This window comes from Cycloclasticus sp., assembly GCA_040743155.1.
In the GTDB taxonomy this organism is placed as follows: domain Bacteria; phylum Pseudomonadota; class Gammaproteobacteria; order Methylococcales; family Cycloclasticaceae; genus Cycloclasticus.
This window is the reverse complement of record JBFLJU010000001.1, coordinates 460,119-575,461: the sequence shown is the minus strand read 5'-3', so window position 1 is coordinate 575,461 and position 115,343 is coordinate 460,119. Positions and strand designations below refer to the sequence as shown.

Sequence of the window (115,343 nt, the reverse complement as noted above, 5' to 3'; positions counted from 1 at the left end):
CATTTCAGCTACCCGTAATGAAAACGATTATTCAACTATTAGTGATTACGCTAATACCCGTGCTAGTTGGCATGTTTATCTTGTTTAAATGGCAAAAGGCGGCTAATAGAATAGAGCCTGTCATCAAGGTCTTCTCCGTCGCTTTCTTATTTCTCATTATCTTGGCCATTGTTTTAAAAAATAAATCACAAATGCTCGACTTCTTCATCCAAACAGGGCCGGCAACGTTAGCTTTAAATGTTTTGGTGTTGAGCCTAGGTTATGCGCTAGCCAAATTTTTCAAACTTTCACCGTCGCAATCTATATCCATTTCTTATGAAGTTGGCATTCAAAATGGAACACTGGCTTTAATGGTGGCGGGCACGCTAATCGGCAATAGCACCATGATGATTCCGGCAGTAACTTATAGCCTTTTGATGTTTATTACCGGTTTTGCCTTTGGTTATCTTTTAAGAAAAAAGAGACGTGACTCACGTTTAGGTTACATTTAGGTATAAAACAATTAGAAATATCAAGGGGTCAGCCAGCTTGATTTTCACCTTTGTTTTTACCGGGCATTTTAGTAGAAATGGCATTGTCGTCGCCCCAGCAAGCCCTCAAGTGATGGTTGATATTCTGCTAGATAGACCAAGTAATATAGACCTCTCACCTTATAAGCTTGCACGCTAAAGCCGTGTCATTAGGCTTCAAGTAGAGGCCTATTTCTTCTTGCTTTTTTTACTACTTTTCTTTTTTATAGCCGCTTTATTACTGGATTTTTTAGTCTTCTTTGCTTTATCTTTAGCTGCTTTTTTATCTTTGTTTTTGGCCTCTTTCTTACCTTTCTTTTTAATAAATTTTTTATCTTTGCCGCTACTTTTCTTTACTGTTTTTTTATTCTTTATCGGTTTTTTAGGAGCCACCTCTTCCTTACTGGCAACCGAGTCACTCACTTCTTTAGAAGCTGACACACCCACTATTTGAAGCAGCGCCTTTGCCTTCTTTATCGTCTGAAGCGACCGAGCATTAGCAAAACCTGGCACCACTGATAAACTTTCAACGTTGGCGTTTGCTACATCAGCCACTGTTTTAAAACCATGCTTAGTCAATACAACCGATGTTGCCTGACCAATTCCCGCTATTTCAATAACTAATTGTTCCATTCATTACCCCTTAAGCTACATAAATAAATTCAATACAAATCAATCATTTTAAATAAGTACATTTTTAATCTCGTACCATTCACTAAATAATGTAAAAAAACAATTAACTTGAAAACAAATAATAAGATCCGTAGTATAGCAACTAATGACGTCATTACGTAACAACGTATTAACATCATTATTACATAAATCATAAGGAACTAAACATGGCTAAGAAAAAAGAGATCAAACTAAAAATCAAAAAATTAACTAAAAAAATTAAGAAACTAAAAAAGAAGATCTAGTTTTTTTTATTAAAGCCTCATCGCCAGCTAAACTGGCGGCGAGGCTTTACTTCTTCGCTCAATATTTCTAATATTATGAAATACTTTTATATTTGCTAGTCATGTGCCAATGAAAAATCAAAAAGAAGACTCTAAAAAAGAAAACAACAGCCCTAGCAAGGCAAAGAAAAGCACATCCCTTCGTTTAGAAAAAAAGACACTAAAATCCCTAAAAATAATGGCTATTGAAAAAGACACTAGCTTACAAAATCTGATTGAGGGATTAATTGAAGATGCCCTGCTAAAATATAACAGCACACCTAAATAATATGTCTAGAGTTAAGCGGGCCTGTTAAACCAATTGGTAAGATAGTTTATTACCCAGTTTAGCCATCAATTTCGCTTCCTTATCTAAATCGGCAACATTTAAATCTTGCTCAAGAAAAAATGCCTTATCAATCGTCAATTGCATATCACCGCCATCTGTCTTCAAGCTGAGCAAATCAACCACTAATGGCTGACGGCTATTATTTAGCAATACCGCTAAACGGAATAGACGAATTAAACGTGTTAACACTTTATGACTAACATTACGCAGTAATGGCAAGCTTCTTCGTTTGAATTTTTTTCTCCCATTACTCACCAACAGCCCTAATAGTTGCTGCTCATTTTGGTTATAGCCAGGCAATTCACTATTTGCCAAAATATAGCCCGAGTGATTTTGAAAATCACTGACACTAATTTGCAAACCCACTTCATATAAATAAGCCGCTTCTTTTAACAACTCTTTTAAACCTGTCGTTTCTAAGCTCCACTCTTCAGCCACTTGATTCCATAGCAGCTCACACGTTTCCGCTACTTGTTGTGCCTGTCGTCGATCCACATGGTAGCGCGTTTGCATATCTTGACGGGTTAATAGTCGTGTACTTTGCTCTTTATCTTGCTGCTCCATTTCATAAAGAACACCTTCACGCAAAGCAGCGCTGCAGGACTTTAGCTCTGTAATACCTAAGCTTTTCATTACCGCGATCATAATCGCCACACCCGCGGGTAATACGCCGGCTCGCGCTTCATCAATACCGACCCACGAAAGCTTTTCAAAACAAGACTTCTGGCATAACAAGTTCTTTAACTCCAAAAGGTCGCTCAACAATAAGCTATCGGTATTGTCGCCCACTAAACCAACCGCTTTAAAAAGTGCTTTAGCGGTGCCTGACGTTGCAAATACATTGTTCCATTTAAATTTTTTAAAGCGATGTGAACAAAACTCTAGTTTCTGTAAGGTCGCTATCTCCGCTTTTTTAAAAGCTTTTTTGTTCAACTCTTTCGAGAAATAACGTTCAGTAAAACTGATACAGCCCATACTTTTGCTTTCTCTATAGAGGGTCTCACAGCCCTCACCCACCACTATCTCTGTACTACCGCCACCAATATCAATCACTAAACTATTGTCGAGTAACGCCTCACTACGTACCACACCTTGATATATAAGGCGCGCTTCTTCACAGCCAGAAATAATCTCTATTGGGAAGCCTAACGCTTGCTCAGCTAATGTTAAAAATGCATTACGATTATTTGCCTCACGAATGGTATGTGTTGCTACCACCCTCACTTTTCCGGCTCCACTTTCTTTTAATATATCGCCTATTTCTTTCAAGCTAGAAACAGCACGTAGAATTGATTCGTAATTTAAGTCATTTTCTTTATTTAGCCCCGCTCTTAACTTAACGCGGTGCTTAACCCGTTTAATAGGTTCAATAATGCCATTTTGCATACGGGCAATAATCAAATGAAAGCTATTAGAACCAAGGTCTAATGCCGCTAGCAACTCTGAGCTATCACTTTTCTTAATCATTTTATCTATCATGTTTTTTTACTTTCAATCGCTTTCAGGTAATCATATATCGCTACTTGTGAACGTATTTTTCGTTTATTGCCACGTGGCCTATACTCATTAACCTGCTTCTTATCAATAATTCTAGCTTTTGTTTTATCGCTCCATTGCACGTTAAATATATAAATCAGTCGTTGCTGAATACCCTCATCGTAAATAGGGCAACCGACTTCTATTCGGCGATCAATATTCCGTGTCATCCAATCGGCTGAACTAATCACAACCTTCGGTTTACCACCATTATGGAAAACACTCACCCGAGTATGCTCCAAGAAACGATCAACAATTGATATAACCTCAATATTTTCACTCAGGCCATCTACACCTGGCACTAATACGCACATCCCTCTGATAATCATACGAATTTTCACACCCGCACAGCTCGCCTCATAGAGCTTACGAATAATACTTTTATCATCAAGATTATTCACTTTTAATAAAATTTCGGCCTTATGACCTTTTTTTGCCATTTTAATTTCATTATCAATCGACTGATTAATCCAGTCTCTGGTATTAACAGGCGAAACAATTAAGTGCTTAAATTCTTTTTGCTTATAACTGTTAACAATAAAGTCAAAAACATCGATCACTTCTTTTGTAATATCTTCATTACGAGTGAACAAACTATAGTCAGTATATATTTTTGCTGTTTTTTCGTGGAAATTACCCGTGCCTATATGGGCGTAGTACACCGCTTTGTCCTTTTCGTGCCGCCCAATTAAACATAGTTTGCTATGGCATTTTAAAGAAGGCACTCCGAACTCAACCTTTACCCCCCCTTCGGTTAACACCTTTGCCCACTCTATATTTGCCTGCTCATCAAATCGTGCATGTAGCTCTATAACTGCCAGTACTTTTTTACCGTTTCTTACCGCATTAATGAGTGATTTAATAATACGGCTATTGCTTGCCACTCGGTACACGCTTATTTTTATTTCAAAAACAGCCGGATCAAAAGCCGCCTCACGCAGCATTTCAGTAAAGTGGCTAAACTTATGGTAAGGGTAGCTCAGCAGAATATCTTTCTTTTTAATCGCTTGAAAAACACTGGGGTACTTAGCAAAATCTTGCGATACTAAAGCCGGCATTTTAGGGTTTTCTAAATGCTTTCGCCCTATATTTGGAAACCCTATAAAGTCCCTAAAGTTATGGTAACGACCACCCGCTATAACACTGTCATTCCTAGAAATACCCAGTTTATTTTTCAACATATCAATCCCAGCCGATGACATACCACGCTCATAAACAAAGCGAACAGGCTGAGAATTAAGGCGCTGTTTAAGCCCTGTCGACATTCTTTCTAGCAACGACTGGTCAATATCATCGGTTAAGCCAAAATCCGCATCACAGGTCATTTTCATTGAATAAACATTGTGCTGTTTATAGTCAAAATACGGTGCAAATATATCGTCAAAACAATAGCGAATCACATTATCTGACATGATAATATTTTTCCGTCTCTTACCTTTCTCGCGTGGCAATTCAATAAAACGTGGCGAATCATTCGTTGGGATGGCAACAGCTGCATATTGAATATCATCCCCATTAATCATTTCACAAATCAAATAGGTTGAATCATCTTTTAATAATGATGCTAAATCGGTATCTTTATTGATGATAATAGGCTCAATATAGCGCTTTAATTTATTATAAAAATATTCACGGAGCCAGAGCCCTTGCTCTTCGCTCAGCTGATCTTCATTAATTAAAAAGATATGTTGGTGTGCCAGCCCTTTTAAAACATCAAAATAAATAACTTCAAAATCTTCCTGAAGCTTTAATACTTTTTTCTGAATGGCGCGCAAAAGGTTTTTTGTCGGCGTTTCATCTTCCAAGCTTTTTTCAATAAGGACTTTACGCTTAACATTCGCTACTCGAACACGAAAAAACTCATCAAGGTTATTGGAGAATATTCCTAAAAATCGTACCCGCTCTACAATAGGAACAGACTTATCTGTCGCCTCTTGTAAAACCCGCTCGTTAAACGATAACCAGCTAAGTTCCTTTTCAACATACTTGTGCCCATCATTTTTTGTCACACACACCACTCTATACTTTCATTTTCAACAACACAGCATAACCATGAGATATGACATTTAAATGACAACACCGGGCCAAAACGACCCTTTCGGTGAGTCGCTTAACAATTTCAATCCAGTGAGGCGTTGCATTTTGCGGTGATAATAAGCCTAATGCGGCTCTTTGCTTAACTGTCTTAAGCCGAGAGCTAATTTTTCATCAGAACATTGCCCCTCTGCTCTACTTATTTAAGTCTCGTTTTCAAAAGCGATATCAGCCCACTCAGAAATTCTGCTTCTTACAACATTAGCGAAATCAAGGGGTCAGCCAGTTTGATTTTAATAATGAAGCAGTTAAACGCTTATTCACCCAATATAAATTCTTGATGTTTGTCTAACCATAATGGATATTTGAACATAGCTTTTGAGAAGTGTCGGCTTTGCAAATGTCGATTTAACCATTTTTGTAAATGAGCATAGGGACCCTGTAAATACAGCTGTCGATTAACCCGGGAAAACTGTCGAATAAAGGGCAATAATGCATAATCCAGCATACTTGGCGTAGAGCCCATCAAGAATTCATGTTGCGTTAAACGAAACTCTAGCTGCTGAACAAAAGGTTCACATAGCTGTCGGCAATGCTCTTCATCATCGTTATGGTAACGCCTGGCGCGTTTATATTGTTCCAGCATTGGTTTGAATTGCGTGTCATTTTCTTCAATGATTACCAGCATTTCTTTTAAACAGTCTGCCTGTTGAGAATAGAGTAAATCTTCAGGATCATTACGATTTAAAGCCCACAACATAATATCTAGACTTTCATCTATGACGTGCTTTTTACCTTCGATTTTATTATTAACATCAACACTGTTTTCTAGTATTAAAACAGGCACTGTGCCTTTAGCTGACATCGTTAACATGTGAGCTGGTTTATTAGCCATAGTAATGGCACGAAGCATGACCGTTTGCCCTGCTGACAAAATAGCGAGCCTTGCACGCATGGCATATGGGCAGTTTTGCAAGGAATAGAGTATGGGTAATGTCATGAATTAAAAGGGCCTCTTAAGTCGACTGCTGTTCTTGAGAGCCAGGTCTATATTGCTTACAATGGCACACTTGTTATTTAATGCTGATATTAATATGAATGATACTAAATCGCTACCCTCTTTACCTGATCGCTTGTCTGGTAACCCCCGTAGTCCACATCATGTGGCAGAGATCTTCGAGCAGCACAATATTGGCATTAAGCTGAACGACAAAGAACGTACCGATGTTGAGGAGTATTGCATCAGTGAAGGTTGGGTAAAAATCGCTTCTCCTAAAGCCGTGGATCGTCGAGGGCAGCCGCTTCTGATAAAACTAAAAGGAACGGTTGAAGCCTTTTATCGTTAACTAGCTCGCCCTTCTTGTTTCACCCCTATATCAAGAACCCAGCCCGCTTGTTTTATTACTAATATCTAACAACATCAAGCCGACTGCTAAAGATCAACGGCGTACTTGCCTCATTCCAGCAATAAGTTATTGTCACAGCTAAAGCTTCTTGGCTGCTGAGTTATTGGGTCCACAAACTGAAGTTCCTTTGCCAGTAATTGCAATGGCGCTGAATAGTTATCTGCTGATAGTGGCTGTAGTTTTGGGTAGTATTTGTCATTCAATATAGGCCAGCCCAGCTCCTGCATGTGAACGCGTAATTGATGGGTTTTACCCGTAACGGGGTTTAATTCAAATAACGCATGTTGAATTGATTGTTGCAAGCATCGAATCACAGAATGACTATTGGCTTCCCCCTTGGTCACCTGCATGCGAAAACGTGGTTCGCCCTGCACGATACGATTTTTAATGTCCCACTCCTGAGCAAGCAACTTTTCACCGTGACTAATTTTGGCAATGGCCTGGTATGTTTTGTGTATTTGTCGTGTTTCAAATAAATGATGGTAACGATGGCGGCTGCTCGGGTTAACAGAGAACATAACCAAGCCAGCTGTCACTCTATCCAAGCGGTGCAACGGTTGTAAGGCCTTAATGCCTGTGCTCCGTTGCAAGCGGTTTTGCAAACATTCATTCACATAAATACCGCCAGGGGTTACCGCTAAAAAGTGAGGCTTATAGGCCACTAAAATGTGCTGGTCTTGGAATAAAATGGTTTCCTCAAAGGGGATACTCGGTTCGCTGTCAACTTCCCGGTAATAATAAACCCTTTGTTGCGGTTTAAATGGCGATCGCGTCGTTATCAACGAGCCGTCGTGCCAGTGTACTTTGCCATCGGCCATTCGCTGTTGCCAAATCTTGGCATCAACATAGGGGAATTTAATGATCAGGTATTCCAGCACGGTGGCAACACCGGGGTTAGTCTGCGGCAAACTCAGTTTTGAGGGGTGCTCGGAAATGGCCATTTAGTGCTCCAAATTTTGGACTATAGCAGGATTTAATGCTGCTATTAAGTAGGCTCAGCTATTAGAATTTAATGGGGTCATTTTAATGGACTTTAATAAAACAAGTTAGCTCGATGACAAAATTTAAAGCAAGTGATAGCGGTTATTAACATCCCCTTTTCCTGCAACGTTATAATCACAACTTAACGATCAACGTCAGCCGTATTGGCGGAGCTTTTCTTATTACATTGGAACCGATGGCGGGTTAAATAAAGGTCAGGTGAACAAGGTGAAAAACGAACAGAGTCACTGGGCTATTTGTCTGGAATGTAAGGGCCACGGCAAAAAAAGCAAAAGGCTCCGCAAAAAAGTAAAACTCCGCTACCAGCGGGAACTGGAGCATTTTGAAAAAGCAAATAGCCAAGGGTCGCCTCCCGCTCGCCCTAAAGGTCACCTCGCCTCATGCTTAAAATGTAATGGCTCTGGATTGGTTCATTCTGATACGCCCCCTTTAACGGATAAAGAGAACTACCCTCACCTTGCTATCATTGGTGCTGGAATTGGTGGCGTGGCTCTCGCCGTGGCTTGTTTTCACCGCGGCATTCCTTTTACTCTTTATGAACGCGATAGCGGCTTCGATGCACGTTCTCAAGGATATGGGCTCACTTTGCAACAAGCCAGTAGAGCAATCGAAGGCTTGGGCATTTTCTCGTTAGAAGACGGTGTCATTTCAACTCGGCACCTAGTTCATTCTACCGATGGAAAAGTAATCGCTGAATGGGGCACTAGAAAGTGGGGGCCGTCAGATGCGAAAACGACACCGAAGCGTACGAATGTGCATATCGCTAGACAGTCCTTACGCTTAGCTTTACTTGAGCAACTAGGTGGAGATGATGCCGTGCAGTGGGGGCATCAATTGGTGGCGTTTAAAGAACATCAGGGTAAAGCTGTAGAGTTGAGCTTTGAAGTAGAGGGTGGCAACAAGAGCGCCAATGCGGACCTTGTGGTGGGGGCAGATGGAATTCGTAGCTCAGTCAGGAGGTTGTTGATTGGTGAAGAGGCTTCTCCATTATGTTACTTAGGATGTATTGTGATTTTAGGGATTTGTCCTTTAGAAGAGATTAAATGTATTGACAGTTCTTTGCTGGACTCAGCCACGGTATTCCAAACCGCCAATGGCCATGAGCGGATCTACATGATGCCTTATTCGTCAACCTCGGTGATGTGGCAACTTAGCTTCCCTATGGCAGAAAAAGAGGCTAAGGCATTAAGCGCTCAAGGAGCCGGAGCATTGAAGGAAGAAGCGCGTCGCCGATGTCAGTGGCACGATCCCATTCCTCAGATTTTAGCCGCTACGCTGGAAGCTCAGGTATCTGGTTACCCTGTGTATGACCGAGTACCACTTGAGCCAGAGCTATTGCAAAAAGCAGCTCAAGTGACCCTGATTGGAGATGCGGCTCACCCGATGAGCCCGTTCAAAGGACAGGGAGCCAATCAAGCTCTGCTAGATTCGCTGGCGCTGGCTCGGGGGATCAAAAAAGGATGTAGACCTTTATCCCAATGGAGGGAAGTAGGCGTGAGAGAAAGTGTGTTAACTGAATTTGAATCAGACATGTTAGAACGCAGTGCTAAAAAAGTGAAAGACTCAGCAGAGGCTGCACAGTTTTTGCATTCCGACATCGTGCTTTATGAGGGCAACGAACCGAGAGGACGGTGCCTAAAGAGAAAAGCTGAACATGAGCTGAATTAATAATAACCACATCAAACTCATGCCTAAAACAGAATAAAAGAGAACATTAGCCTTTTATCCAAGAGCAGCTAAAAAGACTGCTTTATTTTCTAATTAATCCCTTTTTTATAGCTATAGTCCTTGGCTATATTGAGCCATAGTGGACAGCGGTATCATTTGATTAAGTTGCACCTTCGCGCCGTTTTTCCCGCCTATCATTTGTTCAAAGTATTCTATGAGCTGTGCTTTATTCTGCTCTGCTTTTGACCCTGCCCCTATGTTAGTTAGGTCTATAAAGAATTCATCAAACATTTCAGATAAGTCGTTGACGACATCCAAATTCAAGAATTGCTCATCATTATAAATGCTTGGGTAACCGCCTTTTTGCTTATCAATAGCAAATGAAACGCCTTTTACATTGGTAATGGTTGTTGCCTTTTGGCACTTGAGCATACAGCCATCTTCTATACTCGGTTTTTTACAACCCACGGTTTGTTGGAAAAAGCATTGCCGACTGGTCATCATTAAAATCGGGTGATAAATGCTGTATAGCAATTTAAAGTTTTTGGGTCGCGCTATATTTTTTATTTGCATACGGTTAATTTCGTTAGAAATAAACGCACCAGAACAATTAAGCTCTTCTTGTAGCGTTAACAAGGCGTAAGAATTGGTGGTGTTTAAAAAGGGTCCCGCTATCCAATCTATTTGCATTTCAAAGGCTTTATGGGCAATGCCAGTATTGTTGCTAACAATACGTTTGGGCTTTACTTGCTCAAGCACTTTAACCGCTTCTAAATAGTCCTTACCGATAAGAACAGCTGGAAACCAAGGGATTAAACGCGGGTTTTGCAGCAGCAGATCAATATACTTAGTACAGCCTTTTTTGAAGCTTTCCGGTAACTTGAAGTAAATATCGGCATCGGTCATGTCACACAAGTGCAGGTCTTTTTCATCGGCTATTAGCACCGACATAGACGGTTTATTATCCGTCTGCATTTTTGGATGGTTAACCAGCGCTGGAACATCCACATTGGCCACAACCTCGATTGAATCATTGAGTATGAAGCTTGCTTTGTTTTTTATTTCTGCCAGTTCTTTAAATGGGAGACTTAAGTTTTCTGCCAAGCCGTCAAAATCAACTGACTCCACTGTGTATCGTGCATTATTAAACCCTTTAAAACGTTTTTTTATTGCCGTTGGGTCAAGCCTCGATTGCGTTGCTTCTTTTAATGGCGCGTTGGACTCAATCACATAGGTCGCAGCTAACTCGTTGTCTCCTATTACTTGCAGTGTCAGCACTAAGGGTTCATTAAGCTGCCCTGAGAAACTCAGCGTTAGCGATTGCTTGGCAATGCTTAAGTCTTTAATTTTATCGGCTAATTCATCACCCAGTGTATTCCTTTCGTCATAAAGGCTTTGCTTAGCCTTGTGAATTTGCGGGATAGAAACGGCTTGGCTTTTTGTTACCGCGTGTTCAACACTGTGGTCTCGAGGGTTATCAATAAACATGTCTTTTGTTAGATTACCCTTTAAAAATGAATTGGTGAAATCACGGTTAAAGACTTTATGTAAATTTGAATCGTCTGCCAATAATTGCCCTGTTTCTACGAATTTATTGATCTGCTTACGCCAACTGTCCACGACGGTATAGACGTAATGCGCCCCTTTAATGCGCCCTTCTATCTTTAGCGAATCGACACCGGCATCCAGCAACTCCGGCAGGTCAAAATAGGCCGAATTATCTTTTAAATTAAGCGGAAAATTGTTCCCCGTTGCGGTGGTTTCGTATTCATCACGGCACGCTTGACTGCAACGGCCACGATTTCCCGAATTACCTACGCTAACAGAGCTTGAATAACACTGGCCAGAAAACGCGATGCACAATGCGCCGTGCACAAACACTTCGGTAAACACATTATGATCATGCGCGAAGCTTGTTAGCGTTTTCACTTCTTGCAAATTCAACTCACGCGATAAATTAACGCGGGTTGCACCAATTCGTCCAAGGAATTGTATTTGCCCCTCATTATGCGTTGTTAGTTGAGTGGAGGCGTGTATGTCGAGTGTTGGGAAATGCTTTTTAACTAGATTAAATACACCTAAGTCTTGAACGATAATGCCATCCAGATTGATGTTAACCAGTTTGTTTAGCAGTTTTATTAACGCCGGCATTTCTTGCTCAAGAATCACCACGTTGAGCGTTAAAAACACCTGACAATGGTGTTTATGTGCCAACCGTAAAACGCCGCACAAGTCATCAAAGGAAAGGTTCGTGGCACGGTTACGTGCATTAAACATATCTAAACCGCAATACACGGCATTAGCACCAGCAACGATGGCGGCCTTAATCGCCTCCGCATTACCACCTGGGGCCAACAATTCAACTCTATTATTCTTCATTTGTTTAATACGATCATAAGCAACATTAAACGCACATTTTACGGTATTTTGAGTCCGTTGCTGCTCTATATCGCATGTGTGGAGAAAGGTATAATATATGCCCTTCCCCCGCTTTACTGAATATTAATATGAATAATGAAATTGATTACAAGAATAGTCCGCTACATGGCCTTAGTTTAAAAAATTTATTGACTCAAATAGTAGACCACTACGGTTTTGAGATTCTCTTTGCTTATTTAAATATCAACTGCTTTAAGACCAATCCGAGTATAGCGTCTAGCATTAAGTTTCTTAAAAAGACGACGTGGGCATGTGAAAAGGTTGAGGCGTTCTATTTGTATGAGTTTAAAAACTTGCCTAAGGTCTCTTCCGAACAGTTTTCATTACCTCCTAGGGATCGAATTATTCCTTTAGATCAAACTCCAGGAGAGCCTGCCGAGTTAAGTTTGGAAGATGCTGATCAATTACGCCTGAAACGTGTAACGAAAGCGGCTGCATATAATCAAGATAAGCACACGGACAACCGAAACAGTCATCATTACAGAAAGCATAATCGCGAACCGTTGGATTCTGCACAGTCACCTGCTGAGGAGTATGAAGACCCGTGGGCAAAATGGAGATAAAACCGAGAGTAAATTAAGGAGTCGGCTAGCTTGATTTTTATTCTCAAGGAACTTAGTGAAGAAAATACGGCAACATGATGATAAAAAAATGAATATTGGTTTAGCACTTGGAAGTGGCTCTTCTCGTGGATGGTCGCATATAGGCGTTATCAACGCCCTAGCTAACCAGGGAATTGTACCCAACATTGTTTGCGGTACTTCCATTGGCTCATTAGTTGGCGCTTCTTATGTATCAAATAACCTTGAGAAACTAGAAAGATGGGTGTGTTCTCTAAGCAAACTTGAGACGGCTCGGTTTTTTGAAATCAACACGTCCTTTAATGGTTTTGTTAATACTGAAAGGCTGCACCATTTTTTAAATAAATACGTCGCTACTGATGGTTCGCTAATAGAAGACCTTGACAAGCAATACGCCACAGTAGCAACAGGTTTAGATACTGGAAGAGAGGTATGGCTAACAAAGGGGTCTATATTAGAGGCCGTTTGGTCATCTATTTCCTTGCCGGGGCTCTTCCCTGCTATTAAAAACAATAACAAATGGCTTGTAGATGGCGGGCTTGTAAACCCTGTTCCAGTTTCTGTCTGCCGTGCACTCGGTGCAGACATTGTTATAGCCGTAAATTTAAACGGAGATATTGTAGGAAAACACCTTCAAAACCCCAAAATTTCAAAAAATCAAGAGACCGGCGTTGTTGGAAAAATAACGGGCTTAGTCTCTGACTATACATCGTCGGTATTTTCAACAACAAAAACGAAAGACCAGCCACCAAGTTTGTTCGAAGCGATTGCTAGCTCAGTTAATATTACGCAAGACAGAATCACACGAAGTCGCATGGCCGGTGACCCTCCTGATATTTTACTTTCTCCAAAGCTTGCTCACATTGGTCTATTAGAGTTTTATCGAGCAAAAGAAGCAATTGATGAGGGTTATGACTGTGTTCAGAGAATGCTGCCAGAAATACAGCATGTAATAAATATGGCCTGACCGAGCACTCCATTTGACCTGCAAGTGAGTAAGGCCTTAGGCAAAAGCGGCAATAAAAAAATAGATGAAATTTGTGAAGCGACAAATAAATTATGGGCACTGAATAGTTAAAAAGGAAATCAATCAAATTTAACCCCATTGGTTAATAACATTTAATGTATTGAGGCGAGGTTATGGAAATATTACACAGAAGTGATATAGAGCAAGGAGGGTTTGCTGGACTTCGAGAGCACCGCCTTGTTACGGACACGCGATTGTTTGGTGATAAAAAGTCGAGTAAAGCATGGGATGGTATAGGGAATTTTGTTTATTTGGCCGATGCAAAGTTTTTACCTAAAGGTGAGACCCGACTCCATAGCCATAAAGAAATTGATGTAATTTCAGTGATGGTAGAAGGCCGTATTATGCATGAGGGTTCGCTTGAGCATGGGCAGCAGATGGAAAACCATCATGTTCAGGCACAACGTGCAGGTGGCGAAGGGTTCTCCCATAACGAAATTAACCCAGACGACGCCGAAAATCGAATGGTACAGCTCTGGGTTTTACCCGAACAACAAGGACAAGCTGCTGGGTATAAATTATATTCACCTAAAGATGGAGAGTTAACGCGTGTGTACGGTGGAGAAGCCGGACAAGAGACCACATTGAATAGCCATACATTGATCGATGTAGGCATTGTTTCAGAAGGTAAAAGCATATCTCTAAGCACACCTTTCATGGCATATATAACGCGAGGCTCGGGCATACTTAATGGACAGATCGTCAAAGATGGTGACTTAATACGGGATGACAGGCTAGAGTTCAAAGCTAAAGATGATACGCAACTTATTATAATTCACACAAGGCGCTAACAATGTTCCATGTACGACGCGCAAAAGGCTCGCGCGTCTTAACCTAAACGCCAAATCCACAAGGAGGCGTATGAAAAAATTAATATTTATCTACATACTGGCGTTTACCAGTCTCGCTTTTGCAAATGAAGAAGTGTTAATTGAAAATCCAAATATAGTGGCACAGTTAAATACTATTCAATCAAATCTAGATAAAGTTTCCTCTTCAGTTATGGCTTGTCTTGAATCTGGCCATGAACATTCAGCATGTTTGTGTCAAAACAAAGAAATCATTAACCACTTTAATAACAACGTTGAAGCACTCTTCAGGGAAAATAAAGCATTAGAAACGCATGATTTAGTAAGGTTTAAAACAACCGATGGCACATGGGTTACACAAAGCCTTAAAGGTCTTTCAAAACAAGCAAGTGAAGGCAAACCATCGTGTACTTAACAAGTGACTATAGTGTCAATCCTACTATTTAAATCATTTTAGGGTTCCACATCACCCCTTCTCTCATTAAAAGGGCCGCCTTTAGCGTAGCGTTAACCTTTTTGAAAATTTGTGTCTATTGTTATAGGATCATATGCATGAATTACGGAGATATACATAAGAGCGACTCTGTGTTTACCTTAAAATCCACCCAGTCAGGTGTTAAAGGTTAAACTTTATAAACAAAAAACCGCTCATTCACTCCACTAGATAGCAAAAGCGCCACTCCTATTGTCGTCATGCTTTTGCTACAAGTGAGTTTTACCGTTAGGTAAGGAACCATTAATTCAACAATGAGGGTGTAGCATGATTGATAAAAATTACAGTGATGGATTGGGCAAGCTAACCGTACGCATTACTGTCGGTAGCCTCATGTTTTTTCATGGCATAGCTAAGATAATGCACCCAGAATCATTGGAGTTTATCGGCAATAACCTTGCTAGCATTGAATTACCGGCAGCTCTTGCCTACGGAGTCTATATAGGTGAAATCATTGCGCCGTTGATGCTTATAATCGGGTACTACGCTCGAATAGGCGGTTTAATTGTAGCTGTCAATATGCTTTTTGCTGTTGCTCTAGCGCATTCAGGGGAGCTTCTTAGTTTAACTCAACATGGCGGTTGGGCCATTGAGTTGCAGGCATTTTATTTGCTTGGCGGATTTTCTGTTGCGCTGCTCGGTAGTGGCCAGTTTGCAATAAAACCAGATTAAGTAACAACGTTTGGTATTACTTGCCATACAAGCGAATCAACACCGAGCTAAAACACACCGCTTCTGTTCGCCTTTATGGCCGCTGCGCCAACCGCTAAGGTTCTAAATAATTTGGAGCTGACTCAGCGCCTTTAAACACACGGAGCCTTGCCTGCATTTAACAAATGCATTTAATACTCGACTATCTTTAGCAAGCAACCGCCATTTCAAAGCCTTTGCTGATAACGCCTTCTTGGAAGTGCTTTTCTCGATCAATATTAAATGTTTCTGGCGCAATGATACTTTGAATACGCAGCGGGTTTCCTGTTGAATCCGTCAGTACTTTATCCAGGTTAACTACCACTTCTTTAACCGGGTTCATATAGCGATCCATAATGGTCATCACCTTCGGGCGTAGTTTTGACTCTTCATTTGCCTCGAGCACCAAAGCAATTCGATTGTCGCTTAATTGAACATAACAGCCCGGCGGAAAAACACCTAAACTCTCAATAAATTTACTCACCAATGGCCGATCAAATTGCTCACCGGCTTGCTGATAAAGAACCTGCGTAGCTTCGAGGTGGGTTAAGCCTTTTTTATAAACCCGATCACTGGTCAGCGCATCATAAGTATCTACAATTGAAACGATATTTGAGTAAAACGAAACCCCCGAATCTTTGAGTCCTTGGGGGTAGCCCTGCCCTTTGACCCGCTCATGGTGTGTTAATGCTGTTTCTATTGCGCCGTGAAACATGTTGCTACTAGATTTTAATAATTCAGCGCCCAAGGTCGTGTGTGTTTTCATGATCTCCGATTCTTCAAATGAGAGCTCGGACGGTTTATTCAAAATGGCTGAAGGTATCAGCATTTTACCCATGTCGTGCATCATCCCACATAGTCCAAGGTTCTTGAGGTCTTGCTCAGCAAGCCCTATGTGCCTACCTAATACAATGGATAACATGCTAACGTTTAAGCTGTGTTGCGCCGTGTATTCGTCTTTGTTTTTTAATTGGGTGAGCCATAAGTGAGCATCTGGAGATTGCAAAATGCTATTAACTGATGAGGCGACGGCTTCTTTCGCTATTGCTGTATCAATACTGCCGCCTTCCTTCACTTTTTGCATGAAGTCAGAAACCAACTGCCCCGTCGCACGGTAGCTACTGGTTGCATTATTGATTTCTTTTTCAAATGACCCTGTTTTTTTTGGCGTTTTGCCAAAGACTAACGAGTTATTAACGGCTCTGCTCTTTGCCGACAGGCTTAGTTTGCTTTCCCGAGCACGATCGATATAAACGTAGTAGCAAAAATTTCGAAGCGCTTTAAGTTCACGCTCTGTCGTTATATTAAAGCCTTGCAATTTAAACGGTGACCCAAGCCAAGGTCGATCTAGTTCAGCAACGTACATACCCGGCTGTAGATTTTCCGATCGAACATAGGTTAGCTCTGACTCAGCTAAGAATTTCACTTCCCCTTTCGAGGGTGCTTTTTTACCGAAAAGTTTTAGAAGCCAAGCGATCATCATGATACTCCTTTCATTATTCTTAAACGCTTTTTAAATCATGCAAATACGTTCAAATTAGTATCGAAAGTATAAATTAATACTCGGGGAATTCAGCAGCACCGTTGATTTATGCTTCAATTCTTAGCGGTAGGTCACAACTACTTGATCTAAATAGAAAATTTAAGAGCCATCGAACCGCACAACCCATCCCTCACTACCATTGGCATAGCTAAGAAAGCCTTCTTCCAACCGCTATTTTTTATGGTTGGTGATAAATTGATAGACGCCTATAATGTTTATATGAAGACAGAGATCATATTAGAATCTGTTCTTACTTGCCCCCACTGTGGGCATAAAGAAACGGAAGTCATGTCAACAGAAGCCTGCCTGTGGTTTTATGATTGCAAAGGCTGTGGCGCATTACTCAAACCATCTGAAGGCGACTGCTGCGTTTTTTGCTCTTATGGGTCTGTGCCTTGCCCACCGATCCAACAAGGTACTTGTTCAGCTGACTAAAGCACCAATAAACCACTCACTAAATACATGACATCATTTTTAAGAAACACCCCTTTATTCGCCATTGCCCAAGGCTTAATGGTCAGCTCAGTCTCTTTGATCGTTACCTGTGCGGCACTGGTTGGTTATTCGTTAGCTGATGATAAGTCGCTTGCAACATTACCACTAGCCGTTATGTTTATTGCGATCATGGCGTGCAGCATCCCCTCTTCATTGATACTTGAGAAATTGGGACGGAAAAAGGGTTTCATGCTTGCAACGCTAATTGGTATGACTGCTTGCGCAGTCGCAAGTTACGCTATTATTATTCAAAGTTTTTGGCTGTTTGTTTTAGGCACTGGACTCGTTGGCGTTTTTAATAGCGTGGGGAACTACTTTCGTTTTGCCGCCGCCGACAGTGTTGCCGTTGAATATAAAAGTCGCGCCATTTCTTTTGTGATGCTTGGCGGCATCATTGCGGCCTTCGTCGGCCCAAACCTCGCCAGCTTGTCCAAAGACTGGATTACAGACGCTCAGTTTGCAGGGAGTTTTGCTGCTGCCATTGGCATTTATCTCTTAATGTTGCTCACCTTGAGCGGACTTTCTTTAAAGCCGACTCAAAACGAAGATATTAAGGAAGCGCCAAGCCGCGCACCTCGCCCCTTATCCGTTATCGCAAAACAACCGAAATTTATCGTTGCCGTTATTTGCGCCATGTTCGGTTATGGCGTTATGTCCCTAGTGATGACGGCAACACCATTGGCTATGATGGGGCACGAGCACAGCTTCAAGAACACCGCTTTTGTTATTCAGTGGCATTTACTTGGCATGTTTGTACCCTCCTTTTTTACAGGTTACCTAATCCGCTACTTTGGTGTCTACCGTGTGCTTGCAATGGGTGTCCTCACTGGCTTTATATTTATCGCAGTCAATGTGTCGGGGCATGATTTGACTCATTATTGGTTTGGGCTAGTATTATTGGGCATTTACTGGAACTTTTTGTTCGTTGGTGGCACCACCTTACTGACAGAAACCTACCGCCCAGAAGAGAGAGCAAAGGTTCAAGGGTTGAATGATTTTATCGTCTTTTCTAGCGCCGCATTTTCCTCACTTTCTGCTGGACTCATCCAATTTCAATTTGGTTGGGAGTTGGTAAACCTTGGTATTATTCCGGCGCTGATCTTTATCTCTTTTAGTTTGGTTTGGGTAAAGACAAAAACAATGACAAGTACGGTGAAGGAAAGCATTTAGCTATTCAACATGCAGCAAGAAATTTTAGACTTTTGGTTTAACCAAATTGAACAGAAATTATGGTGGCAAAAGGATGATGCATTTGATCGGCTAATCACTAAAAAGTACTCGGCGATTCACCAGCAAGCAAGCCGTTGTGAACTTTACCCGTGGCGAGAATCGGCACAGGGCCGATTGGCTGAAATCATCATTCTAGATCAGTTCTCTCGGAATATGTTTAGGGATTCAGCGCTTGCTTTCGCCAATGATTCATTGGCACTAACATTGGCTCAAGAGGCTGTTTCTAGTGGAGCCGATAAAGAACTAAGCCAGCTCCAGCGTGGTGTTCTTTACCTTCCTTATATGCACAGTGAATCGAGAAAAATTCACGACGTTGCTCTCGCGCTATACAAAAAAAATGGCATTCAAACGAATTATGATTTTGAGCTTAAACATAAGAAAATTATCGATCAATTTGGCCGTTACCCCCACAGAAATAAAATACTAGACCGACAATCGACCGAGGAAGAGTTAGCCTTTCTAACGCTGCCTGGTTCTGGCTTTTAACTTAGATAAAACAAGCTATGCTCGCCAATCACGGTGCGCAATATACGCTGGCGTGCCTTTTGTTTTTTCTCGTTCTGCCAGCTCACCAAACCATTGAAACCACTCGGCAAAAGTGGGTTGTTCAAGTTCAACCCGCATATCAAGTAACCAGTGGGCTAACTTCCGATTCATTGTCATTACAATACCGCCCGCTAAATCCAACACAAATTCCTGCGGTGCAATTCGCTTATAAACGAGTAAGCCCATCGTCTCAAGAGATGTACAGACGGTAACAGCTGCATGTGAATATTCCGCACCTAATTTACTAATCTCAGCCAATGAAGCGCCATCAGGCACTTCTCGTAATAAGGCAATGGCATCTGAAAAGTCTTGATCATAAAAGGCCTGCGAAAGGTTGATCGCAATCGTGTCGCGTTGCTGTTCTTGCATGTTTTTTATTTGGTACAGGCCAAAAACCAAACCACCTACAATACTCGTAGCACTAATTATTTCGGCAAGATCTGCCCAATCTGATAGTGTTAATCCATACATTTTTAACCTCCTTTATTTAGCCCTTTAGTGACAAGCTAAACGTCAATGCTAAACTTAATTTCTTCCGAGAGATAAAAGTTTCCTCGTAAAAACCTCATCCTTGCGTGTGAAAAATCCACCGGCGCATAGTCATTAGAAGGCTTCTCTTCTGTTAACAAACCAAGCCGTTGATACGCCTCGGCCACCAATTCACTACAAAACAATGATGTAAGGTCTTCAGCTTTATTACGAAACGCACCATCGCTAGAGGCTTTTAATAGCTCAAACTTATTGCGTTCATATGCCCTGCCTCTTAATTCCTCTCTCAGGTTCACCAAACAGCGTAATCGTTCTTCATTTAAAATGTCACCCTGTAGCCTTCGGATTGATATCTCACCTTCAAAGGCCCTTACCCTGTCATGAAATGAAACGAGTCGCACACCCTCTGAGTGAAGTCCCGTTTCTATATCTAAGGTATCTTGCCGAATACTGGACTCCCAGATAGTTAGAAAATCATACTCTGGCGGGTCGACAATAAGCCCAACGTGAGACCATTTACTTCGCGTACCCACTTTAACCAATTTGCTGTACGCATCAATTCCTGAGAATAAAATAATGTCCCCTGTACCGAGTTCATTTGTGTCAATTGAAACCCGCACCTTGCCGTAACCCCTTAACGTGGGTGCAACCAAGCCGGTAGGAAACTCGTTGGCTCGGTTGTTATAGCCTGATTATAAGGAATACCTAAGCGCTGCAAACGCTCCTGTAATTTACCGTTTTTACACTCAGTAAAGATATCCATACAGCCGCCGACAAAATCACCACCAATAAAAATTTGCGGCAACGTGTTCCATGTGGTCTCTTTGTTAAGTGCTAAACGAATGTTTCTACCACGGTCATTGTCGACATATTCAGCGGCGTCTAAGTTGATGATACGGTAAGGTATTTCGTATTCGACAAAGAGCTTAGCCACCGCCCAACAAAATTCGCACCACTCGAGCGAAAACATCACAATGGGTGTTTTTGCATCGTTAATACAGGCCGCTAGTTCTTCAGCAGCGGCGGGCTTTTTCCCCTCGCTTTTAGCCTCCATTAGAGCTCACCGTATCGCTAAAATTGAAACCCAGCTGTCGACTGTGAAATGCTGAGTTCTTCTTCGCTCATATCGGTTGATATGCCATCAAATAACGGCGTTGACAGGTAGCGTTCGCCCGTATCAGGTAGCATGCAGAGGATATTCGCACCTTGTGGAGCCGTTTCAGCCACTTTCAACGCGCCCGCGAGTGTTCCACCAGCTGAAATACCAACAAAGATTCCTTCTTTAACGGCTAAATCCTTAGCGCACTTGATCGCCACGTTTCCATCAATAGGCAACAACTCATCAATACGCCCACCGGCATCAACCACTTCTTTAGTCAATTTTGGAATAAAGTCTGGCGTCCAGCCTTGCATCGGATGGGGTGTGAAATTAGGATGACTTTCATTTTCTACTTGCGGAATACCACTGCCCAATAATTGAGCATTGATCGGTTCACACACAATGATTTTGGTATTTGGACTTTTTTCTTTTAATACCTTGGAAACACCATTTAATGTCCCGCCTGTGCCGTACCCCGTCACCCAATAATCTAGAGTGGTATCAGCGAAATCATCCAAAATTTCCACCGCCGTCGTCTGCATATGAATTTCCGCATTTGCCGGATTTTCAAATTGTTTAGACTGCCACCAACCGTGTTCTTTAGCTAACTCTACGGCCTTTTTGACCATGCCAGTACCTTTCTCAGCCGCGGGTGTGAGCACTACTTTTGCACCTAAAAACCGCATTAGTCTGCGTCGTTCCACACTGAAACTTTCTGCCATTGTAATGACTAGTGGGTAGCCTTTTTGCGCGCAAACCATTGCTAAACCAATACCAGTATTGCCGCTAGTTGCCTCTACAATCGTTTGCCCTGGCTTTAATTCACCACGGCGTTCGGCATCTTCTATAACCCCTAACGCGAGCCTGTCTTTTACCGACCCCATCGGGTTGAAAGCTTCGATTTTGGCAAAAATATTAACGCCCTTAGGGCCTAATGTATTGATTCGTACAACCGGTGTATTACCGATCGTTTCTAAAATATTCTCATAGCGTTTAGCCATCATCCGTCTCCCTTTATTATTTATACAGACTTACTCAGTTTATTTAGCTGACCTCTAATATTAATTTATCACCCATCTCAACCACTTCGTTGACCAAATCATCAGCGTGATGCCAATCTGTTCTAGCGCCCAAGAAACAAGGACGAATAACAAGCTTATCACCGACCATCGTGGTACTGGGGATATTCACGCCATTTTTCATTAGCTGCCGATGAATCATTTTATTCAGCGCATTTAGGTCTGTCGCTTGCTCATTCACATATCTAAAACAACAAATCGACAACGTAGGTTCCAACGCCAACTCTAAATTAGGGTGTTTTTTTGCTTGCTCTGCTACACGTCGTGCCATCTCGTTATGTCGGCATATACGGTTCTTAAGACCGTCAACGCCTATCTCGCGGATAAGCGCCCAGACAATGGCTCCACGCGTTGGCGCGGACAGTTCAACACCTAAGTCATGATAAGGAATACCAATGGCGTCCATCGAGTTTTCTACGTGCTGAGCTTCGACCGTTGTCGTTGCGATATAGTGCGCTTCGCCCTGCGTAAAGGTATGCTGAAGCGCATCGTAATCACGTACAAACGTTGCACCGATGCCGACCGGCGCACCTAACCATTTATGGGCATCTACCGTCACTGAATCCGCTAATGCTAGGCCTTTATATAAATTATGTACTTGTGGGTCCAAGGTACCCGGTAAACCATAGGCACCATCCACGTGAAACCAAATATTGTGCTCACGCGCTATTTCGCCAATTTCTTGTAGCGGATCAACCGAGCCCGTATTGGTACTGCCTGCATTCGCAACAATAGCAACCGGCACTGCATTTAGTTTTTTGTCTTCGAGTAATTGTTTTCTTAATGCATCGGGGCAAAGCCGCGTCATATTATCCATCCCAATATGCACCATCGCATTGCGCCCCATGCCCAACACACTCACCGCACGGTGTATCGTATGGTGACTTTGCTCAGTTGCATAGACTCTACAAGCGCGCTGCAATCCATCACTGGCCGGATCCATGCCTATACGTTCAAAGGCCGATTGCCTTGCTGCGCCTAGGCCAATTAAATTCGCCGTTGAACCGCCACTACTGAAGACACCTTGCATACCATCACTTAGCCCAAACATCTGTGCTAGCCATTGAAGTGCCAAGCCTTCTAAGTGATTAAAGGCCGTCATCCCTATACGTTGTGGTGACGCTACTATGCCAGCCAAAGTTGCAATAGAACCCATATCCGTAGCCGCTGTTGTAATGTAAGACGTACAACCTGGCTTAGCAATTTGGGAGCCATTCGGTATAACGTGCAAACCCAATTCAGCAATTACCTGTTCTGCTCCAATGCCTTGGCTTGGAACAGGCCCACTCAATGCCGATTTCCAACGTTCCACATTCGCCATTGCATCAGGGTGTTCAAAACGTTGGTATTGCTCTAGTGACTCACTCAACTGAGCCAACAAACTCGACAGGTTGTTACATTCTGCGTGCTCTTCGTACATCAAAACCCTTTACCTTATTAGCCTCAAAACAGTACTTTACCACCGGCCAATATTTGTTCCACGGTTTTTGGCAACTGATTCGCAACAGCTAAAAAACTCATTTCTCATCACAAAACAAGCCATTTCCTCATATAGGTATAGACATCACGAGTTGCGGCAGCGCAGCATTTAAACTAAAATATACCAACAAGCGTTAGCTACACACCACACAATTAAAAAAATGCCTCTTCCTTTAAAGCTCCAATCTTTTCTAAGATTCACCCTGCTGATTATTCCGTTTGTTTGTGTCAGTCATTATGCAAAAGCAGAAAACCTAGAATTTCTCACAATTTCTGCTTCAAAAACACTCACTAGCGGCCATACATTGCTTGCTGCTGCTGGAGACATTCACGAAGAATTTGCCGGTGAAATTGCTTACTTGGGTGTGGCTAAAAAAATGGACTCGGGGGTTGTCTGGCAGGCCGGGTATTTTGGTTATTTTCCAAAACAAGATGATGGCAACTACACTGAGGATCATCGTTTAAGGGGATCACTCAGTTATACCTTCAAGTTTAACGACTGGCGTTTAATGCACCGTTCTCGTGTTGAATATAGAATGGGTCAATTATCGAGTGGCTTTCGTTACCGCCCTACTCTCAATCTATCTCGCCCAACCACTATTGCTGGCACTCACCTCATTCCCTACGCTGAAGTTGAGCCATTTTATGATTTCAAGCAACGCCAATTAACACTCACTATTCTTACCGCAGGCATAAAGTGGCCCGTTACACCCAATATTATCCTTAACGTTAGCCATATGAATATTTTTGTAAATGAAGCTAATTCACACGCAGAAGGGCCTTTTGTGAGTTTACATATTAAGTTCTAAGATTTAATAATACGGCTGTTAAAAGCGCATGCCTGAGTGCATCGCCGTTCCAAAAACAGCAAAAAGAAAACTGCCGACAATCGACATAATAATGAAGGCCGGAATCGCCGCAATTGATAATTTCACTAAAAAAATAACCATTGATAAAAACGGCATTTTTATATCAATAATGCTCACTTTAATGTTGTCTTGCGTATCCATTTTAAACTCCATTTATTAATTATCCCGTATCGTTAATTTTGCGAGGTAATCGTAGTGTGGGCCTTTTTGAAGTATTTCACAGTCAAAGCCATTATCTGCTGCCGCATCAATCAATAATTCTTCTGATACATACAGCCAACTAAAGGGATCGCCTTGTATCTCTTTATATGACAAATCAAATTCCACTTCACCGTGGTATTTATCATTAAGATCAATCAGATACGAACCATCATCTTCTTCAAACATGTAAATCAAATCAGAACTGTCCAACAAGATTTGTCCCTTTGGGGCTAGCAGTGTTCGCGCGTGATCAAAAAATTCGTCAAAACCATCTAAGGTCTGGACCAAGCCGATGCCATTCATTAGAAACAATAATGTATCAAACGGCCCTGCTGACAAGTCATAGAAATCAACCAGCTCTACTTGTTGTAAGCCACGCTTTTTCATCACCTCTACCGACTTAGGTGATACATCAATGGCCGTGACATTAAGCCCTTTTTCTTGCAAAAACAAACCGTGCGAACCCGCACCAGCGCCCACATCCAATACCGCCCCCGTGGCACGTTGCAAGGCCATTTGCTCTAACGCTGGGCATTCATCATACGTTCTGAAAAAATAACTCGGTGCAAGTACGTCCGCTTCGGCGATATCCATATTGACCTGAATAGCCGTGTCGTCGGATGTTTGATAAAAATCGAGTAACGCTGAACCGATAGGGTCTTTATTAGGATCTATTAGCATCTGCCAATAACCCTATTTTTGTTTAGCAGCAATAACTCGACCTAAAGACCGAATATAAGTAACCAATACATCTAACTCTTTGCCTTTAATATTGGCAAAGGCAGGCATCATCAAACCACCTTGCTGGATCGTTTCTTTCATCTGAGCGTCAAGCAATGTTGACGTGCTTAAATCAAAAAACAAACCAAACTTGCCGGTACCATCATCACCATGACAGGCGGCACAAGCTTCACTAAACATTTGTGCGCCACTCGCGCCAGCCGTTGGCTGATAGTCATTGGCAAAACAGGTTGTTGATAACAAAATCAGTGCTATCGATAATATTTTCATTTAATGCTCCTCCGCTCGAGCTTCTTGCTTCTTTCTCTTCTTTTCTTTTCTTGACGATGTTGATCAATCAAGTCACTCATTTCGCCACCAATATGTTCTTCGCCACGTTGTTTAGCCAACTCGATTTGGTGTTGACGTTCAATATATCGCGCTTTTTGCTCTTCGTCTGTTTTATCAAAACAATGATGACAGCTAATCCCTTGTTGATAATGCGCGTGTAGTTTATCTTCTTCTGTAATCGGCATGCGGCAACCATAGCATTGATCATATTGCCCTTTTTCCAAGTTATGATCGACCGACACACGGTTATCAAATACAAAACACTCCCCTTCCCATTGCGTGTCTGTTTGCGGCACTTCTTCTAGGTATTTCAAAATACCACCTTCTAGATGGTACACCTCGTCAAAGCCTTGTTGTTTTAAATACGCCGTGGATTTCTCGCAGCGAATGCCGCCAGTGCAAAACATCGCCACTTTTTTGTGCTTTGTGCTGTCGAGGTTCTTTTCAACATAGGCGGGGAACTCACGAAAGGTTTCTGTTTCAGGGTTCAACGCATCTTTAAATGTACCAATCGCCACTTCGTAATCATTACGCGTATCCACCAATAACACATCGGGGTCGGTAATCAGTGCATTCCAATCTTTGGGTTTTACATACGTGCCAACAATATCATTCGGGTCGATATCTTCTACACCCATGGTCACAATTTCTTTCTTCAACTTAACCTTGGTACGGTTAAATGGCTGTGCATCGACATACGATTCTTTATGCACCAAACCCTTAAATTCGTCTTTATTTCTTAACCACTGCAATAGATGATCAATGGCGTTGCGTTTAGCCGCTACCGTGCCGTTAATTCCTTCTGCTGCTAATAATAATGTGCCACGAATACCGTGATGGTTCATTAGCTTGAGTAAGGGCTGCTTTAAAGAGGTGTGATCGTCCAAACGGACAAAGTGGTAGAGCGCACAAACAACGTAGTCTTGATCTTTCATAGGTTTCCTTTGGTTAGCTGGCTGGAACGTAAATCCAGTGCCTAGAAGCGCTATTTTAGCAAATTGAGTTTACGTTTAAAACACACGAGTCACTATCGGTACACGTCTAAACGAATATCTTGATTTAAATCATCATCGCTCAAGTACATTTCGCCGTCTTGAATACTGCATTGCAAAGCCATTGTTCGCTTAACCATCGCCTCTACCCCATCCACTACAATATGCACTACTGTAAGGTTATCGAAACGCGCCAGCTTCTCACGTTGCTGCTGCCACCAAACCGAGGCTTTGCCTTCGTGGTAGGTATAAATAATGACTTGTTTTGCTCGCCCACACGCTTTGCGTATACGTTTCTCATCCGGCTGGCCTAAGTCAATCCACAGCTCAATTTCACCGGTTAGTGACTTCTGCCACAATTCTGGCTCATCGTCCGTTGATAGACCCTTGGTAAAACTAAGCCGCTCGTGCGCATTGGCCATAAATGCAATCAGCCGGATCATAAATCGGAAATCATTTTCTGACGGATGCTGCGCTATGGTTAAGTCATGGCTCGCATAATAATGAGAGTCCATATTAGAGATATTGAGCGATACTTTATTAATGGTTGAGCTAATGGCCATAAAAGGGGATTTAATGTTACAAACAATGGAAGGCGGCGTTAAAAACGACGCTTAGTTTAGCAAAAAGATGCATGCTGATTGTATCCCTATCGTCGCATTCGCCCTGAAGGCTGAGACACTTTTGTCGTATTACCAGAAACTTTGCTCCCGCCCAACGCATACTTTCCTTTTAGGGTGTATATTAGATTCAACACCAAACGTAAATAACCGGAGGCCGTAATGGAAACACCTATTCATTCTCTCACTTCGTTATTTGACCAATTAGGCTTAGACAGTTCAAGCGAAAAAATTAACGACTTCATCCGCAGCAACAAGCCGTTGCCAGATGGTACAGAACTATCCAACGCCGAATGTTGGAACGCCGCCCAAGCCTCTTTTTTAAAGCAAGTAAAAGATGACGATGCCGATTGGGCTGAAATAGCCGACCAACTGGATGCAATGTTACGCTGACAGCCCAAAAGCAGCTACCAACATCACGGATAAACCTATGCAACTATTAATAACAGGTGGCACGGGCTTTATCGGTTCAGTTCTTTGTTCTCGCCTACTGGAAGATCAGCACGACATAACCGTATTGAGCCGACAGCCAGACGCGGTAAAAGCACCGCTAAAAGGCATTAGTGAACTTGAGCAATTAGCAAGCGACGCTACTTTTGATATTGTTATTAACTTGGCCGGTGAACCCATAGCCGATAAGCGTTGGAGTGACAAACAAAAACAACGCATCATTAACAGTCGGCTAGATATCACCCAAAACCTTATTCACTATTTTAAAACCACCCTGCACAAACCTAAGGTGTTTATCAGCGGTTCTGCCATTGGTTATTACGGCATCGGCGAAACGGATGATTATGTTGATGAGTCGGCGCAAGGAGACGAGAGCTTTTCTAGCCAATTATGCCAACAATGGGAATCCACCGCGCTACAAGCACAAGCCCTTGGAATACGTACCTGTTTGCTACGCACCGGCATTGTGCTGGGCAAAGGTGGCGGCGCATTAAGTAAAATGTTGCCACCCTTTAAACTCGGTTTGGGCGGAAGAATGGGTCAAGGCAAACATTGGATGCCTTGGATTCATATCGATGATCTAGTGGGTATTATTTTGCACTGCATACAGCACGATAATTTAAACGGCGGGATTAACGGCACATCGCCTAACCCCGTTACTAATCAATTCTTTACAACGACCTTAGGAAAAGTACTAAAGCGACCCAGTATTTTCCCCATGCCAGCGTTTGTAATAAAACTATTAATGGGCCAAATGGGCGAAGAATTATTATTGGCTGGTAAGAAAATACTGCCTACAAAAGCCTTAAATTCGGGTTATCAGTTTAAGTATAAAGAATTAGAAGAGGCTTTAATTAACGTTGTATAAGCCCCCCTTTATCGGATAAAACATCGAGCATTTCAAACTAGTGAGCGCATTGCCTCAGCTTGCTATTTAAACAAGTAGAATTCACTCGGAACACTTCAGGTTTTTGCAAAAAAACTGTCTTTAGACAAAAAAAGCCTAGCTATTCAGTCAATCAAAACCACCCTTAACCAAAAGCAGTAAAAACCAATAAATGGTTAGCGCCAACTATGTTATTTTAAGACTATATTGCGCCGCTAAATTCCCGCTTTATGCTTTATTCGCGTATTAACAGGAATTATGTGCCCACTATATAAGGACATTAAAGGGAATTATGATTCCTGTTAATAACAAGTTAGGCATACACAAAGGAAAAAAATGACGAATAACGTTATTTATGGTGGCTTCCGCTCTAAAAGAAAAAAGAAGGAAGACCGTGAGAATAAAGTACTCAGATGTGAAATTTCTGAGCGATGGATTCAATTTCCAATAGCAACCGACTTAACAGGCGGCGGTACCGATTATATGCGTTTGGATGTAATGACCAACGGTAGTAACGACAAGCCCAAAAAACTATGCGAGATAATTGTTAATCGCTCTGAATTAGTCGAGTTGCTCAAAGGCATTCCTACAGTTGACCATCGTGGCACTGAAAATGAATAAAACCAAGTCCATGCCTAACAAAAACATCAAGTTCGTTCGCTGCGCTCACTGGGACGCGCAAAAAGCCGCGCGCCCCTTATGTAAACGTTATACACAAAATTGGACATTATGGAATTATCAAAAGTAGTCCCTTGGGGAAGGTCATTAAACGAATATAAGGAAATGTTTTCGTTATCAGAGGATGATCTCAAAAAAAACATACTTGGTTGTGGCGATGGCCCAGCCTGCTTCAACGCTGAGTTATCCAAAGTTGGCAGTAATATAGTATCCATTGATCCAATCTACCAATTTAACACCGGAGAAATACGCTCAAGAATTGATGAGGTATACCCTCAAGTAATGGAGCAAGTGGCTAAAAATAAGGGGGACTATGTTTGGAAAAACATAGCTGATGTTGAAGCTATGGGGCAAATTAGAATGGATGCAATGCAAGCTTTCCTAAATGACTATGAGCAAGGTAAAAAATCAGGGCGGTATATAAATGCCTCGCTACCAACATTGCCATTTCAAAATTCAGAGTTTGAGTTAGCACTATGCTCGCATTATTTATTTTTATACAGTGAGCATGTCAATCAAGATCAACATATCCTATCAATGAGAGAGCTATGTCGCGTAGCTAGTGAAGTTCGAGTTTACCCATTACTATCAATTGGCAATAACCAAGTCTCACCTCACCTAGAGCCAGTAATGTCTGTTCTAAAGAAATCAGGTTTTAATGTTTCACTTGTTCCAGTTGAGTATGAATTTCAAAAAGGGGCAACTGAGATGCTGGTAGTTAAATGTGTATAACAAAAATATCAAAACGACGCGCAAAGAAACGCGCGCGTCTTATATAAAACGTTCGGTAATGAAAATAAGGAAATTACTTTGAAACAAGAAGATCTCTCAGGCTTAAACGGAAGTGACTTGCTAAAACTTCCAACCAACGAGCTATTTGATGGCTTTGGTGCGGGCAAAGCATCACCTGGTTCAGGTAGTGCCGCAGCACTATTAAGTTTATTGTCAGCAAAAATGGTAGTAACTGTCTGTGATATTAGCTTAAGAAAAAGTGAATGCTCAAAAGATCACAAAGCATTTGAGTTTATTTCAAAGAAAATAAAAACGGAAATAGAACCACGGTTAAAGGAGCTCTTTGAAAAAGATGCGAAAGACTTCGAGAAAGTAGTAAAGCTTAGAGTTCTTCGAGATAAGTCATCAGATTCAAAAGAAAAAGGAAAATATGCTAGAGAATCACTGGATATGCTACAAGTTGCTACTAACTATACATTTGAGGTCGCTGAAATATCACTCGCACTAATGCAGCATGGTATTACAATATTTGAGCAAGGATGGCACGCCGTAAGAGGTGATTCTGGAGTATCTATAAGTGCGGCTATGTCAGGTGTGATGTCATCAATATTTATAATCAATCTAAATTTAAAAACATTGAAGCGCAGAAAATATTCTTCGACTAATATAAAAAAATGTCAGCAACTTCAAGAGAAACTAAATGTTTTACAAACAAGAGCTTTTTCATGTGTAACATCAATAAGTTCAGAGTCGTTAGAGTCCATACAACTTGAACTTGAAAATACCTAACAAAAAATATTAATTGATGAATGAATTATCCATACAAGTAGCTGCACCCGACCCATACTGCGTGGGCGGGTGAGCTAGGCGTTAAGTATCAAGGAAGGATATGAGCAAAAATGTGACTGATAGAATTATTCTTAAAGAAATTTATAAAATCTACTACTCTGACTTTTGTGCTTTTGACGAGAAAAAACCACCCCGACAAACAAAGATTTATGTACCAATTGATTGTGTGCTAATTTCTAAAAAACTAGGTTTAGACCCAGACATTATTTTTGGTCGCCTTTATTATCACTTAGATAAGAAGCACGGTTATAAGCAGGAAGATGGGACACTTGTGAATTTATTTGTAAAACAAATAGGCTCGGAGCGCCATGCAGTTCATTTTCCATTACTTTCAGCAGTGCTTGCAGAACATGAACAGTCTTATTTACGTTTTACTATTCCTTTATATTTATCAATAGTAGCCTTAAGTTTCTCAATTGCTGCATACTTTAATACTTAACAAAAAAGTCAAGTACGACGCGCTAAAAGATGCGCGCGTCTTACTTAAAACGTTATATTTCAAGACTAGGTCTGCATCGATAAAAATATGGATGATAATTTATGAAATTAGGATTTTTCTTTGGTGCAGGTGCCGAAGTCGGTTATGGATTGCCTACCGGTGGTAAGTTCGCAATTGATCTTTTTCGCCAAGATGTGACCGTGCATAAACAATCACTTCGACAGCAATTAGGGCAAATAAACTCCCTAACAAATTACGCGACTGGCTGGTTACCAGAAAAATATGCGACACAACGTATCCATGCATTTGGTAAAAATGAATTCACCAATTTAATTGAATCATCAATTGAGTACAGAAAATCAGAAATTATTCGTAGGCTAAATAACTTTGACGAAGAAGCAGAATATGCCCTTGCGCAGCTAGGACTTAACAAGCAAAACTTGGTGGAAAAGTTTGGGGCTGAAATGGATACTCAATACGGAGAGCTATTATACTCAACAGCTGTACGTATGAACCCTATATTGGCTAATGAAGTAAGGTTATTTGGTAGTGAGTTTTACTCCGCAATTTTGAGTGTCATTAGCTCTAAAGAAAACACAGCGGATCTTCAAAGATATGCAGGGGCATTCTTACAATTATTGGTAGGAGCGCATGGTCAAGACCTAGTCCAGCGACTGAATCAGGAATTATTCGAAGCTGCGCCAGATAACATTCCTATATTCGACGATGTGAGTGGGATGTTTAAACTTGAATTTAGTCGTGCTGGCTTAACTGCTTTAGAATTACTGTTAGAGCAAAAGCGAGAGTATGACATTGAGAATGGCACAATAAATGACCTTCTATCTGCCATATCACAGCAACTTCTCGAGAATATTTTTACTACCGTTCTCGATTATCAGTCGCTAATTGATAGTCACTTTAGGTATTTATTTTCACCAAAGACTGAATGGGCTAAGTTCTCAAAGATGGTGGTTTTCTTAAGAGCCACAAGGGAATATATTATCAAACAATTAGAAGAAGCTGGCGACCTTCCCAATAGCGGCTATTATCATGACCTTCAACGTTGTGACGAACTTAGCATTGAGATAGGAGCTATAGGCACTGCAAATTATAATAGCTTGGTTGAAAATATATCTAGAGATCTAGATTTTGATATTCCTGCAGTGCATCATTTAAATGGTGGAGTTTGTGATTACTATAATCCATATAAAAACTCCGTAATTTCTTGTCAAACCGAAGATGAAGTTCCTACTGATCAAATTCATGTGCCGTTTATCTTGACTCAAAGTGGGCTGAAGCCGTTAACTTCTGTAGATATGTCTAGAAGGTATGTGGGGTTATTCGATCAGTACCTTACTTGTGATGCAATAATTGTTATAGGGTATGGTTTTAATATTGATGATAGCCATATAAATGGATTGTTTAGGCAGTTGATCGAAGACAATAATAAAAGTTTATTTTGGATTTGTCTCAGCACGGATGGAACTGCCGAAATTCAAAAAAGTAGGCTAGTGCAAAAGCTTCGCATAAGCGCAGAAAATAGAGATAAGGTTAATGTGATTCCTGTAAAGCCTTCTGAAAGGTGCATTGAAGGGTCTAATTGGCTAGATATTTTGCAATCGCAAGTTTCTGTATAAGTGAAATATAACAAGCGCTTGCAGCTGACCGTAAAACGTTAGGCTAAAAACGTTTAGTAGTTTTTGTGGATTACACCCGAAGTAAAATTAAGTTTATATACAAATATATATTAATAAAGGGAGTTTTATCATGCAAGAAGATATGCATTATTACGGCACATATGCCATGGCAAGGGCTGCTGGATTAAGAGTAAAAGATGCTAAAGTTGTAGCATATGCGGCTCAGTATGTTGATGACTCAATAGCCAATGATAGTGAGGTTCATGAAGATGGAGGTATGTTTGAAACGACAGCCTCAGCTCACACAAATAAAGATGTTATAAAAAATGCAGTGGCGGATCATACAGAACAGCGGCATGTATGGGTTCCTTTTCATTTTTTTCCTGGAAATGAAGGCGATACGCTTTCTGAAAAGCTTGCCTGTGTTAAAGATAGTGAACTGGCACAAGAAATGGTTAAAAATCATATTAGACATGCTGTTTCTGTTAAACAAGAATATGGACTAACGCTGATGGGCGTAATGGCTCATGTGTATGCAGACACGTTTGCACATTATGAATTTTCAGGTGTTAGCTCAAGAAATAATGAAGTGGATGGTGAATCTTTTGATCTAGTAGTAAAAAATCCAGAAGTTAAAGCCTACATTATGGGTAAGATGTCATCATTCTTAACGAAATATACGCCTAGTTTTATTATTAGGAATTACCGTAATATTGCTAGTATTGGTGCAAATGCCGTTACAGGAGCATTAGGTCATGGCGGGGTTGGCACATATCCAGATCGCCCATTTTTAAAATGGCGGTTCAACTTTGAGAAAAATAAAAGGGATTCTGGATGGAGGGATAACCCGGCTACTTTTATGGTGGCATGTGAAAAACTACATGCTGCATTCAGCGAATATGCTGAAAAAGCAGGTATTTCTCATAACCCAAGGCCATTTGAATCTATTCGAAGTAAAGTAGATAGCATTCTACGTCTTGAAGCTGATAAAGAAGGGAGGTCGAATGCATGGATAAAGTCGATTAACAATAACGAATTATTTGATAAAGAAAATAACGAAGCTTTGCATTTTTCAAAAGACGACTGGGAGCAGCAAAAAGAAAATTTTAAAGACTTAGATAGCTCTCATGAAATGAAAGAAAAAGAAGTATATCAATTTCATCAAGCAGCTATATATCATCGTGATTATACGCTTAAGAATTTATTGCCAAAACATGGGATTATCGTTCTATAAAAAACACGAAAATAGCGTCTAGGTAAATTTAATCGGCTTACCATCAGCCGTAACACTGACATCGCCTTGATCGGAAAATATTAACGCCATACTTTTATAGCTTTGATTGTCATGTAATAAGTGACTATATTTTGCAATTATTCTATCTGTTTCTACTTTTGAAGAAGCTTTCCCCATTTCTTCGATAAATGGCATACGCTCTTGTATCGCAGCAGCGTGACTACTTAGAGCGTTTAAAGTACGTAACTCTCGGTCAATCCCCGTGTTTTCTTCTAAAGCATCGTTTAATTCGTTAGCGTAAGGGTAATCAATAGGAATTTGCATTTTACCTTCATTGTCAAAGGTGATTTTTTCAGGAGCCGATGGAATATTGTAGTCTTTCAATAATTGTTTAAAGCGTTCAGAAACATGCTCTGTTAGCGCGTTAATATTTTGTTCCGAAGGCATAAGTAAAGGAGGCAGATCGTTTATATTAAAGAAACCTGCCGTGGGTGGGCTATTTGAAAAGTAACTATCAAGATCAATGTTTATATTTCCCTTAGCTGTCACCATTTCTGCGATTGCTGACGGAGCTGCCTTTTCGGGTGCTTTTGATTCAGCGGCAGCTTTGCCCTTTTCCGTTAAGGTAAGAGTAGTCCCAAAACTATTTTCCTTGCTTGCGCCATTACCTTCCGCCGGGGCGCTAGTGGAATTTACCAGCTGTTGTGTCGTTGTTGGCTGCGTATAGTTTTGTGCTTGTGTTAAATTGCTAATCATAACTAACCTCCATGTTTACAATATTCCATTGCTAAAGCAAAACTTATGCCGGAATAATAACACCTTGAAAAATAATGATATTTTGACGTAACAGGAAGGAAATCAATTATAAAAATCACTTGTGCGGAAAAGTATTGCCGCCTTACTAAGCGGCCTAACCTTGAATATTTCCAAAGAAAAACATAACAAAAAACTCACGTTCACTAGCAAAAAAACGCTGGCTGAGACGCGGAAATAAAAACGCACCCCTTATTTAAAACGTTATAACTCAAGAAGGAAGTATGCACATACCCAAAGTATTTAATGTCACGAGCCAAGAGGCAGCCATTACACTCATAGAGAACGCCTAAAAAGACCCGCGCGCTTTACCTAATCGTTACGAACTACAAGACAACATAGAACACCCCACCTTCACCTTGGCCCACTCCGGCCTTTTTTGGTTTAGGTGTTCTTTATCGGGCTGTTCATCATAAGGGTGCCTTAACACCTCTAACAATTCATTGACCATGCTGTGGTCGCCTTGCTCGGATTTTTCTATCGCCTGTTGCGCTAAGTAATTACGCAGTACGTATTTTGGGTTAACTTTGTTCATTAACTCTTCACGTTGCTGCGCGGTAACGGGGTCTTTTTGGCGTCGTTGCCAATAGCTTGCAAGCCAAGCTGTTAGTGTTTTTGTTGCGTCATTTGGCATTTCGTCTGGATAAAATGCGGGAGCTAATTGTTTTATGGCTAGGTCACTATCAAGCGCTTTATCATTGCCGCCTATGTTGGCTAAACGCCTAAAGAAAAGGGTCATATCCGTTTCGTGTAGCTCAAAAAACGCTAATAACTGTTTAATAAGCTCGCTGTCTTGTTCCTTTTTAACTTGCGAGAAACCTAGCTTTTTAGTCATCATTAATAACCATTGCTGGCCATAACGATCAGCGTAGCCATTGAGTGCTTTTTCTAATGGCTCCACTTCATCAATTAACGGGTGAATCGCATTCGCTAATTGGTATAAATTCCAATGCGCTATTTGTGCTTGTTGACCAAACGCATAGCGATGATGCGTGGCATCGGTGGTGTTTGGTGTCCAATTGGAGTCGTAGGGCTCCAACCAACCATAGGGGCCATAGTCGATGGTTAAACCGAGTATCGACATATTATCGGTATTCATCACGCCGTGTACAAAGCCCACGCGCATCCACTCCACGACCATGTCGCAGGTTGATGTGCAAATGTCTTCAAACCATTTTATGTAGGTTTCTTTGTTTGGTTCGGGCAAGTGTGGAAAGTCGGTTTTAATGGTGTAGTCGACAAATTGTTTTAACAACTCTACGTTTTGTTGCGCGTAGTATTGAAAATGCCCAAAGCGGGTAAACGATGGCGCAAGCCTGCACACCACCGCCCCTAATTCTGCCGCGGGGTGGCCGTCATACATTACATCACGCACCACTTGCTCACCGCTGGTAACAAGGCTTAGCGCACGCGTTGTTGGCACGCCTAAGTGATACATCGCCTCACTGCACAAAAACTCCCGTATCGATGAGCGCAGCACCGCCAAGCCATCGGCTGTTCTTGAATACGGCGTTGGCCCTGCGCCTTTAAGCTGTAACGCCCAACGTTCGCCTTGTTTATTGGTTATTTCACCGAGGTTTATGGCGCGGCCATCACCTAACTGCCCTGCCCAGTTGCCAAACTGGTGGCCGCCATAACAGGTGGCATAAGGCTGCATCCCTTCCAATTGCTCATTACCCGAAAACACCTTGGTGAACTCGTCTGCTTGGCAGTCTTGTTCTGTTAGGTCGAGTAATGCTGCCGCTTCGGTTGAATAGGCAACCATTGCCGGTTGCGGCATATGTTTTGGCGTCACCCACGAATAGCACGCGCCTAATACTTGGCGCGGATAGTTTTCTGTAATACTGTCCGCGGGTAATTGCTGAACAAATTGATTATCGAATGTTAGTTTTTTCACGAGCTTGACTCTTCTGGAAGCAAATCGGCAAATACAAACCCATCTCGCTCAACCACCTCTCCTGCAACAATTTTTATGGCTTGTTTAAACATCGGCCCCGCATAGGCAAAGCTGTGAAACTCGCCGTTCTCACCACAGGGGTCTACCCCCTCTGGCAGGTCATCTAAGAACTGTTGATTGAATTCTCTACCGCAAAAGCTTGCCGGTAATTGTTTTGGGTCAACGCAGGTGATTCGTGTTCTTAATCCGCCTGCCAACATATCGTGCGCCAGTTGCTTGGTTGGTTTTAACCATAACGGAAACAATGGTTCTAAGCCGGTGGGCTTAAGGTTGTCCACCCGATACTGGCGAATATCTTCCAAATACAAATCACCGAACGCCATATGCGTAATGCCTTTGCCTTCGATGGATTTGAAAAAAGCATTCATCGCTTGGTTGTATAACTCATTACTGCAAGGGTGCGGAATGTCGATGATATACAAGGGTAAATTGGCCGCTTTCGCCTGCTGTTTTAATAGCGCCACACGCACCGCATGCATGGCCACGCGTTGGTGCGTTTCGTTAACCGTGGTTACTAGACCGACCAGTTCAATGTCATCGTCTTGCTGCAGTTGGTACAAGGTCCACGCACTGTCTTTACCGCTACTCCACGAGAGTAATGTTTTTTTCTTAACCACTATGCCGTTAAACCTTCTACTGACGTTTCAAAAGCCGCGATCTGCGCTTTTATTTGCTCTGGGATTGGTGCACTTTGTTGTTGCAACATATCAAACCAAACCATCACGCCTTTGCTGGTTAACACAGGCTCGCGCTCACCTTCAGCGTAAATATCCGCCACGATAGTTGCACTTTTATTCCCTACCTTGCTAATACGTGTCCGGATTTCGAGTAACGCTGGGTAATGAACTTGCTGTAGATAAGCACAATGCATATCCGCCAACACCCAGCCTGATTCCATTCCTGCTTTCAAATGCAAGTCCATAACATCTACGCAGTAGGCAACGCGGCCTGATTCAACGTATCGCATAAATTCGACGTTGTTAATATGCCCGTATACGTCGGCATCGCCCCAGCGAACCGATAATGGAAAAACGTGGGTAAAATCTTGTTTGCTCATAAACAACCTCTTTAAACATTATTCAAACAATTAGGGAGAGCCCCCAACATCATTATTTCGTTATTTCAAATAAGTACCTATTTATACAAAAGAAGTACTCAGCTTTATCTTCAAGTGCTTCAAGCCCAGCTAACCAATTATCGGCTAGCTGTTGCTCCACCCCATTATTGCCCACTGCAAACGACCCAATAATTTTAGATAACCAATAGCTGAAATTATTTTCGTCATACGCCGTATTCATAATAGGAAGCGCTTGCACACCTTGCAACTGAAGACCGGCTGACTTAATTGCCGCCGATAAGCGCATGGGAACAGACTCTTGCGCACAATGGCTTTTCCATGCATCAATCATTACGTCACGCTGAGCCGTGTCTACTGCATTCCAATACGGAAAAGCCCAATCTGTATCGACAATAACGCCACGGCCACCTGGGCGTAACACTCGGTGAAATTCTGCTAACGCCGCATCTAAATTCGGCACATATTCATACACCTGTGTTGATACCACCGCATCAAAACTGTTATCGGCAAAAGGTAGGGACATCGCATCGCCTTGCTTAAACGATACTACTGGGAAATCCGCACAAAGAATTGTTGCGGACTCAATCATATTGTCGGCCATATCAACACCGACCACGCCGCCAGATTGATCAACCGTTTGCGCTATATCTCGTACTAACAAACCTGGGCCAGAACCAATATCCAACACCTGCTGACCTTTTTCTAATTTAAGCGCGTTAACAACGTGCGCTCTAGCTGCAATAATATCCGGCGTTTGATACGCCATCTTTAATGCATGGTTAACCTCATCGTTAAACTCTAAACCCTCAGCCATAATGCACCCTCTTCCCTATATTTAATAAAATTCAAACAGTAACAGCGATCTAACGCAGCCTGTCGCTTCACTAAAAACACAACGAACTAACACCGGCACAGAGCCTTGAGAAAGTCATCTCTCCTCAGTCTTTCCTAAGCCGGTGACCACGCTGCCATATAACTGAACACATTGTTAAGCGTTCCTGTTTTCAAACCTTTTTAACAAGGCAATCCCGCTTAATTAAAATCGCTTGACGACTAAAAACACCCCAGCAGCCATAAGCAATAATCCAGCGAGTCGTTGCAGCGTAATAGAGTATTGAAGAGAACCTAACAAGCCAAAGTGGTCGATAACCGACATTGAAATAAGCTGACCGAGTAAAACAAAGCAAACCGCATTACCAATGCCAAACTTCGGTCCAATATAGGTAATACTCAGTGTGTAAAAAATAATAAAAACACCACCCAAATAATACTGAAAGGGTATCGACGCTTGAGGCAGAGAGTCTGGCAGCCCTTCAACAACAGACAAATATATAATGGCAAGGACAAACCCAACCACAAATAACACGACCGCTGCTAATGCAGGGCTTTGCATGCGTGCTCCTAAGCCACCACTTAATGCCCCCATAATTGGAATGCCGACACCCGCAATAAGCATGACAGACCCATACATAAAATTTTGACCTAAGATATTCATATTTCCCTTTAATTTTTAAAGTCGTTTAGTTTCTGCTGGACAAGTTTACCTTAACACCCGATAAGGTATGTCTCCGAAAAGTGTTGCTTATGGCAGCGTTATAAATAAGGAGCCATCTGGCCCCAACGGAACACCCAGCATTAACCACGCGCTCAACAACAAGCCCCAACCGAATAAAAAAGCGATTGAGTATGGCAGCATTAAAGTCATGATTGTACCAACCCCTACGCTGTTGTCATAACGTTTCATAAAAGCGAAAACCAACGCAAAATACGGCATTAAGGGCGTGATAATGTTGGTAGAACTATCACCCACTCGGTAGGCAGCCTGCACAACTTCTGGTGCCAATCCCAGCAACATAAACATCGGTATAAAGATCGGCGCCATAATGGCCCATTTAGCCGAAGCACTACCAATAAACAAATTTGCAAACGTACAAAAGAAAATAAAGCCTAGCATCAAGGGAACCGTTCCTAAGCCGCTACTTTTCAATACATCAGCACCGCTGATGGCAAGAATTAGCCCCAAGTTTGTCCAGCTAAAATAATTAACAAACTGAGCGGCGAAAAACATCAGCACGATATAGGTCGCCATCACCGCCATCGTTTTTTCCATACTATTAACCACATCGACGTGGCCTTTAAAACTGCCCGACACTCTGCCATAAATGGTACCCATCACGGCTGCACTTATCGCAATTAGCGCAATCAAACCCGACATAAAGGGTGACTTAATAATGCCGCCCGTTTCGGGATGTCTTAAAAAACCCTGCTCGGGTATTAATCCCCATAAAACAAACGCCACAATTAGCAACCCTGCAGCGGATGCTGCGCGTAGCCCTTGTCGTTCCTCATCGGACAGCGTGTCACTTAGTTCACTCTTTGCTTCCCCGCGATACTCACCCAACATCGGGCCAATATAACGCTCAGTAACCCAAGTGCCTAAGCTGGCAATCAGCAAGGTTGATACGGCAATAAAATAATAGTTGGCTGTCGCCGACACATCATAATTCGGGTCAATTAAATGCGCGGCCTCGGTGCTAATTCCTCCAAGAATCGCGTCGAATGGGCCGACTAACAAATTCGCACTAAAGCCACCTGACACACCGGCAAAACAAGCGGCTATTCCTGCCAAGGGGTGTCGACCCGCCGCAAGAAAAATCAACCCCGCCATCGGTATCATCACCACATAGCCTGAATCAACAGCTATGCTGGACAAGACCCCCGCCAGTACAACAATAAACGTTAAAAATTTAGCCGGTGCGCGCATCACCAACAAGCGTAACGCCGTCTGAATTAACCCAGATCGCTCCGCAATACCTAGCCCAAGCATGGCCACCAGAACCGGCCCTACAGGTGCAAAGCTCATGAAATTTGAAACCATTTTGCCGAGTATTAGATGTAGCCCTGCAATATTCAAAAGACTCACTACCTGAATCCGTTCGCCATTCACTGGGTGTAGCGCAGATAGCCCCAAACTGTGGCCTAACCACGATAAGGCCATAACCAGCACGCATAAGTAAATGAAGAGCATCGTAGGGTGCGGCAAAGCATTACCCCATGCCTCAATTCTCAGTAAGCAGCGTTGTGTCAACGGGCGTTTAGATTGTTCCATATTGAATCCTCAGTGCTCCTCAAGTTCAGCCTAATGTTTTTTATAAAAATCAGGCTTTCCTTCAGGGCGTGTTTTAAAGCGCTTATGCATCCAGAAGTAATCTGCTGGATGCATAAGCGTATTTTTTCTTCTAGCCAATCGCTCCAACGTTGCGTATCGGCCACATCATCTTCCGTAGGGTAGTTCTCAAGTACTGGCTCAAATTCAATCACTGAACCGTTATTTCCTTCACGGTAAGCACTAAACAGCATCACTTGAGCATTGGTTTGCCGCGCATATTGCGGAATACTCGTAATCGTCGCCGTAGGAATACCAAAAAAAGAAACGAAGGCACCTCTGCTAACACCAAAATCTTGGTCCGGTGAAATAAAAACCGTCCCGTTATCAGCCAGTTTTTCCAACATACGGCGAATATCCTTACGATGAAAAAGGCTGATGGGGTATTTCTCCACTCCTCTTTGATACAAGTTTGCTTCCATAACGGGGTTATTCAAACGCCGGTAAACCGCACTATAAGGTATTATCGATGCCAGTTTACTGCTGACTTGAAAAAGCGGCGTAAAGTGCCCGGTCACCAATAGAAGGGGCTTGTCCGCTGCCACAGCACGTTCAAGATGTTCTGCGCCTATCACTCTTGCCGTTGAGGTCATATCATCCGACTGCCGCCAAACCATATTCAACAAATCAAACAACATAAGCCCCGATGACCTTCGGTTATCTTGAACTAGCCGCTGTCGATACTCGTCTGATTCCTCAGCAAAACACAAATCAATATTGCGTCGAATAGTGCTGATGCGTCGGTTATCTGTACTGCCAAGCTTATTCGCAACCCAGTGTGCTACGCCGCGTTGCCACGAACGAGGCATCATTGCTAACAGCCAGGTAACACCAACAGCTAGCCAAGTTAACCAATATTTAGGGTGTAAATAATTTAACTTAAATTTTTCAGGTGACATAAAAAACATCTCTTATGTTCCGGTAGCCTTTTACACATACTATTAGCATGCCATAAAAGCATTTCAATGGATGTACCGTAACAATAAGCTCCGCAAAATTTAAGTTTATTTCATATCAACAAGCTGAAGCAAAGACTCAAGAGGGCTTTGATCAATACCCCATTGCTCAAACAGGGCAAACAGTTGCTTAATAGAATTAAATTCAATGCTCTCGTTATCTAACTCTAACAATAAGTGCGTTCCCATATCCTCAACGCCTTTGTATGCCAGCACATCACTCAATTGAGCCATGAAGGCGTTGTTTTTTTCTTCAGACAAAGACGACGGTTTTGTAAATAATATTTTCATTAGCTTCGATAAATCGTTTCAATTAAATGGTATCCAAACTTAGTTTTAACCGGGCCATGCACCGTTAATAATGCCTTTTTAAACACCACGTTATCAAATGCTTTTAGCATTTTTCCAGGACCAAACTCACCAAGGTCTCCACCTTTTTTTGCCGAATTGCATTGAGAATGTTTTTTCGCCAAACTCGCAAAGTCCGCACCATTCAATAATTGTTTTTTAAGTTTTTCGGCCTCTTCTTTGGTTTTAACCAAAATATGCCGCGCACAGGCTTTTGCCATTTATCTCTCCTTTATTTTTTTCTTCCACATTACATTGAGCGACACACCGACAATAATCAAGCCCGCACCCACTAAGGTCTCAACACTCGGGTATTCTTGATAGAAAATAATACCTAGCATTATGGCAAAAACAACCTGTAAATAACCAAAACTGGTTGCCCGAGCGGCGGCTTCAGTTTGCATGCTTTTAGTCAGCCCAACTTGACCTATTTGCGTTGCAACGCCTATCGCTAATAAATAGAACCACGTAATCCCCTCCGGCATCACAAAATTTCCCCACAATAAAACTATGCTCGCAGGCAAAGACAAAAGTGGAAAATATAAAATGATGACCAAGGGGTGTTCTGTTTTACTCAGCGCACGCACTATTGTATATGCCACCGCGCTACCCAACGCACCAGCAATAGCAACCATAACAGTGAAGCCACTAAAACTGACCACCGGCGAGGCAAACAAAAAACTTGGCTGTACAATTATCAGCACACCAACGAAACTTAATAAAATACAAATCAGCGTGCCTAGGCTTAGCCGTTCTTTTAAAAAGAAAAAGGCCAGCACAGCGGTGAACATAGGGTGTAAATATTGCAAAACCATCGCTTCTGCCAACGGCATGTGGGTAATCGCATAGAACACACAAATTAAAGCGGCAAAGCCAAATAACCCGCGCGCTATTAACAAGCCTTTACGCTTACCTAGCAGATCAACACCAGCGCTTCTAAGGCCTACATAGCTGATAAACAGAGAAACCACCGAGCGCGCCGCTACAATTTCTAAAACGGGTATTCCGCGATCCCCCGCCAGCTTTACGAATAACGCCATAATGCTGAATGCCAAGGCACTCAAAATCATATAGCGAATACCCACAGGAATAGATAAAAAAGCGTTAATCGTTATCTCCAAAATTAAAAAACGGGGGGGGGGGTACTACAAACAAGATTAGAGATTAGCTTATCGCTCCTAAAACCCTTAATACCGACATATTCGTCCACCCACGAGAAGCAAGTTTTCCAAGGTCGACACTAAAATTCAAAATTCTCTATATTTTACTCGTCACACGTTCATGATGGGGATTGTCAATCGTGTACTTCACAAGGGTCATCTTTGCACTCATGAACCTCAATAGTGACGTGAGATAGTCGATCAAAGTCCGCCAATAGTGCCTTGTAATATTCCGTTGGTTTCGGACTGTCCGTCACCAATGAAATGATTGCGGCATAATGGCTCGCGCTAATTCTCCAGATGTGAATATCGGCAATGCGATTATCCGAGTCTCGCTCAATACTTTCTTTAATCGCTAATTTGTATTGCTCGTCAATACTACCATCTAGCAAAATTGGACTTGTTTGTTTTACCAAGCCATAAGACCAACGCGTGATAATGATCGCGCCGACGACGCCCATCACAGGGTCAAGCCAAGACCAACCAAAATACTTTCCTGACAGCAGCGCCACAATAGCCAGCAACGACGTTAATGCATCCGCTAATACGTGCATATAGGCTGCTTTTAAATTGTGATCATGGCCGTGATCGTGTTCGTGTGTATGTTCGTCCTTCAATAGAAGCGCACTGATAACATTGATGAGCAAACCAAGAACCGCCACGCCAATGGCCGCATCAAACTGAATCATTTGTGGCTCAATAAGTCGGTGCAAAGATTCAACTAGCATCAGTAAGGCTACAACCGCCAAAGCGACAGCACTGGCAAAGCCACCTAAAACACCTACCTTGCCCGTGCCAAAAGAATACGCCCTACTATGCTTGTGCTTACGCGCATAACGATAAGCGTATATGGTGATTAAAAATGCAGCGACGTGCGTCCCCATATGCCAACCATCTGCTAGCAATGCCATTGAGCCAAAAACACTGCCCGCTATTATCTCTACCACCATCGTAATGGCTGTAAGGATTAAAACGTATTGTGTACGCCGTTCACCCTGACTATTTTTAATAGAAAAATCGTGATTGTGCTGTAAATTTTCTAACGTATGTAAATGCATCTCTATTTGCTTTTTAGTTAACCTAGCGATTCATTCTGGTTAAAAGAAACAATGCAGCACATAAACTCTAGCAATACGCTACTGCCCAAAAGAACCGATACTTGTCAATAATATCAGCATTCGCACTGTTGTTCATATCAGGCTAGCTTGAATTAAGCCGTGTCGGCTGCGCCTAAAGATTGCTGAAACTAGCAACTCAGTGGTCGTTTTCTATACCGGCCCACGCCATTGCTAATGGCAAACCTTAGCCCGTTTTTGCCCTAAGCCGTACAACATATTTTTCAAACTCAACGAGAAACAAGACGGAGGAGGCAACAATGACGATCCGCAACCAGGTGTTGAGGTCAATTGCCGCCGTGCCAAACAATGATTGCATCGGCGAAAGGTAGGTGAATCCCACTTGAAAAATAACCAGAATAACTATCGCTATCAACACATAACGGTTACCGGTAAACCCTGCCCAACTAAGTACAGGTGCTGTGATATAACGAGAATTAAACAGGTAAAAAATCTCGAACATAACCAAGGTGTTAACGGCGACTGTGCGCGCATATTCAATACTAACGCCCCTTTCCATCTCCCAAATAAAAAGTCCGAAAGTTCCTAACATTAAAATAATCGAGACAAACGCAACACGCCAAATTAAGTGCGATGTCAGCATCGGCTCGTGAGCATTGCGTGGTGGACGCCGCATAACATTGTCTTCGGGCGGTTCAAATGCCAGCGACAACGCCAACGTAACAGCGGTCGCCATGTTCACCCAAAGTATCTGCACCGGCGTTAACGGCAGTTGATGAAAGCCAAATAAGATAGCGGCTAAAATAATCAGTGCCTCACCCCCGTTGGTCGGCAAAATAAACAAAATAGCCTTCTTCAAGTTATCGTAGACAGTACGGCCTTCCTCTACTGCATGCATGATGGATGTAAAGTCATCATCAGCCAGCACCATTTCTGCGGCTTCCTTGGCCGCCTCAGTGCCGTTATGGCCCATCGCAGTGCCTACGTCAGCACGTTTCAAAGCAGGCGCATCGTTAACCCCGTCGCCCGTCATCGCAACGATTGAGCCTTGCTCCTGCATCAGTTTGACTAAGCGCAACTTATGCTCCGGATTAACACGCGCATACACATCGATATTTTGCACCTGCTGCCGCAGTTCACCTTCATTCATTGATTCAAGCGCCTGCCCCGTCAGCGCCTCAGCCGTATTAACGAGATTGAGTTTGCGAGCGATAGCAAGGGCGGTAGCACCGTGGTCACCTGTGATCATTTTCACTCGAATACCGGCTCTATCACAGGCTTTTACTGCCTCAACAACGCCATCGCGAGGCGGATCTATCAAGCCAAACATGCCCAGCATGATCAACCCGTCATCTACATCGCTAAACGTTAACGTCATTTGTTCGTTGTCTACTGGCTTAAAGGCTATCGCTAAAATGCGCTGACCGTGCTGCGCCATCTCTTCGATACGGTTTAGCCAGTACGCCCTATCTATTGGTTCTTCCCCAACAAGCGTTCTTTGTTGCACACACATCTCCAGCACGCGTTCGGGCGCGCCTTTCAAAAATATAAATGCCTCACCACTGTGACTATGATTAAGCGTCGCCATAAAACGATGCTCTGACTCAAAAGGAATCAGATCGGTGCGTGGGTATTGTTTAGCCTCTTCCTCAATATCCAACCCCGCTTTCAAACCCGCTACGAGTAACGCCCCCTCCATCGGGTCGCCGTGGACAAGCCACTCATCCTTTCCTTGTTCTAGAGACGTCTCATTGCAGAGCACCGCAGCCCTAATCGTTTCCCGCAGGAGTGGTCTTTCCTCTGGTAGTACATCTCGATTCGACAGTGAAATTGCGCCATGGGGATCGTAGCCAGTGCCAGCCAACTCAAAAACGCTATTCGTGGTCGCTATCACACGAACCGTCATTTCATTCTTAGTCAGCGTGCCTGTTTTATCTGAGCAAATAACCGTCACTGCCCCCAATGTCTCAACCGCAGGAAGCCGTCGAATAATGGCATTACGCCGTGCCATGCGCTGCACACCAATCGCCAACGTAATCGTCATAATCGCCGGTAACCCCTCAGGAATTGCCGCCACCGCCAAGCTGACCGCAGCAAGAAACATTTCTGCTACCGCATAATCACGCACCAACGTGCCAAAAACAAAAGTAACAATGGCAATAGCAAGAATGGCTAATGTAAGCCAACGACTAAACTGTGCCATTTGACGAAACAGCGGCGTTGTCACTGACTCCACTTCTGACACCAACGTGCTGATCAAGCCAATCTCAGTGCGTGCGCCCGTCTCAACCACCACCCCTCTGCCTTGGCCATGCGTTACTAGCGTGCCAGAAAAAGCCATGCAACGACGGTCGCCAATCACCGCACCATGCGCAACCGGATCGGTCACCTTTTCTACCGCCATCGACTCACCCGTCAACACCGATTCTTGAATTTGCAGCCCCTTAACATGCAGCAACCGAAGATCTGCCGGCACCTTATCACCGGGTTGTAGCAAAACGATATCACCGGGCACTAACTCTTCAGCACGAATCATCTTTTGCCGGTCATCTCGTAACACCATGGCATTTGGGGAAAGCATTTGTTTTATCGCCCGTAGAGCATCCTCGGCCTTCCCTTCCTGTACGAAGCCAATAAGCGCATTGAGAATAACCACCGCTAGGATGACACCGGCATCCACCCAATGCCCCAGCATAGCCGTAACAATGCCTGCAACAATCAATACATAAATCAGTACATTATGAAATTGGTAGAGAAACCGCCATACAGGACCGCGTGTTTTAGCCTCAGGCAGGCTATTTTGGCCATACCGAGCTAGCCTGTCATTCACTTCTTGTAAAGACAGACCTTCTGTTGTCGTGTCGAGTGACTCTACGACCTGTGCGATGCTTTCAGCATGCCAGTTTGCTGGGCTCTCAGCCTGCGTTGGTTGATCCTGAAACTTTCTAAAGTATTTAAATGCCATATAAAACCACCATTTATCTTCGTGTTTTGTGTTGGCTAAAACTCAAGTCTTAAGTGTATAACGTTTTATATAAGACACGCTCATTTTTGCATCTGTACTTAAATTTTTATTGACGAGATATATTGTAAATTGACCTATAGACCAACTAAACTGGTAGCAGATGGAGAAGGAAAGTTACCATTTAAACAGGATTTGAAAAAGGCCGAGACATGGACTCAAATCAAGCCATTACGCTCATTAATACCATTGGTGTTGCTGCCTGTTTTGGAGGGTCGCAAGAAGCCTGCGACAACGCGCCTTACGTTATTCGCTGCTCACCATTTCAAGATTATTTAAGCCATAAAAACCTTGAGTTATGCTGGAGAAAAATCATAACCGCCGTTGATTGCCCTGCAAACTCGCTTAGTTGTCTTCATGAAATAAATCATCAAGTGGCTTCTTTAACGTATCAGCATACGTTGCAAAACGTCAGTAATAACACCGCAGATCGACCATTCCTCGTTGTCGCTGGTGATCACTCAAGTGCTATCGGTACGTGGTCTGGCGTAATACAGGCAATGCCAACAAAAACTCTGGGGCTTATCTGGATAGATGCGCATCTTGATTCGCATACGCTGGATACATCGCCATCGGGGAATTTGCACGGTATGCCGCTATCGGTTCTGCTGAACAAGGCTGATAAAAACTTACAGGCAACGTATCCGCAACTACCGCTAAATCAACACACCGAACACCCTTATTTACTGGGTGAGAACCTATCACTTTTAGGCGCACGTAGTTATGAACCAGAGGAACTCGTATTACTAAACAAGGCAAATGCGAGCATCTATAGCATGCAACAGCTGTTGCACAACATAGCGCCATCCCAACAACTCAACAACCTTGCTGAAGACTTGTTAACACGATGTGATGTGCTTGGCATCAGCCTAGACCTAGATGCTATTACCCCTGAAGATGCACCCGCTGTTGAAACACCCGAGAAAGATGGAATTGCGGGAGCTATGCTTATTTCTATGTTTAATAATTTTACTTATAAAAACAAATTAGTTGGCCTTGAAATCAGTGAGTTTAATCCGAGCAATGATATCGAGCAGAAAACCGAAAAACTGATTCTTCGGTTGATCACGGCCCTGTTTGATAACTAGCCTTTAGCGCTCTGTTTTCAACAAACTAAATAAATCTTTTGCGTCATCCAATTGAGGAATCAAATCAATGTCTTTGCCCACGTTCATCTCTCTGGCTAATTGGTAAACCAACTTTAAGATAGAAAAATCTTCGAGCGCAAACCCGACCGCGTCAAAAAAGGTCATCTCGTGATCGTTTAACCTGCCTGATTTTTTCCCCGTGATAACTTCCCAAAGTTCAGCATGAATCAACGACTCGTTGCCCTGTTGTATTTCCCCTTCGACTTTACTTTGCGGAACATACTCAACCACCACTTTGCATTGTTGCAGAACGTCCAATGAAAACTCTGTTTTCCCCAAACAATCACCGCCCATGGCATGAATATGCACGCCCTGCTTCAGCTGCTCAATGCCAAACAATTCCACCTGTTGTTTAGCTGCCGTCGCGGTGACAATAATATCGGCAGAAGATACCGCCTCAGCCACGCTTTCACACCGTACAAGCTCCACAGCAGACGCTGCCATATTTTTCTCAAACTTATCCATCGCGCGCGGGTCAATATCGAAATAACTAATCTGTTGAATAGGGCGCTGCGCCAGCATCGCATATGCCTGAAACTCAGCCTGCGCACCGGTACCAATAAGCGCCAAATGCCGACTATTTTTTCGCGCCAAATACTTTGCCCCCAACGCAGCAGTCGCCGCCGTTCTCAGTGCGGTTAATAAGGTCATTTCACACAACATTAACGGATAACCATGTTGAACCTCGGCCAACAGACCCATTGCAACCACGCAAAGCTTGCCCTCGCGAGTATTAGCGGGGTGCCCGTTCACATATTTGAAACTATAAAACTCATCATTCGCGCAAGGCATTAACTCAATCACCCCATGCGGGTAACTGGTCACGTGCCGAGGCGATTTTTGGAATGCTTCCCAATGAGAAAAGTCTTGCTCCAACAGCTGAAGCAATTGCAAATTAAAACGCTCCAACCCCGTTCGGGAAATAATTTGCGTTAGCGTATCAACATCAATAAGTTTCATATTTATACGTCCGAAAAACTAATAAATATTAAAGGTGATGCCTCAGCATACCACCTCATTGGTTCAGTTATTTGATCAAAAAATTCGTGCAAAATTCATTACCAACAAAAACAGAACTTTTTATTAGATGCACAAGGGGCTAGTTATAAAAAATGAGCCGCCTAAACCCTTTATGCTACTTAACTTTACTCTCGCTAAAATAACGATGGAAAGGGTGGCAGCAGTGATTCCATTTGTTTTTTTGCCATCAGCTTATGTTGAATAGCCCACTTTACTGGCGGGATATTGTTGCTTAATCGTAAAACAGCCTTTCTTAAAATGGTTGCCGGAAAACTATCATTAGTGAACAAGTCCACCACCATATTTGTACCGTGATACAAGGGGCGCGTAATGAGCATGTGCTTACGCTGATAGGCTTTTAAAACATCATCAGAATAAAAATCACGGCCTTTTTTCTTCGCTTGAATAAGCTCCGTAGCCAATATTTCTTGACCACTTAAACCCAAATTAAAACCATGCGCGGTAACGGGGTGCATACCCACGGCTGCATCCCCAATTAATGCAAAACGTTGGCTAACAAATTTATTAGCATGTACGCCGACCAAGGGATAAGAATATCTTTTATCTAACTGAGTCATTTTACCTAGCTGCGAGTTTAAGCGCTTTTCCATATCAGCATTAAAGGTTTCATTGCTCATGCCCAAGACAGTTTTCGCTTTCGTTGATGGCAAGGTGATAACAATAGATGAGGTATTCTTTGGCATCGGTAAGGCAGCCAAAGTTTGCCCATAATGGAAGCACTCAAATGCAGTATTGTTATGGCTCAATGCATGCTCCATTTGGCAGACAATGGCAGTGCGGCCAAAGTCATGTGAATCGGTTGAAATCCCCATTTGCTGCCTGCTTAATGAAAACCGCGTGTCCGCAGCCACAATAAGAGATACCTGAAAAGATGTGCCACCCTTTAATTGAACCGTTCCAGCTTGATCATTCGTGCTGACACAACTTACTTCGGTTTCATCCATCAAGGTGACATTATCAAGCGTATTAAACTCTTCAAAAATGGCTTGGCGAATAATGTGGTTAGAAATTAGAAAGCCCAATGAGGTATCTTTTTTGGGGGCTTCGAACCGTAAAACATAGGGCGAGTCGCCATCAATTACTTCAGCGTGCTTTAGTGGTGAAATGTTGGCGTCTTTAATACGCTGCCAACTGCCTTGTTTCATCATCACGTCACGTGAGAAATGGGTTAAGGCAATATCTCGCCCATCATTGTTGGGTGTGGCTAAATCCGCTTTACTTTGCTTTTCAAGCACCAGCAATTTCAAACCGCTATCCTTTAACGAACAAGCGAAACTTAAACCAGCAGGGCCAGCACCAATAATCGCAATATCAAAATCCATCAGCATCATCCAAGTCGTAAAAAAATTATTCTAAGCCTCAAACTTGATCTGTTTATTGAGCTATATCATGAAACAGTGAGGGAAGTTAAAACGATGTTATGTACTGCCTTAACCCCTAGATTGTTTGCTTTTATAATGCGCGCTTTCTCACTCTCGATACAGCACCATGAAAAAACCCGAATTACTCTCGCCAGCCGGATTAATTAAGAATATGGATTTTGCCTTCGCTTATGGCGCTGACGCTGTTTATGCGGGACTACCTCGATACAGTTTGCGCGTACGTAATAATGACTTTCGACTACCGAACCTAGAAGCCGGCATTAATCGAGCCCATGAACTGGGAAAAAAGTTTTTTGTTGCCACCAATATTCTGCCGCATACCGCAAAAATCAAAACCTTTATGAAGGACATGGAGCCTATTATTGATATGAAACCAGATGCGCTGATTATGGCGGATCCTGGGCTGATTATGATGATCAAAGAGCGCTGGCCCGACGTGCCTATTCATTTATCGGTACAAGCCAATACGCTCAACTCGCCGTCGGTTAAGTTTTGGCAATCTGTAGGTATTGAGCGCATCATTCTTTCTCGTGAATTATCACTCGATGAGATTGCGACCATTCGTGACGATTGCCCTGATATCGAACTTGAAGTCTTTATTCACGGTGCTTTATGCATTGCCTATTCAGGCCGTTGCCTGCTCTCTGGCTATTTTAACCACCGCGACCCCAACCAAGGAACTTGTACCAATTCTTGTCGTTGGAATTACAAAGTCAGCAATAATGATACGGACAGTAGTATTGAAAATACCGGCGTATGGAAGCCAGGTGATATTGAGTTGGCTTCGCAACAATATTTACTGGAAGAACAAGGTCGACCTGGCGAGTTTATGCCCATTGAAGAAGATGAACACGGCACCTACATTATGAATTCACGAGATTTACGTGCGGTTGAGCATGTTCATCGTTTGGTAGACATGGGAATTGATTGTTTAAAAATTGAAGGACGTACCAAGTCTTTTTACTACACGGCTCGTACTGCACAAATTTATCGCCGTGCTATTGATGATGCCGTCAGCGGCAAAAAGTTTGACCCCAGCTTGATGTATGAACTAGAAAACTTAGCGCACCGAGGCTATACCGATGGTTTCTTTGAAATACACGCACCACAAGAAATGCAACGCTACCGCGACAGTAGTTCACGTAGTCAACGGCAGTTATTTGTTGGCGAAGTGATAGAAACGGACACTGAAAAGAATTCTGTGTTGATAAATGTAAAAAACAAGTTTTCAATCGGTGATAATTTAGAATTAGTGACTCCCAATGGCAATATTTCTTTTCAACTAAACAGCATGACGGATAAGAAAGGCCAGCCGATAGAATGTGCGGCAGGGAGTGGCTATCAAGTATGGTTACCGCTAGATATACCCGTTAAAAATGCAGGTTCTTACCTTTTGTGCCGGCATTTAGATGAACAAAGCGCTCGTATTGACCGCTAACGTAACGATGTCGTTTAAATGAAAAATAGGCCGTTTTTAGCCCTTATTTTTGTTCTATTAACTGCCTTATTTCTTCAGCAAGCAAAGGCCGAACCAAGCGAGCTACTTCCTCACCGTTATGTATTTTAATGAGTGTTGGCCAAAGCTTTACTTGAAATGCGCGCCCCAACCTTTTGCCTTTTCCATCATATACTTTTAAGTGCGGTAGGCTGTTATGCCCTATCAGGGCTTCTTCCACGGCGGCCTGTGCAGCCTGACAATGCCCACACCACGGCGCGCCAAACTCTAGAAGAGCACCCCCGACTATGTCACGAACCTGTTCATGAGTTAGAGCATCTTCAGCATAATGTGGATTAAATTCCGTAGGGTTGGCTTGCATCATATTTCCTGTGAATAGTCTTTACAGATAATAAACAATTAACCTGTGCTGGAGGGAGATTACTGGCGTTAAATAATCTGTGCGTGCATCACCTAAATCAAGCGAACTTATCTCCAAGTTCGCATTGAATTTAACAACCATGTAGGTGCTCGTGTTTCTAATCCGGATCGTTATTTAGGGAATATTATTATATTTATTTTAGTGATACTATCTTTGGCGTTACTAATTAAAGTGTATTGAGTTGACTGCACCGGATGCGAGTTCATCGCGCTTTAATAAGTGAGCGTTCTACCCCACCATTTTAGCAGTACAACTTATGACTATCGGAGAGCCATATGCGTAGATTTCTACTATCACTGATGATAACCACAATACTGACCCCCGTAACTGTCGTCGCGGCAGAGGAAGCCGCACTGGCTGTGTTAGTACCGGGTAGCGGCACCTATAGCCGCACTATTTCTACCGACTCAAAACAAGCTCAGACGTTTTTTGACCAGGGTTTACGTTTGGCTTGGAGTTTCTTTTTTCCAGAAGCCATCGCCTCTTATCAGGAAGCCGCTCGCCTTGACCCCAAGAGCCCCATGCCACATTTTGGCCTTGCACACGCCATCGGACCCAACCCGAATAGTCGTTACAGACAAATGCCAGATGACCCCAAGGGGACAGGCCTTGCCGCTATTCTCAAGGCGCGGGAACTAGCCGATAACGGAACACCGAAAGAACGAGAGCTGATTAACGCGTTATTTGTTCTTTATGACAAACATTCAAATCCCGACCGAGTTAAGCGTGACTTCGCCTTTCTAGATGCCATGCGCCAGCTACACAAGAAATACCCCGCTGACGCCGATATCGCCACCATATTTGGCGAGTCTTACATGAACACCACGCGCTGGGACTACTGGAAACCGGACGGCACAGCAAAATCCGGCACCGCAGAAGCCCAAGCCGCCTTTGAAGCAGCGATGACTGCCGAACCTGGTCACCCCGGCGCTAACCACTTGTATATTCACTTGATGGAAGCGTCGACACAGCCCGAACTCGCACTGCCCTCCGCGCAAAAACTCGAATCCATAGCACCTATTGCCGGGCACATGGTACACATGCCAGGGCATATCTATCTGCGCGTAGGTGAGTATGAAAAGGCGGCACGAAGCAATGAACGCTCCCAAATTGTTGACAAACAGTTTGCAAAAATCTGGGGAGACACCAATTTTCCACTAATCGGCACGTATCCACTGTCACATAAAATTCACGCCCCCCACGCGCTCGACTTTGTCCGCTTTGCCAATACCTTACAGGGCAATTATGCAGCGGCTTCCCGTGCAGCCAAAAAAGGTGCTAGCAATTCAAGCGCAGACCCCGCAATGATTAACCGTGGTCAAAAACGCATTGCTCAAAACTGGATAGTTGAAAAAATATTTGGTAAGTGGGACGTTATTTTGAACACCAAAGAACCGCACAACGAAACGCCCTACCTAAAGGGCATGTGGAGCTATGTCAAGGGTAGTGCTTTGGTCGCCAATGGGCAACTTGTTCAAGCAGAAGCGGAGCTGGAAAACATTCGTCAACAAATTAACGCTGATGGCGTGAATGACACCGGTGTCGACCCAACACCCGCATCACACCTGCTCAACTTAGCGGCTAATGGTTTACTCGGAGAAATTCGCGAAGCACAAGGCGACCTCAAGGGCGCGATAACAGCCTTTACAGCAGCCGTGCAGTTAGAAGGCAACAATAGCTATATCGAGCCGCCCGATTGGCCACAATCCATGCGCCTGTATTTGGGTGCAGCGTTACTGGCAGCAAACCGCGCCGAGGAAGCAGAAGCCGTGTACAGAAAAGACCTTGAATGGAACCAGCAAAGTGGTTGGTCAACCCTTGGGCTTTACCAAGCGATACAAGCTCAAGGTCGTACAGAAGAGGCTAACATACTGAAGCGTCAGCTTAAGTCCTATTGGCGTAATGCAGATACCAAGCTGAAACGTTCGCACTTATAGTATTTCATAAAAACCACCTATAGGATTCTGCTCGGTTAATAGCGTCCTTAATATGTCACCGCGCTGGCTTATAACCAGCGCATAAACAGCACCTCTGGAGCCCAATAATATGAACACTAAAATCAAGTCCTGTTTAGTATCTTCCGCATTGGCGGCAAGCCTTCTCATATCGAGCCAAGTCGTTATTGCAGACGTGGACCTTGGGCAGAATAATTGGGTTTGGGGCAAAGACGACGTGCTCGGTGCCGGCAATTTGATGACCGCCAACAGCATTAAAGCTGCCCTAACAGCCGTTGAAAGCGGCAAAATTATCGAGCTCTCCCACGACGTAGCCATGGGTGCGCCCTATATTGACCCGATTCAAACGCCCTACGTAATGACGCTGGCGCGCACCTCAAAAAATGTGGAAAAGTTTTTACGCGAGAAAATGGGGGCAACCAACAAGGTAGGGTTTTATTTGGAACGCATTGAAATGACCACTCACGTCAGCACTCATATTGACGCGCTAGGTCATGTCACTATTGCAGCAGAACAATACAACGGTTTCGACCGAGAGCAAGCCGCCTCCGATATTGGCCTAAATCATAATGGCATCGATAAATCACCGCCTTTTATCGCCACCGGCATCCTCATTGACGTGGCCGCGTACAAGGGTGTAGAGAATCTTGAAGCCGGTTATGCCATCAGCCCTGCAGACTTACAAGGCGCACTAAAAAAACAAGGTACTAGCATACCCAAGGGAGCCATCGTCTTTATTCACACCGGCTGGGGTAAAAATTTCATCGCCAAGCCACAGCATTACGCTCATACAGGCCCCGGCATTGGACTGGCCGCGTCAAAGTGGCTAGCCGCAAAAAGTGTCGTCGCTATCGGAGCAGACAACATGGCACTGGAAGTGATGCCAGGAGAAGACCCGCAAGTAATATTTCCCGTACACCAACACTTATTAGTTAAGCAAGGAATATATATCGTCGAGAACGTAAAAACGGATGAACTAGCTGCACAAAAACGCTACACAACCACGACCATAATGTTACCGACTAAATTTAAAGGGGCGACAGGAACACCGCTAAGAATCATTGCTCTGTACTAGGGAAGTCAGGGCTAGCCGGTTTGCCTTATTATTGCTCTCGTTAAATATCAAGCTGGCTGCCCTAGTTATTTCATCAGGTTTCGCCCTGAAGGGCGAGCAACTCTTTTGTCTTTAGCAAAAAAGAGTAACCAGAAAAGTGCCACCCAAAATACTCACCTACGGCTCCCTCAGAACAGTTAATTTTTATAAGCGCTGTGAAACTTGCCCTAAAAAGCAAGGGTTCAATCAACCACAACGGAAGGCCTTATAAAAACCAACTTTTCTTCGGTGAGGCTTATAGGAAAAAAAGGTCAACATCGGCAAAGCAATTCGCTTTTTCAACCCCTTTATCGCGTTTAAAATTCTGAAACGTTTCGGATCAGTAGTCACCTCTGTTTCAGCTTAGCGCAGGCCCGAAACCATTTAGAATATTGCGATTAGGGTGCCTATAATTATGGATATTATTTAGTCGGTTTTTTTAACAGCCAAAAGTCAAAATAGCCTGATACGACGAATATAATTGGAAAGGTCACACCTAATATGGCCGTTGCAACCCATAGCTCTAATGCCCACCCTGCTGCCGGCCCAGATATTAACTCATGACCAACAAACCATGTAGAGGCAAATTTATACAGTTGATACATGATGAGCGCCGCAATAATAGCGCAAGCCATTAAGGCAAAGCCTCTAATCGGCTGTTTTAAGTTAGGGAATAAACCGAACTGCATCATGTTATTGACTAAAAAGCTGCCGAAAATCATGCAAACAGGCACTTGAATCATATAGCTAACCTCTTCCATTTCAATAATGCTGGTAAAAAACCAACGAATTAAAAATGCTAATACAAGTACATATACCGTTCCCACTAAACCGAAAATTGGTTGTGGTTTACCTGCTGACAGTTTTTTTATAGGCAAAAAGTCGAACAATGAATGAACCACAATGACTCCCGCTGTTGTCACTGCGAACGTCATCGCTACCCATGAATTGAATAGCCCTTTAGGATCTATTTCTGGATGATACATTGGGTGAACTATTTCACCATTGGGGGTGGGTATATGCGCTAAAGCCGTGTAATCAAAAAATATTAACCAGACAATATAAGCAACCGCATAAGTAGCTAATAAAGTAAGTAAGCCGAAAACTAGCGGGTTTTGACTTAATAATCTAAAAGGCCAACATTGCCATAGTGGGACGAGCCACAAAGTAACCACAACCGTTAATATTATGTATTGAATAAACATCGGTGTATCACCAAACCCTTGCCCAACAAGGCTAGACAAGATGACCGTAAAAAATACACCAGCAGCTATCGTAATAGCTGTAAAGGCCAAACCTTTGTAAGGTTGCGATAGGCTCCCCACTGCTGTTGGTAGTTTGTTATGCCACAGTAGACCTAAAATCATTTGTGTTGGTGTAGCACACATAAAGGCGATACCAACCCAGCCTATAAAAAAGTGTTCCTCAAATGGCAAAATACATAATGCAGCAATGGCTAAGACGATGATTATCCCGATAAATCCTGTGATAAGTACCGACGAAATAGGCTGCGTTGTTGCTTGATCAGACACGAATACTCTCCTTCTATTATCTTATTTATCTTTGTGAAGCGGTGACGATAAACCATTTAGGTGAGAATTTGAACATTTGTTAGATTTAAAAGTAGAAAAGGCTCTAAGGAAACACCCTTAGAGCCTGTCAGTTTGTAAGCTTTTAGAAAATCAACCGAGTCTGGCCTCTTTGATTCTATTACTCTCGTTAAATATCAAGCTGGGTGCCCTTGATTATTTCATCAGGTTTCGCCCTGAAAGGCGAGTTACTCTTCTGTCTATAGCAACATAAAAAGTAACCAGAAAAGTGCCACCCAAAACCCTCACCTACGGCTCCCTCAGGACAGTTGATTTTTATACCCGCTGCGGGACTCGCCCTAAAATTTCTAAGGGTCAGCCAGCTAAGTAAATTACTCTATAACGTGCGCAACATAAGCCATGTTAAATGCTGTTTCTTGAAAGACTTTTAATCCTGTTTCGGCAAAGCTAATGGGTAAGCGATTTTCCGACAGTGCTAATTTAATATCCTTTTGCGACAAGACCATCACATCAATACCTACAATAAGTTGAATAGCGGCCTCTAACTTAAAACCGATGGCACCACCGGCAAATTTTCCCTTTAGCGCGCGCTCTTTAATGGCAACCTTTTCAACACCATAGTCACTCATCAGTTTTGAAAAGGCCTTTTGAAACTGCTGTAAGTCGTCCCGTGTGTGAGCTTTCGGCAAGCTCAACTTACGTACTCTGCAATCGGGTAAATTAAATTGCTGATGCTCTAAATGAAGTAAACAAATAACCGCGTCATTACCGGACAATTCTACACCACAAATTTTCATTTATATTCTTTGCTCAATCTGTATCAATTTTTATAAAAACTAAAGAAGCAATTCATGTCGGTTAAAACATAAACTGCGACTAGCATACCTAATATTTACTAAGCCCATAAATCTGATGGGGCCTTAAGTTACGACTAATGTATAAGCATAAAGTGCGAGTTTCTTATTCTCAACACTACCCGCCTACTTCCAGGCTTTCTCTATTACCTATAAACTTCAAATCACTAAGGTACATAGAAGGTTAATGGTAACCCAATGTAAACGAAAAAGAATTTAAACCTTCGAAAGCCTAGTGACCAAATGATTTTGACTATACTTAATTATTCAATCATCTTCAAAAGGTTCCGCCTTTGCGAGATAAAGCGCAAACAGCGTGGCAAGCACCCCGGTTAATAAATAATAGCCGGCAAATTCTAGTCCCAACCAAATGGTTAAACTAATGGCTATGATGGGTGCAAATGCCGCCCCGAATATCCAACTCAAATCTGTACTCAAGGACACGGCAGTGAAACGATATTCTTTTTCAAACCGGTGAGGCAACGTACTACTCGACTGACCAAAACACAGGCCAAACAGGCTAAAGCCAACCATCATAAACAACCACGTGTTAGTCAAAAAGTTTTCCATAAAGAAGCTGAGGACACCAATCATTAGCGCAATTACGATTAAAAATGGCCTGCGTCCAAAGCGGTCCGTCAAAATACCCGACATGACACACGTCAATACAGCCACCACACAGCCAGCCACTTGTATGATTAATAAGTCTGGCACTGATAGCTCAGAAAACAGCTTTAAATACCCCAGTGGGAAAATGGTAATAAGGTGTAATAACGTGTAAGAAGCCATTGGTAAATAAGTAGCTAAGATAACTTCTCGCCAGTGGTTTTTTAGAACATCTAACGCAGGCGTTGCACGCAAAAGGTGGCGCTTAACTGCGTTTCTGTATCCCTCTGTTTCAACCAAACGTAAGCGAGTAAACAGTGCAACCACTTGCAAAGACAACACAACAATAAATGGGAAACGCCAGCCCCAATCAATAAATTCCGCCGGTGTCAGGTACTCAATTAATACGTAATAAATAGACGCTGCAATAGCAAATCCAATGGGCCCGCCTAATTGAGGAACCATTGCGTAGCGCCCTCTCTTCTTTTTAACCCCATTCATCAACATAATCATCGGCAAACCATCTGCCGCCCCGCCGGAACCGATACCCTGTCCGATACGCGCAACGCAAAGCACTATTGGCGCAATCATACCAATCTCTTCGTAACCGGGTATAAAACCAATGATGATGGTCGAAGCACCTAGCAAAAACATAGCTACCGTAATTCTCACCCCACGACCCATTTTCATCTCAAGTGGACCGAACACTAATCGTGAAAAAGGTCGCGCGAGAAAAGCCAGAGAGAATATAGAAAATGAAATTAGTGTCCCTGTCTCCAAATCATAATTCGGGAAAAACACCTGCGGAAAAACTAACGCGCTGGCAATAGCAAAAACAAAAAAGCCAAAATATTCTGACACCCGCGTCATGATAACTGTCGAGACTATTTCCTGCGGTCTCAACACCTCCGAATAAGCTGGAGACAAATCATCGTTTTCAATATGCGTACTTGTATTCATTTAAAACACTCTAGCTTCAATCTTAGATTATGTTCAATGATATTCTAGATTCGCTATTCGTGCACCAAGCATTAACTGATTTACGAAAATAACTGACATTAGCTGTAGCCATCGCAATAATTATCTATCCCACTAATAACGCAACTCAATATATATGGCATTGTGAGAGAATTTGATTATGTGCAATAGAATAATATGTAATATAATATTTTCGAACCTCACCCCACCTATCATTGATCGATAATCGAAAGATTTGGGCTACTTAAATAATTAAAACATTGGGCCCTCGAGCAAATTTAATATGGAAATAAAGCTGTTTTCGATAAAGAATAAATTTGTCGCAAGGTGTCTATTGTTCATCGCTACGCTCGCGCTATCAGGTTGTGACTGGGTCGTTATGAACCCTTTTGGCGACATTGCAAAGCAAGAAGCATTTCTTATCAACATTTCGACCTTACTAATGTTGATTGTGATTGTTCCAGTGATTTTTCTTACCATCTGGTTTGCTTGGAAGTATCGCGCATCTAATAATGATGCAACATACGAACCTGAATGGCATCACTCCGCGACCCTTGAGACCATCATTTGGACAGTACCATTAATTATCGTCCTTATTTTAAGTGGCCTTACATTTGTGGCCACCCACCGCTTAGACCCTTACCTACCTATATCTAGAATTAGCGAAGACAAGCCCATTCCTGAAAATACGAAAACCCTCATCATTGAGGTCGTCGCCCTAGATTGGAAGTGGTTGTTTTTCTATCCCGAATACGGCATCGCAACCGTTAATGAAATTTCCGCGCCGGTTGACCGCCCTATCCAATTTAAAATCACCTCTGGGTCGGTCATGAACTCTTTTTACATACCAGCACTTGCTGGGCAAATTTACGCCATGTCCGGTATGGAAACTCAAATGCACGCGGTGATTAATGAAGAAGGTGTCTTTGATGGGTTTTCAGCTAACTATAGTGGTCACGGGTTCTCAAAAATGCATTTCAAGTTTCATGGCCTAAACACAAAAGGCTTTGAAGAATGGGTCGAAAAAGTACGTTCATCAGAGAATGAGGAACTTGCCAGTGACACCTTCCTAGAATTGGAAAAGAAGACCGTAGGACATCGCATTACCTACTATGCTGATGTTGAAGAAAACCTATATCACGATATTTTAAACCGTTGTGTTGCCCCTAAAACAACCTGTATGGACGAAATGATGCATCAGGATAAGCACCGAGCGAAACACGCAGTGAAGCACGAGGAAAATTAAACACGCATGTCAAAAGATTACGAAGCTATTTACGCCGATGACCGCTGGTCTCCAGTATTCGGTAAACTGTCTTGGGACGTTATCCCTTATTATGAGCCTATTCTCCTAGCGACCTTTATTGCAGTCGTCATTGGGGCCAGTGCATTAGTGGGCTTTATTACCTACAAAAAAGCTTGGGGCTATTTGTGGAGCGAGTGGATTACTAGCATTGATCACAAGAAAATTGGCATCATGTACATGATTCTTGGCATCGTCATGCTAATACGTGGCTTTGCTGATGCACTCCTGATGCGAGCTCACCAATCCATGACTTCTAGTGGCGGAGAGGGTTTTCTCGATGCGCACCATTACGATCAGATATTTACCGCACATGGCATGATCATGATCTTTTTTGTCGCCATGCCATTTATTACCGGGTTTATGAACTACGTCACACCGCTACAAATTGGTGCTCGCGATGTTGCTTTCCCTTTTCTTAATAATTTCAGCCTGTGGATGACCATCGGTGGCGCTATTTTAGTTAACGTTTCCTTGTTTATTGGTGAATTCGGGCAAACTGGCTGGCTCGCCTACCCACCATTATCGGGCATTCAGTTTAGCCCTAGCGTTGGCGTTGACTATTACATCTGGGCCTTGCAGATTGCAGGCGTAGGTACAACACTGTCCGGCATCAACTTGTTAGTAACCATTGTAAAAATGCGCGCACCCGGCATGACTTACATGAAGCTACCTGTATTTACTTGGACTGCTTTATCTACCAATGTACTCATCATTGCATCATTCCCTGTATTGACGGCTGTACTCGCTTTATTAACCATGGACCGTTATTTAGGCACTCACTTTTTTACCAACGACCTTGGCGGAAACGCCATGTTGTATATCAACCTGATTTGGATTTGGGGTCACCCAGAAGTTTACATTTTGATTCTCCCTATATTCGGCATCTTTTCTGAAGTTGTTGCCACGCACTGTCGTAAACAAATTTTTGGCTATGATTCAATGGTTTACGCCATCGTGGTTATCATGATTTTGTCTTACGTCGTTTGGTTGCACCATTTCTTCACGATGGGTTCCGGGGCTAGTGTCAACGCATTTTTCGGTATAACGACAATGATCATATCGATCCCAACCGGCGCGAAGATATTCAACTGGTTGTTTACGATGTATAAAGGACGGATCACATACGAATTACCGATGATGTGGACAATTGCCTTTATCATCACCTTCGTTATTGGCGGCATGACCGGTGTGTTACTGGCTGTGCCACCAGCAGATTTCGTGCTACATAACAGCTTGTTTTTAATCGCGCATTTCCATAACGTTATTATTGGTGGTGTTGTCTTTGGCGTCTTCGCGGGCATTAACTTCTGGTTCCCAAAAGCCTTCGGCTACCGTCTGGACCGTTTTTGGGGCAATGTTTCTTTTTGGGGCTGGGTCATCGGCTTTTATTTAGCCTTTATGCCGTTGTATATTCTAGGATTGATGGGCGTTACTAGACGTCTAAGTGAATTCCCAGACACGACCCTCAGTGCTTATTTCAATACGGCTTCTGTGGGCGCGATTTTCATTACTATCGGAATCATCGCCTTCTTTATCCAACTTTACGTTAGTTATCAGAAACGCGATGAGCTACGAGACGATAACGGTGATACGTGGAATGGCGATGGACGCACATTGGAGTGGTCTACCTCATCTCCACCACCACAATATAATTTCGCATTCACCCCGCGTGTACATAATTTCGACACTTGGTGGGATATGAAAAAACATGGTTATGAACGCCCTGTAGATGGCTTTAAAGCAATCCATATGCCTAAAAACACGGGTGCTGGAATTGTTATCGCCATGCTATGTACACTCATGGCATTTGCCTTAATTTGGCATATTTGGTGGCTTGTCATCGCCTCTTTTGCCTCCGTCATTGTTGCTTCTATCATTCATACCTTTAATTACGACCGTGATTACTACATTCCTGTAGAAGAAGTTGAAGCCACCGAAGCTGAGCGGACCGAGCAGCTAGCAAAAGGAGGTTTGTCATGAGCACACCTACTAGCGATCAAGTAGGCACCGCTCCTATGTTTCATATGGAAGAAGAGCCGCATCACTCGCCTGGAACCTTGCTTGGGTTCTGGATTTATTTGATGAGCGATTGTCTGATATTTGCCATTTTATTCGCCACCCGCGCGGCGCTTGCGCCAAACTATGCAGGCTCTCCACTTCCTAAAGAAGTTTTTGATATTCCGCTGATTCTTATTTCAACGTTCTGTTTATTATTTTCTTCAATAACATACGGTTTCGCTGTATTACAAATGCAGCAAAACAAGCTCAAAGGAACCTTATTATGGCTTGGGGTTACTGGGGCTTTAGGCGCAGCCTTCATTGGTATCGAATTATACGAGTTCGCTCATTTAATTCATGTTGGCGCTTCACCTCAATCAAGTGCGTCTTGGTCTTCATTTTTCGCACTAGTTGGCACCCACGGTTTGCACGTACTTTTTGGTCTGGTGTGGATGGTTGTATTAGTAGTTCAGGCAAAAAAATACGGTTTAACCGTCGCTAATAAACGACGTTTATTTTGCCTAAGTATGTTCTGGCACTTTCTTGATCTCATTTGGATTGGTGTTTTCTCAATCGTTTATTTAACTGGAGTCGTGTAATGAGCACTCACCAAGATATTGACCAGCACGTTGAAGGTGCGCCACACGCTAGTATGAAAGAGTACATGATGGGCTTTGGCTTATCTGTTGTACTGACGGTAATCCCTTTTTGGCTAGTGCTTGGTGACGTTATTGAAAGCCGCGGACTCACCATTTTCCTCATCATCGTGTTTGGCATCTTACAAATGCTGGTACACATGATTTACTTCCTGCATTTGAACACAAAGTCAGAAAGTGGCTGGGTCGTCATATCCTTGGCATTCACCGTTATGCTTGTAGCCATCGTCATAGCTGGATCAGTATGGATTATGTATCAGCTTGATCTTAATATGATGCCGATGATGAAAGACGCTGTTAGCACATTATCCTAGCGGCTCGGTTAACTTAACTAATAAGCGGCTCAAATTTGAGCGAGCAATCAAAACAAGCTTTTAACTTACCAAAGTTACTCATTTTAGGTACTGTCAGCTTATCCATAATAGGCCTAATATTGCTCGGTAATTGGCAGCTTCGTCGCTTAGATTGGAAACTCGCTTTAATTGAACGCATTGAAAGTCGTGTTTCCGCTGCAGCAACCATCGCTCCAAAGATCAACGACTGGCCAAGCATCACAAGAAAAGCAGATGAATACCGCCATATCACCATCCAAGGACGCTTTTTGCATGACAAAGAGGCCTTGGTTTGGGCATTAACTGAACACGGGAATGGCTATTGGGTCATCACTCCACTTTTAACACCCGACAGTGAAATAGTACTCATCAATCGCGGCTATGTACCCATTGAAGCAGCAGACACAGCAACGCGTGAATCAGGACAAATCAATGGAAATATTACTGTCACTGGCCTACTCCGGATAAATGAGCCAGACGGAATAACGCTACGTAAAAATGAGCCCTCAGCCGAACACTGGTATTCACGAGATATCTTTGCAATTGCGCAGACACGCGAGCTAAAGAATGTCGCACCCTATTTTGTAGATGCTGATGACACAAAGAACCCAGGTGGTCTACCTGTTGGTGGCTTAACGATAATTGATTTCCGAAACACCCACCTGATTTATGCAATATCTTGGTATGCTCTGGCGATATTACTAGCCGCGATGACCTTACGCGTACTCTGGCTTGAACGCCGTTCACAGAAAATTACATAAATACTATACCCTTTTGCTTATTAACTAATAAATCGGCTTAATTATGAACACAGGTAATCCATAAATATTTCTTCCTCTACAGTGTCGCTTTAACCCATTATTCATTACCAGCGTAGGTTTATCCTAAAACTGTCGACATCAGCAATACGCAAAATGGTTGCAAGTGGCTACATTCTGGCATTTTAAAAGCTCTATTAATTGTTGTGGAGAGAATAATGACACTCAACCGGTGTTGAGCTAAATGAGCTGACGACATTGATCGCAGAAGCATTCAATGTATAAATATCGCCGTAGAAAGACCAGACACCTAAAAGGACAGCTAGCCTGTAACTCTAAAACCTCCGCTATCCGCTATAAGAACGCTCTAGATAAAATTGGCAAATTTACGTCTATTGTTGCGATGTCTACGCTCGACACCCGCGAAGGCCACCAGGTGATTAGTGAAGACAGTAAGGGTATCATCCAGAAATTGATTATCGAGGAATTCTAAAACAACTCGATTCAACCATCGAATAATATCAAGACTCAGCCGAACGAACAAATATCAGTATCTCGAATAAACAAAAGGGCTACCCAATAATGGATAGCCCTTTTGATTTTTTTAGATAAAAACAGTGGATTGTCGGATAATATGCCCGTTATCTCACTGTGTAAGACGCTTCAACTAAGCTTAGTCGCAGCTTATGGGTTAAATACGCCACCTAAAGCCTTAATCTACAGGCTTTGTTAGTCGCAACTTATGACTAAACCAAACTGTGGGTTTAAGCATAAGCTGCGACTTTCCTCGTGATTTACGGCATAAGCTGCGACTTTCACCAAAAAGGAAGCTTGGAGCACCAAGGTTTTTGTGATTTTAACAATACGTTGCGACTAAGAACCCTTGTACTTACTGAATTCACAAGTCCAATTAACTGTTTGTTTGCGACTAAATAAAAACATAAAATGTGAATTTATTCATAGATTTATACCTTCCGTAACCATTAAGCGTTTTCACTCGTACTTAAAATACTCAAATAGCCTCTTCCAAATTTATCACCTTCACAAATGTGAGTTTAACCATAAATTGCGACTTCCTCCAAAACAACATGTGGCTTACATATTCATTTTAAATATCACCTGAACTACAAACACAGCCACATCTATAATTTGATTGCCTAACACTCTTTCCAAGTGCTTACGTTCTTACGAGTGCTGGTTCTGACAAAAAAGGTTGGCTAAACTTTCTTTAGCCAACCTGAAATCTCTCAAGTAAGTCAAATCTATAAAAAAGACCAACTTCTCCTGAGAGCTAATTTAAGCCTTCTTTTTTAGAATTAGAAAGACCTACCTCCCTTTGTTGGCTCTCGATCATGCACCCAGCGATACAATGCTGGTAGCACGATTAAGGTCAACAAGGTTGACGAAATAATCCCACCAATAACCACAGTAGCAAGTGGGCGCTGTACTTCAGAGCCTATGCCGCTGTTAAGTGCCATGGGAATAAAGCCTAAAGCGGCAACTAATGCGGTCATCAAAACAGGTCGTAAACGCGTCAGTGCGCCGTCAATAATAGCCTCATTGAGTGCTTGCCCATGAGTACGCAAATCTCGAATAAATGAAACCATTACCAAACCATTGAGCACGGCAATGCCACTTAACGCGATAAAACCAACGGCGGCTGAGATTGAGAACGGAATATCTCTCAATAACAGCGCGATAATGCCACCTGTTAACGCCAGCGGTACACCAGAAAAAATAATCGCAGCGTCTTTAATAGAGCCCAGCGCCATTATCAGCAAGCCAATCACCAATAGCAGTGTAACGGGAACAACGATTGCTAAACGTTGCGTGGCAGATTCCAGCTTTTGGTACGTACCGCCATATTCAACCCAGTAACCGGACGGCATATCCACTTGTTCTTTCACGGCTTGTTGAACGGCCTGTACAAAGGAGCCTAAATCTCGCCCGCGAACGTTGGTGGCAATCACCACCCGACGCTTGCCATTTTCCCGATAGACTTGGTTATAACCGATCACCAAATTCAAATCAGCAACTTCGCTCAAGGGCAAATAATGGCCATCTGACAGCATGATAGGCAACGACGACAAGGCATCTATATCGGTGCGTAATCGCTCAGGCAGTCGAATGACAATATCTGAACGTCGATCACCTTCGTACAGTTGGTTGGCCACGACTCCACCCAGCGCAATTGACAAGGTATCTTGCAAGTGCGTAATACTTAATCCATAACGTGCCATCGCTTCGCGTTTCGGTTTAATGGTCATCACAGGCAAGCCGGTGGTTTGCTCAACAGCCACATCCGCTGCGCCGGGGATGCTTTCAATCACCTTGCCCACGGCTTTTCCCAATGCGATGAGCTGATCAAAATCATCGCCAAATATTTTCACTGCCACTTCTGCACGTACGCCAGAAATCAGCTCATTAAAACGCATTTGAATGGGCTGCAAAAACTCATAGCGGTTGCCAGGAATATCAGCAACCAGCATTTCAAGATCAGCAACAACCTCCATCTTCGGTTTACTCGGATCAGGCCATTCATCACGTGGTTTTAAAATAATAAACGTATCGGCTACGCTTGGCGGCATCGGATCGGTGGCAACTTCTGCGGTACCCAATTTAGAAAACACCATGTCCACTTCAGGAAGTTTTTTAACTTGTGGCTCTAATACTTTTTGCAAGCGTATCGCTTCTGTCAAAGACGTGCCGGGTATCCGCAGCGCATGCATGGCAATATCACCTTCGTCAAGATTGGGAACAAACTCAGACCCAAGCTTTGGAATCAGCAAGCCTGAGAAGATAACCAAGGCAACAGCCGATGCAACAACTCCCTTTTTAAATGTCAGGGAAAATGACAAAATCGGCTTATAGACTGACTGCGCCGCTTCAATAACAACGTTTTTTTTCTCTTTAATCGGTTTCTTAAACAGCAATGCCACCCCAGCAGGAACAAACGTGATGGACAATATCATTGCACTCAGTAAGGCAATGATAACGGTGATTGCCATTGGGTGAAACATCTTCCCCTCCACACCTTCCAGAGCAAAAATAGGCAGGTACACCGCGGTAATAATGAACACGCCAAACAACGCCGGGCGCATCACCTCTTGAGTTGCATCAAAAACAATGGCCAAACGTTCCTTAAGTGGCAGGCTATCATTTGTATTGCCGCTAGTGCTTAATCTGCGCATGCAGTTTTCAACAATAATCACCGCACCATCAATAATTAAACCAAAGTCCAATGCACCTAAACTCATCAGGTTAGCACTGGTTTTTGTTTGCACCATGCCGGTAATGGTCATTAACATAGCAATGGGTATAACCGCCGCAGTCAAAATTGCTGCGCGAACATTTCCCAAAAATAAGAAAAGAACAACGATAACTAGCAACGCACCTTCGAGCAGATTTTTTTGAACAGTTTCTAGTGTTTTATCCACCAAAGTGGTGCGATTGTATACCGCTGTCACTGTAATCCCGTCAGGTAGGCTACTTTTAACCTCCTCCAATTTAATCGCTATATCATTAGCAACTGTGCGGCTGTTTTCTCCAATTAACATCATCACGGTACTCATCACCACCTCACGGCCATTTTGAGTGGCTGCGCCTGTACGCAACTCTTTTCCTAAGCTAACCGTCGCCACATCGCTAACCCGAACAGGAATGCCTTCCTGCTGTGTAATAACAATCTTTCTAAGATCATCCAAGTTATTAGCCTGCCCAGGAACTCGCATTAACCATTGTGCGCCATTGTGCTCAATGAAGCCAACACCTCGGTTATCGTTATTATCTTGAATGGCCTTTAAAACTTCGTGGTAACTGACATCAAAAGCCAATAATTTTGCCGGTTCAGGAGCCACGAGGACCTCTTTTTTAAAGCCGCCAATCGGGTTAATTTCTGCCACACCTGATACACGCATTAACTGCGGACGAATAATCCAATCATGTGCTGAACGTAAATCCATCGGTGTAAGAAGACTGCCGTCACTGTTGGTTGCCCCAGGTTCAGCATCAACGGTAAACATGAAAATTTCACCCAGCCCTGTGGCAATAGGACCCAAGGTAGGTTCTAACGACAGAGGCAAATCACCTTTGGCTGTACCCAGCCGTTCGCTAACTAATTGTCGAGCGAAATAGATATCTGTACCCTCTTCAAACACCACCGTCACTTGCGATAGCCCGTAACGTGAAACAGAACGGGTATAGGATAATTTCGGCAATCCGGTCATTGCCGTCTCTACAGGAAAACTTACCCGTTGTTCTGCTTCCAGCGGCGTGTAACCCGGTGCAGCCGTGTTAACGACCACTTGAACATTGGTAATATCCGGCACCGCATCAATTGGTAGCTGGGTGAATTTCCATGCGCCCACGCCCATTAACATCAGGACAAGCGCCATCACCAAACCACGACGCTCGAGGGAAAACTTTATAATACTTTCTAACATAATGATTCGCCTTTAGTGATCGTGAGATGCGCCAGATTTTTCAATATCCGCTTTAATAACATAACTATTTTCACTCACATAACGAGCACCTGGTTTCAGTCCACCCAGCACCTCAGCCCATTCTCCCGCTTGCAAACCTAGCTCAAGCATACGAACTTCGTACTGTTCACCTATTTTTGTGTAGACCACGGTAAAGTCACGAAAAGCTTGTAGCCCGGTTCGTTTTACTGCTAAAGCCGCAGTGTGTTCACCAATGGTTACGTTAGCGCTGATATGTCGCCCAGGAAGAAGCTGCCCAGCCGTGTTATCCAACACCACACGAACACCAACGGATTGATCTGACTCTGCCTGCAAGTTAATTTGGGATACTGTTCCCTCAGCCATAAAACCACTGGCGCTATCAATAATAGTGACAGCGGCACCCATTTTCACTTTCGCCAAATCGCCAGGGAAAATAGATAATTCTGCCCACACGGTGCGATTATCCAGCACACTGAATAACTGACGGCCATTGGTTTGCTCACCCGTATTAACATCACGCTGAGTAATGACCCCAGCAATCGGTGAAACGATACTAAAGCGCTGCAAGCTTTCGTTACTTTCAATCGTGGCCAGTGTTTGACCTTTGCGTACCCGCTCACCCTTTGACACCAAAACAGATTTAACCGCGCCATCAAAACGAGCGGTGATATGACGTAACTGCTCATTATTGGCTGCAATTTGACCATAAACTCCAAGGGCTTCCTGCATGACGACAGAACCAGCAATGTCTGTTCCAATCTCCAATGCATCGGCCACTGCAGTTTCAATTTTAGTGCGGCCTTCAAAGTTATCGTATTGCCAGCTATGGGTTATGCCTTTATGCGTGGCGGTAATGCTGACGAGAAATGAATGTGGCTCGTAAATAACCGTATCGCCACGTAAAGCATCCCCTTGTTGAGCAAAGTTAATATCATCAACCGTGCCATCTAAACGGCTTAACTTGATATTAAGATCCAGCTCATTAGGGCTAATGACTTGACCATTTTTTGTTGCCCAAGCACGGAATTCTGGCGGTACACCTGTCTCGAAGATAGCCAATTCAAGGGTAAAGTCACCCTCTTTTAAAAGCCGTCCGCGATGTGGGCCTTTTTCAGGTTCTACTTCAGCCACTTCACCGTATTCATCACCCGACGAGATGCCTTGGTCTGATGGGTTATCACCACAAGCGCTCAGAAACAAGGCCAATAGTAACGGTAATAATATTTGATGAGAGCTGTTTTGGGCACGGACGGTCTTATGCAGTATAGCCGCTGGGGTTATTACGTTATTCATTGTGTATCTCCTAATGCAGTCGTCGGTTGCGCCATACGCACACCGGTTAATCGTTCAATTTCAATAATGTAGTGTTGAGCGCTAACGCTCGCTTCAAGCAAGCTATTTTGCGCGGCCAGCAATTCTTCTTGAACACTGCGCAGCTCCAAATAACTGTAGCGCCCAAGCGCGTATACTCGTCGAGTATCAATAACTGCCTGCTTAAGAGGCGGAATAATGTCACCGCGAACGGTCTCAATAACATGCAAGCTGTGTTGCAACTTTTCATGTATTACGAAGAGTGCTGTTTCTATGCGAATACGTGCCGACCGCTCTTCACTGTTTGCTCTAGCCAAATCTGCGCGTGCTTCGGCAATACGTCCACCATTGCGCGTACGTTCACCAAAAGGAATGCTTATGCCAGCAACAAAGGCTTGATCATCGCTATTACTAGCATGACGAACCCCCGCATTAAGAAGCCAACTTGGCTTGCTTTGCGCCAAAGTGAGCTTTAATTCGGCTTTTTTTAACAGCTGATTTGACAATAGCAGCGAAAATTCTGGGTTTTGAGATAATTGGGAGCTAAGCGATGCAAATGAAGCCACTTCGGGGAGCCGCGTAATATCGCCTTCAACCCGCGTAAACATCGGCACCGTCTCACCCCACTGAGCGGCCAATCGACGATTTGCGGTGAGCAGCTCGTGATCAATGTCTTCGCGTTGAAGTTTTCTTCGTGCCAATTCTGCTTGCGCTCGAGACAGTTCAGCCTTGGGCGTCTTACCTGCTTTTACCCGTTTAGAAACCGATTTAACCGTCTCTTGTGCAAGTAAAATAGTAGCAAGCGCATTGGCTTCTCGTGCTTGATAGGCCAAACTGACTATATAACGACGCGCTGTTTCAGCGGCTGCGTTAAGACGCCTCATATCAGCTTCTGCTTCAAGTAGAGACGACCCTGCCTGTGCGGCATCAACATAGCGCTGTCGAACGCCACGTTCAAGCACCCAGCTAATTCCAAGGGTCGCTTCTGCACTATCTAAACCCTTGCTATTGCCCGAGCCTAAAACATCTTCCAGTTGAAAGCTGAGCCGGGGGCTTGGGGCCAGACCCGCTTGTTGCACTCGACCTTGCTGAGCCTTCAACTGATAATCAAACGCCTGTAAGTTTGGGTTGTGTTCAATGGTTTTAATAACCGCTTCATGCAAACTGATTGTCTGCTTGTTAGCTGACAACTCCGAAGCAACTGCCGTGCCCGTAAAAGCAATGACGCTTAGAAATGCCAAACAAAGTAGAACAAATTGCACCGCTATTTGTTTAGACATAAGAAATAATACCTGCATTACAAACTCCTTGTGTACGCTTACCCATTGAGCAAACATAACCATATTTAAAAAACAATTAATGGCTTTCGGCTTCACCTAATCGACTGTGATGTATCGCTCAACATTCACATCCCGAAAAGAACTAAATCGAAAAAATTGATGGGGAACTTCTTCTGAGGCAAAGCATTTGATGGCGTACTGCCACAAAAATTAAGCCTATAAACTCCACGCAAAAAGCTTAACGCGAAGTTAAATAAAAACGCCCAGAAGAATGTTAGTGCTGTGGAGGTGCCCGTAAAGGTGGAGAAATAGTGTAGGGCTGATGAAGGATCAGTTTGCTCTCACGGCACCGCTGAACGAGCAGTTGTGAGGAAACAAATGTTATTAAAGTAAAAAATAGAGCGAATAGCGCGATGCTATGAATATTGTTATTGATGTTTTTCAACAAGCCATCAGAGCTGATATCAACCTCGGACACCGCACCATCATGGTGATCGTGAGATGAGTCATGAACAAAAGAAGTTCGATGATAGCCAACCTTATTGGCGGCATAGGCATCAATAACGTGGGCATGCTGACCAGCGTAGAGCCCATTGGACTCATGATTTAGATGATGGACGTGCAGTTTAACTTCCTGCGCACCCAATAATGCCAAACAGAGCAATAAGCCCCACAGTAGCAGTGTTTGTCTATTTATTGGGCGAAAATAATCCATCGCTTTTAAGTGTAAATAATTAACCGCCTTTAAGCAAGGTAAGAGCATTAAGTCTATGAATATCTAATTGCCTGCCCTGATATTTTTAGAGAAATACTAACCCATAAAAATAGAATAGCTTCAGTGAAGTTTTCCATTAATATGAACCGCAATTGAGAATTTAAAATGAAAAGACAAAGTGTAATCCCCCCATTAATAACCGAGATGGATTATTGGGGGGATTACAATCCTTTACCCTTCTTCTAATAAAGAAGCTTCATCATTTCCCAGCACCCTATTTTTCTCTTGCCATTGAAGAATGACGCTATAAACGACGGGTAACAAAATATCTCTTTTTTACTCAACCACTAATTTTTAGCCACACTTACTATCGCCACAATTCAAGCAAGTCATGCAACCGTCCATTTTAATCATCGCCTTGGTGTTACATTTATTGCATAACTGTGAACCTTCTGGAAAGGCACTCGCCTCTTCTGCTACTGGCGCTGCTGATTTAACTTGTTTTTCAGCTTCAAACTGGGCGCGCTTTTCGTCCATAATTTTTTGCTGATGTTCGCTAATTTCTTCAGTTTTGATCATGCCGATCAATTTCAAATGCGATTCTACAACATCACCAATTTCTGCTACTAATGAGGGCATGAACTTACCGCCTTTTTTGAAGTAACCACCACTCGGGTCAAACACTGAGCGGAGCTCTTCCACTAGGAATGTTATGTCGCCCCCTTTTCGGAACACGGCTGACATAATTCTGGTTAGCGCGACAATCCATTGGAAGTGATCCATATTTTTGGAGTTAATAAACACTTCAAATGGGCGGCGGTGCTCATGATCTGTGCCTTGGTTTAGCACTAAATCATTAATCGTTATGTATAAAGAGTGTTCCGATAACGGTGTTTTGATTTTGTAGGTTGAGCCCAGAAGCATTTCAGGCCGTTTTAGGCTTTCGTGCATTTGGATAATATTACTTTTTTCTTCCGCCGGTGCCGCTGCTTGTTGCACAGCTTGTTCTTCTTCCTTTTTTACAACTTCGTAACCAGTAATGTCTTGTGTAATCTTGTGTGTCATTTTCCTATCTCCTGTTCACTAACCGCTGTCTTAAAATTTACCGTAATAACCTTCTTTTAAGGCATCGTATAAATTGGCTGCGGTGTGCGTTTCACCTTCATATTCGATCATTTCATTTCCTTTGACTTCTAGCGTTGTGCCGTCTTTGAGGTTGAAACGGTATGTGGTATTTTCTAGGTCTGATTCTTTAACCAATACGCCTTGGAATACATCCGGGTTAAAACGGAAGGTGGTACAGCCTTTTAAGCCCTTTTCGTGTGCGTAAAGATAGATGTCTTTAAACTCTTCAAATGGGAAGTCTGTTGGTACATTCGCCGTTTTTGAAATAGATGAATCAATCCATTTTTGTGCGGCCGCTTGAATATCCACGTGCTGTTTTGGCGTGATGGTTTCTGCTGTTACAAAGTAGTCAGGCAGTTTTTCCTCTGCCACCTCAGAATAGGGCATCGCTTTTTCGTTAATGAGTGAGCGATAAGCCAATAACTCGAATGAGAATACATCTACTTTTTCTTTTGCATTGCGTCCTTCACGAATAACATTACGCGCATAGTGATGAGCAAAGCTAGGCTCAATACCATTACTGGCATTGTTCGCCAGCGATAATGAGATAGTGCCGGTTGGTGCAATAGAAGTGTGATGGGTAAATCGAGCGCCCGTTTCTGCTAATTTTTCAACTAACTCTGGTGCAACGCTGGCTATTTGCTGCATATAGCGGCTGTATCGTGCGTGTAAAATTCGGCCTTTTACGGTGTCGCCAATTTCATAACCATCGTCCAACATTTCAGGGCGTTTACGAAGCATATCACCTGTGACTTTAAAGTCTTCATCCATGATCGGTGCTGCGCCCTTTTCTTTGGCGAGCTCTAAGCCTGCTTCCCAGCCGCTTACCGCTAATTGCTTACTGACTTCACCCGTGAAGTTAACAGACTCTTCTTCACCGTAGGGAATACCCATCATGGTCAGTGTTGAGCCTAAGCCTAAAAAGCCCATGCCATGACGACGCTTGTGCTCAATAGCCTCTCTTTGCCCTTCTAATGGCAAGCCATTAATTTCTACTACGTTATCAAGCATACGGGTGAAAATACCGACAGTTTGACGAAATTTATCCCAATCAAAGGAGGCCTTTGAGGTAAATGGATTTAACACGAACTTAGTTAAATTGATTGAGCCCAGTAGACAAGAACCATAAGCTGGAAGTGGTTGCTCGCCACATGGATTGGTTGCACGAATATTTTCGCAGAACCAGTTATTGTTCATTTCATTCACCTTATCTATCAGGATAAAGCCAGGTTCTGCATAATCATAAGTGGACGCCATAATGGTTTCCCATAAGCGCTGCGCTTTAATTCTGTTGTATATTCTGCAAGCGACCAAGCCCACGTCATTCACTTGATAACCTTCTGTTATCGGCCATTCGCGCCATAACACTTTATCCGTGTCGTTCAAATCAATATCGCCCGATGCCATTTCTTTTTCTGATAACGGAAACACTAACGGCCAATCGTCATCGTCTTTTACTGCCTGAACAAAATCATCGGTAATAAGCAGCGATAAGTTGAATTGACGCAAACGACCGTCTTCGCGTTTTACGCGAACGAAATCACGCACATCAGGATGGGCAACATCAAAAGTAGCCATTTGAGCACCACGGCGACCACCAGCCGATGACACGGTAAAACACATCTTGTCAAAGATATCCATAAACGACAAAGGACCCGATGTATTCGCACCAGCGCCCGACACATACGCGCCTTTAGGGCGTAATGTTGAAAACTCATACCCAATGCCACAGCCAGCTTTAAGGGTTAAACCCGCCTCGTGTGTTTTACTAAGAATATCGTCCATAGAGTCGGAAATTGATCCCGACACGGTACAGTTAATGGTTGAAGTGGCAGGTTTGTAGGCACTAGCACCTGCATTAGAAATAATACGACCAGCTGGAATCGCACCATGCTTTAAAGCCCATACAAATTGATCGTGCCAGTATTCCTTTTTATCAGCTGTTTCTTCCACATCAGCAATCGCTGCTGCAACACGTTGATAAGTTTCTTCGATATTTGCATCAACCGGTGACCCATCCTGTTTTTTCAAGCAGTATTTTTTATCCCATATGTCCAGTGATGCTGATTGGAATTCAATATCCGACTGAGTATTTTTGATGATTTTTAAGTTGACTGTATTCATATTTCCCCTGTGTATCCTATTGTTTATATCGGTGGAGTAATCCCCCAGCATCCTAATACGCTTAGATTAAAAGATATAGCCTGAAAACACAAGATGATGTGTCATTTATTTCTTCAACAACCATATGTGGTGTTGCAAATTAGAGCGATTATTTTATATAAATTGTTTTGAATATCAAAATGTTAGCGTATTTTTGCAATGAATTACATCAAAAAACGGTAACTTTAAAGTAGGTTTTACAAACTAGGTAGGCACAAAAAAACCTCCAGAAGGAGATTTTTTTGTATGACGCGTCTGAAGAGATTCGAACTCCTGATCGCTCGGTTGCTAGTCAGCTTGATGCATAATATTTATGCTTAATTATCGATGACTTAAAACGTTCGTTCGATTTATTTTAATTCTAAATGAGCCCTATTAACTTCTTGCCTGCGCCCGCTACGTTATGCAGAGGTCTCAATATTATTAAGAGTGCTGCTACTAGTTACATTAGCAACATTATTACTTTCTGCATGCTGTGGTAAAAAAATCAGAATAAAGACTGGTGCATTACACATTGTGAAGAACACTCTTAACAATTAGACATCCGTATAAAAATAAATTTCCACCTCCAAACACGTCCTATTTTCACCCAAGAGCAAAAGTTTCGTTAAATCAGCTCGCAAATTCAACTTTCCAGTTTCGGATGAGCTTGACAGTAAGGGACATAAAAAAAGCGTAATAGCACTAGGTGTTATTACGCTTAAAACAATTCGGTGACAGGTATTTCTCAGAATACCTTTATAACTTCAGTCAAAGTCAGGCTTCTTTTACATTTAATACAACCCGTTTTCTACGAACAAACCAAACCATAATAGCAATCACTAAAAAAACAGCAATAGGAATTTGAACTACGTCTAGAATACTAGCTTTAGGATAACCAACAGAGAATGGGAATCGAGAAATAAATTTATCATTTTCACCTTCAACGATAACATAGCCAATAAAGTGGCCTTTTTCTTTGAAACTCTGCTCAATAGTCATCATCCCCCTTGGATAATGCTTGGCCGGTATTTCAAAAAATGGTGTTTGCGCTAATTCAGCTTCATTAACTTTCCCATCTTCCTCCGTGCCTAATGGAGCAGCATCTGCTTTAATCACTCTAAAGTTTACCGTCATCTTGCGTAGTTTTTTATCGACAAAATCTAGAACGATAATAGAGTCACCGACTACTGGCAAATCATCACAAAACTGCTCAGACCTATTGTTTTGTGGCTGGTAACCTGAAAAGTTTATAGTATAAGGACCTACGAGTAATCTACACTCGTTTCCCCTGCTCACCACACCACCGTGCGCCCATATCTGACTGGACAGAGACAACAACACACACACTATAATTACTCTAGCTATTGTAAACATTTGTAATCCTTATCATTGTGAGACCTCTGCATAACGTACGCGAATGAAGGCACGACAAAAAGTGGCGGAAAAACGCAGTTTACGTTAGTAAATGGAAACTTTGAGCCAATTTTTACCAACAGTAGTCACTTTTAGGCGACGCTGTATTGTCAAGCGCTGTAGTTATTCTGAGGTTTCGTTATAACTTTATAAATTTACCACCACTTATACTACTAACCACTGAAATAGCCTTCCGTCATAATCACAGGAAGTTAACTAACATAAAAACTCTAGCAGCCCTATATTTATAGCATTCATAGTTTCTATTTCCAGCTACTGACTTGTTGAGCTAAGTACAAGTGAAACAGTTTTTTTGTTGCAAACTTTATGCTTTTTTCTTCCTGAATGCCAAATAGCCTAGTCCGACTAATGCGAAACCTCCAAACATGCCGAAAGCCACTCTTTGTCCAAATTTCCCTTTCCATTTGAACTCCTCTGCACCCACCTCAAAATTGAAGCCACCTTGCGTATTATCCATCTCATTGATGACCTCAAGACGATAATGACCTTTGGCTCCATTGAAGTCATGTTCAAAATCCACCACCCCACTTGGTGAAGAGGCAACTTCAAAGTCCACAATAGGGCTAGCAGATTGAAGATCTGTGTCGCCTTGCTTAATTGTCGTAACCCTTATCTTAAGCGCTCGTTCCCGTAATGGCTTATCGACCAAATCTAAAGAAAAATAGGTCGCACCTGTCGCACCTGGCAATTTTCTACACAATCTTTTATTGTCGATATGCGGCTGGTAGGCGGCAAAAAGAATACGCTTTCCTTCTAGACTAAAAATACAGCCAACTAATTCTTCCTGTGAGCCAGCCTTCTGAGCGTATACCGATGTATGGCTTGTAATCGCTAAAAACGCAACCAGGGTCATAATGACCCTGGTTGCGTAGCTGCGAGCCCGCTTGTTACTTTTGCGATACTCCACTTGTTACCTCCTAGCGGTAGGCAACATCGGTTGCCATATCTACATACTCTCTGTAGCGATTTCCATCGGCATCAAAGAAGTAAATAAGCCCACCAACACGACGAACAGGTGATTCAACAATCTTACTTAAGCCTTGAATCTCCCAAACTGCATCAGCAGCAACTAGGGTTAACGTACGTGATTCACCCGGAAGTATTGCGCTTGTATCACCACCTTTTATCTCAAGTGCTTCTCGAACGTATTCTTCAACGTAATCCTCAGTAACATTGCTGTAGCTAGCCTTTAGAGCCTGACCAGCCGTATCAGATAATGTCGATTGATCTACCACAAAGCGTATTCCTGCTGTTGCAAACTCACCAATTTTTACTGGTTTATTGCCATTATTGGTAACACTCACCTCTAACGACATTGCACGTTTAGGTACGTTGTATTTGCTGCTTAGACCCTTTACTACCAATTGCGAATTCTGCGCTGGCAATGGGAAAACAGGTACATTTCCTGTCTGCAAAGGAACGATGTCGTTATATTTCGCATTAGCATTCATTGCGCCGCCAATAACCAGTGCCAGTGTAACGCTCAACATTAAAACACCCATGCGTTTATCTGCACTAGTGATGAGAAGGTTTTTATCAACATCTTCTTGAATAGCACGGTAGCGTGGTAACAAAGTTGGTCGTCTAATCCACCAAAGCAACCAGATAATACCCATTACAAACCACACAGCATGCCAGCCGTAAACAGTATCTAGCGCATAAGTACCGAGGTTCTCAATTTCAATTTCCCCGTCTATTCCAGCTGTACCAGGTAGTTTGTAGTCTGACCAGTTTCCAGTTACATTTGTCCAAAGCCCTGGACCCACAATCGGGCCATTTCCAATCATTTGTAGGGAAGGATGAATGTGCCATTCACCAGGTATCCGAGCTTCCATAACGAGTTTAAAGGTGTATGTCCGACCCAACGTTATCCCGGAAGCAGACTGAATCATGGGCACATCACTTATATAACTCTCGACTTTAGCAAATACCGCTGCTGGTCCAGATGTTTGCAAATAACCAATATCAGGCTTTTGTAAGGTCGTAGGCCAATTTAACTCTGGTGGGAGATAAATCTTACCAGTCATAATGACTTGGTCGCCCACGTTCATATCTCCTGCTCCCTGCCATTGCACATCGTAAAACTGAATACTGCGCATACGTAGCGATGGTGCATGTGTTCGTTCGCCATGCGCCCATGCCATATCAGCAGGTAGAAAGGTAATTAGAGTAATCGCGATCATCAACAGCCAAGCGAAGCGGCTTTGCTGCCCGTCACGGACAACCGAACTCTGACTGGTATTTATATTTTCTTTTTGCATTTTATTTTTCTCCTTTGAAGATCGCAAACTATTTAACCGCTGAGGTTGGATATGCGTCTGCAGTAATTGCGTCATCTTTGTCACTTGGTTGTGTTCCACCCATATATTCAGCTAATGGATTAGATCTAGAATATGGTCTCGTAGCAATACCAGAAATCCACCACCACAGCATATAAATAAAGATTGAAACAAAGCCACCAAACAAACAAGAAATAAACCAAGTCTCGCCACCAAGAACTCGCAAACCAGCATCCTCAATAATGCGTAGGTACTCAGGAGAACCACCACGCTGGAAGACATAACCTATCCAATCAGCTACAGGAACTTCAGTCCCCATTACACTTGTCGGAGCTCTAAAAGGTGCCAACATTGGGTAATTTGAGGTAATAAATATTACTGGTAGGAAAAATACACCGAATAATGAGGTCATAAGAGCACTACCTGTTATCAGCAAAATAGCATCAACGAATATTCCCACAGCAATCCATGTAGCAGGCCAAACTTGGCTCATTGGAAAGTATGCCCACAAGTGGAAGTTATAATAACGCGAAATCCATTCCATAAGCACAAGCCCTGTTCCTACCAGAGTCATGCCAATCGGCATGCGAACCAACCGCCACATTAAACCTTGAACAGCTCCTGCAAATATTATGAATGAGATCGAGCTAACGATTGGCCAGTACAAGCGATCTTTCCAATCTACCCAAAAATCCCAATCACCCGCTGTAAGCATATAGTGAAGGTGAAAAGCCGCACCCATCACGACGAAGACGATGGGTATAATAATCAAATCAAGCATGCGGTAAGCCCGCTCCTCGTTTGTACTCATATTGAGTTCTTGTGTGATGGCGTCAGAATAAGCCATAATTTACTCCCTATTATTTAAATTTAGTGTGCAAGCCACCCCTAACCGTAGTAAGTATCTACTACGGCCAAAGTGGTCAATTATAATTATCTTAAATGTCGTTCTTTTGCTTAAAAAGCGTTTGCGATTTAAGCAGATTCAGCTAGTCAGACTAGCTTGTTATCGACTCTCATTTGCAACTTGTGGAATAATCACCATCAGGCGGTTCAAAACCTGCACCAATAGTCCACCGAAAGCCAGTGCCGCCCAGCCGAAGACAACAAAGCCCCAGTGTAGCGGTAAGGAAAAGATTTCTTCGGAAATCCAGAATGCGTGTCCCCACTCATTGAAGGCAACATTTGGCAAAACCATGAACGGACCAAGCACAGCCGTTATAACCATTAATGACAAACGTTTCGCGTATACAGGTAGCCTTGTCATACTATAAAAGAACAACGCCCCACCAAAGCCGATAAATATCGGAAACCAGCCGTAAAACAGAACAATATGGGTTGGAGTGAAAGCTGTATCACGTACCACCGCCTGATGCCAAGAAGCATCTTGCTCGGCGAAAAAACTAGCTGCAAAATAAAGCGCTAATACATAACAACCGATTATACCAATCCAGACTGAATAACGTCTTAACTCTTCTACTGGCTTGATGTTAGCGACGTTGCGATCCCTACTCACCCAGAGCCAAACCCAAGTACTAAGCGAAACTCCCCAGATAACCACGGTCTCTCCGTAGAACAAGTTCATCCAGTATTCTGTAAACTCTACCGTCGTTGCATCTAAGCCGTACGCCCACGCCGCCCAACCCTGATAAACGATTGTGCCTACCGCTAGCACTACAAGCAATGACATAAAGGGTAGCGCTGTCTTTAAAAACGGCACCAACATCATCTTGGACGCTGAAAAGCCACCATCAACCGAACTGGCCGACTCCGTAACTTGATTAAAATTTCCTGCATTACTACTCATATTCCAACTCCTCCGCTAATTTTCAAATCTAAAGTTCCGTCTGAAATTAGTATTAATTTAATTATTAAAAACACCCACGTGACAACTTGTCGCATCACATGCAATTTTTATTATAACTTTTTCCTATCACTACTGTAAAACAGAAATATCTTAAAACTGACCTAGATCATGATTGACTGGGCTTCTATTCAAATATTGGCAGCACAGTGGCTTTGATCGTTAGAATCTCTCACACGGGCACCTCTTCTAGCTTGTAATAAACGTCCGCATACAGTCATTGTAGGCATATCACCTAGACAGTTACTGTCCGTCCTCCGAGAAACAAACGTTGTTTCTCAACTCACCACCCTTATGGGTGGTTTTTTTTATTCCTTGAAATTGATCCCCAAGTGCAATGCACTAATTGAGAATTAGTTACAAATCACACTAACCTGAGACCTCAGCATATATAACATTTCAAGCTAAGCGAGAGTCAACCACCTGCTTTTTAGCATTTCTGGACACTCTTAACCACCCACCACTCTATAGATTCACAACCACCCTTAAGAATGAGTAACTAAGCGAGAGACTCGTTACGCCCACACCGCTTTCCATCCGATTTTATACACACATTACTCGCGTGTTTAGCTACTACGGCAGTCCTATAAAAAAAGCTAATACGAAAGCATGGCGTAAAGCCTTAGTGAAGGCAGGCATTGAGAGTTTACGCTGGCATGATCTACGTCATACATACGCTAGCTGGCACATTCAAACAGGTACAACCTTTCATGTGCTTCAAAAATTAGGTGGATGGTCAGATATACGAATGGTGCAAAAATATGCCTATTTAAACACCTCCCATATTGCTGGGTTTGCAAACAATATAACCTTACCGAAGGAGGAGAAAATAGCGATTCGCACATTATCCGGCACGCCGGATCGTGCGCACAAAAAAGCAGCTAGACAATGAATTATCTAACTGCTTTTTTTATTACGAATTGAATGGCGCGCCTGAAGAGATTCGAACTCCTGACCGCTCGGTTCGTAGCCGAGTACTCTATCCAGCTGAGCTACAGGCGCTTTGAGGCGGCTATTGTATTAGCCTGACACCAAAGGTCAAGTAAAAATCGTCACTAACGTGATTAAAATTCACTATTACGTGTTGCTACAGTAAACCTTAAGCAAATAAAACTCAGCGTTCTAATGCTCTAAACCCCTTGCATACGCCTCAAAACCATCAGCTGACAGCGGTTTACTAAAATAATACCCTTGATATTCCAAACAACCATTCTCAGCCAAATAATCTAGTTGCTCTTTTGTCTCCACTCCTTCAGCAATAAGTTTAGCGCCTAAGTGATGCGTCATGCTGATTATCATTTTCACAATTGCTGAGTCGTTCTCATTTTGGCCAATTCCATCAATATATGACTTATCAATTTTAAGCTGATCGAACGGCAGGTTTTTTAGGTAATTAAGTGATGAATAGCCGGTGCCAAAATCATCAATAGATACCAAGAAGCCAACTTCGTGCAAGCCATGAACTCGTTCAAAAATGGTACGTTCATCGCCAATCGTAGCAGTTTCTGTTATTTCTAAACATATTGACGATGGAGCAACACCATTCGCTTTAACGATACCATGCGTATGCTCCACAAAATCTGATTGTTGAAATTGCTTGGCACTGACATTCACTGATATATGCGGCACGGTCATACCGAGCTCTTGCCACTTAACAAATTGTCTGCACGCTTCAAAAAGCACCCAATCACCAATAGGCACTATCAAACCAATTTCTTCTGCAACGGGAATAAACCTATCTGGTGGCACAAACCCCCCTTCCGCATTTTGCCAACGAATAAGTGCCTCCACACCAACCAACTGACCCTCTGCATTTATTTGAGGTTGGTAGTTTAATGTGAACGCCTCATCTTTTATTGCTTGCCGTATTCCCTTCTCAATGATTAACCTTTCATCTGCACGCTCTTGCATACTTTTTTCGTAGAAAGAAAAAGTGTTTTTCCCTGCCTCTTTAGCCCGATACATGGCCGCATCAGCTTGCTTGTATAACATTTCAACTGAAGAATGATTATTGCTTAGCGCCACACCTATACTCATGGTGCAATGATGCACATGATGACCCAGCGGTATTTCCTCGTGAACTATCTCTAATATCTGCTCAACAATAGTTTGAACGTGTTGTGCAATAGTGTCTCGATCTCCTTTTAAGTTCTGCAATAAAATGACAAATTCATCACCACCAAAGCGACCTGCAACATCACTTGATCGAATGGCGTTAGATAGACGAAATGCAATCGTTTTAAGCAACACATCACCGGCGCTATGCCCTAAAGAATCATTAACATACTTAAAGTTATCAAGGTCTAAAAATAACACCGCCAGCACATCCTTACTGCGCTGAGTAGATATAAGCGCACGCTCCACGTACTGGTCCAACATACGACGATTGGGTAGCTCTGTCAGTGGATCCGTTGTTGCAAGAACGTTAAGTTTTATCTCTGCTTCCTTGCGTCTCTCAATTTCTTTATATAAGTTTGCTGTTCGCTCTAGCACTTTGATCTCAAGTGTATTCTGCACCTCATTAAGCTCTGCTTCACGACTCGACAATAACCCACTCATGGTATTCACTCGATCAGCTATGTAGGCAATCTCATCATTACCGCCTACCTCACATAGCTCGTCGTAATCACCAACTGATATTCTTTTGAGAGATTTATTAATAATTGCTACACGCCTGTCGATATTTTTAACCAGCACTAAATGTATTAATGCAAGCATTGTTAATAAGGTAAAACCAAATATTAAGAAGTTAGAAACGATGATATCCAGTGCTATTTCATGCGCTGCGTTATGGTCATAGCGCACACGAACAGCCATGAAGTACGCCTCGTTATCAAGCAGCGTCCCGTCTAAACGTAGTCGTGAAAAATACTCCACGTCGTTATTCGTTACTTTCTTTATAAAGCCCAATGACGGTATATCCGGTATTGCGCTGCGTGAAATAGGCTTTGCGTTGCCAGCAAATGGCAACACCGCAAGATTGTTAACAATAAACAAGTCTACTGATTTTAATAGGAGCTGGTCTCCAATTCGGTCCGCAAACATTTCATCAAAAATAAACCTCACGTATTCACTCGAATGTACGCCTTCAAGATACGGTTTAATTTCAACAGATACTTCAAATATATAAGTGCTATCAGCGGGTGAAAAATAGGCGTACTTATTTAATATGCCTGTTTTTGATGACGCATTGATTCTATCTATGACCGCTACGTCCGTTTTACTGGATGATAAGCCCACTAAAAAACCACGAAGGCCAGAGGACACTGTCCCAAGCTCAAACCCTAAATCTGCTTTAAAGCTGCTTGCGATCACCCTTGTGGCTTTATTGATAATATAGACTTCACTAACATTATAATGCTGAGCTAACTCCCCTAATTCAGCCGGAGACCACAGTTCAAGATTTTCTCTGCGTCTTAGCGCTTTGGCTAACTCAGGCAAGATTTTGTTTAAATGTTTGTCAAGGTTCCCCTCATTTGTTTTAAGCATGGCATCAAACGTTTTAAAACGTTGATTAATGCCCTCTTGAATTTGATCAACCTGTCCCTCAACAAAAGCCGCTACTTTGTTTTCGATAATATTTAAAATAACGTACGCAGCCAATATGCTTGAAACAAGCATAGCCATCAAAATCCAGCGCCAAAGTGATTTATTCATTAAACTTTCTAAACATTAACTTTTCCCACCTTTACTCATTGCTTAAAGTACCCCCTCTTTGAATCAAGGCACTGATATTAGGTTTAGTAGCGACATCATTAATAATTTAGCGCCCAAACAACAACCCAGCCCTTAGCACAACAAGGCGGTAAGTAACGTCCCTACGCCTCATTAAATTCAAGTCAGGGCGCTAGTGCGCAATAATAGGAGTAACAGCCAAGTACTTGATATTAAAGTACAGCGCAAATAAAAAGAGAACCACCCTAATACCAACAAATGCACAAACTTGTAAAAATTCTGATTTCACCACGTTTTTAGAAACTTATTCATAGCGACACCATCTTTAAAAGTTTTTTTTCCTAATCAACAATCACTTTGCTCAATGTGCAGTAAATGCCTTTTTTAATACAATTAGAACTCATCAGCCATGTTGACTATCTTTAATGGCTTGTTTAGAACAACTTCTTAAATAATACTGGCAATACAAACAGCGTTAACAAGGTCGACGTTATCAACCCACCGACAACAACTGTGGCTAATGGGCGTTGAACCTCAGACCCAACACCCGAGGCCAATAACATTGGTATCAGCCCCAATGCGGATGTTAGTGCTGCCATTAACACGGGCCGTAATCGCGATAAGGCACCTTGAAATATTGCTTGGTTAACTTCTCTCATACCCTGCAAACGCTGATTGATTTCGCTCACCATCACCACACCATTTAGTACTGCAATTCCAAACAACGCAATAAAGCCTATCGAATCTGGTACCGACAAGTACTGCCCTGTTATAAACAGCGCGGCAATGCCCCCAATCAATGCTAACGATACGTTAAGCATGATCAATATGGCCTGACCAATGGAGTTAAATGCAAAATATAGCAGTAAAAAGATCAAGCCTAGCGAAGTAGGAACGATTAGTACGCATCACCACCAGCACAATGCTGGCATTACCGATCATTAAACGTTAGGAGGCCTTAATTGGGTTTGGGGCACAAATGAAATGAAGTGCTCCGGGGAGTGTAAGTAAACAATAAGAGGTTTTTCGTTAATCAAGAAATTAAGTTCACTGAACAAGCCCACCAAATGAGCCGATATGTGGCCACAGTGATCCGTCACTTGTTCAGTATGCTCGTCCAGCATGACATTAACGTCTACTGTATGAGAAGCCTCACCGATAACGTGCTCATCAAATGCCCAAGCAGTGCTATACCCCAGGCTACACAGCACAAGGATTAAGACTAACAGTTTTCTTTGAAAAGGCATCTATACATTACATACTCAGTAAAACATACTTTACTCTAGCATGATTTAGATTATTAAATTCTGATATAAAGCATGAAGCTAACGCCAAGGTTGCTTTAAATCGTAAGGGCTAAATGAGTTCTCTCAAATAGCCCCAATAGCTTTTCCTAGTCTTTTATCCAACCTTGTAGCGCTGCAATAATGCCTTCAGCCTGAGCCGCACTTGAAATATTGAATTTTGATTTTTGCTGATATTCACCATTCCGTTTTTGGTAACGGCGAATAGTGTACTTATCAGGACCATATTCTTCTTTGGTACGGTTCCAGTCTTGATGCTTGTAAATGATCGTTGCCCACGCACCCTTGGAAAGTACTACTTTATCAAGTTCTTTTACTGTTTCAATCCCACCGTCGGTGTAACTCACGGTTAATTCTTCTACTGTTTCAGCCATGTTTTTTTTCCTATGTATGTGTTGCGACTAGCGACGTGATATTTCACCTTACTTGGCGTAATACGGCTCGTCATCAACGTGTATTGTCATCGAGTGGTCGCATTCTATCAATAAACTTACGATAGTTTTATTTTCTTAACCGTTTTCCACACACTCCCGTGGAAAACAGCTACCTGCCAACGAACAGCAATGAACAAACCTCAATATTAATAAAGTGTATAGCTCAGCAATCCTGTAACGTTAGGCTATCAGCAATACTCTCACCATAAGCAATCAGGTTATCCAATAATTCTTGCTGCTCTTCTGTCCATTCACCCTCGACAATCAGTTCATCCAATCTTTCAAAGTATGATGTTAAGGTTAATCGCCCATCATTGAGCTCGTTAGTTAGGCAGTTGTGGCGATATGTCTGTCGTTTGATTTTCTCTTCTTTAGTCAGTGTTTCTGGGTAATTTCTTGCTCTGTAGCGAAACAACATTTCACTTAATCGCTCATCATCAAATGCTAATTTCAATTCAGCGAGTTGGCCTTTTGGACATGTTCGGATTTGTTCCATATTTTTTGCGTCAATATGGCTAAAAAACCCACCACCATAGAGCATTAAGTCAGGATCAGTGGCTTTTTCAAATTCATTAATTGAAAACACCTTAGCCAACTTATCTTCAATCCCCGCTTTTAGAATTAGCTGCCGATTATCTTCACAGCGTAGCAAATCGATATTAAGTTTAGCCTTAACTTGATCCGTTAATGTCCCAAGCGGAGCCAACATGGGCGATTTATTAATATGGACCGTCTTAAGCGGTATCCTCTTTTGCCCGTCAGCTAGGTCTGCTGTTGGCGTATACAGTCGCTGGTAAATCTCGTCAGCAGATAACGTCACAAGCTCTGTTGGGTCAGCCGATAAATCAAACACGATGACGCCATTCTTATTTATTGGATGAGGTGCCAATGGTAGAACTATGGCTAAACAGTCTTGAGCTGCAGGGTATTTGCTGGAGACGTGAACAACGGGTTTTTTATGTATGAGATCAAGACTCTCTGCCGCTTTTCTCTTATTGCGTAAGCCAAAACCCCAATCATACAACTTGGGTTGTTTCTGCCTAATAAGCTTTGCTAATGCAATTGTCGCATATACATCTGACAATGCATCGTGCGCTGATTCATGCGAGATTTGATTGGCAAGAGTCAGCTCTTCAAGCTTGAAACTGGCTGAACCATCTTCTCTAGTGGGCCAGTTAATACCATCCGGTCTCAACGCATGAGTTAAACGAACAACATCGATTAAATCCCAACGTGTGTTGCCAGACTTCCATTCTCTGGCATAGGGGTCATAGAAATTTCTATATAAAAGATTTCTAGTAAACTCGTCATCAAACCGAATGCTGTTATAGCCTACAACACAGGTTTTTGGTGTGCTAAATTCACGGTGAACACGTTCAATAAAATCGCATTCTATTAGGCCTTTTTGGATAGCCAGTTGTGGTGAAATACCGGTAACCAAGCAGGCCTCAGGGTGAGGCAGAATATCATCGTGTAATTTGCAATAAAAAACATCAGGCTCTGCCACCTGGTTAAAATCCAAGTCTGTCCGTATACCTGCGAATTGAACGACCCGGTCTCTCGCTGAGTCGATACCAGTCGTTTCGTAGTCGTACCAATAATATGTTTCAGACAAAACTTACCAAAGTATATCTAAAGCCCTAAGCACATCGCTCCGACTGACCTGACCGACAAGGGCACCATCTTCATTAAGTACCGGATATCGCTTATACGATGATTTTAAAAACTTTTCGGCGATATCAACAACACTCGCCGTATCGGAAACCGTTTCCACGTCTTTAGTCATGTATTCTGACACTACACCACCCACCCAATCTTCATAGTAAGTAGATTGAAGTGCAACTTGAAGGCAATCCTTCTCAGACAAAATTCCAGCAAGTTGGCCTCTATCATCAACCACAGGTGCCCCTGATATTTTATGGGTATTTAAAAACTTAATCGCCTCAGAGATCTCCATTTCTGGCGAGAACGTCGTTAAATTTGTTGCCATATAATCTTTTATTAATACCGACTTAAACATACCTTCCCCTTAAATGTTTAAAGAACTTTCTTAGTTAAAAATATCAAGGTATTGAACGTTATGCAGCTTTCTTTTTTTCACACGTCTTCTTACTACAAAGCAGGCAATCGCCTTCCATACCATCCACGTCGTTCAAACCGCCACAACTACCTTTGATCTCTCTATTACTAAAAATAACACCCACAGCCATTGCAACAACAACCAATAAGAAAACCAAAAATGTGACTATAAATGTATTCATGATGAATGCTCCTCTGTCATTTTATGAAACATCGGCGTTGATACTTCTCTTATCTCATCGCCTTTTTTCACTAGGAATAATACGGCTAATTCATTTCTTATAGCCAAATCGTACCCTTTTTTATCACCCAACACCATAAAAGCTGTCGCCCAAGCGTCGGCCGTCATACTACTTTTCGACAATACAGTCACCGATGCCAAATCATGCTGTACTGGCTGCCCCGTAGTCGGGTCAATCGTATGAGAGAACCTAACTCCATCTTTTTCAAAAAAGTTTCTGTAATCACCCGATGTAGCAATCGCCACATCTGTGACTGAGATAACTCGATAAATAGACCTTGTCATTGAGTCTGGCTTTTCAACGGCAATTCGCCATTTAATACCTTGAGAGTTGACACCTTTAACTCTCATTTCTCCACCAATTTCGACCATATAATTCATATAGCCCTCTGACCCAAGAAACTCACTGAGTACATCTACGCCATAACCTTTCGCTATCGAAGAAAAGTCGATATAGGCACTTTCTTTAAGCTTTCTAACCTCATTAGTTTGTTTGTCATAAACGATATTCTTATAACCCACTTCAGATAATGCCGCTTCAATCTTCTGAAGGTCTGGTATATCTTCTTCCTTAAAGCTTGGCCCAAAACCCCAAAGGTTTACCAACGGCCCCACCGTGATATCGTAAGCGCCTTGCGTTATGTCACTAATCCTTTGCGCTTCCGCTAAAACCTTAATAAACTCAGCTGATTTTTTTTGTGCTTCAACACCGTGGTAAGCATTAAACCGAGACACTTCAGACGATTTAATGTAAGTCGAAAATAATTCATTTACTTGAATTAGTTTTGAATCTATTTCTTTCTTTAAACGTTCTTTACTGGTGTTTGAGTTCTCGTCAGCAATCGTGATGTGGTAGCTTGTACCCATCGTCTCGCCCGTCAATAAAACTGACGTAGCTCGTTGCGAATCGCAACCAGAGATTAAGGCGACAAATAGAAAAAAACCCGCTAAAAACATATAGTTTTTAACGGGTCGATTAATTAAGCTCAATTAGCCACCAAAGTCGTCAAGCATGATGTTTTCATCTTCAACACCAAGGTCTTGTAGCATTTTAATAACCGCTGCATTCATCATTGGAGGACCACACATGTAGAATTCGCAGTCTTCAGGTGCTGGGTGGTTTTTCAGATATTCTTCTAACAACACTTCATGAATAAATCCTGTTAAACCGTCCCAGTTGTCCTCTGGTTGTGGATCAGATAATGCCACATGCCAATCAAAGTTATCATTTTCTCTCGCAAGCATATCGAAATCTTCTACATAGAACATTTCTTTTAAGCTTCTTGAGCCATACCAAAAAGACATTTTGCGATCAGCCTTTAATCGGCGAAGCTGATCAAAGATATGTGAACGCATCGGCGCCATACCGGCACCACCACCAATAAAGACCATTTCAGCGCCTGTTTCTTTAGCGAAGAACTCACCATAAGGGCCTGAAATTGTTACCTCATCACCTGGTTTAAGATTAAAGATATAAGAAGACATTTTGCCTGGAGGCGTGCCTTCTTCAGAACGAGGAGGAGGAGAAGCAATACGAACGTTCAGCATAATAATCCCTTCTTCTTCAGGATAACTCGCCATTGAATACGCTCTTAAAACATCCTCGTCTACAACGGACTTATATTGCCAAATATTAAAGTGATCCCAATCACCTCGGTATTCTTCTTCAATATCAAAGTCCTTGTAATCAACCACATGAGGAGGACATTCGATCTGAATATAACCACCGGCTCTGAAACCAACGTCTTCACCTTCAGGCAATTCAAGAACGAGTTCTTTAATGAACGTAGCAACGTTATGATTAGACTTAACCTTACACTGCCACTTTTTAACGCCGAACACTTCTTCAGGAACAGTGATTTCCATGTCTTGCTTAACGGTTAGCTGACATGACAATCTTTCACCATCACGCTGTTGACCCTTATTAATATGCGTCCCTTCTGTTGGCAACATTGAGCCGCCACCTTCTTGAACACGTACTTTGCACTGACCACAAGTTCCACCACCGCCACAAGCCGAAGGGACAAATAACTGTGCATCTGCCAAAGCACCCAGCAATTTACTACCAACCGGCGCTTCAATTTCTTTTTCGCCGTTGATTAAAACCTTTACGTTACCGTGTGCAACTAATTTAGACTTTGCAGCCAAGATCACAACCACAAGTATCAGCACAATGGCTGTGAAAAACGTAATACCTAATCCAATTTCTAACATATTGAAACCCTACTTACAGTTGTATACCTGAGAAGGCCATAAAGCCCATTGCCATTAATCCTGCTGTGATAAAGGTTATCCCTAGACCACGAAGGCCATCCGGCACATCTGAGTACTTCAACTTCTCTCTAATCCCTGCAATAGCTGTAATTGCAAGCGCCCAGCCTAAGCCACTACCAAAACCAAATACGACACTTTCGCCGAAGTTATAATCTCGTTCTACCATAAATAACGAACCACCAAGGATGGCACAGTTAACGGTAATCAATGGCAAAAACACACCCAGCGCGTTGTACAACACAGGCGCATATTTATCTAATGCCATTTCTAGTATCTGCACGACTGCCGCGATAACACCGATATAACTGATGAGCCCTAAAAAGTTTAGGTCTACTTCAGGTAACCCAGCCCAAGCTAAGGCACCTTCCTTTAAAAGGTTATGGTAAATCAAATTATTAAGTGGCATCGTAAGGGTTTGCACCACAATAACGGCCACGCCTAAACCTAATGCGGTGGAAACCTTTTTTGATACCGCCAAAAAAGTACACATGCCTAGGAAGAAGGCAAGTGCTAGGTTTTCTACAAAAACCGCCCGAACAAATAAACTAATATACGCTTCCATTAAACTGCCTCCGTACCACTTACGTTATTAATCTTAAAATCTGCCACTTCAACCTGTGCTGGACGCCATGTACGAACACCCCAAATCAGCAGACCAATGATAAAGAAAGCACTTGGAGGTAGTAGCATTAAGCCATTCGGCACATACCAGCCACCATCGTTAACAGTCGAGAGAATCTCCACACCAAAAAGCTTGCCTGAGCCTAATAACTCACGGAATGTGCCAACGCTCATTAAGACCAATGCATAACCTAAACCGTTTCCGATCCCGTCTAAGAAACTAAGCCCTGGTGGGTTTTTCATTGCAAAGGCTTCCGCACGCCCCATCACGATACAGTTAGTGATAATCAGGCCAACAAATACTGAAAGCTGTTTACTTAAATCGTATACGTATGCTTTTAATACTTGATCAACCACAATAACCAACGATGCAATAATCGTCATTTGAACAATAATCCGAATCGCACTCGGCACGTGATTACGAATCATACTGATTGATAAGTTTGAAAACGCCGTTACTGATGTCAGAGCAAGTGACATCACCAATGCCGTACCAAGATTCGTTGTAACCGCCAGAGCCGAACAAACACCTAATACTTGAAGACCGATAGGGTTGTTATCAACTAACGGATCTAAAATGATTTTTTTAGTCTCATTACTCATTACTATGCTCCGTTTGCTTGAATCTTATTAAGGTACTTTTGATAACCGTTTGCACCCATCCAGTATTTCAGCATATTGCTTACTCCACGACTGGTTAACGTTGCGCCCGCTAAGCCATCAACTTGGAACTCCTCTCTAACATTGCCAGGTATCACGACACCCTTGACAACCTCAATGGCAACATCTCCATCAGCACCATAGATCTTCTTGCCTACCCAGATTTTCTTCCAGTTAGGGTTATCAACTTCACCCCCTAAACCCGGTGTCTCTGCGTGTTCGTAATAACTTAAACCGACAATTGTTTGGCCGTCACTTTCTACTGCAAGAAAGCCATACAATGTCGACCATAAGCCATAACCATTTACCGGCAAAATTAGTTGCTTAACAGTGTCACCTTCTTTAACTTGGTAAACAGGCATATATTTAGGGCGAGCTTTGATACTAGCAAAATCATCAGCCTTGATAATCTTCACGTTCAACGCAGGATCTTTCGCCGCTTTTCTATCGTCATACGTTGCCGCATCAAGCTCTATTGTGTATTCACCCGTTTCCAAATCAACTAATTTAATGTCAATTGTAGAGAACGCAGCTTCAATATCATCACCTTCTTGATATAAGCCCGCCACTTGCAAGATATTCTTTTTCTTATCCAGCTCCTTATTCAATATTTGTAGCGGCTTAAGCATAACTGCAGACACCGATACAAACACCGCACAAACCAAACACACTAAGGTCGCCATGATGAACGTTTTGATTTTACTATCGTTAGGTAAGGCCAAGAAATTTATTGCGCTACCCGCTTTAGCTTTTTCTTCATTAGGCATTTCTTCTCTCCCTTCTTTTGATGTTTGATTGAACAACAAAGTAGTCAATCAACGGTGCAAACATATTTGAAAACAGAATCGCTAACATCATGCCTTCTGGGAAAGCTGGGTTTACTACGCGAATGAGCACCACCATTAAGCCAATCAAGATGCCATATATCCATCTACCCGTATTAGTCATAGCAGCACTAACAGGGTCTGTTGCCATATAGACAGCACCGAAAGCAAAACCACCTAACACTGCATGCCAATACCATGGAGTTGCGAACATAGGGTTCGTATCACTACCAATAAAATTGAATAATGTACTGGTAACAACCATGCCGGCTAAAACACCCAACATAATTCGATACGAAGCAATGCGGGTATACAACAAGAAACTAGCACCGATTAAACACGCTAAGGTAGATGTTTCACCAATTGATCCTTGGATGGTTCCAACAAAGGCATCCATCCAAGTAATACCAGAAGCAGCAACCGCTGTAATACCACCAGCAGCAGCCATACTCAATGCAGTAGCACCACTAAAGCCATCAACCGCTGTCCAAATCGCATCTCCAGACATTTGAGCTGGATAAGCAAAAAACAAGAAGCAACGTCCCGTTAGCGCAGGGTTTAAAAAGTTTTTACCCGTTCCGCCGAACACCTCTTTACCAATCACCACACCAAACGAAATGCCTAAAGCAACCTGCCAAAGAGGAGTTGTTGCTGGCAAAATCAAAGAAAATAGCATTGATGTTACAAAGAAGCCTTCGTTAACCTCATGCCCACGGACAATGGCAAATAAAATTTCCCAAATACCACCAACCAGCAGAGTTACAAGGTAAATTGGCAAATAGTACATCGCCCCATGAACCATACAGGCAAAAATACTATCTGGGTTATAGCCCACTAAGTTTGTTACCAGACCACGCCATGAATCTAGCGACGTCATGTTCAATTCCGCCATCGCCACATTAGCCAAATGGCCGGTGTTCCACATAGCCATAATCACACAAGGCAATGCTGCTATAAATACGTAGGTCATGATGCGTTTCAAATCAATCGCATCTCTTACATGTGTCGTACCTGCCGTTACATCTTTTGGCGTATACAGAAACGTATCGACCATTTCATATAAAGCATAGTACTTTTCAAGACGCCCACCTTTTACGAACTGTGGGTGTATTGAATCTAAATAATTCCTTAAACGAGACATTAACCCTCCTTCTCAATGTGTGCCAAGTTGGCGCGTAACGCCATACCAAAATCATGTTTACCTGAATCGACGAATGAACATAAGGCTAAATCTTCTTCATCCAATTCTAATGCGCCAAGTGATTCAGCCGCATCTACATCATTCACAACCAATGCACGTAGCAATTGAGTCGGCAAAATATCCAATGGCATCACACCTTCAAATACGCCAATTGGAACAATGGCACGCGGACTTCCGTGTGCTGATGTATCCATCGCCATTTTTTGCTTACGATTAAAACTAGAAAACAACGCATTAGTGAAAGAGAATTTTTCACCCGCCGGGTTCAGCCAGCCTAGTAATTGACGTTCTCTACCTTCTTGGATAACAGACAGTTGAACGTGATAACGGCCTAAATATGACGCCCAGTGATTTGTTTTTCTGCCCGATAAAACTGAACCAGAGATAATACGAACGTTACCTGTCCCAATCTCTTTTCTTACTAGCTCTTCAGTATTAGCGCCTAACCTTGTTTTTATTAACCGAGGTTGGCTGACCAACGGACCCGCTAGCGAAATAACCCGCTCAACATTCAAAAACCCCGTCGTGAAAAGCTTACCTACCGCAATCACGTCTTGATAACCAATTGTCCAAGCAATTCTTTTTGCGCTAACCGGACTGATAAAGTGCATGTGTGTGCCGGACAAGCCTGCTGGATGCGGGCCTGAAAACTCAGTGACCTCAACCATATCGGGAACGGCGATATCCGCATCAACAGACTTACTGACGTAAACTTTTCCTTCCGTCAGGCAAGATATAACGGCTAAACCATTTTTAAACGCATCCGCGTCAGCTGCAATGACAACTCCAGGATCAGCCGCCAATGGATTAGTATCCATAACCGACACATGAATGGCCGCGGGCTTTGTCGCTGAAGCTGGAATCTTGCTGAATGGGCGCGTTCTAAACGCTGTCCATAACCCAGACTCTGTTAGGTTTTTAACAACATCTGAAGCATTAAGGCTAGCTAACGTATCAGATGGGTATCTTGAAAACTCAACCTGATCATCACCATCCAGCTCAATGACTACCGTACGTAACGCGCGCTTTGCACCTCGGTTGATGCTTTGAACGATACCACTAGCTGGTGACGTGAAGTTCACACCTTCCGTCTTTTTATCGGTAAATAAAGTCTGCCCCAGCTTCACACGATCGCCTTCCTTAACCATCATGGTCGGCTTCATGTCTATATAGTCTCTGCCAAAAATGGCAACGCTGGAAACCTGATTACCCTCTGAAATAACTTGGTCTGGAGCGCCCGTAATTGGCAAGTCCAAACCTTTCTTAATCTTAAAGTGATTCATTGATTAGGCTTCTTATTGAATTAAATTTATTTGTTTGAGCAGAGCATTTTTTATGCTTTTAGAAAGGCACTAAATTCTTTTTGATCTGTCGCCCAAAATTACTGGAAAAAATTACGTATAAAACTTTTGTGATTTTATCTCATGGCACCGCAACATTCAATCTCGTTCACTAATTCCTTATGCCAATTCCCTTAGAAAGCAGTCTTAAACTGATACCTAATAGGCAAATAATAAAGGTAATGATAACGGCAAAGCCTGAAAGCAAAGAAATATCAGACGTACCTAAGATACTAAAGCGAAACACATCGACCATATAAAGCACTGGGTTTAGTAACGATACCTTTTGCCAGAACGCGGGCAACAAGTCTATGGAATAAAAAACACCACCTAAATAAATCAATGGCGTCAGAACAAACGTTGGCACAATCGAAATATCATCAAAACTTTTTGCATAGACCGCATTAATAAAACCCGCGGCAGAAAACAAAATACCCGTTAACAAAAACACAATAACCATCATCACCGGATGAGCAATCTGCAAGTCCGTGAAAAATAGCGAAACGATGGTCACCAAGACACCAACAATTAACCCTCTTAACACGCCACCCGAAATATACCCCGTCAGAATCACCCAACCTGGCATGGGTGCAACCAACATTTCTTCAATATTATGCTGAAACTTTGACCCGTAAAAAGACGACACCACATTGGAATAAGCATTACTTATTACCGCCATCAAAATAAGGCCCGGGACAATAAAATCCATGTAATCATAGCCTTTCATTTGACCTATTTTTGATCCTATCAAGGTACCGAAAATAAGAAAGTAAAGCGTTGTAGAGATCATAGAAGGCAACAAGGTTTGCACCCAAATTCGTAAAAAACGCTTCACTTCTTTATAAGTGATCGTTTGCAGAGCAACCAAATATTCATTTCTAAACATCCGCCACCTCAATTTCTGACAGCAACTTAACAAACAGCTGTTCCAACCTATTGGACTCATTGCGGATACCCGTCACTTTAATTTTTAAACGACTCAGCTCATCAAATAAAGCATGTATACCTGCTTCCTTACGCACACTCACTTGCCAAGTTGTTTCATCGATTACTTCAATACTGCTACCTGTTATCAATGGGGTCTTTTCAACAGGGCACTCTAGGCTCAACACAAAAATCTCTTCGTGTGCTTTTTCAAGCAAGCCCTTCATATCCATGTTTTCAATAACTTCACCCTTATTAATGATCGCGATGTGCCTACACAAGCTTTCTGCTTCTTCTAAATAATGCGTTGTTAAAATAATGGTTGTTCCAGCGGCATTTATTTGCTTAAAAAACTGCCACATTGACCGCCTTATTTCAATATCCACACCCGCTGTTGGCTCATCTAATATTAACAATTTCGGCTCATGAACTAGGGCGCGAGCGATCATCAAGCGCCTTTTCATGCCGCCAGATAATTCCCTGGACGCTTCATTACGCTTATCCCAAAGCTCAAGTTGTTTTAAACAAATTTCAGCTCTTTCCAGTGCTTTTTTTCGCGGAATTCCGTAGTAACCTGCCTGCGACACCACAATATCAAATACGTTTTCAAACTGGTTAAAATTAAACTCTTGCGGCACCAAGCCAATGCATCGCTTAACCGCTTCTGGGTCTGTATCTAAATCGTGACCATAGACTTTAACCGAACCAGATGTTTTATTGACTAACGAAGCAACGATTCCAATAGTTGTTGACTTGCCAGCCCCGTTCGCACCTAATAAGGCAAAAAAATCTCCTTGCTTTACTTCAAGGTCAATACCTTTAACCGCATGAAATCCATTGCTATATCGTTTGTTTAACTGTTTTATTTCAAGTGCATTCATATTTAATGGTGGTTAATAAAAAGTTTAGCTTGGAAGCCATGTCAGCATAATTGACCGCGTAGTTTAACGTATAATGTGCCGAACTTTTAACCTTCACCAAACTATTAATAAGAATAATTATGTCTGATAAGCCTATAAAGAATGCCCTGTATTATCACCAGCACCCAAAACCCGGGAAGATAGAGGTCACACCCACTAAAGCACTGAGTAACCAAACCGACCTTGCTTTAGCATACAGCCCAGGCGTTGCAGAACCTTGTTTAGAAATAGCAAAAGACCCATCTACTGCTTCACTTTACACCGCACGTAGTAATCTAGTAGCCGTTATTACTAACGGTACTGCTGTATTGGGCTTAGGTGATATCGGTCCGCTCGCTTCAAAACCCGTGATGGAAGGTAAAGGCGTCCTATTCAAAAAATTTGGTGGTGTGGATGTTTTTGATATTGAAATTGACGAGAAAGACCCTGATAAATTTGTCGATATTGTCGCTAGCTTAGCACCAACATTCGGCGGCATTAACCTAGAAGACATCAAAGCACCCGAGTGCTTTTTTATAGAAAAGAAGCTTCGTGAAAGAATCGACATCCCTGTTTTTCACGACGACCAACACGGCACCGCTATTATCACTGCAGCAGCCATTCTAAACGGACTAAAAGTCGCCAAAAAAGACATTGCAGACGTTCGATTAGTGGCCTCTGGCGCTGGCGCGGCGGGCATTGCATGCTTGGATATGCTGTTAGAAATGGGATTAAAGCGAGAAAATATCCTTGTCAGCGATAGCAAAGGTATTATTCATGCCGGTAGAACTGAAGGCATGGATGAACGTAAACAACGATACGCAGCTAAAACCGACATACGAACTCTCGCTGAAGCCATCGTTGGTGCAGATATATTTTTAGGCGTTTCTCGCGCAGGCATGATGACCCAAGACATGGTTAAAAACATGGCTGCATCACCCATTATTTTTGCTCTTGCTAACCCTACGCCAGAAATCCTACCTGAGGAAATTAAAGCAGTAAGGGATGACGCCATTATTGCAACGGGGCGATCAGATTACCCAAACCAAGTTAATAATGTTTTGTGTTTTCCCTATATCTTTAGGGGCGCCCTTGATGTTGGCGCAACAACCATCAATGAAGAAATGAAACTTGCTTGTATCCGCGCACTATCTCAACTGGCGCAGAAAACCGTAAACGACGACAGTGATAGCTATGTTGGAAAAACACCTGTTTTTGGCCCAGAGTACTTAATACCTCGCCCTTTTGATCCAAATCTGATTATAGAAATCCCAATGGCTGTAGCAAAAGCGGCCATGGACAGTGGCATTGCCACCAAGCCTATTGAAGATTTCGACCAATATAGAGCTTCTCTCGAACGCTTCGTTTATCGCTCCGGCATGGTTATGAAGCCCATCTTTGAGCAAGCCAAGCTCACCCCAAAACGCGTAGTTTACGCGGAAGGTGAAAATGAACGAGTCCTTCGTGCGGTGGAGGAAGTTGTGAATTCACAATTAGCAAAACCGATTCTTGTCGGGCGTAAAAACGTTATTCTCGAACGCATAGAACGACTTGGCCTCAACCAGTCTATGCTTGATGACATTGAAGTCATCGAACCAGACAGCAACCCTTATTTTCGTGAGTGTGTACAAGAATATCACCAAGCAAAAGGTCGCAAAGGTGTCTCATTAACCTTAGCTCAAAACTACGTACGTACCAAAACAACCGTCTTAGCATCGTTGCTCGTTAAACTGGGTAAGGCAGACGCTATGATTTGCGGCATGGTCGGAAACTATCACCGACACCTTGGTCACATCACCGATATCTTAGATAAGAAAGCGGGCGTCGAAAAAGTCGCTGCGCTTAATGCTATCTCGCTACAAAAAGGCGTGTTCTTCTTCTGTGACACCATGGTAAATAGCAACCCAAGTACCGACGACCTCGTCGCTATGACCTTACAATCCGCCGACTACGTTAAACGTTTTGGGATTACACCTAAAGCGGCGTTACTGTCGCATTCAAACTTTGGCAGTGCAAAAGATGAAGGCGCAAACAAAATGGCAGATGCTGTTGGCATTCTTCATAAAAACCACCCTCAACTTGAAGTAGAAGGTGAAATTCAAGCTGACGCAGCTTTGATTGAAAACCTAAGAAAAGAAGTCATTAGCGACTCAAAAATGAGCGGTGAAGCCAACTTGTTCATTTTCCCTAATTTAGATGCCGCCAATATCTCATTTAATATGCTCCGCATCTTGAGTGATGGCGTCACTATTGGACCCATTTTACTTGGAATAGAAAAGCCCGTTCACGTTTTGAAACCTTTGGCCTCTGTCAGGCGAATTTTAAATATGACGGCTTTATGCTCCGTTGAACACAACTTATCGGAGTAAATAATGAATTCTAGCGCTCAAAATGTGAAGTAAGTCACATTAAGCACCCCTGCTTGTTAACTATAATTGACGCATGATTAACCAGACAACATCACTATGAACGTTGGGTCCATCAGTCAAAGCGCTTTATTAGGTATTAACAACGGCCTAAACCAAGCAAACAACGCTAGCCAAAAATTGGCTAGCAGCGAGCAGCTCAGTGGTGAGAAATCAGACAAAGAAACAACTCAGGATCTTTTAGCATTACAACAAGCCAAACAGCAAGTTCAAATGTCAGCTAGCGTCGCACAAACCGCCGGTGATGTTATCGGCAGTATAATTGACGTTAGAGCTTAGTTTTCATCCTCCGAGTCATTATTACGCCCAGTCATTACTAATAGCATTCCTTATGCTATGGCCTTTTTGTGCCGGCTTATTGTAAAATATGCGTTTTAACCTCATTTATAGGACAGTATTTTGGAAACAGAAAAGCAAAAGCTTAGCTACACCATGGGCCAACAAATTGGCAACGGCATTCAACAAGACAAGCTAGACGTCGAGACTGAGTCACTTGTTTTAGGCCTAACACACAGTTTAAATGGCGACCCTAGTCTTTTAAACCCTGCCGAAATGCAGGCCGTTATCGAAGCGTTCCAAAAAGAAATGCAAGAAAAAGCCAGTGAAGTAAAAGGTGGCAATGCCGACAAAGGAATTACGTTTCTAGAAGATAACCTAGCCAATGAAGGCGTGCAGGTTCTAGAAAGTGGTATGCAATATATCGTCATCAACCAAGGCAGCGGCGAAAAACCACAAGCAACCGATACTGTTGACGTGCATTATGAAGGCACTTTAATTAATGGCACTGTATTCGATAGCTCAATCAAACGAGGCGAACCAGCTACTTTCCCTGTTAATGGCGTCATTCAAGGCTGGCAAGAAGCCTTACAACTAATGGAAGTTGGCACTAAGTGGAAAGTATTCATTCCTTCCAACTTAGCCTATGGTGAACACGGTGCAGGCGGCGCAATTGGACCGAATGAAACATTGATTTTTGAAATGGAGCTATTAGCCATCAAATAGTATCAAAACTCCTTTCGTAAAAAAGCCGGTCATATGACCGGCTTTTTTATACTTGCTCGTTTTTAAATCCCTATGCTTCGTAGCGTTTCATTACCAACGTTGCATTTGTCCCACCAAAACCAAAGCTGTTTGACATAACTGTATTCAATGTCACGTTAGTTTGTTTTTCTTGAACGATGTTTACACCTTCAGCCGCTTCATCTAGGTTATCAATATTCGCTGATGCTGTAATGAAATTATCTTTCATCATTAACATGCAATATATAGCCTCTTGAACACCCGCCGCCCCTAAAGAGTGGCCAGATAATGACTTAGTTGATCCAATCGGGGGCGTATCATCACCAAATACCGCTTTCACCGCTTTTAGTTCCGCCATATCACCCACAGGTGTACTGGTGCCATGTGCATTAATGTAATCAATTGGCGTATCTACATTTTCCATCGCCATTTGCATGCAACGCGTTGCACCTTCGCCTGATGGTGCAACCATGTCATAGCCATCAGATGTTGCGCCATAGCCCACCAGTTCAGCATAAATTTTCGCACCACGCGCCAAGGCAACATCTAAGGCTTCAACGACAACCGCACCGCCGCCGCCAGCAATAACAAAACCATCTCGGTCTGCATCGTATGCACGAGAGGCTTGTTCAGGCGTGTCGTTACGCTTTTTAGATAATGCGCCCATCGCATCAAACATCATCGTTAATGACCAATGTTCTTCTTCTCCACCGCCTGCAAAAACGCGATCTTGCTTACCCAACTGAATAAGCTCCATTGCATTACCAATGCAATGCGAACTGGTCGCACAGGCCGAGGTAATTGAGTAGTTAACGCCTTTAATTTTATACGGCGTTGCAAGCCCAGCAGATACCGTGCTGCTCATTGTTCTAGGCACCATATAAGGGCCAACACGGCGAATACCTTTGTTCTCAAGAATGTTTAACGCATCATCAACGTTCTTTGTGGATGCACCACCAGAACCCATAATAAGGCCTGTTTTAGGGTTAGACACTTCGTCTTCTGTTAACCCTGCGTCATCAATCGCTTGTTGCATAGACACATAAGCATAGGCCGCAGCATCGCCCATAAAACGGCGGGCTTTGCGATCAATCAGCTCGTCTAAATTAATATCTGGAACACCAGCAACATGACTGCGAAAACCTTTTTCTTTGTATGCTTCAACAAAACTGATGCCCGATTTCCCCGCTTTAAGCGATTCAGCCACTGCATCCGCATCACTACCCAGTGATGAAACAATTCCCATACCCGTAATAACTACACGTCTCATATCAAATCCTTCTCTAAAAATTCTCTGTCGAGGTAAATAGCCCTACACGTAAATCTTTGGCTTCATAAATCACTTTTCCATCCACTTCCATGACAGCATCTGCAATGCCCATGACAAGTTTTCTCATAATAACCCGTTTCAAATCAATCTTATAAGTCACTTTTTTTGCCGTTGGCAGTACTTGACCCGTAAATTTCAAATCACCCACACCTAGTGCGCGACCACGGCCCAAACCGCCTTTCCAACCCAGAAAAAAACCAACCAACTGCCACATGGCATCTAAGCCCAAGCAACCTGGCATAACTGGATCACCCGGAAAATGACAATCGAAGAACCACAAATCTGGCGTAATATCTAATTCCGCAATGATTTGCCCTTTATCGCTTACGCCGCCATTTTCAGTAATCGACACAATTCTATCAATCATTAACATATTTGGCATTGGGAGCTGCGCATTACCAGGACCAAATAACTCACCCCTACCACAACTTAATAATTCTTCTCGATTATATGAATTCTGTCTACTAGTCTCTGTCAAAACAAGGCTTCCTTAAAGTTTAAGTGGGGCATACGCCGGATTTATAATGTCATATGATACTTGTTCTTGAGCATTTGAGCGAGCACCTTAAACACCCAGTAAATGCGCAACAATCATTAAAACGACACAATCAAACAAATACATTTTTAAAGCGTAAGACAAATTCCATTTAAAAATCTGCTGTCCAGACACGCCATACCGTCCATGCAACGCAAGATTGATACCCGATATCGGACTGGTTGACACACCTATCGCCCAAGACATTAAAAACATGATCGCTAATAAAGTCTGATTAGGCTCAACCGTGGCAATCCAGTGACCGATGACGGCAATACTGATGACAGGGTGAACACCTAAAACTGCTAGCAAAAACATAAACAACAAAATAGCTGACGCAACCAAACCATCAAAATGGTCAAAAGGAATGGCAATAGATAAGCCGTCGAGCGCCGCTGCCAAACCAGAACCTAACACACCGGCTATTAAAAAAAGTAACAACTCATTTTTCATCTGCGGCAGCTTATTCAGCGCGTAACCGGTAAAGTCACTACAACCTTCAGCCAATCCTTGCCGTATCAACAAAACAACAACGCTCATTAATAAAGAGCTCAACGCTATCAAAACCAACATATTGATGGCCGGAAATATATAATGTGCCGCACTAACAATAATCACCAAACCCACTGGCAACCACAGTGCTTCGAAGTGCATTGGGTAGCCGACAAAGTTATTAAGTGCTTCACTTTTATTCTTATTCGCTTCAAATAAGGTAATAAAAAAAGCTAGCGAAGCCATGCTCAGGCCCACTCCAAATACGACAGGCAGCGAAGCCTCAGAGGTAAAAACTAATGCCGCTGCAAAAGCTGCAAAAAATGGTGACCAATGTGCTCCCGAGGTGAAGGCTCTCGTTAACAGTTTTTGTTGGTTCATGGAAAGCTTTGCTTCTTTTACCAAACGGTCAGCCACCAATAAAACAGATGATATATTTATCACTGAACCAAAGAAATGCACACCTAGGTAGGTTCTAATAAATGCTTTTCTTCCCGTGGGTAATGGCTCAGTTTTTTCATCCACTGGTAACGCCACCAATTGTAAAAACTGCACACCAATCAACATAACAATCATTAATTGATTTGCCAATAGTGCGTTAACAATATGTGAAATTTCGCCTGTTTGCCACGCAACAACCCAGCTACTTATAGCCAGCAAACTAATCGTTAAAATTATTTTTTTCTGCCTTGCCGCTAAATCAAAAAATAAAATAATGCCTGCTAGCCACATAACCCCACCCTGAACCCAGGTAAGTGCAGCCGGCATAAAGGCACTAAAGACCGTTAATGCAAAACTAAGCAATAACAAAGGGCCGGCGGCCTTTTTAAAAAGGGACATTTAAGCCTGAGGGTTTTCTATGGCAATACGTAGTAACGTGGAAATTGTCCGATTATAAGGTGCGTCTTCGCCCATCTTTTCACAACCTCGAATCACCACACCACAAATCTCTTCAATTTCTAGGGGGCGCTGTTTTTCACGGTCAACCAACATCGATGGTTTTATTGAATCAAATGTAGAAATGAGTTCGAGCATTTCTTCAAGGTCATCACTCGTTAACTCGACACCATTGGCCTTAGCCGCTAAAACGGCTTCCTTCATGGCACCTCTTATCAAAGGCTTTAAATCTTCACGTGGCGTAGCTTCACCGGTTTCCATTTCCAACAGTGCGCACAACGGGTTGACACCGTTATTAATGATTAATTTACGCCAAAGTTCCTTATTAATATCAGCAGAAACCTCCGTTGGAATTTTCGCCGCATTAAAACAGTCCGCTATTAATTTAATTTTTTCACTGATAGCAACATCATTAGCTGGGTCATTGGGCCACAGACCTAAAATAACCTGCGCGGGGCCAATTGACTCAACAACACCTGGTTGAACAATATGCGCTCCAATTCGACGGGCAATACCGCCTAGAACTGAACCCTTAGGCAATATCGAGTTTAACTGCTGTTCGTTATCAACTCCGTTTTGCAAAGATAAAACAAACGGCGTGTCAGCTTTAGGAAACAGTTTGAGCCACGCCTCAAGTTGTTCCGAGAAAGCTTTTGTTTGCATACCTTTCAAGCAAACAATAATGACGTCCAGCTGATCTGGGTCCGTCTCCTTAAACCACCCATCAAGGCTCATCGCATTAACCGACTGTTTAAACACAAGCTCCGCGTGTTTAATTTCTAAACCGCGGGCTTGCATTGCTTGTAGGTGGGCTCCGCGTGCAACCAATGTCACATCGTGACCTGACTGAATCAGCCTAGCTGCATAGTAACAACCAATACCCCCAGCACCGATAACTGCGAACTTCACCCGTACGTTACCTAACGCTATTGATTGTCTTCTGCAAAAAAGTCCAATACCAATTCATTAAAACGGGCATTGTGTTCAATTTGCGTCCAATGGCCACAACAACCGAACATATGTAATTGCGAGTTTGGAATTAATTCAAACAACGTTTTTGACGTAATTGGTGGTACCACTAGGTCCTCACGGCCGTGAACCATCAATGTTTCGTGTTGAATCTTCTTGATCTCTTCAGGATCACTCGCCAGTGCTTCAACCCAGCGTTGACGCGGAGCAGGAAACATTTGACTAAATGATTCTTGGAAGCCAGGTTGGATACTCGCCTTATAACGAAGTTCCGCTAGCTCATCGCTCACCAAGCTACGGTCATAAGCAAATAAGTCCATCATTTTACGCATGTTAGCGACTGAAGGCTCATAACCCCACACTTCATCAAGCCCTTGCGTCAATTCAAAATCAACACCAGCGGCACCCATTAGAACAAGGCGATTAACACGTTCAGGGTGTTTGATTGCTAAGGCGATTGCTAAGCCACCACCGAAGGAATTGCCCACTAAATGAGCTTTTTCAATTTCAAGCGCATCCATTAAATCAATGGCGTGCTGCACCCAGTTTTCCATTGAATATTCATAATCATCAACCCGTTCAGTGAAACCAAAGCCAGCCATATCTGGAGCGATTACTCGATGATTTTCGGCCAATGCAGGAATAACTAAACGCCAGTTTGCCCACGCTGTCACGCCTGGGCCAGAGCCATGAATCATAAAAACAGGAGAGCCTTCGCCCACGTCATGGTAGTTGGTTTTAAAGGCACCTGTTTGGATGCTGTTTGCAATTTCTGGATTTGAACTCATGACTATCTCCTAAACGTTATTTTGTAAACCAAATTGATGGGCCAACATTTTATACGACTCTACACGCGGCTTAAAGGCATGAGTCACATTCACAATCATTAATTCATTCACTTTATACAACTCAGCGATTTGCTCCAGTCGTGATTGACACTGTTGCGGTGTCCCCGTCACCATTGTTGCTAAAGTTTCATCGTAATACGCTTGATCAGACAACGATAACTGCTTCTTTTTATCCATCACCTCTTCTGGCGTAAAGAGTGCGTCACGCGCGCCATGCCGAAAAGCTTGAACTTTCCAGTATGTATGACTACTAGCGATATATTCTGCTTCTTCTTTTGAGTCAGCGCAGATACCTGCAACAGCAATAATCGCCTCCGGCTTTTCAAGGCTACCTCCGCTCTTAAAAGCGTCTTTATAGCGTTGAATAATTTCAGGTGGCCTATCATGCGTGCCAATAAATAACGCTAAAACAAAACCAGCCCCAAGGACACCTGCTATCTCTGCACTGCCGTCACTAGAACCTAGCATCCAAACAGGGGTTGCGCCTACATCACTAGGTACAATGGTTGTCCTGCTATACGGGTGATCCGACGGTAAATCATTTTTTAAATAGCTGATTAAATCTTGCGTCTGACTTGGGTAGTATTCTGACGGTATCGTTTGTCTTGGCGCTGAAATCGCACTCGACGATATAGGATTTCCACCCGGTGCCCGACCTATACCCAAATCAATACGCCCTGGGTGAAAAGCCTCCAGCATTTTAAACGTTTCAGCCACTTTAAATGAACTATAGTGCGGTAACATGACTCCACCACTACCAACGCGGATTCGTTTGGTGGCATGCGCTACATTACTCACCATCATTTCTGGACAAGGGCTCGCATACCCCGGCGTATCATGATGTTCCGCTACCCAATATCGGTGATAACCCGCTTCATCACAGGCCTTTGCTAATTCAATTGTTGAGAATAACCCACTAGATTCTGGTTGGTTATCATGGACGGGTGATTGGTCTAAAACACTTAATTTTAAATTACTCATACGATCACTATTTTTACTTTGAACACACTAACTATTTATTTTTCAAAACATTAGACTTTAATGATTTATTATATATTTTTTAATACCTTCTATACACAAAAAAAGCCGTGCAATTAATCCTTGCACGGCCTCTCATTAGCCAACCAAGCTATTTTAAATCAAACGAGTGCCTTATAGACGTCATATAGGCCTTTGCTTCCTCCGCCGCATCGGGTAAGTCTGTTAAGGCTGCGCAATAGCTCTCAACCGCTTTATCAGCTAATGGCTGCCACTTATCAACCCAGCCCTGAATAATTGACGCGTTACCTTCGTTACTTAACGCAAACTCTATTAGTTTCTGTGTTTGACGTTGATGCCGTTCCGAATCGCGCATTTGCGCATCATTTAAAAGTGATAATAAAGTATCACCATTTTCAGCACCCGCTAACCCCAATTGTTTTTGCAAAGCCGCTGACACCGCAGGTTTCAGTACAACCTCAAGAACGATAGTTGCCTCTGCCCAATCCCATACTACCAAAGCCCTCTCGGCCAGCTCTCTAAAGCCCTGCCATGCCGAGTCATTTTCCCAATGTTCTCGCTCTTTTTCACCTAGACCTACATCAGGCCAAGTTTTGGCAAGTTCACAGGTTCGATAGGCGGTATGCGTAACCCAGCGTAAATGATCGGCTGATTGGTAGGTACCCAAATTAGAAATGGTACTAGCCGGTGACATCTGGTGAAGGTAAGCGGCGATCATCTGTAATGTATGAAATATATAACGCGACGGTGTATATAAACGCGCTAAATCAGTCGCCCACTGTTTAGAAATCATTTGATCATTACCACGTTCACTAAACTGGTTTAGCAAACCAGTTACGTACGCCTCCTGACCTTCTTGAAGAATATTATAGGTTCTATACACCAGTTGCTCAGGATCTCTAAACGCATCCCAGTCTTCATGTTTCAACGGGCTGTTATTGCGGTACTTTAAATACCAGTCATTCATTTTTGCGCCTTGCCCCACTTCAAATGGCTTATCTTTATTATTCGTATGAAAGTGCAGGTTTGCAGTGACTATTTCGTATTCACTTGGCCTTTTTCGTTGTTTAGAAAGGTGCGACCATGTTTTCAATGGCTTTAATGTTTCTGTCTGCTCATTACTCATAATTAATTCCTTTAACTAAAGTGTTTTTTCAAAATAAAAGCGGATTTGTTCCGGCGTTACTTCAATTTGCCCAGCCATTGAACCCAAATGAATCTCTATTTCACGCATCTGGAAGTCTCTCCCTAACGCTTCCTCCATAGATTCTCGAGTAAGAATCAACTCCTGTTCGGCAGAAATTCTTATATAAGCACCTTTATCATCAACCGTAATTTCTTTACCGGGGTTATCCCACTCGGCCGCCTCAATAGCTGCTTGTGCTACATCGCCACCATTTAATACTGGGCCCACTTTATTTTGTTTATATGCATCTTTTAGGTTTGTCGTCATAATAATTCTCTTTTTAGCATGGCATTTAAGCCGCATTGGTTTTAGCTCAGGAGTGCGCCGTAAAGGGTTCAATACCGTCTATATTGACAAAAACCTCTTCATCTTCGACCTTTAACGGGTATTCAGCAATTTTGCAATCAGTCGGGTTTAAGCCTCGACCATCTGCCGTGTCGAACTGCCATAAGTGCGCTTTACACGTCAGCACCTTGCCATCAAACTCGCCTTCAACTAGTTCAATTTCTTGGTGAGGGCAAATCGCTTGAAATGCCTTTAGGTCACCGCCCTCTATACCTAAAACAAGCACCTGCGTTCCATTCTCCGTCTCAAAAGTATCCATATCACCTTCCCAAACATCATCGAGTGTGCAAATCTTTTCAAAAGCCATCTGTTAATACCTCCAACCTATTGATCTGAAAAAATAATATCTAATGTTTCCGTAGGTCGCCAACCGGCATCCGACACTTTCATATCGCGTGGGAAATTTGCATTGGCATTATGTAACCTTACCCGCATAACCTTATCGGGTTGTGGCGCAACACGGCGACCCACTGAATGGTAGGCACATTTTTCTGCCACCTGATCCATCGTATCTTCTGTATCCACTGGGACTAATTGCATTACAAAGTCACCTTCGAAATTTGAGTTAATCGGAAATATTGCCATGTCTTTCTCCTCTTTAAAATCCCAGCTTTGCTAGGGATTGTTGATACCTACATATTAGGCTTTCTATTACATATAATAAATAAATTAAGGCTTACGCTACTTTTGTTTGCTTTTTAAACGCTTCCGCCCAAGCATAATCGTGTGCATCTTTACCCATTTCACCGGGACCCAAGCCCATATAGGCCAGTGCACCTGGTAAATCGGCTGGTTGAATTTGACCCGCTAAGAAACGGTCAATTAAATTTTGATGTTCTTTATATCGTTCTGGGTCTTGTTCAAAACACCAACGATCTGCTTTTGAACCAAAGTGATACAAACGACCTTCATATTCTAGAGGGTAGTCCTGCACATTCCAGCCATCACCTGGCGTACCAACAATCGGCAATTGACACATATTACAAACGTACGGGAGTGTTTCAGGCAGTGTTAAATCTTCACGACCATTGTTTAAATTCTCAGTAATAACATCCCAGCATTTGCCCCATGTGTCGTTCCAACCTGGATACTTCTCTTCCAACCATTCACGATCTTCAGGAGATGCGCCCGCGGCAGGATTCCACCAAACTGTCGGACGCCAATACCACACACCAAGGTGCATGCCGTGATGTGTTACGTCTAAATCGTTTGTCAAATCTTCCCAAAACCAAGGTGCATCAAGTCCCAAATCGGCTAATTGCCGTTCAAATTGAATGATTATCCATTCAACCATAAACTCCTTAAAGGATTGGCTTCTATGTTCTAAAGGCGTGTAGTAGTCCATGATGGGCCCTGTTAACACCGAAAATAATTTCCATGCACGCCAGATTGAAATATCTACTAATTTTTGCGCTTCTTCTTTATTACCATTTGCAATCAATATTTTTAACGAAGGACCGCCTTGTTGCGCATGTCTTGCTTCATCTGTTTGCACACTTGAAATCAAGCTTGCAAATGTGTGATCGCCTGCCTGAGATGCATCCGCCGCCAAGCCTAGGAATTGCATGTTGGTAAACCCAGTTTCAAAACCAAAGGTCAGCATAATTGAGACCGCAATTGCATCACGACATAACATGATGTCATCAAAAAACGAACGCGCTGCTATCGATGCCCAATCATTCGTATGCATGGCTTTATGTGCCCAGTCCCACTGCCGACCGCGCTTTACATTTGCATGCGGAAAAAACAATTGAATTTGGCCGTGTCGATTTTCATCTAATGTACCAAACGTTGCCATATTACGGTTACCTGGGGCTTTTGAAAAACGTGCCATTCTCGCTTCTGCCAAACTCGCAGCGTATTCATTAACAGCAATCGCTCCATAATGCGCTATCATCGTTGAGATCCAACCCGGATCCGCTCTATCAACGTACGCATCACGCTCCAACGCCGCTTTCACTGAATATGCGCCTGAATCTTTCTCGCGTTGAATTTCCACATATTCAGGATAAGTTACTTTGTAAGGCTCATCATAAGTTTCCCATTCCTCAATAGGGATACCCCTACTACCACTCATTTCTTCTGGGAAAATCTCCTCTTCAGATACATAACTATAAGTCCAGTTAGTAGCCCGAGTTAAGTCATACCATTCAGCCCGTGGTATCTGATACATGTTTTTCTCCTAATATAAATTTTTTAGTTATCAAAAATACATTTAAAACCTAAACTATTTATTCTCTAGAGCAGAATTCATGCCAGCTAATTAAAATCATTAAAAGCCTAGCAAAAGAAAGGGCGCCATAAAGGCGCCCTTTCTTTTAATAATACTTTTTTCACGAATTGGTAAAAAAAAACCCATCACCTCATGAAATAGTTACCTCTCTTTTGGGATACTTTTGTTCTTTAACGCCCCAAAGACTTTACAGTTTTACCACCAATACCGTAATGCGTATTTGACATTTCAAGAATCATAACGCGAACAGCTTCACGTGGCGCACCAACAGCTTCGCATAAAGCATCAGTTACCTTTTCAATAACAGCCGCTTTTTGTTCTTCAGTACGACCTTCGAGCATGTGGATTTGTGCAATTGGCATATCATTCCTCCTTATTAAACAAAACTCATCGTGATAGAACCAAGCTCTTGATAACGAACTGTGATGCTATCACCTTTCTCAACAGCAACTGCTGCTGTCATCCCGCCTGTCATCACAAAAGAGCCTGCAGGAAGAACTTCACCACGTTCAGCTAGTAAGTTGACTAACATCGCCACACTCGCTGCGGGGTGTCCCAATACAGCGGCACCAGCTGCCAAATCAACCACTTTGCCATTCTTTTCTAGCACAACACCGAGTGTTTTAAGGTCTAGTCCATCCAAACTTCTCATTCTTCCACCTGTCACAAAACGAGATGATGATGAGTTATCGGCAATCACACTTTTAAGGTCAAACTTAAAGTCTTTATAACGCGAATCGATGACTTCAACAGAAGGCACGACAAAATCTGTAGCTGCTAACACATTACCAATATGACACCCTGGACCGCTAAGCTCCTTATTGGTAACAAATGAAATTTCAGCTTCCACTTTTGGATGAATCAATTCATCAATTTTAATTTCGGCACCATCAGGACAACTAAAATAATCTGCCAAAAATCCATAACACGGTGTTTCGACACCCATCTGACGCATTTTTGCTACAGACGTTAATCCCATTTTCATACCGACAATTTTATGGCCTCGCGCTTCTTTTCGACGGCGAATTTCCCATTGCACGTCCAAACATTCATCCCATGTAATATCTGGGTAGTCATCTGTAATTTTTGTCACCTCAACACAATTTAATTCTGCGTTCTCTAAGTGCTCGGCTAGTTTATCAATCGTTGCTTTATCTAAACTCACGTCATTCCCCTTAAGCTGATTTCTTTTTAATTTCTAGTGCTACGTCTTCGATCATGTCTTCTTGACCACCCACTGCACCCATTCTTCCAAGTTCCATCAAAATCTCTCTTGCTGGAACACCGTGATTTTTCTCAGCACGTTTTGCGTGCAATAAGAATGAAGAGTAAACACCGGCATAACCCAATGTTAATGAATCCCTATCAATTCTTGTTGGCGTTGGCATTAACGGTAAAGCGATATCTTCAGCCACATCCATAATCATGTCTACGTCAACGCCTGTCTCAATACCCATTCGATTACAAACGGCCACCATCACTTCTAACGGTGTATTGCCTGCGCCTGCGCCAAAACCAGCAACAGATCCATCAATACGTGTTGCACCAGCTTCGATAGCTGCCAACGAGTTAGAAATACCCATTGCAAGGTTATGATGTCCATGGAAACCAATCTCCACCTTGTCACCAAATTCAGCTTTTAAAATCGCAATTCTATCGGTGACGTCATCTGGTAATAAATAGCCTGCTGAGTCTGTGGCATAAATACAGTTTGCACCGTAATCAACCATTTTTTTAGCTTGCTCTAACAAGGCTTCAGGTGTCGTCATATGCGCCATCATTAAGAAACCTACGGTGTCTAAGCCATATTCAAGCGCTTTCATAATATGCTGCTCTGAGACATCAGCTTCAGTACAGTGCGTCGCAACACGGATCGTTGAAATACCGCAATCTGCTGCCATCGCTAAATCATCAACCGTTCCCAAACCAGGTAACAATAATGCTGAAATTTTGGCGTTCTTCATTTTCGGCACAACCGCTTCAAGATACTCGCGGTTAGTATGTCTGCCAAAACCATAGTTAACTGATGAGCCACCAAGCCCATCACCATGAGTCACTTCAATTAACGGCATCCCCGCTTCATCAAGCGCCACTGCCATACGCACCATGTCTTCAATGGAAAACTGATGACTAACCGAATGCATACCATCGCGGAGTGCGTTGTCATGCAATTTAATTTTTTTACCTTTTAAATTCATCACCAGTCTCCTAAGCTTGTTTCTTTAGCGTTAATGTGCCATTTTCAATTTCTTCGGCAAACATTTCGGCTGTTCTGGTTGCTGATGCAGTCATAATGTCCAAATTGCCAGCATACTTAGGCAAATAGTCACCCAAACCTTCAACTTCAAGGAAAACACTCACTCGGTTACCATCGAATACTGGGCCATTTTTCAATTTATAGCCCGGCACATATTTCTGCACCTCTTTGATCATGGCATGAACAGAAGCGGTAATCGCTTCTTGGTCTGGCGTCGTTTCAGTTAAACAATGAACCGTATCACGCATCATTAAAGGTGGTTCCGCTGGGTTAAGGATAATAATAGCCTTACCTTTTTTGGCACCGCCAATTTGTTCTACCGCTTGCGCTGTTGTACGGGTAAATTCATCAATATTTTTACGTGTGCCTGGGCCTGCTGATTTAGAGGCTACCGTGGCAACAATTTCGCCGTATTCAACCGCTTGTACTTGACTGACAGCAGCAACCATTGGGATCGTTGCTTGCCCGCCACAAGTGACCATATTGACGTTCATTTCTTGTTCGCCAACATGCTCTTTAAGGTTGACCGGCGGCACACAAAAAGGACCGATAGCAGCAGGGGTTAAATCAATGACCAACACACCTTTTTCTTGTAACTTACGGTTATTTTCACCGTGCACATAGGCAGACGTAGCATCAAAGGCAATTTGAACATTATCTGCTTCTATGTGTGGAATAAGCCCATCAACACCCTCATGCGTGGTTTTTAACCCTGCTTCACGTGCTTTCAACAAACCATCCGATTCTTCATCAATACCTACCATCCAAACTGGATTTAGGTTGTTACTACGTAGTAATTTTGCCATTAAGTCTGTACCGATATTACCAGACCCAATCATTGCGCAATTTATCGCCATCTATAAATCTCCTAAAACTTTCTCTTAAACGAACCGGACTGAAGCAGAGCCGATACCGCCGACACTCACACGCATGGAGTCGCCCGCTTTAGCATCAACCATCATACATAAAGCGCCTGATAGAATAACTTCACCCGCTTTCAATGTAACGCCTAAAGCGCCCATTGTATTAGCCAACCAAGTCATTGCGTTAACAGGCGAGCCTAAGGCAGCCGCACCCGCACCGGTGTACATCAATTCACCATTTTTTTCTAAGGTAAGACCACAAACGCTTAAATCAACTTTTCGTGGATCAACCGCTGTGCCACCTAATACTAAATAACCACATGATGCGTTATCCGCAACGGTATCTTGAATTTTAATTTTCCAATCTTTAATTCTTGAGTCAACAATTTCAAAACAAGGCATAACGGCCTCAGTTGCTGCCAAAATGTCCGCATTAGTTAGACCTGGGCCACATAGGTCCTTTTTAAGCACAAAGGCAATCTCGCCTTCTGCTTTTGGTTGGATCATTGTCTCAGAGATAGGAATATCTTGACCTTCTGAATACACCATATCCGTTAACAAATAACCAAAGTCCGGTTGATTAACATTTAACATGTCCATAACCACTTGACTGGTACAACCTACTTTCTTACCAACAATACTTTC

113 protein-coding genes and 1 tRNA gene (2 of these 114 cut by a window edge) are annotated in these 115,343 nt (G+C 42.8%); 35 read left to right on the top strand and 79 right to left on the bottom strand.

Annotated features, from left to right (window positions below; genetic code table 11):
• Positions 1–491 carry the 3' portion of a bile acid:sodium symporter family protein gene (locus tag AB1Y31_02850; GenBank protein ID MEW4982107.1) on the top strand. The gene continues 391 nt to the left of window position 1, outside the view, so 491 of the gene's 882 nt are visible here — the last part of the coding sequence; its start codon lies beyond the left edge, outside the window; its stop codon occupies positions 489–491.
• Between the two features lie 207 nt (positions 492–698).
• Here AB1Y31_02850 and AB1Y31_02845 read toward each other — a convergent pair whose 3' ends face one another.
• Positions 699–1,142: a helix-hairpin-helix domain-containing protein gene (locus tag AB1Y31_02845; protein MEW4982106.1), complete on the bottom strand. Its 444-nt coding sequence runs from the start codon at positions 1,140–1,142 to the stop codon at positions 699–701.
• Between the two features lie 393 nt (positions 1,143–1,535).
• Here AB1Y31_02845 and AB1Y31_02840 point away from each other — a divergent pair, with 393 nt between their 5' ends.
• Complete coding sequence (locus AB1Y31_02840) at positions 1,536–1,733, top strand: hypothetical protein (GenBank protein MEW4982105.1); 198 nt, start codon at positions 1,536–1,538, stop codon at positions 1,731–1,733.
• A 24-nt stretch (positions 1,734–1,757) separates the two neighbouring features.
• Here AB1Y31_02840 and AB1Y31_02835 read toward each other — a convergent pair whose 3' ends face one another.
• From AB1Y31_02835 to AB1Y31_02825, 3 genes are all read right to left on the bottom strand, one after another.
• Positions 1,758–3,272 carry a Ppx/GppA family phosphatase gene (locus tag AB1Y31_02835; protein MEW4982104.1) on the bottom strand — a complete coding sequence of 505 codons (1,515 nt, stop codon included), beginning with the start codon at positions 3,270–3,272 and terminating at the stop codon, positions 1,758–1,760.
• The gene (ppk1, locus tag AB1Y31_02830; GenBank protein ID MEW4982103.1) at positions 3,269–5,338 is read right to left on the bottom strand and encodes a polyphosphate kinase 1; all 2,070 of its coding nucleotides are present in this window, start codon (positions 5,336–5,338) and stop codon (positions 3,269–3,271) included. The genes AB1Y31_02835 and ppk1 overlap by 4 nt, the downstream gene beginning before the upstream one ends.
• A gap of 341 nt (positions 5,339–5,679) precedes the next feature.
• Positions 5,680–6,363 (bottom strand): glutathione S-transferase, encoded by a 684-nt coding sequence (locus AB1Y31_02825; protein MEW4982102.1) that lies wholly within the window; start codon positions 6,361–6,363, stop codon positions 5,680–5,682.
• Positions 6,364–6,424: 61 nt separating this feature from the next.
• Between AB1Y31_02825 and AB1Y31_02820 the strand changes: the two genes are divergently transcribed.
• Positions 6,425–6,709 carry a DUF3297 family protein gene (locus AB1Y31_02820; protein MEW4982101.1) on the top strand — a complete coding sequence of 95 codons (285 nt, stop codon included), beginning with the start codon at positions 6,425–6,427 and terminating at the stop codon, positions 6,707–6,709.
• A gap of 110 nt (positions 6,710–6,819) precedes the next feature.
• Here AB1Y31_02820 and AB1Y31_02815 read toward each other — a convergent pair whose 3' ends face one another.
• Positions 6,820–7,710: a pseudouridine synthase gene (locus AB1Y31_02815; GenBank protein ID MEW4982100.1), complete on the bottom strand. Its 891-nt coding sequence runs from the start codon at positions 7,708–7,710 to the stop codon at positions 6,820–6,822.
• Positions 7,711–7,978: 268 nt separating this feature from the next.
• On the opposite strand from AB1Y31_02815, the gene AB1Y31_02810 reads away from it, so the two are divergent.
• On the top strand, positions 7,979–9,439 hold the full coding sequence (locus AB1Y31_02810; GenBank protein ID MEW4982099.1) for an NAD(P)/FAD-dependent oxidoreductase: 1,461 nt from the start codon (positions 7,979–7,981) through the stop codon (positions 9,437–9,439).
• Positions 9,440–9,550: 111 nt separating this feature from the next.
• Here AB1Y31_02810 and AB1Y31_02805 read toward each other — a convergent pair whose 3' ends face one another.
• On the bottom strand, positions 9,551–11,818 hold the full coding sequence (locus tag AB1Y31_02805) for a peptidase U32 family protein (GenBank protein ID MEW4982098.1): 2,268 nt from the start codon (positions 11,816–11,818) through the stop codon (positions 9,551–9,553).
• A gap of 128 nt (positions 11,819–11,946) precedes the next feature.
• Between AB1Y31_02805 and AB1Y31_02800 the strand changes: the two genes are divergently transcribed.
• The 5 genes from AB1Y31_02800 (at position 11,947) to AB1Y31_02780 (ending at position 15,460) form a co-directional block, all read left to right on the top strand.
• Positions 11,947–12,441, top strand: a complete 495-nt coding sequence (locus AB1Y31_02800; protein MEW4982097.1) for a VF530 family DNA-binding protein — start codon at positions 11,947–11,949, stop codon at positions 12,439–12,441.
• Between the two features lie 55 nt (positions 12,442–12,496).
• The gene (gene rssA / locus AB1Y31_02795; GenBank protein ID MEW4982096.1) at positions 12,497–13,426 is read left to right on the top strand and encodes a patatin-like phospholipase RssA; all 930 of its coding nucleotides are present in this window, start codon (positions 12,497–12,499) and stop codon (positions 13,424–13,426) included.
• Positions 13,427–13,599: 173 nt separating this feature from the next.
• On the top strand, positions 13,600–14,277 hold the full coding sequence (locus AB1Y31_02790; protein MEW4982095.1) for a pirin family protein: 678 nt from the start codon (positions 13,600–13,602) through the stop codon (positions 14,275–14,277).
• A gap of 70 nt (positions 14,278–14,347) precedes the next feature.
• A complete protein-coding gene (locus AB1Y31_02785; protein MEW4982094.1) occupies positions 14,348–14,710 on the top strand; it encodes a hypothetical protein in 363 nt (120 codons plus the stop codon).
• A gap of 345 nt (positions 14,711–15,055) precedes the next feature.
• A complete protein-coding gene (locus tag AB1Y31_02780) occupies positions 15,056–15,460 on the top strand; it encodes a DoxX family protein (GenBank protein ID MEW4982093.1) in 405 nt (134 codons plus the stop codon).
• Positions 15,461–15,647: 187 nt separating this feature from the next.
• Here the strand turns inward: AB1Y31_02780 and AB1Y31_02775 are convergent, their stop codons facing one another.
• On the bottom strand, positions 15,648–16,961 hold the full coding sequence (locus tag AB1Y31_02775; GenBank protein MEW4982092.1) for an HD-GYP domain-containing protein: 1,314 nt from the start codon (positions 16,959–16,961) through the stop codon (positions 15,648–15,650).
• Between the two features lie 279 nt (positions 16,962–17,240).
• Here AB1Y31_02775 and AB1Y31_02770 point away from each other — a divergent pair, with 279 nt between their 5' ends.
• Genes AB1Y31_02770 through AB1Y31_02760 form a run of 3 tightly spaced genes read left to right on the top strand, consistent with a single transcriptional unit; the run spans position 17,241 to position 19,232 of the window.
• Positions 17,241–17,456 (top strand): GDCCVxC domain-containing (seleno)protein, encoded by a 216-nt coding sequence (locus tag AB1Y31_02770; GenBank protein MEW4982091.1) that lies wholly within the window; start codon positions 17,241–17,243, stop codon positions 17,454–17,456.
• Positions 17,457–17,483: 27 nt separating this feature from the next.
• On the top strand, positions 17,484–18,686 hold the full coding sequence (locus AB1Y31_02765; GenBank protein ID MEW4982090.1) for an MFS transporter: 1,203 nt from the start codon (positions 17,484–17,486) through the stop codon (positions 18,684–18,686).
• A gap of 9 nt (positions 18,687–18,695) precedes the next feature.
• Entirely contained in the window at positions 18,696–19,232 is a 537-nt protein-coding gene (locus tag AB1Y31_02760) for a DUF924 family protein (protein ID MEW4982089.1), read from the top strand.
• Between the two features lie 15 nt (positions 19,233–19,247).
• Here the strand turns inward: AB1Y31_02760 and AB1Y31_02755 are convergent, their stop codons facing one another.
• Genes AB1Y31_02755 through AB1Y31_02735 form a run of 5 tightly spaced genes read right to left on the bottom strand, consistent with a single transcriptional unit; the run spans position 19,248 to position 23,379 of the window.
• Positions 19,248–19,763 carry a hypothetical protein gene (locus tag AB1Y31_02755; protein MEW4982088.1) on the bottom strand — a complete coding sequence of 172 codons (516 nt, stop codon included), beginning with the start codon at positions 19,761–19,763 and terminating at the stop codon, positions 19,248–19,250.
• Positions 19,764–19,798: 35 nt separating this feature from the next.
• Positions 19,799–20,401, bottom strand: a complete 603-nt coding sequence (locus tag AB1Y31_02750; GenBank protein ID MEW4982087.1) for a hypothetical protein — start codon at positions 20,399–20,401, stop codon at positions 19,799–19,801.
• Positions 20,402–20,415: 14 nt separating this feature from the next.
• Entirely contained in the window at positions 20,416–20,835 is a 420-nt protein-coding gene (locus AB1Y31_02745) for a glutaredoxin domain-containing protein (protein ID MEW4982086.1), read from the bottom strand.
• A gap of 17 nt (positions 20,836–20,852) precedes the next feature.
• The gene (gene cysK, locus AB1Y31_02740) at positions 20,853–21,881 is read right to left on the bottom strand and encodes a cysteine synthase A (GenBank protein MEW4982085.1); all 1,029 of its coding nucleotides are present in this window, start codon (positions 21,879–21,881) and stop codon (positions 20,853–20,855) included.
• Positions 21,882–21,924: 43 nt separating this feature from the next.
• Positions 21,925–23,379, bottom strand: coding sequence for an aminotransferase class V-fold PLP-dependent enzyme (locus tag AB1Y31_02735; protein ID MEW4982084.1), 1,455 nt, complete (start codon positions 23,377–23,379; stop codon positions 21,925–21,927).
• Between the two features lie 220 nt (positions 23,380–23,599).
• Between AB1Y31_02735 and AB1Y31_02730 the strand changes: the two genes are divergently transcribed.
• On the top strand, positions 23,600–24,247 hold the full coding sequence (locus AB1Y31_02730; protein MEW4982083.1) for a DUF2490 domain-containing protein: 648 nt from the start codon (positions 23,600–23,602) through the stop codon (positions 24,245–24,247).
• An 18-nt stretch (positions 24,248–24,265) separates the two neighbouring features.
• Here AB1Y31_02730 and AB1Y31_02725 read toward each other — a convergent pair whose 3' ends face one another.
• From AB1Y31_02725 to AB1Y31_02705, 5 genes are all read right to left on the bottom strand, one after another.
• Positions 24,266–24,448: a hypothetical protein gene (locus AB1Y31_02725; protein MEW4982082.1), complete on the bottom strand. Its 183-nt coding sequence runs from the start codon at positions 24,446–24,448 to the stop codon at positions 24,266–24,268.
• Between the two features lie 15 nt (positions 24,449–24,463).
• Complete coding sequence (locus AB1Y31_02720) at positions 24,464–25,189, bottom strand: methyltransferase domain-containing protein (protein MEW4982081.1); 726 nt, start codon at positions 25,187–25,189, stop codon at positions 24,464–24,466.
• A 12-nt stretch (positions 25,190–25,201) separates the two neighbouring features.
• Positions 25,202–25,519, bottom strand: coding sequence for a c-type cytochrome (locus AB1Y31_02715; GenBank protein MEW4982080.1), 318 nt, complete (start codon positions 25,517–25,519; stop codon positions 25,202–25,204).
• Positions 25,516–26,514 (bottom strand): rhodanese-related sulfurtransferase, encoded by a 999-nt coding sequence (locus tag AB1Y31_02710; GenBank protein ID MEW4982079.1) that lies wholly within the window; start codon positions 26,512–26,514, stop codon positions 25,516–25,518. The genes AB1Y31_02715 and AB1Y31_02710 overlap by 4 nt, the downstream gene beginning before the upstream one ends.
• Before the next feature lie 92 nt (positions 26,515–26,606).
• A complete protein-coding gene (locus AB1Y31_02705; GenBank protein MEW4982078.1) occupies positions 26,607–27,134 on the bottom strand; it encodes a YaeQ family protein in 528 nt (175 codons plus the stop codon).
• Between the two features lie 219 nt (positions 27,135–27,353).
• Between AB1Y31_02705 and AB1Y31_02700 the strand changes: the two genes are divergently transcribed.
• From AB1Y31_02700 to AB1Y31_02665, 8 genes are all read left to right on the top strand, one after another.
• Complete coding sequence (locus tag AB1Y31_02700) at positions 27,354–27,584, top strand: DUF2789 domain-containing protein (GenBank protein ID MEW4982077.1); 231 nt, start codon at positions 27,354–27,356, stop codon at positions 27,582–27,584.
• A gap of 37 nt (positions 27,585–27,621) precedes the next feature.
• Positions 27,622–28,509: a TIGR01777 family oxidoreductase gene (locus AB1Y31_02695; GenBank protein ID MEW4982076.1), complete on the top strand. Its 888-nt coding sequence runs from the start codon at positions 27,622–27,624 to the stop codon at positions 28,507–28,509.
• A 354-nt stretch (positions 28,510–28,863) separates the two neighbouring features.
• A complete protein-coding gene (locus AB1Y31_02690; GenBank protein ID MEW4982075.1) occupies positions 28,864–29,148 on the top strand; it encodes a hypothetical protein in 285 nt (94 codons plus the stop codon).
• A 108-nt stretch (positions 29,149–29,256) separates the two neighbouring features.
• A complete protein-coding gene (locus tag AB1Y31_02685; protein MEW4982074.1) occupies positions 29,257–29,937 on the top strand; it encodes an SAM-dependent methyltransferase in 681 nt (226 codons plus the stop codon).
• 78 nt (positions 29,938–30,015) lie between these two features.
• Positions 30,016–30,726 carry a cyclodeaminase/cyclohydrolase family protein gene (locus AB1Y31_02680; protein ID MEW4982073.1) on the top strand — a complete coding sequence of 237 codons (711 nt, stop codon included), beginning with the start codon at positions 30,016–30,018 and terminating at the stop codon, positions 30,724–30,726.
• A gap of 100 nt (positions 30,727–30,826) precedes the next feature.
• A complete protein-coding gene (locus tag AB1Y31_02675; GenBank protein MEW4982072.1) occupies positions 30,827–31,225 on the top strand; it encodes a hypothetical protein in 399 nt (132 codons plus the stop codon).
• 101 nt (positions 31,226–31,326) lie between these two features.
• Complete coding sequence (locus AB1Y31_02670; protein ID MEW4982071.1) at positions 31,327–32,862, top strand: hypothetical protein; 1,536 nt, start codon at positions 31,327–31,329, stop codon at positions 32,860–32,862.
• A 130-nt stretch (positions 32,863–32,992) separates the two neighbouring features.
• A complete protein-coding gene (locus AB1Y31_02665; GenBank protein MEW4982070.1) occupies positions 32,993–34,096 on the top strand; it encodes a DUF6765 family protein in 1,104 nt (367 codons plus the stop codon).
• Positions 34,097–34,114: 18 nt separating this feature from the next.
• Here AB1Y31_02665 and AB1Y31_02660 read toward each other — a convergent pair whose 3' ends face one another.
• The 13 genes from AB1Y31_02660 to AB1Y31_02600 form a co-directional block, all read right to left on the bottom strand.
• Positions 34,115–34,852 (bottom strand): hypothetical protein, encoded by a 738-nt coding sequence (locus AB1Y31_02660; protein MEW4982069.1) that lies wholly within the window; start codon positions 34,850–34,852, stop codon positions 34,115–34,117.
• Between the two features lie 376 nt (positions 34,853–35,228).
• Entirely contained in the window at positions 35,229–36,806 is a 1,578-nt protein-coding gene (locus tag AB1Y31_02655) for a protein adenylyltransferase SelO (protein ID MEW4982068.1), read from the bottom strand.
• Positions 36,803–37,483, bottom strand: a complete 681-nt coding sequence (locus AB1Y31_02650; protein MEW4982067.1) for an ATP-binding protein — start codon at positions 37,481–37,483, stop codon at positions 36,803–36,805. Before AB1Y31_02650 ends, AB1Y31_02655 begins: the two co-directional genes overlap by 4 nt.
• A complete protein-coding gene (locus tag AB1Y31_02645; protein MEW4982066.1) occupies positions 37,483–37,923 on the bottom strand; it encodes a thioesterase family protein in 441 nt (146 codons plus the stop codon). Before AB1Y31_02645 ends, AB1Y31_02650 begins: the two co-directional genes overlap by 1 nt.
• A 52-nt stretch (positions 37,924–37,975) precedes the next feature.
• A complete protein-coding gene (locus AB1Y31_02640; protein ID MEW4982065.1) occupies positions 37,976–38,758 on the bottom strand; it encodes a methyltransferase domain-containing protein in 783 nt (260 codons plus the stop codon).
• 222 nt (positions 38,759–38,980) lie between these two features.
• Positions 38,981–39,439 (bottom strand): DMT family transporter, encoded by a 459-nt coding sequence (locus AB1Y31_02635; protein MEW4982064.1) that lies wholly within the window; start codon positions 39,437–39,439, stop codon positions 38,981–38,983.
• A gap of 87 nt (positions 39,440–39,526) precedes the next feature.
• Positions 39,527–41,053, bottom strand: coding sequence for an AbgT family transporter (locus AB1Y31_02630; protein ID MEW4982063.1), 1,527 nt, complete (start codon positions 41,051–41,053; stop codon positions 39,527–39,529).
• Positions 41,029–42,009 (bottom strand): lipid A biosynthesis protein, encoded by a 981-nt coding sequence (locus tag AB1Y31_02625; protein MEW4982062.1) that lies wholly within the window; start codon positions 42,007–42,009, stop codon positions 41,029–41,031. Before AB1Y31_02625 ends, AB1Y31_02630 begins: the two co-directional genes overlap by 25 nt.
• Positions 42,010–42,114: 105 nt before the next feature.
• Positions 42,115–42,357, bottom strand: coding sequence for a hypothetical protein (locus tag AB1Y31_02620; GenBank protein MEW4982061.1), 243 nt, complete (start codon positions 42,355–42,357; stop codon positions 42,115–42,117).
• Positions 42,357–42,635, bottom strand: coding sequence for a peptidylprolyl isomerase (locus AB1Y31_02615; GenBank protein MEW4982060.1), 279 nt, complete (start codon positions 42,633–42,635; stop codon positions 42,357–42,359). The genes AB1Y31_02620 and AB1Y31_02615 overlap by 1 nt, the downstream gene beginning before the upstream one ends.
• Positions 42,636–43,484 (bottom strand): DMT family transporter, encoded by an 849-nt coding sequence (locus AB1Y31_02610; protein MEW4982059.1) that lies wholly within the window; start codon positions 43,482–43,484, stop codon positions 42,636–42,638.
• Positions 43,485–43,708: 224 nt separating this feature from the next.
• On the bottom strand, positions 43,709–44,632 hold the full coding sequence (gene dmeF, locus AB1Y31_02605) for a CDF family Co(II)/Ni(II) efflux transporter DmeF (protein ID MEW4982058.1): 924 nt from the start codon (positions 44,630–44,632) through the stop codon (positions 43,709–43,711).
• A gap of 244 nt (positions 44,633–44,876) precedes the next feature.
• Positions 44,877–47,615: a cation-transporting P-type ATPase gene (locus tag AB1Y31_02600; GenBank protein MEW4982057.1), complete on the bottom strand. Its 2,739-nt coding sequence runs from the start codon at positions 47,613–47,615 to the stop codon at positions 44,877–44,879.
• Between the two features lie 209 nt (positions 47,616–47,824).
• On the opposite strand from AB1Y31_02600, the gene AB1Y31_02595 reads away from it, so the two are divergent.
• A complete protein-coding gene (locus tag AB1Y31_02595; protein MEW4982056.1) occupies positions 47,825–48,760 on the top strand; it encodes an arginase family protein in 936 nt (311 codons plus the stop codon).
• 3 nt (positions 48,761–48,763) lie between these two features.
• On the opposite strand, the gene AB1Y31_02590 is transcribed toward AB1Y31_02595, so the two are convergent.
• Positions 48,764–49,780 (bottom strand): ornithine cyclodeaminase, encoded by a 1,017-nt coding sequence (locus AB1Y31_02590; protein MEW4982055.1) that lies wholly within the window; start codon positions 49,778–49,780, stop codon positions 48,764–48,766.
• Between the two features lie 194 nt (positions 49,781–49,974).
• Positions 49,975–51,183, bottom strand: coding sequence for a 5-demethoxyubiquinol-8 5-hydroxylase UbiM (gene ubiM, locus AB1Y31_02585; GenBank protein MEW4982054.1), 1,209 nt, complete (start codon positions 51,181–51,183; stop codon positions 49,975–49,977).
• A gap of 166 nt (positions 51,184–51,349) precedes the next feature.
• Here ubiM and yegQ point away from each other — a divergent pair, with 166 nt between their 5' ends.
• Positions 51,350–52,681 (top strand): tRNA 5-hydroxyuridine modification protein YegQ, encoded by a 1,332-nt coding sequence (yegQ, locus tag AB1Y31_02580; GenBank protein MEW4982053.1) that lies wholly within the window; start codon positions 51,350–51,352, stop codon positions 52,679–52,681.
• A gap of 43 nt (positions 52,682–52,724) precedes the next feature.
• Here yegQ and AB1Y31_02575 read toward each other — a convergent pair whose 3' ends face one another.
• The gene (locus tag AB1Y31_02575; GenBank protein MEW4982052.1) at positions 52,725–53,063 is read right to left on the bottom strand and encodes a thioredoxin family protein; all 339 of its coding nucleotides are present in this window, start codon (positions 53,061–53,063) and stop codon (positions 52,725–52,727) included.
• Between the two features lie 332 nt (positions 53,064–53,395).
• On the opposite strand from AB1Y31_02575, the gene AB1Y31_02570 reads away from it, so the two are divergent.
• Both AB1Y31_02570 and AB1Y31_02565 read left to right on the top strand, forming a co-directional pair.
• Positions 53,396–55,057, top strand: a complete 1,662-nt coding sequence (locus tag AB1Y31_02570; protein ID MEW4982051.1) for a hypothetical protein — start codon at positions 53,396–53,398, stop codon at positions 55,055–55,057.
• A 109-nt stretch (positions 55,058–55,166) separates the two neighbouring features.
• Positions 55,167–56,150 carry a cyclase family protein gene (locus AB1Y31_02565; GenBank protein MEW4982050.1) on the top strand — a complete coding sequence of 328 codons (984 nt, stop codon included), beginning with the start codon at positions 55,167–55,169 and terminating at the stop codon, positions 56,148–56,150.
• 440 nt (positions 56,151–56,590) lie between these two features.
• Here the strand turns inward: AB1Y31_02565 and AB1Y31_02560 are convergent, their stop codons facing one another.
• From AB1Y31_02560 to AB1Y31_02550, 3 genes are all read right to left on the bottom strand, one after another.
• Positions 56,591–57,700 (bottom strand): hypothetical protein, encoded by a 1,110-nt coding sequence (locus AB1Y31_02560; protein ID MEW4982049.1) that lies wholly within the window; start codon positions 57,698–57,700, stop codon positions 56,591–56,593.
• Between the two features lie 389 nt (positions 57,701–58,089).
• Positions 58,090–58,515 carry a DUF3010 family protein gene (locus tag AB1Y31_02555; GenBank protein MEW4982048.1) on the bottom strand — a complete coding sequence of 142 codons (426 nt, stop codon included), beginning with the start codon at positions 58,513–58,515 and terminating at the stop codon, positions 58,090–58,092.
• Between the two features lie 324 nt (positions 58,516–58,839).
• The gene (locus tag AB1Y31_02550; GenBank protein MEW4982047.1) at positions 58,840–60,138 is read right to left on the bottom strand and encodes an MFS transporter; all 1,299 of its coding nucleotides are present in this window, start codon (positions 60,136–60,138) and stop codon (positions 58,840–58,842) included.
• Positions 60,139–60,439: 301 nt separating this feature from the next.
• Between AB1Y31_02550 and cyoA the strand changes: the two genes are divergently transcribed.
• The 6 genes from cyoA (at position 60,440) to AB1Y31_02520 (ending at position 65,699) form a co-directional block, all read left to right on the top strand.
• The gene (cyoA, locus tag AB1Y31_02545; protein MEW4982046.1) at positions 60,440–61,402 is read left to right on the top strand and encodes a ubiquinol oxidase subunit II; all 963 of its coding nucleotides are present in this window, start codon (positions 60,440–60,442) and stop codon (positions 61,400–61,402) included.
• Between the two features lie 6 nt (positions 61,403–61,408).
• Complete coding sequence (gene cyoB / locus AB1Y31_02540; GenBank protein ID MEW4982045.1) at positions 61,409–63,442, top strand: cytochrome o ubiquinol oxidase subunit I; 2,034 nt, start codon at positions 61,409–61,411, stop codon at positions 63,440–63,442.
• Entirely contained in the window at positions 63,439–64,059 is a 621-nt protein-coding gene (gene cyoC, locus AB1Y31_02535; GenBank protein ID MEW4982044.1) for a cytochrome o ubiquinol oxidase subunit III, read from the top strand. Before cyoB ends, cyoC begins: the two co-directional genes overlap by 4 nt.
• Positions 64,059–64,430, top strand: coding sequence for a cytochrome o ubiquinol oxidase subunit IV (gene cyoD, locus AB1Y31_02530; protein MEW4982043.1), 372 nt, complete (start codon positions 64,059–64,061; stop codon positions 64,428–64,430). The genes cyoC and cyoD overlap by 1 nt, the downstream gene beginning before the upstream one ends.
• A 35-nt stretch (positions 64,431–64,465) precedes the next feature.
• Positions 64,466–65,209 carry an SURF1 family protein gene (locus AB1Y31_02525; protein MEW4982042.1) on the top strand — a complete coding sequence of 248 codons (744 nt, stop codon included), beginning with the start codon at positions 64,466–64,468 and terminating at the stop codon, positions 65,207–65,209.
• Between the two features lie 274 nt (positions 65,210–65,483).
• Positions 65,484–65,699: a hypothetical protein gene (locus AB1Y31_02520; GenBank protein ID MEW4982041.1), complete on the top strand. Its 216-nt coding sequence runs from the start codon at positions 65,484–65,486 to the stop codon at positions 65,697–65,699.
• 823 nt (positions 65,700–66,522) lie between these two features.
• On the opposite strand, the gene AB1Y31_02515 is transcribed toward AB1Y31_02520, so the two are convergent.
• The 11 genes from AB1Y31_02515 to AB1Y31_02465 form a co-directional block, all read right to left on the bottom strand.
• On the bottom strand, positions 66,523–69,648 hold the full coding sequence (locus AB1Y31_02515; GenBank protein ID MEW4982040.1) for a CusA/CzcA family heavy metal efflux RND transporter: 3,126 nt from the start codon (positions 69,646–69,648) through the stop codon (positions 66,523–66,525).
• Positions 69,649–69,660: 12 nt separating this feature from the next.
• On the bottom strand, positions 69,661–70,962 hold the full coding sequence (locus tag AB1Y31_02510; GenBank protein MEW4982039.1) for an efflux RND transporter periplasmic adaptor subunit: 1,302 nt from the start codon (positions 70,960–70,962) through the stop codon (positions 69,661–69,663).
• The gene (locus AB1Y31_02505; protein ID MEW4982038.1) at positions 70,959–72,278 is read right to left on the bottom strand and encodes a TolC family protein; all 1,320 of its coding nucleotides are present in this window, start codon (positions 72,276–72,278) and stop codon (positions 70,959–70,961) included. Before AB1Y31_02505 ends, AB1Y31_02510 begins: the two co-directional genes overlap by 4 nt.
• A gap of 256 nt (positions 72,279–72,534) precedes the next feature.
• Positions 72,535–72,975, bottom strand: a complete 441-nt coding sequence (locus AB1Y31_02500; protein MEW4982037.1) for a hypothetical protein — start codon at positions 72,973–72,975, stop codon at positions 72,535–72,537.
• A gap of 354 nt (positions 72,976–73,329) precedes the next feature.
• Entirely contained in the window at positions 73,330–74,040 is a 711-nt protein-coding gene (locus tag AB1Y31_02495; protein ID MEW4982036.1) for an NrdJb, read from the bottom strand.
• Positions 74,041–74,070: 30 nt separating this feature from the next.
• Positions 74,071–76,224 carry an adenosylcobalamin-dependent ribonucleoside-diphosphate reductase gene (locus AB1Y31_02490; GenBank protein MEW4982035.1) on the bottom strand — a complete coding sequence of 718 codons (2,154 nt, stop codon included), beginning with the start codon at positions 76,222–76,224 and terminating at the stop codon, positions 74,071–74,073.
• A 795-nt stretch (positions 76,225–77,019) separates the two neighbouring features.
• Positions 77,020–77,619 (bottom strand): hypothetical protein, encoded by a 600-nt coding sequence (locus AB1Y31_02485; protein ID MEW4982034.1) that lies wholly within the window; start codon positions 77,617–77,619, stop codon positions 77,020–77,022.
• A 364-nt stretch (positions 77,620–77,983) separates the two neighbouring features.
• The gene (locus AB1Y31_02480; GenBank protein ID MEW4982033.1) at positions 77,984–78,532 is read right to left on the bottom strand and encodes a hypothetical protein; all 549 of its coding nucleotides are present in this window, start codon (positions 78,530–78,532) and stop codon (positions 77,984–77,986) included.
• 64 nt (positions 78,533–78,596) lie between these two features.
• On the bottom strand, positions 78,597–79,940 hold the full coding sequence (gene amoB, locus AB1Y31_02475; GenBank protein ID MEW4982032.1) for a bacterial ammonia monooxygenase, subunit AmoB: 1,344 nt from the start codon (positions 79,938–79,940) through the stop codon (positions 78,597–78,599).
• 28 nt (positions 79,941–79,968) lie between these two features.
• Positions 79,969–80,805, bottom strand: coding sequence for a methane monooxygenase/ammonia monooxygenase subunit A (locus AB1Y31_02470; protein ID MEW4982031.1), 837 nt, complete (start codon positions 80,803–80,805; stop codon positions 79,969–79,971).
• A gap of 159 nt (positions 80,806–80,964) precedes the next feature.
• Positions 80,965–81,765, bottom strand: a complete 801-nt coding sequence (locus AB1Y31_02465) for a methane monooxygenase/ammonia monooxygenase subunit C (GenBank protein MEW4982030.1) — start codon at positions 81,763–81,765, stop codon at positions 80,965–80,967.
• 619 nt (positions 81,766–82,384) lie between these two features.
• Here AB1Y31_02465 and AB1Y31_02460 point away from each other — a divergent pair.
• Complete coding sequence (locus tag AB1Y31_02460; protein ID MEW4982029.1) at positions 82,385–82,714, top strand: tyrosine-type recombinase/integrase; 330 nt, start codon at positions 82,385–82,387, stop codon at positions 82,712–82,714.
• Between the two features lie 33 nt (positions 82,715–82,747).
• Here the strand turns inward: AB1Y31_02460 and AB1Y31_02455 are convergent.
• From AB1Y31_02455 to AB1Y31_02380, 16 genes are all read right to left on the bottom strand, one after another.
• Positions 82,748–82,824: transfer RNA gene (locus AB1Y31_02455), tRNA-Arg, on the bottom strand.
• Positions 82,825–82,944: 120 nt separating this feature from the next.
• Entirely contained in the window at positions 82,945–85,479 is a 2,535-nt protein-coding gene (locus AB1Y31_02450; GenBank protein MEW4982028.1) for an EAL domain-containing protein, read from the bottom strand.
• A 452-nt stretch (positions 85,480–85,931) separates the two neighbouring features.
• On the bottom strand, positions 85,932–86,375 hold the full coding sequence (locus AB1Y31_02445) for an efflux RND transporter permease subunit (protein MEW4982027.1): 444 nt from the start codon (positions 86,373–86,375) through the stop codon (positions 85,932–85,934).
• Positions 86,376–86,890: 515 nt separating this feature from the next.
• A complete protein-coding gene (locus AB1Y31_02440) occupies positions 86,891–87,175 on the bottom strand; it encodes a hypothetical protein (GenBank protein MEW4982026.1) in 285 nt (94 codons plus the stop codon).
• 223 nt (positions 87,176–87,398) lie between these two features.
• Positions 87,399–88,850 (bottom strand): exodeoxyribonuclease I, encoded by a 1,452-nt coding sequence (gene sbcB / locus AB1Y31_02435; GenBank protein ID MEW4982025.1) that lies wholly within the window; start codon positions 88,848–88,850, stop codon positions 87,399–87,401.
• 3 nt (positions 88,851–88,853) lie between these two features.
• On the bottom strand, positions 88,854–89,255 hold the full coding sequence (locus tag AB1Y31_02430) for a CBS domain-containing protein (GenBank protein ID MEW4982024.1): 402 nt from the start codon (positions 89,253–89,255) through the stop codon (positions 88,854–88,856).
• 58 nt (positions 89,256–89,313) lie between these two features.
• On the bottom strand, positions 89,314–89,496 hold the full coding sequence (gene nqrM, locus AB1Y31_02425; GenBank protein ID MEW4982023.1) for a (Na+)-NQR maturation NqrM: 183 nt from the start codon (positions 89,494–89,496) through the stop codon (positions 89,314–89,316).
• Positions 89,493–90,545, bottom strand: a complete 1,053-nt coding sequence (locus AB1Y31_02420) for an FAD:protein FMN transferase (GenBank protein MEW4982022.1) — start codon at positions 90,543–90,545, stop codon at positions 89,493–89,495. Before AB1Y31_02420 ends, nqrM begins: the two co-directional genes overlap by 4 nt.
• A complete protein-coding gene (gene nqrF / locus AB1Y31_02415; protein ID MEW4982021.1) occupies positions 90,546–91,769 on the bottom strand; it encodes an NADH:ubiquinone reductase (Na(+)-transporting) subunit F in 1,224 nt (407 codons plus the stop codon). It lies immediately after the preceding gene.
• Between the two features lie 13 nt (positions 91,770–91,782).
• Positions 91,783–92,391, bottom strand: coding sequence for an NADH:ubiquinone reductase (Na(+)-transporting) subunit E (nqrE, locus tag AB1Y31_02410; protein MEW4982020.1), 609 nt, complete (start codon positions 92,389–92,391; stop codon positions 91,783–91,785).
• Positions 92,391–93,053, bottom strand: a complete 663-nt coding sequence (locus AB1Y31_02405) for an NADH:ubiquinone reductase (Na(+)-transporting) subunit D (protein ID MEW4982019.1) — start codon at positions 93,051–93,053, stop codon at positions 92,391–92,393. Before AB1Y31_02405 ends, nqrE begins: the two co-directional genes overlap by 1 nt.
• A 2-nt stretch (positions 93,054–93,055) precedes the next feature.
• Positions 93,056–93,877: a Na(+)-translocating NADH-quinone reductase subunit C gene (locus tag AB1Y31_02400; GenBank protein ID MEW4982018.1), complete on the bottom strand. Its 822-nt coding sequence runs from the start codon at positions 93,875–93,877 to the stop codon at positions 93,056–93,058.
• Positions 93,870–95,075 carry an NADH:ubiquinone reductase (Na(+)-transporting) subunit B gene (locus AB1Y31_02395; protein MEW4982017.1) on the bottom strand — a complete coding sequence of 402 codons (1,206 nt, stop codon included), beginning with the start codon at positions 95,073–95,075 and terminating at the stop codon, positions 93,870–93,872. The genes AB1Y31_02400 and AB1Y31_02395 overlap by 8 nt, the downstream gene beginning before the upstream one ends.
• Positions 95,075–96,418 carry a Na(+)-translocating NADH-quinone reductase subunit A gene (locus AB1Y31_02390; protein MEW4982016.1) on the bottom strand — a complete coding sequence of 448 codons (1,344 nt, stop codon included), beginning with the start codon at positions 96,416–96,418 and terminating at the stop codon, positions 95,075–95,077. Before AB1Y31_02390 ends, AB1Y31_02395 begins: the two co-directional genes overlap by 1 nt.
• 169 nt (positions 96,419–96,587) lie before the next feature.
• The gene (locus tag AB1Y31_02385; protein MEW4982015.1) at positions 96,588–97,361 is read right to left on the bottom strand and encodes an ABC transporter permease; all 774 of its coding nucleotides are present in this window, start codon (positions 97,359–97,361) and stop codon (positions 96,588–96,590) included.
• On the bottom strand, positions 97,354–98,280 hold the full coding sequence (locus AB1Y31_02380) for an ABC transporter ATP-binding protein (protein ID MEW4982014.1): 927 nt from the start codon (positions 98,278–98,280) through the stop codon (positions 97,354–97,356). Before AB1Y31_02380 ends, AB1Y31_02385 begins: the two co-directional genes overlap by 8 nt.
• Positions 98,281–98,399: 119 nt before the next feature.
• Here AB1Y31_02380 and AB1Y31_02375 point away from each other — a divergent pair, with 119 nt between their 5' ends.
• From AB1Y31_02375 to AB1Y31_02365, 3 genes are all read left to right on the top strand, one after another.
• Complete coding sequence (locus tag AB1Y31_02375; GenBank protein ID MEW4982013.1) at positions 98,400–100,667, top strand: NADP-dependent malic enzyme; 2,268 nt, start codon at positions 98,400–98,402, stop codon at positions 100,665–100,667.
• 96 nt (positions 100,668–100,763) lie between these two features.
• The gene (locus AB1Y31_02370; protein ID MEW4982012.1) at positions 100,764–101,003 is read left to right on the top strand and encodes a hypothetical protein; all 240 of its coding nucleotides are present in this window, start codon (positions 100,764–100,766) and stop codon (positions 101,001–101,003) included.
• Positions 101,004–101,123: 120 nt separating this feature from the next.
• On the top strand, positions 101,124–101,726 hold the full coding sequence (locus AB1Y31_02365) for an FKBP-type peptidyl-prolyl cis-trans isomerase (GenBank protein MEW4982011.1): 603 nt from the start codon (positions 101,124–101,126) through the stop codon (positions 101,724–101,726).
• Positions 101,727–101,796: 70 nt separating this feature from the next.
• Here the strand turns inward: AB1Y31_02365 and fabB are convergent, their stop codons facing one another.
• The 16 genes from fabB to dmpE all read right to left on the bottom strand — a co-directional run.
• On the bottom strand, positions 101,797–103,014 hold the full coding sequence (fabB, locus tag AB1Y31_02360; GenBank protein MEW4982010.1) for a beta-ketoacyl-ACP synthase I: 1,218 nt from the start codon (positions 103,012–103,014) through the stop codon (positions 101,797–101,799).
• A gap of 13 nt (positions 103,015–103,027) precedes the next feature.
• Positions 103,028–103,552, bottom strand: coding sequence for a 3-hydroxyacyl-[acyl-carrier-protein] dehydratase FabA (gene fabA / locus AB1Y31_02355; GenBank protein ID MEW4982009.1), 525 nt, complete (start codon positions 103,550–103,552; stop codon positions 103,028–103,030).
• 87 nt (positions 103,553–103,639) lie between these two features.
• Positions 103,640–104,941: a hypothetical protein gene (locus AB1Y31_02350; GenBank protein ID MEW4982008.1), complete on the bottom strand. Its 1,302-nt coding sequence runs from the start codon at positions 104,939–104,941 to the stop codon at positions 103,640–103,642.
• A complete protein-coding gene (locus AB1Y31_02345) occupies positions 104,942–105,907 on the bottom strand; it encodes a 2-dehydropantoate 2-reductase (GenBank protein ID MEW4982007.1) in 966 nt (321 codons plus the stop codon). It abuts the gene before it with no gap.
• A 17-nt stretch (positions 105,908–105,924) separates the two neighbouring features.
• The gene (locus tag AB1Y31_02340; GenBank protein ID MEW4982006.1) at positions 105,925–106,755 is read right to left on the bottom strand and encodes an alpha/beta hydrolase; all 831 of its coding nucleotides are present in this window, start codon (positions 106,753–106,755) and stop codon (positions 105,925–105,927) included.
• Between the two features lie 9 nt (positions 106,756–106,764).
• Complete coding sequence (locus AB1Y31_02335) at positions 106,765–107,796, bottom strand: LLM class flavin-dependent oxidoreductase (GenBank protein ID MEW4982005.1); 1,032 nt, start codon at positions 107,794–107,796, stop codon at positions 106,765–106,767.
• A gap of 148 nt (positions 107,797–107,944) precedes the next feature.
• On the bottom strand, positions 107,945–108,940 hold the full coding sequence (locus AB1Y31_02330; GenBank protein ID MEW4982004.1) for an aromatic/alkene monooxygenase hydroxylase subunit beta: 996 nt from the start codon (positions 108,938–108,940) through the stop codon (positions 107,945–107,947).
• Between the two features lie 15 nt (positions 108,941–108,955).
• Complete coding sequence (locus AB1Y31_02325) at positions 108,956–109,267, bottom strand: MmoB/DmpM family protein (protein MEW4982003.1); 312 nt, start codon at positions 109,265–109,267, stop codon at positions 108,956–108,958.
• 46 nt (positions 109,268–109,313) lie between these two features.
• Positions 109,314–109,652 (bottom strand): Rieske 2Fe-2S domain-containing protein, encoded by a 339-nt coding sequence (locus tag AB1Y31_02320; GenBank protein ID MEW4982002.1) that lies wholly within the window; start codon positions 109,650–109,652, stop codon positions 109,314–109,316.
• Between the two features lie 17 nt (positions 109,653–109,669).
• Positions 109,670–109,930: a toluene-4-monooxygenase system B family protein gene (locus AB1Y31_02315; protein MEW4982001.1), complete on the bottom strand. Its 261-nt coding sequence runs from the start codon at positions 109,928–109,930 to the stop codon at positions 109,670–109,672.
• A gap of 91 nt (positions 109,931–110,021) precedes the next feature.
• Positions 110,022–111,518 (bottom strand): YHS domain-containing protein, encoded by a 1,497-nt coding sequence (locus tag AB1Y31_02310; protein ID MEW4982000.1) that lies wholly within the window; start codon positions 111,516–111,518, stop codon positions 110,022–110,024.
• Positions 111,519–111,748: 230 nt separating this feature from the next.
• Positions 111,749–111,940, bottom strand: coding sequence for a 2-hydroxymuconate tautomerase (locus AB1Y31_02305; GenBank protein MEW4981999.1), 192 nt, complete (start codon positions 111,938–111,940; stop codon positions 111,749–111,751).
• Positions 111,941–111,954: 14 nt separating this feature from the next.
• A complete protein-coding gene (gene dmpH, locus AB1Y31_02300) occupies positions 111,955–112,743 on the bottom strand; it encodes a 2-oxo-3-hexenedioate decarboxylase (protein ID MEW4981998.1) in 789 nt (262 codons plus the stop codon).
• Positions 112,744–112,753: 10 nt separating this feature from the next.
• On the bottom strand, positions 112,754–113,776 hold the full coding sequence (dmpG, locus tag AB1Y31_02295) for a 4-hydroxy-2-oxovalerate aldolase (GenBank protein ID MEW4981997.1): 1,023 nt from the start codon (positions 113,774–113,776) through the stop codon (positions 112,754–112,756).
• Positions 113,777–113,786: 10 nt separating this feature from the next.
• Positions 113,787–114,692: an acetaldehyde dehydrogenase (acetylating) gene (locus tag AB1Y31_02290; protein ID MEW4981996.1), complete on the bottom strand. Its 906-nt coding sequence runs from the start codon at positions 114,690–114,692 to the stop codon at positions 113,787–113,789.
• Positions 114,693–114,716: 24 nt separating this feature from the next.
• Positions 114,717–115,343, bottom strand: the 3' portion of a protein-coding gene (gene dmpE, locus AB1Y31_02285) for a 2-oxopent-4-enoate hydratase (GenBank protein ID MEW4981995.1). Its footprint extends 159 nt past the window's final position; only the last 627 of its 786 coding nucleotides appear in the window; its start codon lies off the right edge, out of view; it ends in the stop codon at positions 114,717–114,719.

Bases quoted from the DNA above. Each gene is read 5' to 3' on its own strand.
- AB1Y31_02660 (MEW4982069.1), bottom strand. From the start codon at position 34,852: ATGATTAGCAATTTAACACAAGCACAAAACTATACGCAGCCAACAACG.
- AB1Y31_02715 (MEW4982080.1), bottom strand. From the start codon at position 25,519: ATGAAAATATTATCGATAGCACTGATTTTGTTATCAACAACCTGTTTT.
- AB1Y31_02615 (MEW4982060.1), bottom strand. From the start codon at position 42,635: ATGGCAAAAGCCTGTGCGCGGCATATTTTGGTTAAAACCAAAGAAGAG.
- AB1Y31_02490 (MEW4982035.1), bottom strand. From the start codon at position 76,224: ATGAATACAGTCAACTTAAAAATCATCAAAAATACTCAGTCGGATATT.
- AB1Y31_02380 (MEW4982014.1), bottom strand. From the start codon at position 98,280: ATGAATGCACTTGAAATAAAACAGTTAAACAAACGATATAGCAATGGA.
- AB1Y31_02325 (MEW4982003.1), bottom strand. From the start codon at position 109,267: ATGACGACAAACCTAAAAGATGCATATAAACAAAATAAAGTGGGCCCA.
- AB1Y31_02505 (MEW4982038.1), bottom strand. From the start codon at position 72,278: ATGCAGGTATTATTTCTTATGTCTAAACAAATAGCGGTGCAATTTGTT.
- AB1Y31_02450 (MEW4982028.1), bottom strand. From the start codon at position 85,479: ATGAATAAATCACTTTGGCGCTGGATTTTGATGGCTATGCTTGTTTCA.
- AB1Y31_02685 (MEW4982074.1), top strand. From the start codon at position 29,257: ATGGAATTATCAAAAGTAGTCCCTTGGGGAAGGTCATTAAACGAATAT.
- cyoB (MEW4982045.1), top strand. From the start codon at position 61,409: ATGTCAAAAGATTACGAAGCTATTTACGCCGATGACCGCTGGTCTCCA.
- AB1Y31_02845 (MEW4982106.1), bottom strand. From the start codon at position 1,142: ATGGAACAATTAGTTATTGAAATAGCGGGAATTGGTCAGGCAACATCG.
- AB1Y31_02775 (MEW4982092.1), bottom strand. From the start codon at position 16,961: ATGATGATCGCTTGGCTTCTAAAACTTTTCGGTAAAAAAGCACCCTCG.
- AB1Y31_02760 (MEW4982089.1), top strand. From the start codon at position 18,696: ATGCAGCAAGAAATTTTAGACTTTTGGTTTAACCAAATTGAACAGAAA.
- AB1Y31_02785 (MEW4982094.1), top strand. From the start codon at position 14,348: ATGAAAAAATTAATATTTATCTACATACTGGCGTTTACCAGTCTCGCT.
- AB1Y31_02690 (MEW4982075.1), top strand. From the start codon at position 28,864: ATGACGAATAACGTTATTTATGGTGGCTTCCGCTCTAAAAGAAAAAAG.
- AB1Y31_02470 (MEW4982031.1), bottom strand. From the start codon at position 80,805: ATGGCTTATTCTGACGCCATCACACAAGAACTCAATATGAGTACAAAC.
- AB1Y31_02550 (MEW4982047.1), bottom strand. From the start codon at position 60,138: ATGAATACAAGTACGCATATTGAAAACGATGATTTGTCTCCAGCTTAT.
- amoB (MEW4982032.1), bottom strand. From the start codon at position 79,940: ATGCAAAAAGAAAATATAAATACCAGTCAGAGTTCGGTTGTCCGTGAC.
- AB1Y31_02595 (MEW4982056.1), top strand. From the start codon at position 47,825: ATGGACTCAAATCAAGCCATTACGCTCATTAATACCATTGGTGTTGCT.
- AB1Y31_02315 (MEW4982001.1), bottom strand. From the start codon at position 109,930: ATGGCAATATTTCCGATTAACTCAAATTTCGAAGGTGACTTTGTAATG.
- AB1Y31_02635 (MEW4982064.1), bottom strand. From the start codon at position 39,439: ATGAATATCTTAGGTCAAAATTTTATGTATGGGTCTGTCATGCTTATT.
- AB1Y31_02675 (MEW4982072.1), top strand. From the start codon at position 30,827: ATGAGCAAAAATGTGACTGATAGAATTATTCTTAAAGAAATTTATAAA.
- AB1Y31_02575 (MEW4982052.1), bottom strand. From the start codon at position 53,063: ATGATGCAAGCCAACCCTACGGAATTTAATCCACATTATGCTGAAGAT.
- AB1Y31_02485 (MEW4982034.1), bottom strand. From the start codon at position 77,619: ATGTTTACAATAGCTAGAGTAATTATAGTGTGTGTGTTGTTGTCTCTG.
- nqrF (MEW4982021.1), bottom strand. From the start codon at position 91,769: ATGTTAGAAATTGGATTAGGTATTACGTTTTTCACAGCCATTGTGCTG.
- AB1Y31_02620 (MEW4982061.1), bottom strand. From the start codon at position 42,357: ATGAAAATATTATTTACAAAACCGTCGTCTTTGTCTGAAGAAAAAAAC.
- AB1Y31_02500 (MEW4982037.1), bottom strand. From the start codon at position 72,975: ATGGATTATTTTCGCCCAATAAATAGACAAACACTGCTACTGTGGGGC.
- AB1Y31_02390 (MEW4982016.1), bottom strand. From the start codon at position 96,418: ATGAATCACTTTAAGATTAAGAAAGGTTTGGACTTGCCAATTACGGGC.
- AB1Y31_02800 (MEW4982097.1), top strand. From the start codon at position 11,947: ATGAATAATGAAATTGATTACAAGAATAGTCCGCTACATGGCCTTAGT.
- yegQ (MEW4982053.1), top strand. From the start codon at position 51,350: ATGAAAAAACCCGAATTACTCTCGCCAGCCGGATTAATTAAGAATATG.
- fabB (MEW4982010.1), bottom strand. From the start codon at position 103,014: ATGAGACGTGTAGTTATTACGGGTATGGGAATTGTTTCATCACTGGGT.
- cyoC (MEW4982044.1), top strand. From the start codon at position 63,439: ATGAGCACACCTACTAGCGATCAAGTAGGCACCGCTCCTATGTTTCAT.
- AB1Y31_02780 (MEW4982093.1), top strand. From the start codon at position 15,056: ATGATTGATAAAAATTACAGTGATGGATTGGGCAAGCTAACCGTACGC.
- AB1Y31_02520 (MEW4982041.1), top strand. From the start codon at position 65,484: ATGTATAAATATCGCCGTAGAAAGACCAGACACCTAAAAGGACAGCTA.
- AB1Y31_02555 (MEW4982048.1), bottom strand. From the start codon at position 58,515: ATGAAAATTTGTGGTGTAGAATTGTCCGGTAATGACGCGGTTATTTGT.
- AB1Y31_02335 (MEW4982005.1), bottom strand. From the start codon at position 107,796: ATGAGTAATTTAAAATTAAGTGTTTTAGACCAATCACCCGTCCATGAT.
- dmeF (MEW4982058.1), bottom strand. From the start codon at position 44,632: ATGCATTTACATACGTTAGAAAATTTACAGCACAATCACGATTTTTCT.
- AB1Y31_02510 (MEW4982039.1), bottom strand. From the start codon at position 70,962: ATGAATAACGTAATAACCCCAGCGGCTATACTGCATAAGACCGTCCGT.
- ubiM (MEW4982054.1), bottom strand. From the start codon at position 51,183: ATGGATTTTGATATTGCGATTATTGGTGCTGGCCCTGCTGGTTTAAGT.
- AB1Y31_02705 (MEW4982078.1), bottom strand. From the start codon at position 27,134: ATGGCCATTAGCTCAACCATTAATAAAGTATCGCTCAATATCTCTAAT.
- AB1Y31_02570 (MEW4982051.1), top strand. From the start codon at position 53,396: ATGCGTAGATTTCTACTATCACTGATGATAACCACAATACTGACCCCC.
- AB1Y31_02515 (MEW4982040.1), bottom strand. From the start codon at position 69,648: ATGTTAGAAAGTATTATAAAGTTTTCCCTCGAGCGTCGTGGTTTGGTG.
- AB1Y31_02340 (MEW4982006.1), bottom strand. From the start codon at position 106,755: ATGAGTTCAAATCCAGAAATTGCAAACAGCATCCAAACAGGTGCCTTT.
- AB1Y31_02730 (MEW4982083.1), top strand. From the start codon at position 23,600: ATGCCTCTTCCTTTAAAGCTCCAATCTTTTCTAAGATTCACCCTGCTG.
- AB1Y31_02480 (MEW4982033.1), bottom strand. From the start codon at position 78,532: ATGACCCTGGTTGCGTTTTTAGCGATTACAAGCCATACATCGGTATAC.
- AB1Y31_02745 (MEW4982086.1), bottom strand. From the start codon at position 20,835: ATGGAGGCTAAAAGCGAGGGGAAAAAGCCCGCCGCTGCTGAAGAACTA.
- AB1Y31_02350 (MEW4982008.1), bottom strand. From the start codon at position 104,941: ATGTCCCTTTTTAAAAAGGCCGCCGGCCCTTTGTTATTGCTTAGTTTT.
- AB1Y31_02790 (MEW4982095.1), top strand. From the start codon at position 13,600: ATGGAAATATTACACAGAAGTGATATAGAGCAAGGAGGGTTTGCTGGA.
- AB1Y31_02695 (MEW4982076.1), top strand. From the start codon at position 27,622: ATGCAACTATTAATAACAGGTGGCACGGGCTTTATCGGTTCAGTTCTT.
- AB1Y31_02405 (MEW4982019.1), bottom strand. From the start codon at position 93,053: ATGAGTAATGAGACTAAAAAAATCATTTTAGATCCGTTAGTTGATAAC.
- AB1Y31_02665 (MEW4982070.1), top strand. From the start codon at position 32,993: ATGCAAGAAGATATGCATTATTACGGCACATATGCCATGGCAAGGGCT.
- AB1Y31_02835 (MEW4982104.1), bottom strand. From the start codon at position 3,272: ATGATAGATAAAATGATTAAGAAAAGTGATAGCTCAGAGTTGCTAGCG.
- AB1Y31_02805 (MEW4982098.1), bottom strand. From the start codon at position 11,818: ATGAAGAATAATAGAGTTGAATTGTTGGCCCCAGGTGGTAATGCGGAG.
- AB1Y31_02625 (MEW4982062.1), bottom strand. From the start codon at position 42,009: ATGTCACCTGAAAAATTTAAGTTAAATTATTTACACCCTAAATATTGG.
- AB1Y31_02825 (MEW4982102.1), bottom strand. From the start codon at position 6,363: ATGACATTACCCATACTCTATTCCTTGCAAAACTGCCCATATGCCATG.
- AB1Y31_02330 (MEW4982004.1), bottom strand. From the start codon at position 108,940: ATGAGTAATGAGCAGACAGAAACATTAAAGCCATTGAAAACATGGTCG.
- AB1Y31_02670 (MEW4982071.1), top strand. From the start codon at position 31,327: ATGAAATTAGGATTTTTCTTTGGTGCAGGTGCCGAAGTCGGTTATGGA.
- AB1Y31_02395 (MEW4982017.1), bottom strand. From the start codon at position 95,075: ATGTCTCGTTTAAGGAATTATTTAGATTCAATACACCCACAGTTCGTA.
- AB1Y31_02590 (MEW4982055.1), bottom strand. From the start codon at position 49,780: ATGAAACTTATTGATGTTGATACGCTAACGCAAATTATTTCCCGAACG.
- AB1Y31_02320 (MEW4982002.1), bottom strand. From the start codon at position 109,652: ATGGCTTTTGAAAAGATTTGCACACTCGATGATGTTTGGGAAGGTGAT.
- AB1Y31_02820 (MEW4982101.1), top strand. From the start codon at position 6,425: ATGGCACACTTGTTATTTAATGCTGATATTAATATGAATGATACTAAA.
- AB1Y31_02735 (MEW4982084.1), bottom strand. From the start codon at position 23,379: ATGTACGAAGAGCACGCAGAATGTAACAACCTGTCGAGTTTGTTGGCT.
- dmpG (MEW4981997.1), bottom strand. From the start codon at position 113,776: ATGAATTTAAAAGGTAAAAAAATTAAATTGCATGACAACGCACTCCGC.
- cyoA (MEW4982046.1), top strand. From the start codon at position 60,440: ATGGAAATAAAGCTGTTTTCGATAAAGAATAAATTTGTCGCAAGGTGT.
- AB1Y31_02840 (MEW4982105.1), top strand. From the start codon at position 1,536: ATGAAAAATCAAAAAGAAGACTCTAAAAAAGAAAACAACAGCCCTAGC.
- AB1Y31_02640 (MEW4982065.1), bottom strand. From the start codon at position 38,758: ATGGCTGAGGGTTTAGAGTTTAACGATGAGGTTAACCATGCATTAAAG.
- AB1Y31_02495 (MEW4982036.1), bottom strand. From the start codon at position 74,040: ATGACACACAAGATTACACAAGACATTACTGGTTACGAAGTTGTAAAA.
- AB1Y31_02440 (MEW4982026.1), bottom strand. From the start codon at position 87,175: ATGGCTGAAACAGTAGAAGAATTAACCGTGAGTTACACCGACGGTGGG.
- AB1Y31_02370 (MEW4982012.1), top strand. From the start codon at position 100,764: ATGAACGTTGGGTCCATCAGTCAAAGCGCTTTATTAGGTATTAACAAC.
- AB1Y31_02600 (MEW4982057.1), bottom strand. From the start codon at position 47,615: ATGGCATTTAAATACTTTAGAAAGTTTCAGGATCAACCAACGCAGGCT.
- cysK (MEW4982085.1), bottom strand. From the start codon at position 21,881: ATGGCTAAACGCTATGAGAATATTTTAGAAACGATCGGTAATACACCG.
- AB1Y31_02710 (MEW4982079.1), bottom strand. From the start codon at position 26,514: ATGAAAGATCAAGACTACGTTGTTTGTGCGCTCTACCACTTTGTCCGT.
- AB1Y31_02430 (MEW4982024.1), bottom strand. From the start codon at position 89,255: ATGTTTAAGTCGGTATTAATAAAAGATTATATGGCAACAAATTTAACG.
- cyoD (MEW4982043.1), top strand. From the start codon at position 64,059: ATGAGCACTCACCAAGATATTGACCAGCACGTTGAAGGTGCGCCACAC.
- AB1Y31_02290 (MEW4981996.1), bottom strand. From the start codon at position 114,692: ATGGCGATAAATTGCGCAATGATTGGGTCTGGTAATATCGGTACAGAC.
- AB1Y31_02465 (MEW4982030.1), bottom strand. From the start codon at position 81,765: ATGAGTAGTAATGCAGGAAATTTTAATCAAGTTACGGAGTCGGCCAGT.
- AB1Y31_02765 (MEW4982090.1), top strand. From the start codon at position 17,484: ATGACATCATTTTTAAGAAACACCCCTTTATTCGCCATTGCCCAAGGC.
- AB1Y31_02645 (MEW4982066.1), bottom strand. From the start codon at position 37,923: ATGAGCAAACAAGATTTTACCCACGTTTTTCCATTATCGGTTCGCTGG.
- AB1Y31_02385 (MEW4982015.1), bottom strand. From the start codon at position 97,361: ATGTTTAGAAATGAATATTTGGTTGCTCTGCAAACGATCACTTATAAA.
- nqrM (MEW4982023.1), bottom strand. From the start codon at position 89,496: ATGAATACATTTATAGTCACATTTTTGGTTTTCTTATTGGTTGTTGTT.
- AB1Y31_02700 (MEW4982077.1), top strand. From the start codon at position 27,354: ATGGAAACACCTATTCATTCTCTCACTTCGTTATTTGACCAATTAGGC.
- AB1Y31_02400 (MEW4982018.1), bottom strand. From the start codon at position 93,877: ATGCCTAATGAAGAAAAAGCTAAAGCGGGTAGCGCAATAAATTTCTTG.
- AB1Y31_02610 (MEW4982059.1), bottom strand. From the start codon at position 43,484: ATGATTTTGAGTGCCTTGGCATTCAGCATTATGGCGTTATTCGTAAAG.
- AB1Y31_02770 (MEW4982091.1), top strand. From the start codon at position 17,241: ATGAAGACAGAGATCATATTAGAATCTGTTCTTACTTGCCCCCACTGT.
- AB1Y31_02720 (MEW4982081.1), bottom strand. From the start codon at position 25,189: ATGCTAATAGATCCTAATAAAGACCCTATCGGTTCAGCGTTACTCGAT.
- AB1Y31_02630 (MEW4982063.1), bottom strand. From the start codon at position 41,053: ATGGAACAATCTAAACGCCCGTTGACACAACGCTGCTTACTGAGAATT.
- nqrE (MEW4982020.1), bottom strand. From the start codon at position 92,391: ATGGAAGCGTATATTAGTTTATTTGTTCGGGCGGTTTTTGTAGAAAAC.
- AB1Y31_02375 (MEW4982013.1), top strand. From the start codon at position 98,400: ATGTCTGATAAGCCTATAAAGAATGCCCTGTATTATCACCAGCACCCA.
- AB1Y31_02305 (MEW4981999.1), bottom strand. From the start codon at position 111,940: ATGCCAATTGCACAAATCCACATGCTCGAAGGTCGTACTGAAGAACAA.
- AB1Y31_02725 (MEW4982082.1), bottom strand. From the start codon at position 24,448: ATGGATACGCAAGACAACATTAAAGTGAGCATTATTGATATAAAAATG.
- AB1Y31_02565 (MEW4982050.1), top strand. From the start codon at position 55,167: ATGAACACTAAAATCAAGTCCTGTTTAGTATCTTCCGCATTGGCGGCA.
- AB1Y31_02755 (MEW4982088.1), bottom strand. From the start codon at position 19,763: ATGTATGGATTAACACTATCAGATTGGGCAGATCTTGCCGAAATAATT.
- AB1Y31_02310 (MEW4982000.1), bottom strand. From the start codon at position 111,518: ATGTATCAGATACCACGGGCTGAATGGTATGACTTAACTCGGGCTACT.
- AB1Y31_02815 (MEW4982100.1), bottom strand. From the start codon at position 7,710: ATGGCCATTTCCGAGCACCCCTCAAAACTGAGTTTGCCGCAGACTAAC.